The organism is Variovorax sp. dw_308 (assembly GCF_019207085.1).
Classification (GTDB): Bacteria; Pseudomonadota; Gammaproteobacteria; order Burkholderiales; family Burkholderiaceae_C; genus Variovorax.
Map to the genome: position 1 here is coordinate 1 of NZ_JAATOM010000017.1, position 113,779 is coordinate 113,779.

97 protein-coding genes and 3 pseudogenes (1 of these 100 cut by a window edge) are annotated in these 113,779 nt (G+C 65.9%); 62 read left to right on the forward strand and 38 right to left on the reverse strand.

Annotated elements, in window-relative coordinates:
- Both HCU76_RS25780 and HCU76_RS25785 read right to left on the reverse strand, forming a co-directional pair.
- Window positions 1-1,272 (reverse strand): annotated as a pseudogene (locus HCU76_RS25780) (hypothetical protein); the annotation flags it as partial.
- Window positions 1,273-1,483: 211 nt separating this feature from the next.
- Window positions 1,484-2,497, reverse strand: a complete 1,014-nt coding sequence (locus tag HCU76_RS25785) for an alpha/beta hydrolase (RefSeq protein WP_218511015.1) — start codon at window positions 2,495-2,497, stop codon at window positions 1,484-1,486.
- 116 nt (window positions 2,498-2,613) lie between these two features.
- Here HCU76_RS25785 and HCU76_RS25790 point away from each other — a divergent pair, with 116 nt between their 5' ends.
- Entirely contained in the window at window positions 2,614-3,456 is an 843-nt protein-coding gene (locus HCU76_RS25790) for an AraC family transcriptional regulator (RefSeq protein WP_218511016.1), read from the forward strand.
- A gap of 231 nt (window positions 3,457-3,687) precedes the next feature.
- Here the strand turns inward: HCU76_RS25790 and HCU76_RS25795 are convergent, their stop codons facing one another.
- The 3 genes from HCU76_RS25795 to HCU76_RS25805 form a co-directional block, all read right to left on the reverse strand.
- Window positions 3,688-5,073, reverse strand: a complete 1,386-nt coding sequence (locus tag HCU76_RS25795; protein ID WP_218511017.1) for an amidase family protein — start codon at window positions 5,071-5,073, stop codon at window positions 3,688-3,690.
- A 194-nt stretch (window positions 5,074-5,267) separates the two neighbouring features.
- Entirely contained in the window at window positions 5,268-5,663 is a 396-nt protein-coding gene (locus tag HCU76_RS25800) for a DUF1398 family protein (protein WP_213959494.1), read from the reverse strand.
- Window positions 5,664-5,700: 37 nt separating this feature from the next.
- Complete coding sequence (locus HCU76_RS25805; RefSeq protein ID WP_256354445.1) at window positions 5,701-6,243, reverse strand: MarR family winged helix-turn-helix transcriptional regulator; 543 nt, start codon at window positions 6,241-6,243, stop codon at window positions 5,701-5,703.
- Window positions 6,244-6,420: 177 nt separating this feature from the next.
- Between HCU76_RS25805 and epsC the strand changes: the two genes are divergently transcribed.
- The 3 genes from epsC (at window position 6,421) to HCU76_RS25820 (ending at window position 8,577) form a co-directional block, all read left to right on the forward strand.
- The gene (gene epsC, locus HCU76_RS25810; protein WP_218511018.1) at window positions 6,421-7,359 is read left to right on the forward strand and encodes a serine O-acetyltransferase EpsC; all 939 of its coding nucleotides are present in this window, start codon (window positions 6,421-6,423) and stop codon (window positions 7,357-7,359) included.
- 70 nt (window positions 7,360-7,429) lie between these two features.
- Entirely contained in the window at window positions 7,430-7,984 is a 555-nt protein-coding gene (locus HCU76_RS25815) for a thioredoxin domain-containing protein (RefSeq protein WP_213959496.1), read from the forward strand.
- Window positions 7,985-8,016: 32 nt separating this feature from the next.
- Window positions 8,017-8,577, forward strand: a complete 561-nt coding sequence (locus HCU76_RS25820; protein ID WP_218511019.1) for an NADPH-dependent FMN reductase — start codon at window positions 8,017-8,019, stop codon at window positions 8,575-8,577.
- A 52-nt stretch (window positions 8,578-8,629) separates the two neighbouring features.
- Here HCU76_RS25820 and HCU76_RS25825 read toward each other — a convergent pair whose 3' ends face one another.
- A complete protein-coding gene (locus HCU76_RS25825; RefSeq protein WP_213959498.1) occupies window positions 8,630-9,028 on the reverse strand; it encodes an Hsp20/alpha crystallin family protein in 399 nt (132 codons plus the stop codon).
- A gap of 11 nt (window positions 9,029-9,039) precedes the next feature.
- Complete coding sequence (locus HCU76_RS25830) at window positions 9,040-9,477, reverse strand: Hsp20/alpha crystallin family protein (protein WP_213959499.1); 438 nt, start codon at window positions 9,475-9,477, stop codon at window positions 9,040-9,042.
- 265 nt (window positions 9,478-9,742) lie between these two features.
- Here HCU76_RS25830 and HCU76_RS25835 point away from each other — a divergent pair, with 265 nt between their 5' ends.
- Window positions 9,743-10,555, forward strand: a complete 813-nt coding sequence (locus HCU76_RS25835) for a class I SAM-dependent methyltransferase (protein ID WP_218511020.1) — start codon at window positions 9,743-9,745, stop codon at window positions 10,553-10,555.
- A 35-nt stretch (window positions 10,556-10,590) separates the two neighbouring features.
- Here the strand turns inward: HCU76_RS25835 and HCU76_RS25840 are convergent, their stop codons facing one another.
- On the reverse strand, window positions 10,591-11,292 hold the full coding sequence (locus tag HCU76_RS25840) for an SDR family oxidoreductase (protein WP_218511021.1): 702 nt from the start codon (window positions 11,290-11,292) through the stop codon (window positions 10,591-10,593).
- A gap of 26 nt (window positions 11,293-11,318) precedes the next feature.
- On the reverse strand, window positions 11,319-11,690 hold the full coding sequence (locus HCU76_RS25845; RefSeq protein ID WP_218511022.1) for a hypothetical protein: 372 nt from the start codon (window positions 11,688-11,690) through the stop codon (window positions 11,319-11,321).
- 210 nt (window positions 11,691-11,900) lie between these two features.
- Here HCU76_RS25845 and HCU76_RS25850 point away from each other — a divergent pair, with 210 nt between their 5' ends.
- Complete coding sequence (locus tag HCU76_RS25850; RefSeq protein WP_218511023.1) at window positions 11,901-13,934, forward strand: tetratricopeptide repeat-containing protein; 2,034 nt, start codon at window positions 11,901-11,903, stop codon at window positions 13,932-13,934.
- 33 nt (window positions 13,935-13,967) lie between these two features.
- On the opposite strand, the gene HCU76_RS25855 is transcribed toward HCU76_RS25850, so the two are convergent.
- The 6 genes from HCU76_RS25855 to panE all read right to left on the reverse strand — a co-directional run bounded on the left by HCU76_RS25855 (window position 13,968) and on the right by panE (window position 19,490).
- Window positions 13,968-15,419 (reverse strand): NAD(P)/FAD-dependent oxidoreductase, encoded by a 1,452-nt coding sequence (locus HCU76_RS25855; protein ID WP_218511024.1) that lies wholly within the window; start codon window positions 15,417-15,419, stop codon window positions 13,968-13,970.
- A complete protein-coding gene (locus tag HCU76_RS25860) occupies window positions 15,416-15,991 on the reverse strand; it encodes a VOC family protein (RefSeq protein WP_213959505.1) in 576 nt (191 codons plus the stop codon). Before HCU76_RS25860 ends, HCU76_RS25855 begins: the two co-directional genes overlap by 4 nt.
- A 95-nt stretch (window positions 15,992-16,086) precedes the next feature.
- Window positions 16,087-17,418, reverse strand: a complete 1,332-nt coding sequence (locus HCU76_RS25865) for an MFS transporter (RefSeq protein WP_218511025.1) — start codon at window positions 17,416-17,418, stop codon at window positions 16,087-16,089.
- A 41-nt stretch (window positions 17,419-17,459) separates the two neighbouring features.
- On the reverse strand, window positions 17,460-17,789 hold the full coding sequence (locus HCU76_RS25870) for a hypothetical protein (RefSeq protein WP_218511026.1): 330 nt from the start codon (window positions 17,787-17,789) through the stop codon (window positions 17,460-17,462).
- A 38-nt stretch (window positions 17,790-17,827) separates the two neighbouring features.
- Complete coding sequence (locus HCU76_RS25875; RefSeq protein ID WP_218511027.1) at window positions 17,828-18,535, reverse strand: haloacid dehalogenase type II; 708 nt, start codon at window positions 18,533-18,535, stop codon at window positions 17,828-17,830.
- A gap of 13 nt (window positions 18,536-18,548) precedes the next feature.
- Complete coding sequence (gene panE / locus HCU76_RS25880) at window positions 18,549-19,490, reverse strand: 2-dehydropantoate 2-reductase (RefSeq protein WP_218511028.1); 942 nt, start codon at window positions 19,488-19,490, stop codon at window positions 18,549-18,551.
- Window positions 19,491-19,743: 253 nt separating this feature from the next.
- Here panE and vgrG point away from each other — a divergent pair, with 253 nt between their 5' ends.
- From vgrG to HCU76_RS25905, 5 genes are read left to right on the forward strand one after another with little or no spacing between them, the layout of a single operon-like run.
- The gene (gene vgrG, locus HCU76_RS37285) at window positions 19,744-20,445 is read left to right on the forward strand and encodes a type VI secretion system Vgr family protein (RefSeq protein WP_218511029.1); all 702 of its coding nucleotides are present in this window, start codon (window positions 19,744-19,746) and stop codon (window positions 20,443-20,445) included.
- Window positions 20,393-22,216 carry a type VI secretion system Vgr family protein gene (locus tag HCU76_RS37290; protein WP_218511030.1) on the forward strand — a complete coding sequence of 608 codons (1,824 nt, stop codon included), beginning with the start codon at window positions 20,393-20,395 and terminating at the stop codon, window positions 22,214-22,216. The genes vgrG and HCU76_RS37290 overlap by 53 nt, the downstream gene beginning before the upstream one ends.
- Window positions 22,217-22,239: 23 nt before the next feature.
- Complete coding sequence (locus HCU76_RS25895) at window positions 22,240-24,996, forward strand: hypothetical protein (RefSeq protein ID WP_218511031.1); 2,757 nt, start codon at window positions 22,240-22,242, stop codon at window positions 24,994-24,996.
- Window positions 24,997-25,004: 8 nt separating this feature from the next.
- Window positions 25,005-25,538, forward strand: a complete 534-nt coding sequence (locus HCU76_RS25900; protein WP_218511032.1) for a hypothetical protein — start codon at window positions 25,005-25,007, stop codon at window positions 25,536-25,538.
- A 29-nt stretch (window positions 25,539-25,567) separates the two neighbouring features.
- Entirely contained in the window at window positions 25,568-26,062 is a 495-nt protein-coding gene (locus HCU76_RS25905) for a pentapeptide repeat-containing protein (RefSeq protein ID WP_213958631.1), read from the forward strand.
- A gap of 90 nt (window positions 26,063-26,152) precedes the next feature.
- Here HCU76_RS25905 and HCU76_RS25910 read toward each other — a convergent pair whose 3' ends face one another.
- On the reverse strand, window positions 26,153-26,800 hold the full coding sequence (locus tag HCU76_RS25910) for an FMN-dependent NADH-azoreductase (protein WP_218511033.1): 648 nt from the start codon (window positions 26,798-26,800) through the stop codon (window positions 26,153-26,155).
- A 128-nt stretch (window positions 26,801-26,928) separates the two neighbouring features.
- Here HCU76_RS25910 and HCU76_RS25915 point away from each other — a divergent pair, with 128 nt between their 5' ends.
- Window positions 26,929-27,852: a LysR family transcriptional regulator gene (locus HCU76_RS25915; protein WP_218511034.1), complete on the forward strand. Its 924-nt coding sequence runs from the start codon at window positions 26,929-26,931 to the stop codon at window positions 27,850-27,852.
- Between the two features lie 6 nt (window positions 27,853-27,858).
- Here the strand turns inward: HCU76_RS25915 and HCU76_RS25920 are convergent, their stop codons facing one another.
- Complete coding sequence (locus tag HCU76_RS25920) at window positions 27,859-29,175, reverse strand: nitrate/sulfonate/bicarbonate ABC transporter ATP-binding protein (protein ID WP_218511035.1); 1,317 nt, start codon at window positions 29,173-29,175, stop codon at window positions 27,859-27,861.
- Between the two features lie 10 nt (window positions 29,176-29,185).
- Entirely contained in the window at window positions 29,186-30,913 is a 1,728-nt protein-coding gene (locus HCU76_RS25925; protein WP_218511036.1) for an ABC transporter permease subunit, read from the reverse strand.
- Between the two features lie 232 nt (window positions 30,914-31,145).
- Between HCU76_RS25925 and HCU76_RS25930 the strand changes: the two genes are divergently transcribed.
- From HCU76_RS25930 to HCU76_RS25955, 6 genes are read left to right on the forward strand one after another with little or no spacing between them, the layout of a single operon-like run.
- Window positions 31,146-31,721: an alpha/beta hydrolase gene (locus HCU76_RS25930; protein WP_218511037.1), complete on the forward strand. Its 576-nt coding sequence runs from the start codon at window positions 31,146-31,148 to the stop codon at window positions 31,719-31,721.
- Window positions 31,718-32,731 carry a sulfate ABC transporter substrate-binding protein gene (locus HCU76_RS25935; RefSeq protein ID WP_218511038.1) on the forward strand — a complete coding sequence of 338 codons (1,014 nt, stop codon included), beginning with the start codon at window positions 31,718-31,720 and terminating at the stop codon, window positions 32,729-32,731. Before HCU76_RS25930 ends, HCU76_RS25935 begins: the two co-directional genes overlap by 4 nt.
- Before the next feature lie 3 nt (window positions 32,732-32,734).
- On the forward strand, window positions 32,735-33,631 hold the full coding sequence (gene cysT / locus HCU76_RS25940; RefSeq protein WP_213958638.1) for a sulfate ABC transporter permease subunit CysT: 897 nt from the start codon (window positions 32,735-32,737) through the stop codon (window positions 33,629-33,631).
- 58 nt (window positions 33,632-33,689) lie between these two features.
- Window positions 33,690-34,583 carry a sulfate ABC transporter permease subunit CysW gene (gene cysW, locus HCU76_RS25945; RefSeq protein ID WP_213958639.1) on the forward strand — a complete coding sequence of 298 codons (894 nt, stop codon included), beginning with the start codon at window positions 33,690-33,692 and terminating at the stop codon, window positions 34,581-34,583.
- A gap of 59 nt (window positions 34,584-34,642) precedes the next feature.
- Window positions 34,643-35,737 (forward strand): sulfate/molybdate ABC transporter ATP-binding protein, encoded by a 1,095-nt coding sequence (locus tag HCU76_RS25950; protein ID WP_213958640.1) that lies wholly within the window; start codon window positions 34,643-34,645, stop codon window positions 35,735-35,737.
- On the forward strand, window positions 35,734-36,258 hold the full coding sequence (locus HCU76_RS25955; protein WP_213958641.1) for a disulfide bond formation protein B: 525 nt from the start codon (window positions 35,734-35,736) through the stop codon (window positions 36,256-36,258). The genes HCU76_RS25950 and HCU76_RS25955 overlap by 4 nt, the downstream gene beginning before the upstream one ends.
- Window positions 36,259-36,331: 73 nt before the next feature.
- Here the strand turns inward: HCU76_RS25955 and HCU76_RS25960 are convergent, their stop codons facing one another.
- Together HCU76_RS25960 and HCU76_RS25965 are read right to left on the reverse strand one after the other, a co-directional pair.
- Window positions 36,332-37,024 (reverse strand): mobilization protein, encoded by a 693-nt coding sequence (locus HCU76_RS25960; RefSeq protein WP_213958642.1) that lies wholly within the window; start codon window positions 37,022-37,024, stop codon window positions 36,332-36,334.
- A gap of 129 nt (window positions 37,025-37,153) precedes the next feature.
- A complete protein-coding gene (locus tag HCU76_RS25965) occupies window positions 37,154-37,822 on the reverse strand; it encodes a hypothetical protein (RefSeq protein WP_256354447.1) in 669 nt (222 codons plus the stop codon).
- 319 nt (window positions 37,823-38,141) lie between these two features.
- Between HCU76_RS25965 and smc the strand changes: the two genes are divergently transcribed.
- The 5 genes from smc to def all read left to right on the forward strand — a co-directional run bounded on the left by smc (window position 38,142) and on the right by def (window position 46,041).
- On the forward strand, window positions 38,142-41,657 hold the full coding sequence (gene smc, locus HCU76_RS25970) for a chromosome segregation protein SMC (RefSeq protein WP_213958644.1): 3,516 nt from the start codon (window positions 38,142-38,144) through the stop codon (window positions 41,655-41,657).
- A complete protein-coding gene (locus HCU76_RS25975; protein ID WP_213958645.1) occupies window positions 41,654-42,751 on the forward strand; it encodes a cell division protein ZipA C-terminal FtsZ-binding domain-containing protein in 1,098 nt (365 codons plus the stop codon). Before smc ends, HCU76_RS25975 begins: the two co-directional genes overlap by 4 nt.
- A gap of 97 nt (window positions 42,752-42,848) precedes the next feature.
- The gene (ligA, locus tag HCU76_RS25980; RefSeq protein WP_213958646.1) at window positions 42,849-44,933 is read left to right on the forward strand and encodes an NAD-dependent DNA ligase LigA; all 2,085 of its coding nucleotides are present in this window, start codon (window positions 42,849-42,851) and stop codon (window positions 44,931-44,933) included.
- A gap of 90 nt (window positions 44,934-45,023) precedes the next feature.
- Entirely contained in the window at window positions 45,024-45,470 is a 447-nt protein-coding gene (locus tag HCU76_RS25985; RefSeq protein WP_213958647.1) for a hypothetical protein, read from the forward strand.
- A gap of 31 nt (window positions 45,471-45,501) precedes the next feature.
- Window positions 45,502-46,041 carry a peptide deformylase gene (def, locus tag HCU76_RS25990; protein WP_213958648.1) on the forward strand — a complete coding sequence of 180 codons (540 nt, stop codon included), beginning with the start codon at window positions 45,502-45,504 and terminating at the stop codon, window positions 46,039-46,041.
- Window positions 46,042-46,155: 114 nt separating this feature from the next.
- Here def and HCU76_RS25995 read toward each other — a convergent pair whose 3' ends face one another.
- Genes HCU76_RS25995 through HCU76_RS26015 form a run of 5 tightly spaced genes read right to left on the reverse strand, consistent with a single transcriptional unit; the run spans window position 46,156 to window position 51,221 of the window.
- On the reverse strand, window positions 46,156-47,052 hold the full coding sequence (locus HCU76_RS25995) for an HpcH/HpaI aldolase/citrate lyase family protein (RefSeq protein WP_213958649.1): 897 nt from the start codon (window positions 47,050-47,052) through the stop codon (window positions 46,156-46,158).
- Window positions 47,053-47,060: 8 nt separating this feature from the next.
- Window positions 47,061-48,164 (reverse strand): cysteine protease StiP domain-containing protein, encoded by a 1,104-nt coding sequence (locus tag HCU76_RS26000; protein ID WP_213958650.1) that lies wholly within the window; start codon window positions 48,162-48,164, stop codon window positions 47,061-47,063.
- The gene (locus tag HCU76_RS26005) at window positions 48,154-48,936 is read right to left on the reverse strand and encodes a hypothetical protein (protein WP_213958651.1); all 783 of its coding nucleotides are present in this window, start codon (window positions 48,934-48,936) and stop codon (window positions 48,154-48,156) included. The genes HCU76_RS26000 and HCU76_RS26005 overlap by 11 nt, the downstream gene beginning before the upstream one ends.
- A gap of 58 nt (window positions 48,937-48,994) precedes the next feature.
- Window positions 48,995-50,212, reverse strand: coding sequence for a phosphoribosyltransferase domain-containing protein (locus HCU76_RS26010; RefSeq protein WP_213958652.1), 1,218 nt, complete (start codon window positions 50,210-50,212; stop codon window positions 48,995-48,997).
- Complete coding sequence (locus HCU76_RS26015) at window positions 50,202-51,221, reverse strand: ATP-grasp domain-containing protein (RefSeq protein ID WP_218511039.1); 1,020 nt, start codon at window positions 51,219-51,221, stop codon at window positions 50,202-50,204. Before HCU76_RS26015 ends, HCU76_RS26010 begins: the two co-directional genes overlap by 11 nt.
- Before the next feature lie 214 nt (window positions 51,222-51,435).
- Between HCU76_RS26015 and HCU76_RS26020 the strand changes: the two genes are divergently transcribed.
- Window positions 51,436-51,582, forward strand: a complete 147-nt coding sequence (locus HCU76_RS26020; protein WP_213958654.1) for a hypothetical protein — start codon at window positions 51,436-51,438, stop codon at window positions 51,580-51,582.
- A gap of 324 nt (window positions 51,583-51,906) precedes the next feature.
- Here HCU76_RS26020 and HCU76_RS26025 read toward each other — a convergent pair whose 3' ends face one another.
- Window positions 51,907-52,311: a DoxX family protein gene (locus HCU76_RS26025; RefSeq protein WP_213958655.1), complete on the reverse strand. Its 405-nt coding sequence runs from the start codon at window positions 52,309-52,311 to the stop codon at window positions 51,907-51,909.
- A 116-nt stretch (window positions 52,312-52,427) separates the two neighbouring features.
- Between HCU76_RS26025 and HCU76_RS26030 the strand changes: the two genes are divergently transcribed.
- From HCU76_RS26030 to HCU76_RS26040, 3 genes are all read left to right on the forward strand, one after another.
- On the forward strand, window positions 52,428-53,471 hold the full coding sequence (locus HCU76_RS26030; protein ID WP_213958656.1) for an amino acid ABC transporter substrate-binding protein: 1,044 nt from the start codon (window positions 52,428-52,430) through the stop codon (window positions 53,469-53,471).
- Between the two features lie 115 nt (window positions 53,472-53,586).
- Entirely contained in the window at window positions 53,587-54,576 is a 990-nt protein-coding gene (locus tag HCU76_RS26035; protein WP_213958657.1) for an amino acid ABC transporter permease, read from the forward strand.
- A 58-nt stretch (window positions 54,577-54,634) separates the two neighbouring features.
- Window positions 54,635-55,684 carry an amino acid ABC transporter permease gene (locus HCU76_RS26040; protein ID WP_213958658.1) on the forward strand — a complete coding sequence of 350 codons (1,050 nt, stop codon included), beginning with the start codon at window positions 54,635-54,637 and terminating at the stop codon, window positions 55,682-55,684.
- A 2-nt stretch (window positions 55,685-55,686) separates the two neighbouring features.
- Here the strand turns inward: HCU76_RS26040 and HCU76_RS26045 are convergent, their stop codons facing one another.
- The 3 genes from HCU76_RS26045 to map are packed head-to-tail and all read right to left on the reverse strand — an operon-like array spanning window position 55,687 to window position 60,150.
- Entirely contained in the window at window positions 55,687-56,721 is a 1,035-nt protein-coding gene (locus tag HCU76_RS26045; RefSeq protein ID WP_218511040.1) for an MBL fold metallo-hydrolase, read from the reverse strand.
- Window positions 56,722-56,725: 4 nt separating this feature from the next.
- Window positions 56,726-59,299 (reverse strand): [protein-PII] uridylyltransferase, encoded by a 2,574-nt coding sequence (locus HCU76_RS26050; protein WP_371319904.1) that lies wholly within the window; start codon window positions 59,297-59,299, stop codon window positions 56,726-56,728.
- A gap of 26 nt (window positions 59,300-59,325) precedes the next feature.
- Window positions 59,326-60,150: a type I methionyl aminopeptidase gene (gene map, locus HCU76_RS26055; RefSeq protein WP_213958661.1), complete on the reverse strand. Its 825-nt coding sequence runs from the start codon at window positions 60,148-60,150 to the stop codon at window positions 59,326-59,328.
- Between the two features lie 130 nt (window positions 60,151-60,280).
- On the opposite strand from map, the gene purL reads away from it, so the two are divergent.
- On the forward strand, window positions 60,281-64,375 hold the full coding sequence (purL, locus tag HCU76_RS26060) for a phosphoribosylformylglycinamidine synthase (protein ID WP_345944784.1): 4,095 nt from the start codon (window positions 60,281-60,283) through the stop codon (window positions 64,373-64,375).
- A gap of 162 nt (window positions 64,376-64,537) precedes the next feature.
- Window positions 64,538-65,072 (forward strand): annotated as a pseudogene (locus HCU76_RS26065) (dioxygenase).
- A gap of 51 nt (window positions 65,073-65,123) precedes the next feature.
- Here HCU76_RS26065 and HCU76_RS26070 read toward each other — a convergent pair.
- The 5 genes from HCU76_RS26070 to HCU76_RS26090 are packed head-to-tail and all read right to left on the reverse strand — an operon-like array spanning window position 65,124 to window position 68,664.
- Window positions 65,124-65,909 carry a peptidylprolyl isomerase gene (locus tag HCU76_RS26070; protein ID WP_213958663.1) on the reverse strand — a complete coding sequence of 262 codons (786 nt, stop codon included), beginning with the start codon at window positions 65,907-65,909 and terminating at the stop codon, window positions 65,124-65,126.
- A gap of 49 nt (window positions 65,910-65,958) precedes the next feature.
- Entirely contained in the window at window positions 65,959-66,234 is a 276-nt protein-coding gene (locus HCU76_RS26075; protein ID WP_213958664.1) for a BolA family transcriptional regulator, read from the reverse strand.
- Window positions 66,231-66,773, reverse strand: a complete 543-nt coding sequence (locus HCU76_RS26080; RefSeq protein ID WP_213958665.1) for a septation protein A — start codon at window positions 66,771-66,773, stop codon at window positions 66,231-66,233. Before HCU76_RS26080 ends, HCU76_RS26075 begins: the two co-directional genes overlap by 4 nt.
- On the reverse strand, window positions 66,770-67,186 hold the full coding sequence (gene msrB / locus HCU76_RS26085) for a peptide-methionine (R)-S-oxide reductase MsrB (protein ID WP_213958666.1): 417 nt from the start codon (window positions 67,184-67,186) through the stop codon (window positions 66,770-66,772). The genes HCU76_RS26080 and msrB overlap by 4 nt, the downstream gene beginning before the upstream one ends.
- Complete coding sequence (locus tag HCU76_RS26090; protein WP_213958667.1) at window positions 67,183-68,664, reverse strand: YdiU family protein; 1,482 nt, start codon at window positions 68,662-68,664, stop codon at window positions 67,183-67,185. The genes msrB and HCU76_RS26090 overlap by 4 nt, the downstream gene beginning before the upstream one ends.
- A 127-nt stretch (window positions 68,665-68,791) precedes the next feature.
- On the opposite strand from HCU76_RS26090, the gene HCU76_RS26095 reads away from it, so the two are divergent.
- The 22 genes from HCU76_RS26095 to HCU76_RS26200 all read left to right on the forward strand — a co-directional run bounded on the left by HCU76_RS26095 (window position 68,792) and on the right by HCU76_RS26200 (window position 92,703).
- Entirely contained in the window at window positions 68,792-70,435 is a 1,644-nt protein-coding gene (locus HCU76_RS26095) for a 3-(methylthio)propionyl-CoA ligase (protein ID WP_218511041.1), read from the forward strand.
- Window positions 70,436-70,652: 217 nt separating this feature from the next.
- The gene (locus HCU76_RS26100; RefSeq protein WP_213958669.1) at window positions 70,653-71,894 is read left to right on the forward strand and encodes a branched-chain amino acid ABC transporter substrate-binding protein; all 1,242 of its coding nucleotides are present in this window, start codon (window positions 70,653-70,655) and stop codon (window positions 71,892-71,894) included.
- Between the two features lie 93 nt (window positions 71,895-71,987).
- Window positions 71,988-72,935 (forward strand): branched-chain amino acid ABC transporter permease, encoded by a 948-nt coding sequence (locus HCU76_RS26105; RefSeq protein ID WP_213958670.1) that lies wholly within the window; start codon window positions 71,988-71,990, stop codon window positions 72,933-72,935.
- 3 nt (window positions 72,936-72,938) lie between these two features.
- Window positions 72,939-74,234, forward strand: a complete 1,296-nt coding sequence (locus HCU76_RS26110) for a branched-chain amino acid ABC transporter permease (protein ID WP_213958671.1) — start codon at window positions 72,939-72,941, stop codon at window positions 74,232-74,234.
- A gap of 14 nt (window positions 74,235-74,248) precedes the next feature.
- The gene (locus HCU76_RS26115; RefSeq protein ID WP_213958672.1) at window positions 74,249-75,019 is read left to right on the forward strand and encodes an ABC transporter ATP-binding protein; all 771 of its coding nucleotides are present in this window, start codon (window positions 74,249-74,251) and stop codon (window positions 75,017-75,019) included.
- Window positions 75,020-75,021: 2 nt separating this feature from the next.
- Entirely contained in the window at window positions 75,022-75,717 is a 696-nt protein-coding gene (locus HCU76_RS26120) for an ABC transporter ATP-binding protein (RefSeq protein WP_213958673.1), read from the forward strand.
- A gap of 328 nt (window positions 75,718-76,045) precedes the next feature.
- Window positions 76,046-78,151: a 3-hydroxyacyl-CoA dehydrogenase NAD-binding domain-containing protein gene (locus tag HCU76_RS26125; RefSeq protein ID WP_218511042.1), complete on the forward strand. Its 2,106-nt coding sequence runs from the start codon at window positions 76,046-76,048 to the stop codon at window positions 78,149-78,151.
- 21 nt (window positions 78,152-78,172) lie between these two features.
- Window positions 78,173-79,645 (forward strand): M20 family peptidase, encoded by a 1,473-nt coding sequence (locus HCU76_RS26130; protein WP_218511043.1) that lies wholly within the window; start codon window positions 78,173-78,175, stop codon window positions 79,643-79,645.
- A gap of 31 nt (window positions 79,646-79,676) precedes the next feature.
- The gene (locus HCU76_RS26135) at window positions 79,677-80,852 is read left to right on the forward strand and encodes an acetyl-CoA C-acyltransferase (protein WP_213958676.1); all 1,176 of its coding nucleotides are present in this window, start codon (window positions 79,677-79,679) and stop codon (window positions 80,850-80,852) included.
- Between the two features lie 2 nt (window positions 80,853-80,854).
- On the forward strand, window positions 80,855-81,310 hold the full coding sequence (locus tag HCU76_RS26140) for a PaaI family thioesterase (protein WP_218511044.1): 456 nt from the start codon (window positions 80,855-80,857) through the stop codon (window positions 81,308-81,310).
- On the forward strand, window positions 81,307-83,139 hold the full coding sequence (locus tag HCU76_RS26145) for an acyl-CoA dehydrogenase (protein ID WP_218511045.1): 1,833 nt from the start codon (window positions 81,307-81,309) through the stop codon (window positions 83,137-83,139). Before HCU76_RS26140 ends, HCU76_RS26145 begins: the two co-directional genes overlap by 4 nt.
- The gene (locus tag HCU76_RS26150) at window positions 83,139-83,342 is read left to right on the forward strand and encodes a hypothetical protein (RefSeq protein ID WP_213958679.1); all 204 of its coding nucleotides are present in this window, start codon (window positions 83,139-83,141) and stop codon (window positions 83,340-83,342) included. Before HCU76_RS26145 ends, HCU76_RS26150 begins: the two co-directional genes overlap by 1 nt.
- Entirely contained in the window at window positions 83,339-83,620 is a 282-nt protein-coding gene (locus HCU76_RS26155) for a Dabb family protein (RefSeq protein WP_218511046.1), read from the forward strand. Before HCU76_RS26150 ends, HCU76_RS26155 begins: the two co-directional genes overlap by 4 nt.
- 29 nt (window positions 83,621-83,649) lie before the next feature.
- Window positions 83,650-84,447, forward strand: coding sequence for an SDR family oxidoreductase (locus tag HCU76_RS26160; RefSeq protein WP_218511047.1), 798 nt, complete (start codon window positions 83,650-83,652; stop codon window positions 84,445-84,447).
- Between the two features lie 4 nt (window positions 84,448-84,451).
- Entirely contained in the window at window positions 84,452-84,886 is a 435-nt protein-coding gene (locus HCU76_RS26165; protein WP_213958682.1) for a PaaI family thioesterase, read from the forward strand.
- 19 nt (window positions 84,887-84,905) lie between these two features.
- On the forward strand, window positions 84,906-85,922 hold the full coding sequence (locus HCU76_RS26170) for an NADP-dependent oxidoreductase (protein ID WP_218511048.1): 1,017 nt from the start codon (window positions 84,906-84,908) through the stop codon (window positions 85,920-85,922).
- Window positions 85,923-85,949: 27 nt separating this feature from the next.
- Window positions 85,950-86,888, forward strand: coding sequence for a glutathione S-transferase family protein (locus HCU76_RS26175; protein ID WP_218511049.1), 939 nt, complete (start codon window positions 85,950-85,952; stop codon window positions 86,886-86,888).
- 33 nt (window positions 86,889-86,921) lie between these two features.
- Entirely contained in the window at window positions 86,922-88,742 is a 1,821-nt protein-coding gene (locus tag HCU76_RS26180; RefSeq protein ID WP_256354450.1) for an FAD-binding protein, read from the forward strand.
- Window positions 88,743-88,899: 157 nt separating this feature from the next.
- A complete protein-coding gene (locus HCU76_RS26185) occupies window positions 88,900-89,805 on the forward strand; it encodes an SDR family oxidoreductase (RefSeq protein ID WP_218511050.1) in 906 nt (301 codons plus the stop codon).
- A gap of 98 nt (window positions 89,806-89,903) precedes the next feature.
- Window positions 89,904-90,467, forward strand: a complete 564-nt coding sequence (locus tag HCU76_RS26190) for a methylated-DNA--[protein]-cysteine S-methyltransferase (protein WP_213958687.1) — start codon at window positions 89,904-89,906, stop codon at window positions 90,465-90,467.
- Window positions 90,468-90,569: 102 nt separating this feature from the next.
- Window positions 90,570-92,132, forward strand: a complete 1,563-nt coding sequence (locus HCU76_RS26195; RefSeq protein ID WP_213958688.1) for a sulfatase-like hydrolase/transferase — start codon at window positions 90,570-90,572, stop codon at window positions 92,130-92,132.
- A gap of 166 nt (window positions 92,133-92,298) precedes the next feature.
- Window positions 92,299-92,703 (forward strand): hypothetical protein, encoded by a 405-nt coding sequence (locus HCU76_RS26200; protein WP_256354451.1) that lies wholly within the window; start codon window positions 92,299-92,301, stop codon window positions 92,701-92,703.
- A gap of 12 nt (window positions 92,704-92,715) precedes the next feature.
- On the opposite strand, the gene HCU76_RS26205 is transcribed toward HCU76_RS26200, so the two are convergent.
- Complete coding sequence (locus HCU76_RS26205) at window positions 92,716-93,396, reverse strand: transglutaminase family protein (RefSeq protein WP_218511051.1); 681 nt, start codon at window positions 93,394-93,396, stop codon at window positions 92,716-92,718.
- Window positions 93,397-93,532: 136 nt separating this feature from the next.
- On the opposite strand from HCU76_RS26205, the gene HCU76_RS26210 reads away from it, so the two are divergent.
- From HCU76_RS26210 to HCU76_RS26220, 3 genes are all read left to right on the forward strand, one after another.
- Entirely contained in the window at window positions 93,533-94,756 is a 1,224-nt protein-coding gene (locus HCU76_RS26210) for an MFS transporter (protein WP_218511052.1), read from the forward strand.
- A gap of 202 nt (window positions 94,757-94,958) precedes the next feature.
- A complete protein-coding gene (locus HCU76_RS26215; RefSeq protein WP_213958691.1) occupies window positions 94,959-95,324 on the forward strand; it encodes a DUF1428 domain-containing protein in 366 nt (121 codons plus the stop codon).
- A 154-nt stretch (window positions 95,325-95,478) separates the two neighbouring features.
- Window positions 95,479-95,775 carry a hypothetical protein gene (locus HCU76_RS26220; protein WP_256354452.1) on the forward strand — a complete coding sequence of 99 codons (297 nt, stop codon included), beginning with the start codon at window positions 95,479-95,481 and terminating at the stop codon, window positions 95,773-95,775.
- Between the two features lie 24 nt (window positions 95,776-95,799).
- On the opposite strand, the gene HCU76_RS26225 is transcribed toward HCU76_RS26220, so the two are convergent.
- The gene (locus tag HCU76_RS26225) at window positions 95,800-97,512 is read right to left on the reverse strand and encodes a uracil-xanthine permease family protein (RefSeq protein ID WP_218511053.1); all 1,713 of its coding nucleotides are present in this window, start codon (window positions 97,510-97,512) and stop codon (window positions 95,800-95,802) included.
- Between the two features lie 175 nt (window positions 97,513-97,687).
- Here HCU76_RS26225 and HCU76_RS26230 point away from each other — a divergent pair, with 175 nt between their 5' ends.
- Window positions 97,688-99,091, forward strand: coding sequence for an amidase family protein (locus tag HCU76_RS26230; protein WP_218511054.1), 1,404 nt, complete (start codon window positions 97,688-97,690; stop codon window positions 99,089-99,091).
- A gap of 80 nt (window positions 99,092-99,171) precedes the next feature.
- Here the strand turns inward: HCU76_RS26230 and HCU76_RS36805 are convergent, their stop codons facing one another.
- Window positions 99,172-99,297, reverse strand: a complete 126-nt coding sequence (locus tag HCU76_RS36805; protein WP_256354454.1) for a hypothetical protein — start codon at window positions 99,295-99,297, stop codon at window positions 99,172-99,174.
- A 306-nt stretch (window positions 99,298-99,603) separates the two neighbouring features.
- On the opposite strand from HCU76_RS36805, the gene HCU76_RS37100 reads away from it, so the two are divergent.
- Together HCU76_RS37100 and HCU76_RS26240 are read left to right on the forward strand one after the other, a co-directional pair.
- On the forward strand, window positions 99,604-106,347 hold the full coding sequence (locus HCU76_RS37100) for an autotransporter outer membrane beta-barrel domain-containing protein (protein ID WP_218511055.1): 6,744 nt from the start codon (window positions 99,604-99,606) through the stop codon (window positions 106,345-106,347).
- Between the two features lie 97 nt (window positions 106,348-106,444).
- Window positions 106,445-106,891 (forward strand): SRPBCC family protein, encoded by a 447-nt coding sequence (locus HCU76_RS26240; RefSeq protein ID WP_218511056.1) that lies wholly within the window; start codon window positions 106,445-106,447, stop codon window positions 106,889-106,891.
- 104 nt (window positions 106,892-106,995) lie between these two features.
- Here the strand turns inward: HCU76_RS26240 and HCU76_RS26245 are convergent, their stop codons facing one another.
- Window positions 106,996-108,690 (reverse strand): aminotransferase class I/II-fold pyridoxal phosphate-dependent enzyme, encoded by a 1,695-nt coding sequence (locus tag HCU76_RS26245; protein WP_218511057.1) that lies wholly within the window; start codon window positions 108,688-108,690, stop codon window positions 106,996-106,998.
- A gap of 205 nt (window positions 108,691-108,895) precedes the next feature.
- On the opposite strand from HCU76_RS26245, the gene HCU76_RS26250 reads away from it, so the two are divergent.
- The 5 genes and pseudogenes from HCU76_RS26250 to HCU76_RS26270 all read left to right on the forward strand — a co-directional run.
- Window positions 108,896-110,092 carry a pyridoxal phosphate-dependent aminotransferase gene (locus HCU76_RS26250; protein WP_218511058.1) on the forward strand — a complete coding sequence of 399 codons (1,197 nt, stop codon included), beginning with the start codon at window positions 108,896-108,898 and terminating at the stop codon, window positions 110,090-110,092.
- A 70-nt stretch (window positions 110,093-110,162) separates the two neighbouring features.
- Window positions 110,163-110,914, forward strand: a pseudogene (locus HCU76_RS26255) (transporter substrate-binding domain-containing protein).
- An 11-nt stretch (window positions 110,915-110,925) separates the two neighbouring features.
- Window positions 110,926-111,600, forward strand: coding sequence for a PhzF family phenazine biosynthesis protein (locus HCU76_RS26260; RefSeq protein WP_218511059.1), 675 nt, complete (start codon window positions 110,926-110,928; stop codon window positions 111,598-111,600).
- 472 nt (window positions 111,601-112,072) lie between these two features.
- Window positions 112,073-113,047: a sugar-binding protein gene (locus HCU76_RS26265; protein ID WP_218511060.1), complete on the forward strand. Its 975-nt coding sequence runs from the start codon at window positions 112,073-112,075 to the stop codon at window positions 113,045-113,047.
- Window positions 113,048-113,135: 88 nt separating this feature from the next.
- On the forward strand, window positions 113,136-113,779 hold the beginning of the coding sequence (locus tag HCU76_RS26270) for a sugar ABC transporter ATP-binding protein (RefSeq protein WP_218511061.1). Its footprint extends 811 nt past the window's final position; only the first 644 of its 1,455 coding nucleotides appear in the window; it begins with the start codon at window positions 113,136-113,138; its stop codon lies off the right edge, out of view.

Below are 113,779 nucleotides of genomic sequence, written 5' to 3' on the forward strand. Positions count from 1 at the left end.
GCCGCCGTTGGCGTAGACCAGCGCGCCCTCCAGCCCGCCGCTCACCTGCGCATTGCCCTGGATCGTGGCGGTGGCGGTGCCGGCCTGGCCGCCGGTTCCCCCGCCGCCGCCGTTGCCTCCCGAACTCGTGCCGTTGCCGTTGCCGTAACCCCCGGCGGCCCCGTCGCCCCCATTGCTGTTCACCATGACGCCGGCCTCGGCACCGCTGACGCGGGCCCCCGTCACCACCACCGTCGGCGTACCGCCGTTGCCGCCGTTGCCGCCGTTCCCCCCGATGGCTTCCGGGGCGCCCTGTGCATAGCCGCCAGCGCCGCCGCTGCCGCCCGTGGCACCCACGTCCACGCCGTTCTGCCCGCTGCCCGTGGCCGTCACGTTGCCGGTGATCGTCACGTTCACCGTGGACGACCCGCCGCCCTGGCCCCCGTTCCTTCCGTCGGCCTGTGTGCCGCCGTTGTCGTTGGGGCCCTGCCCGCCCTGTCCGCCCTGCGAGCGAACGTACACGCCGGTGGCCGAGGTTGTGATCGCACCGCTCGCGCTCAGCGTGACCGCGCCGCCGCCACCGCCTGCGCCCGCATAGGGCGCGAAGAAGTCCGGCTGGCCATCGGTGCCGCCGGCCCCGTTGCCCCCGACGGAGATCGCCTCGATCCCGCTGGTCGCCACGTCCGTGCTGGAAGCGCTGGCAGCGGTGTTGATCTGCAGCGTGCCGCCCGCACCGCCCGTGCCGCCCGTGCCCGACTGGCCGGTCAGCGTGTCATGGCCCCCGGCGCCGCCGCCCCCGCCGCCCTGGCTCAGGAAACGCTGCAGGCCGCCGTCGTAGGCGCCGGTCGTGCTCACGTTGCTGCCGGTCGTCACCGTGATCGCGCCGCCGGCCCCGCCCGTGCCGCCGTTCTTGCCGTGTCCGTCCAGGCCGGAGGTGGCGGCTCCGCCGGCGCCGCCGATCAGCCGGAAGTCGATGGCCCCGTAGCTGCCGTCGGAGGCGGTGTAGGTCTGCGTGTCGGTGAAATTGCGGTTGATCGAACTCGGCGTCGGATTGCCGCCGCCCTGGCCGCTGTGGTCCTTGTTCTGGCCCCCGGTGGAGCCCGTCGCATTGATCACGCAGTTCTGGCCGTTGGTCGGGCTGCAGGGCGTGCCGTCATCGGCGAGGGCCGGAGCGCTGAACGACAGCATCAGCACCGGGGCAGCCAGCGCCGTCAGCGCGCATTCGAGGGCCAGGGCCAGGCGCGTGCGCCGCGGCTGCAGGGCAGAGGTGTGGGTGCGGGCAAGAGTGTTCATGGCTGTAAGGGAGCTGTGGGTTGAGGGGGGTCTTGGGGTTCGCCGAGGCGCGTCGAGACATGCCGGGGCCCGCGCCAGGAGGCCGTCAGCGATTCGTCAGGGGTGGGGCGCTGCGCCCCACGGGAAGGTCGTGCGCACGGCCTGGACCGGCAGAAGTGGCAGAGCAGGTTCGGCCCTGTCGCCCGCTGCCGCCGGTCCGGCCGACCGGGCGTCAGCGCAAGCGCTGCTTGAGCTCTTCGCTGGCCTGGTGCAACGCCGCCCGGGTGGTCGGCAAGTCGGCCAGCGCATTGAGCAGGCCGAAGTCGTGGATCGTCCCGTTGTAGCGGGTCGCGACCACGGTCACACCCGCCGCGTCCAGCTTGCGCGCATAGGCCTCGCCCTCGTCACGCAGCACGTCCATCTCGGCCGTCTGGATCAGTGTCGGCGGCAGGCCCTTCAACTGCTCGGGCGTGGCCAGCAGCGGCGAGGCGCGGATGTCCTGGCGCTGCTTCGGGTCGACGGTGTAGGCGTCCCAGAACCACTTCATCATGTCCTTGGACAGGAAGTGGCCGTTCGCGAATTCGTCATAGGACGCGTTCTCGAAATTCGCGTTGGTGACCGGCCAGAACAGCACCTCCGCACGCAGCGCGGGCGTGCCTTTGTCCTTGGCCATTTGCGCGACCACCGTGGCCATGTTGCCGCCCACGCTGTTGCCCGCGATGGCCAGTCGCTTGCCGTCCACGTTGAACTGCGCGCCGTTCTCGGCCACCCACTTCGTTGCCGCGTAGATCTCGTTGATGGCGACCGGGTAGCGCGCCTCGGGCGAGGGCGTGTAGTTCACGAAGATCGCCGCCGCTCCGGAGTCGGCCACCAGGTCGCGCACGAAGCGCTCGTGGGTCGGGAAGTCGCCCAGGATCCAGCCGCCGCCGTGGACGAAGATGAAGCCCGGCAGCACGCCCCTGGCACCGGCCGGACGCACAATGTCGAGCACGATCTGCTTGCCGTCGACGTTGATGGTCTTCTGGCTGACATCGGCAGGGGGCAGCTTGGCGCCCTTTTGCGCGCCCACGAGCACCTGGCGCGCATCGGCCGGCGACAGGGTCTCGATGGGTTTGCCGCCGCCCTTGGCCAGCGTGTCGAGGAAGGCCTGGACGTTGCGTTCGACGCCGGGGCTGCCGGCGGCCAGGGACAGGGTCGAGGCCAGGGCCAGGACGGAAGCGGTGAGGAGTCTGCGTGTGAACTTCATGATGTCGATCCTTGGTTGAAGACGTATGAAAGAGCCGCTTGGCAGACTGAACTTTAGGACTGAGGTCAGTACTGAAGGTGACGAATAGTGCTGAAAACTTGATTAGGAGTACTGCATTGGCCGACGCATGCACCGACCGCCTGCAAGCGCTGCTGAACCACTTCCCGGTCCGCGCGCGCATGTTTCATTCGGGCGCCTTGTGCGGCATCACGGATTTCTCCGCGCCGGGCGAGGGCGGCCAGATCCACCTGCTCAGGCGGGGGACGATGGAGGTGATCCATCCGGGGCGCGCCACGCTTCAGGTGAGCGTTCCCAGCCTGCTGCTCTATCCGCGACCCGTGCCCCGCCGTTTTGTCACCGACGCCGAGTCAGGCGCCGACCTGGCCTGTGCGGAGCTTCACTTCGATGGCGGTGCCGCGAACCCGGTCGTAGCGGCGTTGCCGGATGTCATCTGCCTGCCGCTGGAGAGCATCGACGGCGCCGGCCAGGTGCTGACGCTGCTGTTCGACGAAGCCTTCGGCGAGAACTGCGGCCGGCATGCGCTGATCGACCGGCTCTTCGAGGTCGTGCTGATCCAGGTGCTGCGGCACCTGATGGAAACGGGCCAGATCGGCGGCGGCATGCTGGCCGGCCTGTCGCATCCCAGGCTTCGCAAGGCGATGGTCGCGATGCATGAGCAGCCAGGGCGGGAGTGGTCGCTGGAGGCGTTGGCCGACTTCGCGGGAATGTCGCGCAGCGTGCTCGCCGGGACCTTCCGCAACGTTGTCGGTTGCACTCCGGGTACCTACCTGCAGGGGTGGCGCGTCAAGCTGGCGCAGCAGGCACTACGGCAAGGCCGACAGCTGAAGATGATCGCGATCGAGGTCGGCTATGGCAGCGAAGCCGCGCTGTCCCGTGCATTCAAGTCGCACTGCGGCATGACGCCGCGAGAGTGGCGGCAGACGCGCGGAGACGACTGAAGCCGGCCGCTCGGCGGCCAGGCTATCGGGCGGCTCTCAACGAAGCGGCGAAAGCGCAGAAGGTGCGAAGATTTCGTAGCGAGGGCGCCTGCCGGGAGGCCGGTTCGCGGAGCGGAACCGTACTCAAGTACGGTGACAACGAAGTTGCGGCGAGGCTGACAACTGCGCGAAGCGCTTGTCATGCCGGAGCCAACACCGCAGGCGCGAGATCGGTGGCCGCAGTAGAAATATTCACACCTTCGGCCCGATCGGCAGCGGCGCGAAGCCGTGCTCGGCCTCGAAGGCCGCCGCGATCCTGAGCAGCTTCGCCTCCTGCGAGTGCGCGGCGACGAGCTGCACGCCGATCGGCAGCCCGGCGGACGACAGGCCGCAAGGGATCGAGATCGCCGGATGCCGCGAAGCATTGAAGATGGCCGTGAGGAAAGGCTCCGGCGTCTTCGCCTCCACCGGCTCGGGCAGGCTCTGGATCGTCGGGCAGACCAAGGCGTCATAGCCGTCGAGCAGCAGGTTCAGCGCCACGCCGAAACGGCGCCGGTCCTGCTCGGCCTCGCTGTAGGCGACGACGTCGAAATCGTTCTCCCGGCAGCTGGCCAGCAGGTAGGGGTCCATCAACGGCAGGCGCGCCGGCGGCAGCGCGCGCAGCAGCCCCGCCTGCATGACACAGCGCAGCACGAAGTAAGAACGGCTGCCCAACGCGTACAGCGCCGGGTCGATGGCGATCTCGTCAACCTGGGCGCCGAGCGCGCGGAACACCTCGACGGCCTTGTGCGCTGCCATCGCGACTTCCGGATCGACGGCGACGCCGGAGCCCAGGTCCGGCGACCACGCCAGGCGCAGCCCCTTCACGCCGCCCGCGAGCGCATCGAGGTAGTCGCCCTCGTGCGGCGGCAGGCCGTACCAGTCACGCGGATCCGGTCGGGCGATCACGTTCATCATCAGCGCGCAGTCCCGCACCGTCCGCGTGATCGGCCCGATGTTGGAGTTGGTGCCGAAGCGCGAGGGCGGATAGTCCGCCACCCTGCCGTGCGTCGGCTTCAGCCCGACCAGCCCGCAGCGGCTCGCCGGCACGCGGATGGAGCCGCCGCCGTCGCTCGCCAGCGCGAGCACGCCGAGGCCAGCCGCGGTGGCCGCCGCCGCGCCGCCGCTGGAGCCGCCCGGCGTGAAGCCCGGGTTCCACGGATTGCGGGTGATGCCGAACAAGGGGCTGTCGGTCATCACCTTCCAGGCGAACTCCGGCATCGTCGTCTTGCCGATCAGCACGGCGCCGGCCTCGCGCAGCCGCGCGGTGCCGGGCGCGTCCTCCTCCCACGCCTGCTGCGGGTCGACGGTGCGCGAGCCCGACAGGGTGGGCCAGCCCTTCGTGAGGATGTTGTCCTTGACCGTAGCGGGCACGCCGTCGAGGGCGCCGATTGGCGCACCGCGGCTCCAGCGCTCCTGCGAGCGCCGCGCCTGCAGGAGTGCGCCGTCCTCGTCGAGGTGCTGGAACGCGTTCAGCGTCGGGTTGAGCGCCGCGATGGCATCGAAGGTGGCTCGGCAGACCTCGACCGGCGAAAACCGCGCCGTGCGATAGCCTTCGATCAGTTCCGTTGCGGGCAGTCTGAGCAGATCGTTGTTCATGCCGGATTTCCTTGGGGTTGCAATGCGTCGATGATCGGGGCCGCGACCGCCGGCTGCATCGTCATAACTGGCGAACGGCCCGGCAGGCGGTGCCGGTGCGGGACCGCAGCCGCGATCGAATCCTTTGGAGATTCTCTGTGCCGAGGCTCTCGATGGGCAGCCAACCTGCGGAAAAGGTGAGTTGGCTTCGGCGTTCAGTCCGGAAAGCGCTCGACATGCGTCTCGCCCCGGCGGCCGAGATAGGTGACATGGCGTCCTGCGATCCAGACCGTGTACCCGATGCATCCCGCGCGCTGCGAGAGAAGCTTGAATTCGGGGTACATCACCCGACCCTGTTGCGCCCCCAGGATGGCGGCGCGCACCCCGTCACCGTCGAACATATCTCCGATGAGCTGCTGTGGCCGCTCAAAACCAAGATCGAGCGTGGCGCCATCGGGCAGGTAGCAGGTCGTCCGACCGGACCGGTAGTCGACGTGGTACGCCTCGACTTCGACACTCATCAGTCGGCCGATCACTTCGCCGAAGTGGATACGGCCCTCATTTGACGCCTCGAAGGTGGCCTCGATGACGGCGTGGGTGGTTTCGTTCATGGTGTTTCCTGACCCGGAATGAAATGCCTGCGATCAGTCAGGCGGCGGGGATGTTCTTGAGCTGATGGCGTTGCACCAGTGCCTGCATGGCATTCATCAAGGCTTGGCGCTCCTGCGCATCGAGATGGCCGAAGAAGTGGTCATCGTTGGCGTCTGCCAACCCGGCCAGCCGTGGAACCAGCTTCCTGCCTGATGCGGTCAGCACCAGGGATTGATCCCGGGTGCTCTCGCTGGCGTACTGCCGCTGCGCCAAGCCCTTCTCTTCAAGACGAGTGACCACCTTGGAAGCGGCGCCCTTGGTCATGCCCAGGGTCTGGATCAGTTCGGCATGGCTGGCCTCGTCCCTGGCCCACAAGGTGCGCAGCGCCACCCATTCGGTGACGGTCACGCCCTCGGCCTCGAGCAATTGCTGAAAGCGAGTGGAAACATGGTTGGATACGTAGCGCAGCCAGAAGCCCAGATGCGCTTCCAGTGGCGATGGTGAGGGTCTGCTTGTCTTTGTCTTCATATGGTTTCCCTGGAAACTTGTTGGTAGTTTAGTTTCCAAAGAAACCTTCGTCAACACAGTCACCAGGCGCATGCCGGCCCGGTCCAAAGGCTCTTGTAGCGTGCCTTGACGCTCGATCAGACTCCGCCGATAGTGACGCCGCGCGCAGAGCACGGGCCGCCAAACGGTGCGAGGATGCGCAAGAAGCAACCCCGCCCCGGGATGCGCTTGCGGGGCAGGAGACGCTTGGCGTCATGGAGAAATATTGATATGTCAGGTTTCCAGGTCGATGAAGTCGTCGCGGCGCTGCAAGGCGTGCGGCGCGAATGGCGCGAGGGGCAGCAGCGCAACCAGACCGGCGGCGAGCGCGAGCTGCCGTCGCGCGAGGTGGTGGAGCAGGTCGTGGAGGCGCTCACCGGCGTGTTGTTCCCGATGCGGCTCGGCCCGACCGACCTGCGCCAGGAGAGCGAGGATTTCTACGTCGCGCACACGCTCGACAACGCGCTGCACAACCTGCACGTGCAAGCCACGCTGGAGCTGCGCCACGAGCGCCGCCACACGCAAGCCGAACTCGCCGGCCTGAACGCTGATGCGCAGCAACGCGTGCGCGAGTTCGCCGCGGCCTTGCCGGGCATCCGCAAGATGCTCGACACCGACGTGATGGCCGCCTTCCATGGCGACCCGGCCGCGCGCAGCGTCGACGAGGTGCTGCTGTGCTACCCCGGCGTACTGGCGATGATTCATCACCGCCTCGCGCACCAGCTCTACAAGCTCGGCCTGACGCTGCTCGCGCGCATCGTGGCAGAGCGGGCGCATGCGCACACCGGTATCGACATCCATCCCGGCGCGCAGATCGGCGCCGGCTTCTTCATCGACCACGGCACCGGCGTGGTGATCGGCGAGACTGCCGTGCTCGGCGAGCGCGTGCGGCTCTACCAGAACGTGACGCTCGGCGCCAAGCGCTTTCCGACCGACGCCGACGGGCATCTCAAGAAGGGCCTGCCGCGCCATCCGGTGCTGGAGGATGACGTGGTGATCTATGCCGGCGCCACCATCCTCGGCCGCGTCACCATCGGCAAGGGCGCCACCGTGGGCGGCAATGTCTGGGTGACGCAGGACGTGCCGCCGGGCTGCAGCGTCACGCAGGCGCTCGCGCGCGAACTGGCGCGCGATCCAACGGCTGCACCCGGCGTGACCCCACCAAAGTAGCGGCATCTGGCAGATACTGCGGCGCTGATGGCCGCGTGCCACCGATGGCTTTCCTGACCGAAGGAGTCCCATGACCACTGCGTTCAACCCCGCCAGCCTGCTGGCCGTCGACCCGGCCACAGACCATGTGCGCGGTCCCACCTCAGCCCGCGTCACGCTGGTCGAGTACGGCGACTTCGAATGCCCGTCGTGCCGCCAGGCGCACTCGGCGCTGAAGATCGTGCTGGACCATTTCGGCAACGACCTGCGCTTCGTGTTCCGCCACTTTCCGCTGCGCGAGGTGCATCCGCATGCGGAACTCGCCGCCGAGGCCGCCGAGGCCGCAGGGGCACAGCACAAGTTCTGGCAGTTCCACGACCTGCTGTTCGCACACCAGCTCCAACTCGACGACAAGCACGTGCGGCAATACGCGCAGCAGGCCGGGCTCGACATGGCGCGCTTTGCCAACGAGATGAGCGACCACGTCTACCGGCAGCGCGTGCAGGAGCAGATCGAGAGCGGTCGCCGGCTGGGCGTGCGTTCGACGCCGAGCTTCTATGTCAACGGCGCGTTCTGCGACGTGTCCTTCGGGCTCGACCACCTGCACAAGGTGATCGACAAGGCATTGGCCCAGTCGGGGCAGTAGGTTTTTCTTCCACCCGTCCACACGGAGATTCCATGAGCACTTTCAAGATCGGCGTTGTCATCGGCAGCCTGCGCAAGGATTCGTTCAATCGCAAGCTGGCGCTGGCGCTGGCGCTGGCGGCGCTGGCGCCCGACGGATTCGTCTTCGAGCATTTGCAGATCGACGACCTCCCGCTCTACAACCAGGACCAGGACGGCAACCAGGCCGAGTCGGTCAAGCGCTTCAAGACGGAGATCGTGTCCTGCCAGGGCCTGCTGTTCGTCACGCCGGAATACAACCGCTCGATTCCCGGCGTGCTGAAGAACGCCATCGACAACGCCTCGCGGCCCTACGGCCAGAGCGCCTGGGCCGGCAAGCCCGCGGGCGTCGTCGGCATCTCCGTTGGCGCCATCGGCACCGCGATGGCGCAGCAGCACCTGCGCAACGTGCTGGCCTACCTCGACGTGCCCACCATGGGCCAGCCCGAGGCTTTCGTGCAGGCCAAGGAAGGCCTGTTCGACGACAAGGGCCACATCGGCATCGAGAGCACGCAGAAGTTCCTGCAGGGGTGGATGGACAAGTACGTGGCGTGGATCAAGACGCATAACGCGTGACGCTCGCGCCTCCCCGCGCGCTGCTGCCCCGGTGCGCGCGGGAAGGCGGCCTTCACGCTCCGACCGGTATGCGTCGCGGCTTGGCGTGTTCGGCCTTTGGAATCCGCAAGGTCAGGACGCCCTGCGCCAGCTTCGCCGTGACTCGGGCGGCATCCAGTTCCTTGCTCAGCGTGAAGCTGCGGTGGAACCGGCCCAGTGCGACTTCGCTGTGCGTGGATTGCAGGCCCTCGGGCAAGCCGAGGTCGATCTCGCCTTCGATGGTGAGGATGTCGGACTCCGCCTGCAGGTGCAGCCTGTCCTTCGAGACGCCGGGCAGGTCCGCATACAGCGTGATGCCTGTTGCGTCCTCGATCACGTCGACCGGCGGCGTGAGCGTATCGTCGCGATAGGGCGCCTGGGCCTTGCGCATGGCATCGGTAGCGGGATCTTGCGTGGTGAGTTTGTTGTTCATGACTCGTCTCCTTACTGGATGGTGATGCGGCGCGCCACGGTCGATTCACGACGCTGCACGGTCACGTGCAGCACGCCGTCGCGGTATGTCGCGCTCATGGACTCGGGGTCGGCGTCGTCGGGCAGCGTCAGCGCGCGGCGGAAGGCGCCTTCGAATCGTTCGTCGATGTGCGTGGTCGATTTGTCGCTCGCGGAGTCGGGCATTTCGGCAGTGCGTTCGCCGGCGATAGTCAGCAGGCCACGGTCCAGCGTGACTTCGATGGCCGCAGGGTCGAGGCCCGGCGCAAAGGCGTAGATCTCGACGGCGCGTTTCGTGCTTCCCACGTTGAGGGCGGGGAAGCCACGGCCCAATCCGCGGATGGTGGGGGACAGGTCGAACGCCTGCTGCATGTCGCGTTGCAGGCGATCGATCTCGGCGAACATGTCGCGCGGGAAAAAGGATCGATACATGGCGAGAACCTCCAATCAGGATTGAGCGGAGCGCCGGAGACGCCTCCGGCGCTTCCATGGAGCGAGGTAGGAGCGCCAGCGAGCTTTTCAAGATCCCGCGGCGGCATGTCTTTTCCGTCACCGGAGGAGGGTGTCAGACCCTGCCTGGATCGCCGCCGGACGACGTTGACGGGGCCGGCGTGCGGGGCCACCATTGCGCCTTCGTCGCCACTGCGCGACCCGGCGGCCGGCTCTTCGAACCGCGATCAAATCTTAAAGGGGTCACATGGCTGAAAGCGACAAGGTGTTCGCGGGGTCGATCCCGAAGTTCTACGACACGCTGATGGTTCCGCTGATCTTCGCGGCCTATGCGGAGGACATGGCGGCGCGTGTCGCCGCCTTTGCGCCCGGCGCGGTGCTTGAAACGGCAGCCGGCAGCGGCGTGGTCACGCGGGCGCTGGCGTCAAGGCTCGGCGCCGGCGCGCGCTACGTGGTGACCGACCTCAACCAACCCATGCTCGACTACGCGGCCGCCCGGCAGGGGGCCGACAGCCGCATCGAATGGCGGCAGGCGGACGCGCTCCACCTGCCGTTCGACGATGCCGCCTTCGACGTCGTCTGCTGCCAGTTCGGCGCGATGTTCTTTCCGGACCGGGTCGCCGGCTATGCCGAGGCACGCCGCGTGCTGAAGCCGGGCGGGCGCTTTGCCTTCAGTGTCTGGGACCGCATCGAGGAGAACGCCTTTGCCGACGACGTCACGAACGCCGTCGCCACCGTGTTTCCGGACGACCCTCCGCGATTCCTCGCCCGCACGCCGCACGGCAATTACGACATTGCACTGATCCGCGGGGACCTGAGCCGCGCAGGGTTCACCGACATCGGCATCGAGACGCGCGCGGAGGTGAGTCGCGCGCCCTCGGCACGAGACGTCGCCACCGCCTATTGCCAGGGAACGCCGCTGCGCAACGAGATCGAGGCGCGCGACGCCAGCCTGCTCCAGGTCGCCACGGACCGCGCGACGGAGGCCATAGCCAGCCGCCATGGCGAAGGCCCGGTGGCCGGCAAGATCCAGGCGCATGTGATCGTGGCGGCGGGATAGCGAAGCGGGCAGCCCGGCGCAACGGACGAGGAGCCCTACAGCGACCGCATCAACCCGCCGTCGACACGAATGCTCTGTCCCGTGATGTACGCCGCTTCGTCCGAGGCAAGGAACGCGATGGTGGCAGCCACCTCGTCGCTGGTGCCGTAGCGTTGCATCGGCACGTTCTGGCGGCGGTCTTCCTTCTCGGGCAGGCTGTCGATCCAGCCCGGCAGCACATTGTTCATGCGCAATTTGCTGGCCGCGTACTGGTCCGCGAAGAGCTTGGTGAACGCGGCAACCCCTGCCCTGAAGACGGCCGATGTCGGAAACAACGCGCTCGGTTCCAGCACCCACGCCGAGGAGATATTGATGATGGCGCCGCCCTTCTGGCGTTCCATCACGGGCGTGACGAGGCGCGTGGCCCGGATCACGTTGAGCAGGTAGAAGTCCATGCCGGTTTGCCACTGCTCGTCGGTCAACTCCAGCAGTGGTCCCTTCGGCCCGTGGCCCGCGCCGTTCACGAGCACATCGATACGGCCCCAGCGCTCCAGCGTCATGTCGACCAGGCGGCGCAGATCCTCGTTCGATTGGTTCGACCCCGTCACGCCGATGCCACCCAGTTCCTTGCCCAGCGCTTCGCCCTTGCCGGACGAGGACATGACGGCCACTGCGAACCCCTTTTCCGACAGCTTGCGCGCGGCTGCCGCGCCCATGCCGCTTCCGCCTCCGACCACGACAGCAACTTTCTCCGACATCGATTTCTCCTTCAGGAATTCAAAGTTCAGACAACCAGCGCCGGGTCGACCAGGCGCACGCGATGGTCCACGTAGTAGCCGCCGTACTCGGTGTACCGGAGGAACACGCTGCAGCACACGCTGCACAGATATACGTCGCTGCGGTTGGCGGGGAACCATGCGACGGCAATGGGTGCGCGGGCGGAGTCGTACCGCGTCCCATCCGGGTGGAATTCCTCGAAGGTGGGTTCGTCGACACCCGGCGGGCGCAGCGTTCCGACCTGATCAATCCCTGCGGGCCAGCGATCGTCCGTGATGCTTTCCCACGATGGTTGCTGCAAGGCCGTGCAGCGGCAACCGAGGGCCTTGGCCTCCATCCTCTGGGCACTCAGTTCGCGCAATTGCGCGGCGTCGATCATGGTTTGCTGGCTCCATTGGAATTCAACCGAGGGGCGATTGTGACGCGCAAGCGGCACCCAGGTCGTACCCTGGCCTGGCCGATTGCGAGATCGCTACGACGTGCGCAATCGAGTTGCGCGAGCGACTGATCCCCAATGGATGGGAGGCGCCATTCACGGGCTCTCGCTAACCTGCTGGGGGGAGCTACGTTCGACTCAAAGGAATATGCGATGCGCTGTTTCGTGATTCGAGGCTTCGGCAAGAAGAAGGACTCCGAGGGTCAGGTCATCGACTTCGAGCGGGTCCACCGTGAACTGATTGCCGAGGCGATCAAGGAATGCAACCTCAAGGGAGACACCACCGCGGAGGTACTCGACGCGGGCAGCATTCACGAGGACATGTTCCAGCTCATCCTTCAGGCTGACATCGTCATATGCGACATCACCGTGCACAACGCCAACGTGTTCTACGAGCTCGGCGTTCGCCATGCGTTGCGAAAGAAGCACACGGTGCTGATCAAGGGAAACCCATCCGCGGACGTGACGCCATTCGACATCGCGGGTGGGCGGTATATGCCGTACCCGGTGGACAACCCGGGCGCGGCGCTGGGTGATCTCGTAGCCGCCATACGAGCCGGTCTTGCCGGCGCGCGCGAGACTGACAGCCCGATCCTCCTCACGCTGCCCAAGCTGCCCGAAGCCGACGTGAGCAGTGTCGACGTGCTGCACTTGAGTTTCATCGAGGAGGTCCAACTCGCGGCGGCGCGGTCCGACAAGGGCTGGCTGCGTTTGCTGGCCGATGATGTGATGGGCGAGCGCTTCGAACGACAAGGTCTCAAGGCCATCGGCCGGGCTCAGTGGAAAAATGCGAAGGACTACGAGGCGGCGATTGCAACCTGGGAGATCGTGCGCGGGGCCGCTCCATACGATCTTGACGCCAACCTCGCGCTTGCCAACTTGTACGAGCGCCAATTCAAGCAGACAGGCGAGGCGACGCTGCTCGAACGCTCCAACCTGGCGATCGAGCGCGTGCTCGCTCGCAAGCCCCTGCCGCCCACCGATCGTGCGGAGGCACTTGCGCTCAAGGGGCGCAACCTGAAGACGCTCTGGCGCCTGGCGTTCAGCAAACTGGACACGCCGGAGCAACGTCGCGCGAGGGCGATCGACGTGAAGGCCAAGCTGTCCTATGAAGCCTATCGGGACGCCTACAAGACCGATCTCAACAGTTTCTTCCCCGGAATCGCGGCGTTCCAGATGGGGTGCATCCTGCAATCGCTCGCCCAAAGCCCGGGCTTCGCGAACCTGTTCACCCATGACAGGCAGCGTGCCGCCAAGCAATACGTGGGAGTCCTGAAGCGTGATCTGGCCGCGCTGCAGCATGTGGTGCGCGCGTCGATCGAACGGGCATTCACCGATGGCAACGATGATGATCGTGTCTGGGCCGCCATCAGTGCCGCAGACCTGGTGTTCCTGACAGAGCCCTTGAGCGTGCTGCAAGCAGATCCCGCTATTGCAGCGGAAGCCTATCGAAACGCCGTTCCACTCGGGAGCTTCTACTGGGACGCCGCGAAGGGCCAATTGGAACTGTTCGCCCAGCTCGGCATCCGTGCAGACGTGGCGCAAGCCGTGATCACGGCCCTCGACGGTCCTGCGGCGGGCGTGCAATCGGGCAGGCGCCATCTTGTCGTGTTCAGCGGCCATACCGTGGACAAGGCAAATGCACCGCAGCCGCGCTTTCCCTCTGCCGCACAGCAAAGAGCCCGCAGCCTCATCGAAGACGCACTGCGTGGAATGAAGCGCGAAGACGAGCGCATCACCATGCTCGCATCGGCGGCGCCCGGGGCCGACATCCTCGCGCTGGAGAGCTGCAAGCCGCTTGGCATCGAAACCTGGCTGTGCCTGCCGATGTCGCGCAACGCCGTCGCGGACGAGGTGTTCAAGCAGTATGAGGATGACTGGCGCAACCGCTTCTTCGATCTTGTCGATGCGCAGTCGCAAGAGCGCACCTACCTCATGCACAGCGCGGCTGGTCTGCCCCGTTGGCTGAGTGCACGCGGCATGACACCCTGGTCGCGCGGCAATCGATGGATGTTGCGCCAGGCGCAGGCCTGGGGCGCCGACCGGGTCACATTGCTCGCCCTCTGGGATCGGAACGAACTCGATCCGTCCACAGACGGCACGGCGGAAATGGTGCGGCTCGCCCGCAAGGCAGGGATGTTCCTCGAAATCATCGACTGCGGCCAACTTGCTGGACCCGCCGCTTGACTCCTGGCCGGAGAACCCTGTGACTCAGTACGGTCAGCTGAATTTCAGCACCCCGTCCGCGACCTTCCCGAAGCGCATCGCCACCATGTCCGTCAAGTAGTTCTGGTTCAGCTTCCACGGCCTGGTCGTGCCCTGCCTGGGCAACTGGTCCGCGGCACGCTGGAAGTAGCCAGACGAAAAGTCGACCCACGGCTGCAGCGGCGTATCGGGCCCGAGCTCCGGCACGAGGCATTGCCGCGCGCCGGTCTTGCGCATGTGATTCAACAGCCGGCAGACGTATTGCGCGGTCAGGTCCGCCTTCAGCGTCCACGAGGCATTGGTGTAGCCGAAGGTGTTGGCCAGGTTCGGCACGCCGGTGTACATGAGGCCCTTGTAGTTGACCGTGCGCGCCGGCTCGACGCGCTGGCCGTCGACGTACAGCGCGGCATTGCCGAGCATCGCGAGCTTCAGCCCGGTGGCGCTGACGATGATGTCTGCTTCAAGCGCGGCACCCGATTTCAGCTTCAGGCCCGTCGCGGTGAACGACTCGATCTGGTCGGTGACGACCGACGCGCTACCTTTGTTGATCGCCTTGAAGAAGTCGCCGTCCGGCACCAGGCACAGGCGTTGTTCCCACGGGTTGTAGCGCGGCGTGAAATGGGTGGCGATGTCGGCCGTGGGCCCCAGCGCCTGCCGCACGCCACCGAGCAACAGTTGGCGCATGCGCTGCGGACTCTTCCTGCAGAGGCGAAAGACGTACATGCCCATCAGCACGTTCTTCCAGCGGGTCAGCTGGAGCGCCATCTTCAAGGGCAGCCGCTTGCGCAGTTTCGTGTTGATCGGGTCGACCGAGGGGCGCGAGACCATCCACGTCGGTGAGCGCTGCAGCATGGTCACGTGCGCGGCCTTCGCGGCGAGGGCCGGCACCAGCGTCACGGCGGTCGCGCCGCTGCCGATGACGACGACCTTCTTGCCGGCGTAGTCCAGGTCTTCCGGCCACTTCTGCGGATGCACCAACCGGCCGCCAAAGCGGTCCATGCCGGGGAACTCGGGCTGGTAGCCGCCGCCATAGTCGTAATAGCCGCTGCACATGAACAGGAAACCGCAACGCATGCTGACGGTGCTGCCGTCTTTCTCGTGCAGCATCTGTACTGTCCATTGCGCCTCCTGCGAAGACCAGTCGGCGCGCACCACCTTGTGGCCGAAGCGGATCTTGCCGTCGATGTCGTTGTCGCTCGCGGTCTCGCGCAGGTAATTGAGGATGGTCGGTCCTGCGGCGATGGCCTTCGGATCGGTCCAGGGGCGGAATGAATAGCCGAGCGTGTGCATGTCGGAGTCCGAGCGCACGCCGGGATAGCGGAACAGGTCCCAGGTGCCTCCCAGGTCGTTGCGCGCCTCGACGATGGCATAGCTGCGGTCCGGGCAGAGCTTCTGCAGGTGGTAGGCGGCGCCGATGCCAGACAGTCCCGCGCCCACCACCAGCACGTCGACGAACTCATCGGTCATGCGGCGGAACCTCGCACCGGCGACACCGGCATGTGCGCGGTGCGCGGCAGGAATGTGGTCAAGGGCGTTCCCTCGCGTTGGCGGGCCAGCCATTCTTCAGGATCGAATTCGACACCGATCGGATTCGCGGCGAAGTGCGGGCCTTCCATGAAGGCGTTCGCATCCTCGTTGCTCGAATAGCAGTCGACCTGGAACTCCATCTGGTTCCCGTCCGGGTCGCCGTAGTACATCGACACCGTCACGCCGTGGTGGATGCACCAGTAGGGCAGGATGCCTTGCGCCTTGAGTTGAACGTAGTTCTCGAACAGGTCGTCGATGGACTGGTAGGTGTAGGCCACGTGGTCCACGCCGATGATGCCGGCGCGATTGGTCTCCGTGCCTTCGGGTTGCAGCACCGCCAGGTTGATGAAGGCGAAGCGGTGATGCTCGTCGTCGTAGGTCAGGAAGGCGATCGCCGGGTTCTTGTGCTGGACATGGGCATCGAAGACCTTGGCATACCAGTCGAGCATGGCCTCGAACCGGCGCGTGCGATAGACGACGTGAACGAACTTCTGCGGGCGGACGCGCGGCATGCTTTCTCCTGTGACGTGGGACTGTGCAGAAGGCCATCGTTCCACAGGCGCACCCTGAAGGCGAGAGGGAAATCGCGTGGTCTGTCGTGAAGGCGTCAGCCGCCGGCTTTGCTCCCTCGCCCCTCCGGGGAGAGGGCTGGGGTGAGGGGCCGCCCCCGCGCCAGCCGGGCGATCGACCGCTCGGGGTGCGCCCACAGCAGCCCGATCACGCCGCCGGCCGCCAGCAGTGCGCCGCTCAGCGCAAAGCCATGTTCATAACCGGAGGCGATGTCGCCGCTGGTGCTCTGGATCAGGCTGCCGGTGATCACCGGCGACAGCACGCCCGCGATGGACGCGACTGAGTTGAGGATCGCCAGCATCGCGCCGCGCTGTGTGTCGGGCGACACCGAGCCGACCATCGCCGGTGCCAGCGAGAACATCACGCCGGTGATGCCGCCACCGGCCGCGAGCAGGAAGACCTTCGCCAACACAGGCATCGGCAGCAGCACGACCGCCACGATCATCAAGCCGCCCACGATCAGCGCCCCGCTGGCCAGCACTGCGCGGCCCTTGCGCGCCGGCACCCCACGCGCCAGCAGGCGCTGCGACCACCACGACAGGCCCAGGCTGCACACGATGTTGACCAGCGTCAGCATCGCGAACAGCCGCCCGGCCGCGAGGCCGTCGAAACCCAGGCCCTTCTGCAGGTAGGCCGGGAACCAGGTCAGCGTCAACGCGAGACCCCAGTACGCCATGAAGTTCATGACCAGCACGCCGAGCACGGTGGAGTCCGTCAGCAGCACGCGATAGGGAAGGCGCCGTTCGGCCCCGCTTGCCTGCGTGCTGCCGGCTTCATCGGCAACGCGCCCCTCGGCGCCGAACACCAGCCAGACCAGCACCCACACCGCGCCGGCGATTGCCATCACGAGGAAGTTGGCACGCCAACCCCAATGCACCGTGATCAGCGGAATCAGCACGCCCGCCATCAGCACGCCGATGGCCGCTCCCTGGTTGACCACCGAGACCGGCAGCGCCCGCTTGCGGTCCGGGAACCACTTGTAGCAGGCGTGGTAGGCGATCGGCGCGGCCGGCCCCTCGCCGATGCCGAGCAGCACGCGCGACAACACGAACATCGCGATCGACGACGACAGGATGATCGGCAACTGCGCGACGCTCCAGGTCGCGGCCATCACCAGCAGCATCCACTTGGCGCTGACCCGGTTGGCGATGAAGCCACCGACCACGCCGGAGGCCGAGAACAGCCAGAAGAAACTGCCCGCGATCCAGCCGAATTCGGTGGGCGACAACTTCAGCTCCGCCATCATCGGCACCGCGACCAGGCCGATGACGACCTTGTCGATGAAGTTGATCAGCATGAACAGTGCGAGCAGCACCGTGATGAACCAGGCCCGTGCGGGCTGGTAGTTGTCGTTGTGGGTGGCGCGCATCGGCTGGATTGTGGCCGCGCCGGCGACCGTGCGGATGAGGGCTACTTCGGGGGGTCGCCGTTGCCGTCGGTGGGGCCGACGACCCTCGGACTGCTGCTCGACGTGCCTTGCTCCTGGGCCTTGTCCACGTCCTTGGGGGCGTTGTCCGTGGGTGTGGCGGCGGCGGGCGCGACGCTCGATTGCGGGCGCAATTCCGTGGCTGCCGGCGCGCCGGAAGAGGGCGCGCTGGCCGAAGGCGCCATCGCGGCGGACGGTGCAGGCGGCGTGGAGGGCTTGCGATCGCATGCAGCAAGGCCCATCAGCGCCGTCGTGAGAAGCAGCAGCGCAAGAGGTTGGCGCCCGGCGCTCGTGTTCAGGGCTTCGGTGTGCATGGTGATCTCCCGTCTGCGAAGCACACCATTCTTGCCACTCAGGCGCCGCGGTCCTGTAGTCCGGGTACGTCGGTGTGCGACAGCAGGTGCACCAGCTTGTCGAGCCCGCCCAGCACATGGTCGGGCCGTTGGCCCATCTCGTCGAAGGTGCCGCCGCGCCGATCGATCCATGCGGTTTCGAAGCCGAAGCAGCTCGCACCGGTGACGTCCCACGCGTTGGACGACACGAACAGGATGTCGGCGCGCGCCACCCCGAGCTTCCGTTCGGCCAGCGAATAGACCCGCATGTCCGGCTTGAAGACCTGCACCTCGTCCACGCTCAGCAGGTGCGCGAAGGCATCCTGCAGGCCCGCGTTGCGCACGACCGCGTCGATCGAATGGCGCGATCCGTTCGAGAGGATCGCCAGCGGCACCCCGAGCGCGTTCAGCGCCTGCAACGCGACTGGCACCTCGGTGAATGGTTGGAGGCACAGGTACTCGTCGCACAGCATGCGCCGCTGTCCTGCGCCCAGCTGCAGGCCAAGCTGCGCGCATGTGAAGACCAGTGCGTCCTCGGTGCACTTCTCGAAGTCGACGAACTGACCCATCAGGCTGCGCAGCCAGGTGTACTCGAGTTGCTTCTGGCGCCAGAGCATGCTGATCTCGGACCCGCGCCCGGCGTACAACTCCTCGCAGCGGGCCGCGACCGAATGCACGTCGAACAGCGTGCCATACAGGTCGAAGACGATGCCCTCGATGTGCTTCACGGCAGCGGTCTCCTCATGCGGCGCGCGCGGCTTCCTCGCGCGACCGGCGCGCCTCGTAGGTCTTCAGGTGGGCATACGCGATGCGCAGCATCGAGCGATCGGCCTCGGCCTCGGCGCCCCGGCTGAGCAGGTCGCCGAGGATGTGGTCCGCTTCGGTCGGCGCGCCCCGCTCGATGTCCTTGAGCATCGACGCCGTGATCGGCGAGCCTGCCGCGCTGACCATCGCGCGACCGCGTTCCACTGCAGGGGCGCTGGGGGGAAAGCCGTTGTGCGCCGCGATGGCACGGCATTCCTCGAACAATGCCAGCCCCAGGTCCGCCGCGCCCGCGCTCACGATGTCGCCGATGCTGGCGCGCATCAGCGTCGTGATGCCGGCGATGGAGGAAATGAAGACCCACTTCTCCCACAGCGCCTGCATGATGTTGTCGCTCGCGGTGCTGGTGAAGTTGGCCGGCGCGAAGGCCGCCGCGATGGCGTCGACGCGTGCCGAACGTCCGCCACCGAGTTCGCCGAAGGTCAGGGCGTGCATGTCGTTCAGGTGCAGTACGTTGCCGGCTTCATCCAGCGCCGCGGAGATCAGGCAGAGGCCACCCAGCACGCGCTCGCGGCCGAAGCGTTCCGACAGCACGTCCAGGTGCTGCATGCCGTTGAGCAGCGGCAGCACCGCCGTCTCGGGCCCGACAGCCGCGGCGAAGGAATCGATGGTGTGCGCCAGGTCGTAGGCCTTGCAGGCGACGATGACCACGTCGAAGGGCTCGGCGATGTCGTCCGACAGCACGTGCGGTGGAGAGGGGATGTGCGCATTGCCCGCGGGGCTCTTGATGCACAGGCCATTCGCCGCGATCTGCGCCGCGCGCCGTGGCCGCAGCAGGAAGGTCACGTCCTGCCCCGCCTGCAGCAACCGCCCGCCAAAGTACCCGCCGAGCGCGCCGGCGCCCACCACCAGGAATCTCATCTGCTTTGCTCCTCAGGCATTTTTTGCCTGAGGACGGTTTTAGTCGATTGCAAAAAACGGCGTCGCGGAGCCAAGGTCAAAGCCCCTGCGCAGGTGTTCCATGCCTTCGGCTCAGGATCGATGCAGGGAATTTGCGCTACGATCCTCGGCGCTCTTTGGTGCAAGCCAAATGGATGCAAGGGAGGATGGCGATACAAGGACTGCGGAATACCGCGGCAGGCTGTCCTGGATGTATTCGACACATCGGACAGCGATGCCACGCAGATTCTTTTCATTCGGCTTCGATCAGCGCAAGCGCCTGATCAGCTTGGCCTTCCCCCACGACGACGCCCCCAAGGTCACCGACACCCACGGACGACAGGGCGACGTCAATATCGTCATCGACCGCCTCGAGGCCGAAGAGGCGCTGAGCCAGGACTTCCGCTACACGCTGCATCTGCTGGCCGACAACGCCAGGCTCAAGCTGAAGGACATGCTGGGCAAGTTGCTGGTCGTCTCCCTCGTTCGTCCCGACGGCAGCCTGCGCTACTTCACCGGCTACTGCTTCGAGTTCACCCTCGTCAAGGCCGACGACGGCGTGGCCCGCTACTTGGCTGTGCTCCGGCCCTGGCTGCACTACCTCACCCTGCGCAGCAACAACCGGGTCTTCCTCGCACAGACGCTGGAAGACCAGACCGCCACCATCTTCGCGGACTACGGCGCGCTGCCGCAGTGGCAATGGCTCGCCCCGCGCGAAGACCCGCAAGTGACGATGGCCTGCCAGGGCGGCGGGGCCGGCGAGACGGACGCCAACTACCTGCACGCGCGCTGGGAAGCGCTCGGCATGGCCTACCGCTACGAGCACACCCAGGACGGCCATACGCTGGTCCTCACCGGCGACACCACCATCGGCCCGGCCATCGATGGCGACAGCCCCGAGATCCGCTTCCACACCGCCGGCGGGCCCCGCCGATGAAGACGCCATCGAGTCCTGGGCTCCCACGCGCGACAGCATCGCCACCGAATACTCCGCCATCAGCTTCAACTTCAAGAACCCGCGCCCGGTCCTCGCCACCACCATCACCCACAACCAGCCCGGCGACATGCCGCGGCTCGAAGTCCACGAATACGCCGGCGCCTACGGCCTGCGCGCCACCGGAGGCAGCGACTACGTCAACCTGCGGACCGACGAACTCGACGCCGTCGCCAAGTACCACGCGGCCGAGAGCAACAACTACCAGGTGCAACCGGGCCGCTGGTTCCAGTTGATCGAGCACTTCAGCGTCAAGAGCCGCACCGACAACGACAGCAAGTACCTGATCGTCTCGGCCACGCATACCGCCAGCAACAACTATCTGCAGGAAATCGGCAAGCCCGCCGAATACAGCAACAGCTTCATTGCGTCCCGGCGATACGTCTACTGGCGCCCGGGGCGTGGCCACAACAGCACCCGTGTACAGGTGCTGGCCCCACAGACCGCCACCGTGGTCGGTCCGGAGGGGGCAGGCTCGCTGCACGTGGACGAGTACGGGCGAATTCGCATCCAGTACCACTGGGACCGGGAAGGTAGGCACTCGGCCTGGGTGCGTGTGAGCAGCAGTTGGGCTGGTGGAGAGACCGGGATGGTCTCGCACCCCCGTGTCGGCTCCGAGGTCGTCGTGATGCACCTGGATGGCTGCCCAGACCACCCCTTGGTCACAGGTGTGGTCTACAACGCCTGGCGCATGCCGCCCTGGGAACTGCCACAGCAGAAGGCGTTGACGGGCTTGCGCAGCCGCGAACTGGCCGGTCAAGGGGGCAATTCACCAATGGGGCGCAGCAACCACCTGCTCCTGGACGACACCGAAGGAAAGATCCAGGCGCAGATTCGAAGCGATCACGATGCCAGCCAGTTGAGCCTGGGGCACATCACGCGCATCGAGCGCAACGTGGGGCGGCAAGACCCGCGAGGGCAAGGATTTGAATTGCGCACCGATGGGCATGGTGCTGTCAGAGCGGCCGAAGGCATGCTGCTCACGACGGAACCGCGCGCCAACGCGAATGCGCACATCACGGACATGAGCGAGACCGTTGCCCGCCTCACTGCTGGGCGCGACCAGCACGAGAGCCTGAGCGACACTGCGCATCAGGCCAAGGCGCATCAAACCGGCGACCAGGATGAAGTCACCAAGGAACTCAAGGCGCAGAACGATTCGATCAAGGGTTCGCATGGAAACCGCGCGCAAGGCGAATTCCCCGAACTGACCGAGCCACACCTCGTGCTGGCCAGCCCCAGCGGCATCCAGGCGACCACCGCCGGCTCGATCCATCTCGCGAGCAAGGAACATCACGCCATCACCAGCGGCGCGCATACCAGCGTATCGGCGGGCAAGAGCCTCCTCGTCAGCGTCAAGGAAGCGGTGCGCATGTTCGCCTACAAGTCCGGCATGAAGCTGGTGGCTGCCAGTTCGGACATCGACATCACCGCGCTAAAGGACAGCATCAACCTGCTGGCCAAGCTCAACATCACCCACACCGCCAACAAGATCACCATCACTGCGAAGGAGGAGGTGGTGATCAACGGCGGCACCAGCTACACCAAATGGAACGCCTCGGGAATCGAGAGCGGGACCAATGGAATCTGGCGGGAGCATGCGGCGGTGCACAGCTTGGTCGGGCCGGCCAACCTGCCGGTAAAGGAGCCCGAGTTCCCGGACGTAAGCACGACGAGCACCAAGCCGCGTCGCATGGTCGATTTTTCCGGCTGAAGCAGAACAAGAAGTTTCCATCCATGGCAGACGAACAAAGCAAATCCCCGGCGCCCGTGAGCAAATGGGTCTATCCCTTCTCGGGCGTGGACGATCCCAGGGCAGCAACGCCAAAGCCCAAGGAAATAGCCGATCCCAACACCTACTTCTCGGTGCTTTCGATGGCGGAAGACGGCTTCTACCCCGTCGGAGCCAACGGCCTCTGGCATGGGGGCATTCATTTCGACGGCTCCACAGCCGGCGCCCTGATGCAAGGCCAGGGCGTGCGCTGCGTTGCTGACGGCGAAGTGATCGCCTATCGAATCGACAGTGCATATCCCGAGGTCGAGTTCGAGAAGGGCAAGGTGGCCTATTCCCGAGGTTTTGTACTGGTCAAGCACCGTCTGCAACTGCCGCCAGCTCCTCAGAAGCCTGCCCCTTCGGGCGCGACAACGCCAGCACACTCACCGGCACCCGCGCCCACCCCCGCAGCCGCCGCCAAACCGGCGTCCAAGACCTCGCCGTCAAGCGCGCCAGCCCCGGCCCCGCAGGAGCCTTCATTGGTCTTCTTCAGCCTGTACATGCACCTGATCGATTGGGCCGGTTACCGCGCAGATGCCAAACTGGCGCGTCCGGCTTATTGGGGCGATGAGTGCAAGCGTGTCGTTGGCGATAAGGCACCGAGCCTCAGCCCTTATGCGGCGCCGCAGACGGAACACAAGGGCGTCAACGTGCGACAGGCCGGCAAGGGCACTGCGCAGATCGGTTGGCTTCCGCCCGGAACAGCCGTGACGCTGGAACCCGGCAGCGGGCCCTGGCGCAAGATCGCCAGCGTCGATGGGGGCCAGATGGAAGTCGACCCGCTCAATCGGGCAGATACCACGGCGCCGTTCGGCTGGGTATTTCAAAGCGAGTTGACTCCCGCACCCGCTGAGCCCAAGACCAAGGACGCGGTATGCGTGCTCGACAAGCCCATGGCCATCAAGGCTGGCGACCTGATCGGCCACTTGGGCCAGTACCAACGCCACGCTGACGCAGGCAGCATCCTCACTGCGGGCGATCGGCCGCTGGTGCATATCGAGGTCTTTAGTGGCGAAGACGTCAAGGTCTTCATCGAAAAGAGCCGGGCCCGTGCCAAGGAACTGGAGCCCGGCAAGAAGACACTCCTCGTTGTGAGCAAGGGCACGAAGCTCGTAGTGCCAGCAGGGTCAGACCGCGTTTTGGCTGCCGGCAAGGACGTTCAAGTGCGCGGTGGCTCGCCCTCGAGTGGCGAATGGGCGGAGGTCACGGAGCTCACCGTCTCGGCTGCCGAGGCGCCCACGGCCAACAACAAGCACCCGAAGCCGAAGGTCACTCCCACCGGCGATGCATTCTGGGTTGAGCGAGCGCAGTTGGGACCAAATGGCAGGCGCGTTTCAACAAGGTCAGCACTGGACGGTTGGACTGACTTCCCTTTGCAGCAAGCCAACGCTACAGGCGCAAAGGCAAACTATTTGCGAGTCGCTGCAGTCAAGACCTTGAAGCGAAGCGCGACGGACGACAAGGGCGTGCGCTGGTGGTTGATGGATGTCGACGAGGCCGACGGCAAAGGCAACACCACAGGTTGGATTTGCGAGAAAGGGAATCTGCAATCCCCATGGGATTGGCCGGGCTTCGAAATCGTAGAGGAAATTGCAGTCAAGCCTGCGGATCTGCATGGCAAGCAGGTCGTCGACCACAAGCTCGAAGTTCCCGAAGACAAGGATAGTTTCGAAGCCAAGGCCGACCGCGCAAAGGAGGGTGCGCTGTTCCAGAAGCTCTACGACGTGCTCGATACCGACAAGGATGAGAAGTTGAGCACCGCCGAGTTGCGGGCGGCCCTCAAGAAACCCTGGCTGGCGCAGACACTGTCACGCCTGATCGTGCGATACGAAAGTGAATGGGGCGGGGCGATGGGCAAATGGGATGCGCTGGATGCCCACATGGGCGAGTTTGCGGGCGACTGGGCGTGGGAAAAACTGCGGATCTACGAGCTGCAATGGTGGTCCGAGCTGGCTGGTAAGCATGCGTTTCCGAGCAGTCCGGTTGTCTACCATTTTCATCCAGTGGGTTTGGCAGCAAACTTCCCAACATACAGTCGACTTACGCTGGAAATGTTGCAGGTAATATTTCCAAACGGGGATAAGGCCAGACTGCAATCGATCGTTGATGAAATTGGCTCAATGATGGATGAATACAAGCTTGACACCACTTTAAGGCTAACTCACTTCTTTGCTCAAGTTCGCGAAGAAACTGGTCCTCGGTGCAAATTAGTTGAAGACGACTTTACTTACAGTCCTGACGCTCTGAAGGGCTTATTCGGCTACTTCGCCAAGCGTCCTGCTGAAGCCGATCTTTACGGAAAGACCAAAGATCATGGGGCCAATTTCGAGGCTATTGCGAACCGAGCGTATGAGGGCAGTCGACTTGGAAATGGCGACGTCGCCAGTGGAGACGGTTGGAGGTATCGCGGGCGGGGGCTGAAGCAACTCACGGGAAAGGCAAATTATCAAGATTTCATGAATAATTACGGCAAGGTTTGGAGCGATAAAGTTCCGGATGCCGTTAACAACCCGGAAATTCTCGAGGACGCGAAATACGCAGTGCGGTCAGGCGTATTTTTTTGGTTGCACTACAAGTTATATGAAGTTGCAGATTTAGGTCCTCAGGCAGAAACCGTGGATAAAATTACCCGGGTAATTAATCGAAGTACCAAGAGTTACCAGCAACGCCGGGACCACTTTTCGCACGGCTGGGAGAAACAAGCCTTTGATGGCATTTAGGAGGTGTGATGACGAAATGGAAGTGGGCGCGGATTATTGCACTGCTCTATTTGGTGAGTGCTTCTGCATTTGCAAAGGAAGCAAAAATTGACGGATCCTTCAAAATTGACTTTATTAGCAAGAATGCTATTGTGACGTTTTTTGAGCGTGACGAAGAAGGTGGCAGTGTCGTTGATGCTTTCTTGCTGTTACCGAATTTGGATAAAAATTCGTACAGTTCGATAAGATTGGCGACAATTCCACATGAGGGCGCGCCCCCCGTGATTGAGACGGTGTTCGCGGAGGATGTGGATAAAGACGGGAAAAGCGATCTCGTTGTCTTGGTTAAATGGCGAATAAGTCATCCCGGCATCGGAACTGACGGAGACTATTATAAATCCTACGTGTTTTCTGGGAATGCAAGCAGGCTTGCTTTTGAGGTCCCTCGCCTCGTAACGATCGAAGAGAAAATTGGCAGTGGTCTAGATGGAACTAAGGAGGGTGTGCGATCTGTGTTTAAATATAAAGATGCGGGGTCGATAAGAAGATTGCTGCGCGAGTAGTGCCCGCAATTGCCGGGTTTCAATAAAATATGCCCTCCCAAATAATCATCCTCAAACACGACCGATGGCGCAAAGGCATCGGAGGGGCCCCCGCAGGTCTTACCGGCCAGAGCGACAGCAACGCCTACGCCGGTCTCGACCTCAATCTCGCGCAGCTCGCCAGCAGCACTTTCACCGGCAGCAGCTTCACCGCCACCACTTTCAGGCAAGCCGGCTGGACCACCTGCCACTTCACCGGTTGCACTTTCACAGGCTGCGATTTCGAGGGCATAACCGTCTCTGGATGCACGTTCGACAACTGCACCTTCGCCCATTCCCAATTCAAGAACAGTCAGTTCACCGCGAGCAGGTTCAACAACTGCCAGTGGAACGGCTTGAATTTCGACGGTGGCCATTGGTCGCAGGTCGATGTGCTTGGCTGCACCGGCACGACGGTGCAGGCCGACGGCCTTCGCGGCGAACATGTCGACTTCACTGGCAGCTACTTCGAGAACCTCGAGTTCAAGAACGCCAACATCAATTGAGACGAACCGCTCGCCTGCACCAAGCAAGCGTGCGCCAAAAAGCAAAAAGCCCGCACAAGGCGGGCTCGATTCGCAAGCTAGCGAATCAGATCAGGCGGCGATAGCGGCGCGGTCCTGATTGGCCGCAGCACCAACCGCGATCTGGATGTCGCTGCGCGCCGAAGCCAGTGCGGCATTCTTGGCCCCGTCACCCATGCCCAGCCCTTCAGCCCGCACGAAGCGCACGTCGGTGATCCCGAAGAACCCGAAGATCACCTTGAGGTAGCTCTCCTGGTGCTCCATCGCCTGACCGCCTTCGCTGGTCGAGTACATGCCGCCGCGGCTGGACGCCACGATCACGGTCTTGCCGCCGGCCAGGCCGACCGGGCCCTTGTCGGTGTATTTGAAGGTGCGGCCGATCTGCGCGATGCGGTCGATCCAGGCCTTCAGTTGCGTCGGGATGGTGAAGTTGTAGAAGGGCGCGCCGATGACGATCACGTCGGCTGCCAGGAACTGGCTCACCAGGCGCTCGGACACGGCGTTCTCGAAGCGCTGGGCTTCGGTCGGCTCGGCTTGCAGGCCGGTCTTGATGCCGATCGCGTCAGCGGTGAAGTGGTTGGGGGCGTCCACCGCCAGGTCGAGGTAGTCGACAGTGGCTTGCGGGTTCGCCTTGCGCCATTCGGCAACGATCTCGGCCGACAACAGACGGGAAACGGAGTTGGCGCCCAGGACACTGGAATCAACGTGCAGCAGTTTCATGATCTTTCGCTCTCTTTCAGTAAGTGAGCCGGCAAACGCGTCGGCATGGGGAGAAGTCTAAATTCGTGGTGATTGATTGATAAGTACACGAAAATGGCATACATCGTTCCAAAATCAGGACAATCACGATGCAAGACCTCAACGACATGGTGTATTTCGCCGAGGTGGCCGAGCGCGGCGGCTTTGCGGCGGCAGGGCGGGCGCTAGGAATCCCCAAGTCGCGGCTGTCGCGACGCGTGGCAGAACTGGAGACGCAGCTGGGCGCGCAGCTGTTGCAGCGCAGCACCCGAAGCCTCTCCCTCACGCCGGCCGGCGAGCTCTACCTGCGCCATTGCGCCGCGATGCGGGATGCCGCGCAGGCGGCGGGCGAGGCCGTGGCCCAGGTGCAGACCGAGCCGCGCGGGACCATCCGCATCAGCTGTCCGGTGACGCTGGCGCACAGCAGCCTCGGGCCCTTGCTGCCGGTCTTCATGAGCCGCTATCCGGCGGTGCGCGTGGAGATGATGGTGATCAACCGGCCGGTCGATCCGGTCGAGGAGGGCGTCGACATCGCGCTGCGCGTACGGCCGGTGATCGAGAACAGTGCGACCCTGGTGGCGAAGAATTTCGGCGTGAGCCGCGGCTTGCTCGTGGCCAGTGCCGAGCTGGTGCAACGCCAGGGCCCCATCGAGAAGCCCGAAGACCTGTCGCGGCTCGACACCGTGGCGATGTCGGCGAGCGGCGATGGTCGCCAGAGCTGGCACCTCGGAGGGCCGGGCGGGGCAAGCTACGTGCACGTCCATTCGCCGCGCTACATCGCGGACGACCTGGCCACGCTGGTCTTCGCCGTCGTCGGCGGCATTGGTGCGTCGATCCTGCCGGACTACATGTGCACGCCTCACATCCGCAGCGGAAAGCTGGTCGAGCTGCTGCCGGAATGGGGCCCGCCGCCGGGGATCTGCCACGCCATGTTCCCGGCGCGCCGTGCGCTGGTGCCGGCCGTGCGCAAGCTGATCGATTTCCTGGCGGAGAACCTCGACGGCGCCGAGCCGCACGCAATCGTCACCTGCTGAACGCGTTCAGCTTTCGGCCGCAGTCGCCTCTTCGCCGACCGGCAGGTGGATCAGGCCGGTGTGGAAGTTGTATTCGAAGGCCTCGCCATAGCGGCCCCATTCGATCGCGGTGCGCAGCACGCGCTCGGCCACCGGCGCGTCGAGGCTCTCGCGCAGCAAGGCGAGGAACGGCTCTTCCGGTAGTTCGCCGGAAGGTGCCTGTTCCAGGCTGTGCCGGATGTGCGCAGCCAGCGGCACCCGGGCCAGCAGTTGTTGTCCGAACAGTTGCTGCCGCAGCGTGTGCGTGCCCGCGACATAGCTTCTTCCGAGTTCGGTCAGGTGCAGGTCGGCGTCGGCCAGTTGCGCGAAGCCGAGGCACGCCAGCGCCTGCGCGAGCGGCAACAGCTCGTGGTCGGTGAGCTCGGCATCCTCGGCCAAGCGAGGCAGGTCGGCACTGCCGTCGCGGCCGTCGTCGATGAGCATCTCGAGCAGGGCTTCCATGCGCGCAACATCGGCATCGGGCAAGCGGTCGCCGAGGTGCATGGTCACCGGCTCGTCGCGCGTGCGCCCGACCGCCGGAGCGCTTTCGGTCATGAGCGAATAGACCTCGTCGATCAAGGCGCGCACCTCGAGGCTGTCGACGTTGCGGGGCCGCGGCAGGTGGATCGGCAACTCGGCGCGCACGCGGCCGGGGTCGGTCGCGAAGATCAGCACGCGGTCGGCCATGAGCACGGCTTCCTCGATGTTGTGAGACACGATCAGCATCGCCTTGGTCGGCATCGAGCCGCTGCCCCAAAGTTGCAGGATGTCGTCGCGCAGGCGTTCGCCTGTGAGCACGTCGAGGGCGGAGAAGGCCTCGTCCATCAGCAGCACCTCGGGCTCCACGACGAGGGCGCGTGCAATGCCGACGCGCTGGCGCATGCCGCCTGACAGCTCGCGCGGCAGCGCGCCTTCGAAGCCGGCCAGGCCTATGAGTTCGATGGCCGCTTCCGCGCGCCGCGCGCGTTCGGCCGGGGTCACGCCGCGCGCTTCCAGGCCCAGCTCGACGTTCTGCTGCACGGTCAGCCACGGGAACAGCGCGAACGACTGGAACACCATCGCAATGCCGCGCGCCGGCCCGTAGAGTGGTTGCCCGCGATAGCGCACCGTCCCGCCATCCACGCCGATCAGCCCGGCCAGGATGCGCAGCAGCGTCGACTTGCCCGAGCCCGACTGGCCCAGCAACGCCACGATCTCGCCCTCGGCCAGGCGCAGGTCGACGCCCTCGAGCACGGAGCGCGTGGCGCCGTCCGAACCGCGGAAGGACTTGCCCACGCCCTTCAATTCAACAATCGCTTCGGCCATGCATGGCTCCTCAAAAATGCATCCGGTTCTCGGCCAGGTCGTAGAGCCGGCGCCAGACGAAGTGGTTCATGCCCATGACGAACACGCACATCACGCCGATGCCCAGCGCGATGCGCGGGAAGTCGCCGATGGCCGTCATCTCGGCGATATAGCTGCCGAGCCCCGCCGCCTTCAGCGTGGTGTCGCCCCAGGTCACGTACTCGGCCACGATGCTCGCGTTCCACGAGCCGCCGCTGGCCGTGATCGCGCCCGTCACGAAGCTCGGGAACACCGCCGGCAGCAGGTAGCGCCGCCACATCAGCCAGCCCTTGAGGCCGAGGTTCTGCGCCGCATAGCGCAACTCGGTCGGCACGCTCGACGCACCGGCGATCACGTTGAACAGCAGGTACCACTGCGTGCCCAGCACCATCAGCGGCGCCAGCCAGATGTTCGGGTTCAGGTGCCAGCGCACGATGAACAAGACAGCCACGGGAAACATCAGGTTCGCCGGAAACGCGGCCATGAACTGCGCCACGCCCTGCAACCGCCCGGCCCAGCGCGGGTTCATGCCGATCCACACGCCGATCGGCACCCACACCAACGCGGCGAGCGCGATCAGCACCAGCACCCGCAGCATCGTGTAGAGGCCCAGCAGGAAGACGTGCCCTACCTCGCGCCAGCCCACTTCCGTGTGGATGAAGCGCGTGAGCCACAGTACCGCGACCAGCACCGCAGCCGCGACGATGGCATCCCAGATGCGCACGGCGGTGGGGTTGGCAGGCTGGGGCCGGGCCTTGATCGAGGTGCCGTCGTGGTCGCGGCGGAACAACGCGACCGAGCGATCGAGCAGGCCGGTGATGCGATGCACCGCATGCTTGATGCGGTCGGTGCGGCGCAGCCAGGTCAGTAGCCAGGAGTTCGGCGAATCCTCGCTGCTGCCTTCCTCGAACTTGAACTTGTCGGCCCAGGCGATCAGCGGGCGGAAGAACAACTGGTCATACAGCGTGATGCCGATCAGCATGCCGGCGATGGCCCAGCCGATCGCGCCCAGGTCGCGGGCCTCGATCGCCATCGCGATGTAGGAGCCCACGCCCGGCAGCTTGATGTTCTGGTTCGACACCGAGATGGCCTCCGACGCCACCACAAAGAACCAGCCGCCCGACATCGACATCATCATGTTCCAGAGCAGCCCCGGCATCGCAAAGGGCAGTTCCAGCCGCCAGAAGCGCTGCCAGCCGGAGAGCTGGAACACCTGTGCCGCCTCGCGCAGCTCGGCCGGCACCGTGCGCAGCGACTGGTACAGGCTGAACGCCATGTTCCAGGCCTGCGAGGTGAAGATGGCGAAGATGGCTGCGCATTCCACGCCGAGCAGGTTGCCGGGGAAGAGGGCGATGAAGCCCGTCACCGTGATCGACAGGAACCCCAGGATCGGGATCGACTGCAGGATGTCGAGCAGCGGCACCAGCACCTTCTCGGCCGAGCGGTACTTGGTGGCCACCACCGCGAAGAGGCAACTGAACACCAGCGACGCGCCCAGCGCCAGGAACATCCGCAGCGTGGTCCGCAACAGGTAGTACGGCAGCATCCAGGGGTCGAGGCTGATCGGCAGCGTCTCGCCCAGTTCGTAGGGCCGTGCCATCTGCGAGCCGCCCCAGGCCAGCGCGAACAGCAGCGCCAGTACCAGCGGCAGCAGGGCCCAGTCCCAGCGGTTGCCGCCGGATGCGACCACCTGGCGGGGAAAGAATCGTTTGTCGAACATCGGTGCGAATCCGGAGAAAACTGACGGACCCGGTCCGCGAACCGCGCCGATTGTGCCGACGCCTTCCACCGCGAACCTGACTTCTTATGCGCTGGAGGCCATATTCTTACAAGCAGATATTCGTTTGTTATCTGTAGAAGGCCCCGGACAATCGGCGGCTCGCCCTCCAACCACGCCCCATGACCGCCTCATCCACCGGCATTTTCCCTGCCGAATCCCTGCCTGCTGCGCCGTGACGACGAGACTCATCATCGTCCCCGGCTGGCGCGACTCCGGTCCTGGCCACTGGCAGAGCCTGTGGGCCGAGCAATTGCAGGGCGCCGAGCGCGTCAGCCAGGACGACTGGGTCGCCCCGACCCGTGCCGCCTGGGTCGGCAATCTGGAAAAGCTCATCCTCTCGCGGCCCGAGCCCGTCGTGATCGCCGCGCACAGCCTCGGCTGCATCGCCGTGTCTCACCTGGGCCACGAAGCCGCCGAGCGCATCGCAGGCGCCTTGCTGGTGGCGCCCGCGGACCCGGAACGCCGCTCCGTCCTGCACGACTTCGCCCCGGTGCCGTACGCGCTGCTGCCGTATCGCAGCATCGTCGTGGCCAGCAGCAACGACCCCTTCTGCCCGGTACGCCTGGCCGGCGCCTATGCCCGTTCCTGGGGCAGCGAATTCGTCCGCATGCAGAATGCGGGCCACATCAACATCGACTCCGGACATGGCGACTGGCCCCTCGGCCTCGCCTTGCTGCAGTCGCTGACCGACACGCCGGGACAACGTCCGGCGCTGCGGGACTCCATTGCAACCTCGACCTCTCCATGACCTCTCCGATCAAGTCCTCCAAGTTCCTGCTGGCCAGCCTCGCGCTGTTCGCCAGCGTCGCCAGCCATGCACAGAGCAACACGCTGCTCAATGCGTCGTATGACGTGGCCCGCGAGTTCTACAAGGACTACAACACCGCCTTCGTCGCCCACTACAAGAAGACCACCGGCAAGGACGTGAAGATCGACCAGTCGCATGGCGGCTCCAGCGCCCAGGCCCGCGCCGTGGCCGACGGCCTCGATGCCGACGTGGTCACCATGAACACCTCGACCGACGTCGAATTCCTCGCCGAGAAGGGCGTGGTCGCCAAGGACTGGGCCAGGAAGTTCCCCGACAACGCATCACCCACCACCTCGACGATGCTGATGCTCGTGCGCAACGGCAACCCCAAGGGCATCAAGGACTGGGACGATTTGATCAAGCCCGGCGTGCAGGTCGTGATCGTCAACCCCAAGACCGGCGGCAACGGCCGCTACGCCTACCTGGCCGCCTGGGGCTACGTGAAGAAGAAGGGCGGCACCGACGCGCAGGCCGCGGAATTCGTGAGCAAGCTGTTCAAGAACGTGCCGATTCTGGCGCGCGGCGGCCGCGATGCCACCACGGCCTTCCTGCAACGCAACATCGGCGACGCGCTGATCACCTTCGAATCCGAAGTGGTGTCCATCGATCGCGAGTTTGGCGCCGGCAAGGCCGACGCGGTGTACCCGTCGATCAGCATCGTGGCCGAGAACCCGGTCGCCGTCGTCGAGCGCACGACCGCCAAGAAGGGCACCGGCGAACTCGCCAAGGCCTACCTCGACTACCTCTATTCCGATGAAGCGCAGGAGATCGCGGCCAAGCATGCGCTGCGCCCGCGCTCGCAAGCCGTGCTCAAGAAGTACGCTTCGACCTTCAAGCCGGTGCAGTTGTTCACCGTGCAGGAACTCTTCGGCAGCCTGGGTGAAGCGCAGAAGGTGCACTTCAATGACGGCGGTCAGTTCGACAAGCTCTACGTTCCCGGCGCAAAGTAAGACATGAGCGGTGGTGTGTCCACGGCGCTGCCGTCCGCGGTAGCGCCGCTTTCGCTTGCCGGCGCCCCACGGGCGTCGCGCCGCGTCCTGCCTGGCTTCAACCTGACGCTCGGCTACACGATCCTGTACCTCAGCCTGATCGTGCTGCTGCCGCTGTCGGCGCTGGTGTTCAAGACTTTCACCTTGACCTGGGACCAGTTCTGGGCGGCGGTGAGCGCGCCGCGCGTGGTGCATTCGTACAAGCTGACCTTCGGCGCGTCCCTCATCGCGGCGCTGGTCAACCTCGTGTTCGGGCTGCTCGTGGCGTGGGTGTTGGTGCGCTACAAGTTCCCGGGCAAGCGCATCGTCGATGCGCTGGTAGACCTGCCTTTCGCGTTGCCGACTGCGGTGGCCGGCATTTCGCTGACCGCGCTGCTCGCGGGCAATGGCTGGGTGGGCCAGTTCCTGGAGCCGCATGGCATCAAGCTGGCCTTCACGCCGGCAGGCATCGTGATCGCTTTGATCTTCATCGGGCTGCCGTTCGTGGTGCGCACGGTGCAACCGGTGCTGGAAGACACGGAGAAGGAACTCGAGGAGGCCGCGACCTCGCTCGGGGCGACACGCTTCCAGACCTTCACCAGGGTGATCCTGCCATCCATCACCCCGGCGCTGCTGACTGGCTTCGCGATGGCCTTCGCCCGCGCGATCGGTGAATACGGCTCGGTCATCTTCATCGCGGGCAACATGCCGATGGTTTCCGAGATCACGCCGCTGATCATCATCGGCAAGCTGGAGCAATACGACTACGCGGGCGCCACCGCGGTGGCGCTGGTGATGTTGGTGTTCTCCTTTGTGCTGCTGCTCGTGATCAACGGGCTGCAGGCGTGGCAGCGTCGGCGGTCGACTGGGGCGATGGCATGAGCGCCGCACGGCCGCCCGAAGGCACTCGCACCGCAGCGCGCAGCGCGGAGGTTTTCGAATGAGCGCGCCGGCCAAAGTCATTCGCCGGGCCAATGCGGGGACCACCGAATCGGCCTGGGTGCGTTGGACGCTGATCACCATCGCGCTGGCCTTCATGCTGCTGTTCCTCGTGCTGCCGCTGGCGGCCGTGGCGGCGGAAGCACTGCGCAAGGGCCTGGGCGCCTACCTCGAGGCGCTGCAAGAGCCCGATGCCTGGAGTGCCATCGAACTGACGCTGATCACCGCGGCCATCGCCGTGCCGCTGAACCTGGTGTTCGGCGTGGCAGCGGCCTGGGCCATTGCCAAGTACGAGTTCAAGGGCAAGGCCTTCCTGACGACCTTGGTGGACTTGCCTTTTGCCGTCTCGCCGGTCGTCGCGGGCCTGATCTACGTGCTGGTGTTCGGCGCGCAGGGTTGGCTCGGGCCGTGGCTGTCGGACCACAACGTCAAGATCATCTTCGCCGTGCCGGGCATCGTGCTGGCCACCGTGTTCGTGACCTTCCCATTCATCGCGCGGGAGCTGATTCCGCTGATGCAGGCGCAGGGCAGCGACGAGGAGCAGGCCGCGATCGTGCTCGGCGCGACCGGCTGGCAGACCTTCTGGCGCGTGACACTGCCGAACATCAAGTGGGGCCTGCTGTACGGCGTCATCCTCTGCAATGCGCGGGCGATGGGCGAGTTCGGCGCGGTGTCCGTGGTGTCGGGGCATATCCGCGGGCAGACCAACACCATCCCGCTGCATGTCGAGGTGCTCTACAACGAATACCAGTCGGTGGCTGCATTCGCCTGCGCCTCGTTGCTGGCGATCCTGGCGTTGGTGACGCTGGTCATCAAGTCGGTGATCGAGTGGCGGCATGAGCGGGAGATGAAGGCGATCGCGGAGTTGCCGCCAGAGCGGCCTACTGCTGCGTAACAGCCCTCACCCCAACCTTCTCCCCGAGGGGAGAGGGAGGAAGACCAGAGAGAAACATCATGAGCATTGAGATTCGCAACGTCAGCAAGCGGTTTGGCGATTTCCAGGCGCTGAAGGGCGTCAACCTCGACATCGAGTCGGGCGAACTGGTCGCGCTGCTGGGCCCGTCGGGCTGCGGCAAGACGACGTTGCTGCGCATCATCGCGGGGCTGGAGACGGCCGACAACGGCAACATCCTGTTCTCTGGGGAAGACACCACGGACGTGCACGTGCGCGAGCGCAACGTGGGCTTCGTGTTCCAGCATTACGCACTGTTCCGCCACATGACGGTGTTCGAGAACGTGGCTTTCGGCTTGCGCGTGAAGCCACGCAGCCAGCGCCCCGGCGAGGCCGCGATCAAGAAGAAGGTCATGGACCTGCTGAAGCTGGTGCAGCTCGACTGGCTGGCCGATCGCTATCCATCGCAGCTCTCCGGCGGCCAGCGCCAGCGCATCGCACTGGCGCGCGCATTGGCCGTGGAGCCGAAGGTACTGTTGCTCGACGAGCCCTTCGGCGCGCTGGATGCGAAGGTGCGCAAGGAACTGCGCCGCTGGCTGCGCCGCCTGCATGACGAACTACACGTCACCTCGATCTTCGTCACGCACGACCAGGAGGAGGCGCTCGAAGTGGCTGACCGCGTGGTCGTCATCAACAAGGGGCAGATCGAGCAGGTCGGCTCGCCGCAGCAGGTCTGGGACCATCCGGCCAGCCCCTTCGTCTACGGCTTCCTCGGCGACGTGAACCTGTTCCACGGCCGCGCGCACGAGGGCGAGGTGCAGGTCGAAGGCATCCGCCTGCAGGCACCGGAGCACAGCGCCGTGCAGGACAGCAAGGCGCTCGCCTATGTGCGGCCGCACGACCTCGACATCTCGCGCTACACGCCGGGCGCGGGCGGCATCGTGGCCACGCTGACGCGCGCCATCGTGGTCGGCCCGATCGCGCGGCTGGAACTTGAGCCCACCGAATCGAATCCAGATAATCCGGGCACCGGAACCATCATCGAGGCGCAACTCCCTGCGCAACAGTTCCGGGACCTGGGCTTGAAGGAGGGCGACACCGTGGTCGCCCAGCCGCGCAAGGCCAGGGTGTTCGTAGAAGACTGGGTATCTCCTTGATCGATTGGTTTTTTGGCGCACCGCGCCGCGCTTATGCGCTCATCTGCATCGCCTGCATCGGCATGCTGGCCTTCGGCATGTACCTTCAGCACATCGTCGGCCTCGAGCCTTGCCCGATGTGCGTGGTGCAGCGCTACGCTTTGATCGGGGTCGGGGTATTCGCCGCGATCGCGGCGCTGAGCCATCGCAAGGGCCTGCAGTTGCCTTTCGCGCTGCTGGCATTGCTGTCGGCCATCGGTGGGGGCTTCACGGCTGCACGCCAGACCTGGCTGCAATGGCATCCGCCGGAATACGTGAGCTGCGGCCGGGACATCTACGGAATGATCGAGAGCTTCCCGCTGCAACGCGCATTGCCCATGATCTTCAAGGGCAGCGGCGATTGCTCGAAGGTGGACTGGACCTTCCTCGGCCTGTCGATTGCCAACTGGTCCTTCATTTCGTTCGTGGTGTTCGGCTTGCTGCTGATCGTGTTGATTGCGCGCAGCTTTCGCCGCAGCCACTCGGCTTTCGCCACTGCCTGAACTTTTCCAGAGGCACACCAGCGGCGGCACTTCGGCCAGCCGCTGATGTCGCCCCCGGCAGGAGCCCGCGTGCCTACAACGGCAGCGTGTCGAATGCCGCGTAGGCCGTCGCCAGCCAGGTCTTCACGCGCTGGCGTTCGAGCAGGCCCAGCGCGGCCGGGCCCGTCTTGTCGTTCACGGCCTTCCAGAAGCTGGTGTTCTGCGCGTCGATCTTGCGCATGCTGGTCTCGTGCAGGCGAGGCATCGCAATGACCTGCGCGCCGGCGGCGGTCGCCTTGGACAGCGATTGCGAGCCGAGCAGCATGCCGAAGTCGCTGCCGCGGCCGTAGTTCTGCACCACGATGTAGTTCGGCCGCGTGCCGAAGGTGTCGATCAGCGTGCCGAGCAGGTCGGTCGAGTCGCGGCCATCGTCCAGCACATGCCAGAAGTTGACGGCCACGCCGAGTTCCTTGAAGACGTCGAAGAGGTCCGATTCCTTGATCCAGCTCGACAGCGGCGCCAGCGTCTGCGCGGCCAGGTCGACGATCACGCTCTGGTTTGGATTGGCTTCGAAGCCATTCACGATGGTGTCGAGCCCTTCGAAGCTGTCGACCACCACCGGCGAGGCAAAGCCCTCGTAGAAGCGCGTGAAGGAGCCGTGCGAGCGGTCGGTGTCGAAACCCACGAAAGGCCGGCTGCGATCGATGAAGTACTGCGCAAGCACCCGCGCCGTGACCGACTTGCCGACGCCGCCTTTTTCGCCGCCTATGAAATTGATGGAACTCATGTGCTGGTGCCCAGGAAGATTGGTGTTTGTGGAGGGGGAGGAAAGTCGCGGGGCATTCTAGGAGCCGGCCCGCGCACGGCGCTGTAAAAAACCGTGCCGGCATGCATCGATCGTGCCGGGCGGCGTTCCTCAGGGTTTGACCATCGCCAGAAATGGCGTGAGGCTGCCGAGCACGAAGTTCTGCCCGAAATCCAGCGCGGCCCGGCGGTACTTCTCGTCGGCCTGCGCGGCCATGAGGTCGAGCCGCGCCACCACTTTCGACAACTCGCGATCCGGCAGCAGGTTGCGGCCGCGGTCACTGATCTCGGTGGCCAGCAGCAGCGGCTGGCCGTCCGGGCCGGTCTTCGTCGTGATGAGCCACAGGGAGATCTCGACGTTGCGGGCCGCGCGATAGCTGTTCTCCGCATTGACGCCGTCGATCATGGTCTGGTCCCAGGTGTTGCCATTGGCTTCCTTGAGCATGCTGGCCCAGCCGACTGCCAGCGCCGCCACGCGATCGCCCTGGTAGCCCTGCGGGGCGGTCTCGAAGGCCATGCGGATTGCGTCGATGCCCAGCGTGCCACGCAACTCGGGCAGCGGCGTTCCCTTCAGGATGGTGTCCCAGGTGCGCTGGATCGCATCCTCCGGGCTCCTGGCCCACTTGCGCCACTCGCGCGGATTGCGGCGGTAGAGCGACAACTGCACACGGCGGATCGACTGCAGGTTGTCGCGAAATGCAAGGTTGGCGATGCGATTTGCGCCGGACTGGATCAACTCGCTGTTGCCGTACGGTTCGGCCCGTTCGGTGGAATTGATCATGCTGTTGCAGCCGGCCAGGCCGAAGGACGCGGCCGCGAGGCCCCACAGTGCGGCCCGGCGATGGAAAGGGGCTGATCCGACAGGCCGGCAAGGCATATCAGTTCTCATGCTCGCGGTGCGAAGGGCCATACGAGCGGGGTCTGTTCGTGGGCACCCGCGGAGCCGGCTTTGCCGGGCCGCTGGGTGCGCCCCTTCGAGGGCGCGCGCCGCAGGCGCTTGGGGGTGTTATCCATTTCTGCACGTTATCATCGTCGCCTTGCAAGGCAGCCGCTCAAGCTGTGCATTTTTCCTTACAAATCAACGTCTTGGCCGACTCGTCGTGCGCCTCAACTCCATCAAACTCTCCGGCTTCAAGTCGTTTGCCGAACCCACCAACTTCATGCTGCCCGGCCAACTGGTCGGCGTAGTGGGTCCCAATGGCTGCGGCAAGTCGAACATCATGGACGCGGTGCGCTGGGTGCTTGGCGAATCGCGCGCCTCCGAATTGCGCGGCGAATCGATGCAGGACGTGATCTTCAACGGCACGACCACCCGCAAGCAGGCCAGCCGCTCAAGCGTCGAACTGGTGTTCGACAACGCCGACCATCGCGCCGGCGGCCAATGGGCCCAATTCACTGAAATCGCGGTCAAGCGCGTGCTGACGCGCGACGGCACCTCCAGCTACTACATCAACAACCAGCCGGTGCGTCGCCGCGACGTGCAGGACGTGTTCCTCGGCACCGGCCTCGGCCCGCGCGCTTACGCGATCATCGGGCAGGGCACGATCAGCCGGATCATCGAATCGAAGCCAGAGGAACTGCGCCTCTTTCTCGAAGAAGCAGCCGGCGTCTCCAAGTACAAGGAGCGCCGCCGCGAGACCGAGAACCGCCTGGGTGACACGCGCGAGAACCTCACGCGCGTGGAAGACATCCTGCGCGAACTCAACGCCAACCTGGAACGCCTGGAGAAGCAGGCCGAGGTGGCCGCGCGCTACAACACGCTGAACGGCGACGTCACGCGCAAGCAGCACCAGTTGTGGCTGCTCAAGCGGACCGAAAGCGAGGCCGACCAGGCCAAGGTCAAGGCCGAGGCCGAACGGGCGATCAACGACCTCGAAAGCCGCACCGCCGACCTGCGCCATGTCGAGGCGGAACTGGAGACCGTGCGGCAGGCCCACTACGCGGCCGGCGACCACGTCAACCAGGCCCAGGGCAAGCTCTACGAAGCCAGCGCCGAAGTCGGCCGGCTCGAAGGCGAGATCCGCTTCGTCGTCGAGGGCCGTGCCCGCGTCGAGCAGCGCCTGCTGCAGTTGCGCGAGCAGATCGGCCAATGGGGCACGCGCCGTGAAGACGCCGCGGCCGAGATCGAGACCCTGGCCGGCCAGGGCGTCGATGCCGAGGAGCAGGCCATCCTGCTGGCTGCGCAACTCGAGGAACACGATGCGCGCCTGCCCGAACTCGAAGAGGCCCAGCAGCGCGCACAGGACGAGGCCAATGCCCAGCGCGGCAGCGTGGTCCAGGTCCAGCAGCAGATCCAGGTTCTCGCCGCCGACCAGCGCAACATCGACGAACAGACGCGCCAATTGCAGCAACGCAGCGAGCGCCTGCGCAACGACCAACGCTCACTCGACGCGCCCGACGAAGCCAGGCTTGCCGACCTCCAGGAGCAACTGGAAGCAGCCCAGGAGGCGGCGAGCGAAGCCGAGGCCCGGCTGCATGACTTGCAGGAGCAGGTTCCGCAACTCGACGACGACCGCCGCACGCGCCAGCAGGCCGTCAACACCGAGGGCGGCCGGCTCACCGAGTTCTCGGCCCGCCTCGAAGCGCTCAAGGCATTGCAGGAAAAGGTCAAGACCGACGGCAAGCTCGCACCTTGGCTCGCGAAGCATGGCCTCGATGGCCTGCAGGGCCTGTGGAGTCGCATCCACATCGAGCAGGGTTGGGAGAACGCGCTTGAATCGGCGCTGCGCGAACGCATGGGCGCGCTCGAAGTCAGCCGCCTGGACATGGTCCGCGCCTTTGGCAACGATGCGCCTCCGGCCAAGCTGGCCTTCTACAGCCCGCCCAGCGCGGGCGTCGCACCAGACGCATCAGAACTGCCGCGCCTGTCCGACCTGCTGCGCTTGAACGATGCCGGCCTGCAGGCCCTGCTGGTCGACTGGCTGCACGGCTGCTTCACCGCGGGGAACCTCGACGACGCGCTGGCGCAGCGCAATCGCCTCAAGTCCGGCGAAGTGATCTACGTGAAGAGTGGCCATGCGGTGTCCGCGCACGGCGTGAGCTTCTACGCGCAGGATTCGGAGCAGGCCGGCCTGTTGGCGCGCCAGCAGGAAATGGAGAACCTGGAGCGCCAGATCCGCGCGCAGGCCCTGATCAGCGACGAAGCCCGTACCGCCCTGGTGCGCGCCGAGGCCGCTTACGGCGATGCCGCATCGCGCCTGGTCACGGCGCGACGCGAATCCGCCGAAACCCGGTCGCGTGCGCATGAACTGCAGGTCGAGAACTTGCGCCTGACCCAACTGGCGGAACAGGCGCGCGCCCGCAGCCAGCAACTCGCCAGCGACCTCGGCGAAGTCGATGCGCAACTGGAAGAGTTGCAGGAACGCCGCATCGCCGCCGAAGCGCGCTTCGAGGAACTGGACTTGCAACTGGCGGACAGCCAGGAGCGCCACGCGCAACTCGATGAGCGCGTGATCGAAGCCGCGCGCCGGCTTTCCGCGAGCCGCGAGCAGCACCGCAGCCTGGAGCGGCAGGCTCAGGAAGCGACGTTCTCGCAGCGCACGCTGGAAGCGCGTCGCGGCGAGCTGAGCCGCGCGATCGAAACCGCCACTCAGCAATCGGTGGCGCTGGCCGAAGAGCAGGAGCGCGCACAGGGCGAGCTGACCCGGCTGTCCGACGCCGCGGCGCAAGCCGGCCTGCAGGATGCCCTGGCCCTCAAGCTCGAACGCGAAGCCTCGCTGGGCGCCATGCGCAGCCAGTACGACGACCTCACCATCAAGCTGCGCGCCAGCGACGAACGCCGCCTGCGGCTCGAACGCGAGCTGGAGCCCCTGCGCAGCCGCATCACCGAATTCCAGTTGAAGGAACAGGCCGCGCGCCTCGGCTTCGAGCAATACGCGCAGCTGCTGATCGACGCACAGGCCGACATCGAGGCCGTCGCGTTGTCGATCGAGACCGACAAGGTGCGCCTCACCGGGCTGCAAGGTGAAATCGACCGGCTTCATCGCGAAGTGGCGGCGCTCGGCGCGGTGAACCTCGCGGCGCTCGATGAACTTGCCATCGCCAGCGAACGCAAGACCTTCCTCGACGCCCAGTCGGCCGACCTCAACGAAGCCATCGGCACGCTGGAGGACGCCATCCGCAAGATCGACGGCGAGACGCGCGAACTGCTCGGCGGCACCTTCAAGATCGTCAACGAGCACTTCAGCCGCATGTTCCCCGAGCTGTTCGGCGGCGGCACGGCCCGGCTCATGATGACCGGCGATGAGATCCTCGATTCCGGCGTGCAGGTGATGGCCCAGCCGCCCGGCAAGAAGAACCAGACCATCCACCTGCTCTCGGGCGGCGAGAAAGCGCTCACCGCCATCGCGCTGGTGTTCGCCATCTTCCAGCTCAACCCCGCACCTTTCTGCCTGCTCGACGAAGTGGATGCGCCGCTCGACGACGCGAACACCGAGCGCTATGCCAAACTCGTCACTGCCATGAGCCGCGAAACCCAATTCCTCTTCATCAGCCACAACAAGATCGCCATGGAAATGGCCGAACAACTCATCGGCGTCACGATGCAGGAGCAAGGCGTCTCGCGCATCGTCGCCGTCGATATGGAGGCCGCGAAGTCGATGGCTGAAATGGCATGAGCAATTTGACGGTTGCCCTTGCCATCCTGGGCGGCCTCGTGCTCGCCGCGGTGGTTGGCTACAACGCCTGGATGTCGCGCCGCAACGCGCCGAAGCAGCCCGACGCCTCGACGCAGCCAGCGCCATTGGAAGGTGTGCCGGGGTCGAACTTCGGCACCGAGCCGGTGCTGCACCTCGACCCGCACCACGCGCCCGGCGGCGATCGCCATGAGCCCTTGTTCGACCCGGACCTGCCGCCACCGAGCGGCCTGACTGCCTCCACCGCCGACAAGCGCGGCGGCCTCGACCCCCTGATCGACGTGATCGCGCCGGTGTCGCTCGACGGCCTGGCCTCCGGCGATGCGGCCTTGGCCGCCATGCCGGCCACGCGACGCGCCGGCAGCAAGCCGGTGGCCGTCGAAGGACTCAACGAACACACGGCCAACTGGGAGCAGCCTGTTCCTGGCCAGCGCTACGGCGCTTTCCAGGTCGGCGTGCAACTGGCCAACCGCACCGGCGCGCTCAACGAGATCGAATACTCCGAATTCGTCGTCAAGGCGCAAGCCTTCGCCGACATGGTCAGCGGCGCGCCCGAGTTCCCCGAGATGCTCGACGAGGTGGCGCGCGCCCGCGAACTCGACCAGTTCGCCAGCGCGCACGATGCGCAGCTCGGCTTCGTGCTGCGCGCCCTGCATGCCGCGTGGAGCCCGGGCTACGTGCAGCAGAGCGCGGCGCGGCACGGTTTTGTCGCCGGGATGATTCCGGGCCGCATGGTCCTGCCCACCAGCGAACCTGGCTTGCCGCCGATCCTCGGCCTCTCGTTCGACACCCAGGCCGCGCTCGCTGACGATCCGGCGCAGTCCGCCATCCGCGAACTCACCTTGAGCCTCGACGTGCCGCAAGTCGACCGCAGCGAACGGCCTTTCGAGCGCATGCGCGAGGTGGCTGCGGCGCTGGCACGCGAGATGGACGGCGTGGTGACGGACGGCGACGGCCAGTTGCTGCGAGACGAGATCATGGACGTGATCGGCACTGACCTCGAGCAGCTCTACGACACGCTCGATTCGCGCGAGCTTTCCGCCGGTTCGGGCCTGGCGCGGCGGCTGTTCAGCTAGGGCCAGCGCGTACGGGTTGCAGCCGGCTTCGACGTTGTCGTGGCGCTGCACCGCAGCCACGATCTGGATCCCCGACAATCTTGCAGACGATTCCGACATGACCCCACCCAACAAGCAGTCGGCAACCGACGAGGCCGCGAGCCTGCGATCGAAGCTGCGCCACCACGCGCACCTCTACTACGTGCTCGACGCGCCCGAGCTTCCGGACGCGGAGTACGACAAGCTGTTCCAGCGCCTGCAAGCCATCGAGGCCGAGCACCCTGAACTGCGGACGCCCGATTCACCGACCTTGCGCGTCGGCGGCAAGGTGCTCGATGGCTTCATCAAGGTGCGCCACAAGGTGCCGATGCTGTCGATCCGCACGGAGACCGACATCACCGCCGGCGGCGCCAGCGCCTTCGACGCGCGCGTGCGTCGTGAACTGGGGCTCGCGGAGGACGCGCCACCCATCGAATACATCTGCGAGCTCAAGTTCGACGGCCTTGCGATGAACCTGCGCTATGAAGACGGCGTGCTGGTGCAGGCCGCCACGCGTGGCGACGGCGAGGTGGGCGAGGACGTCACGCAGAACATTCGCACCATCCAGCAGATACCGCTGCGCCTGCAGGGCGATGCGCCTCCCGTGGTGGAAGTGCGCGGCGAGGTCTACATGCGCCGCGACCAGTTCGAGGCGCTGAACGAGCGCCAGCGCGAGAAGATCGCTGCCGGGCAGAAGAACGAGAAGGTGTTCGTCAATCCGCGCAATGCAGCGGCCGGCGCCGTGCGTCAGCTCGATCCGGCGATTGCGGCGGCGCGCCCGTTGAGCTTCTTCGCCTATGGGCTCGGCGAAGTCACGCCAGCCGAACAAGGCGGCCCGGATTGCGCGACCCAGTTCGATTGGCTGCAGCAGTTCGCGGCCTGGGGATTCCCGGTCGCGACACAGACGCAACGCGCGCTCGGCGCCGCGGCATTGGTGGCGTTCCACGAGGCAATGGGCCGTGCGCGCGATGGCTTGCCGTATGACATCGACGGCGTGGTCTACAAGGTCGACAGCCTGGCGCTGCAGCGGCAACTCGGCTTCGTCTCTCGCGAGCCGCGCTGGGCGGTGGCCCACAAGTACCCGGCGCAGGAGCAACTCACCGAAGTGCTGGCCATCGACATCCAGGTCGGCCGCACCGGCAAGCTCACGCCGGTGGCCAAGCTGGCGCCGGTGTTCGTCGGCGGCGTGACTGTCACCAATGCCACGCTCCACAATGAGGACGAGGCGCGCCGCAAGGACGTGCGCGTGGGCGACACGGTCATCGTGCGGCGCGCCGGCGACGTGATTCCCGAAGTGGTCGGCGTGGTGGCGGAGAGCATCGCGAAGCCGGGCGACCAGCGCGGCGCCATCTTCACGATGCCGCACAAGTGCCCGGTCTGCGGCTCGGATGCGGTGCGCGAGGAGGGCGAGGCCGACTACCGTTGCACCGGTGGATTGTTCTGCGGCGCCCAGCGCAAGGAGGCGATCCTGCATTTCGCGGCGCGCCGCGCGGTGGAAGTCGAGGGGCTCGGCGACAAGCTGGTCGAACAACTGGTCGACGCCAACCTGATCCGCACCTTGCCGGACCTCTACAAGCTCGGTTTCACCACGCTGGTCGGGCTCGACCGCATGGCCGAGAAGTCGGCGAAGAACATTGTCGAGGCGCTGGAGAAGTCGAAGACGACGACCTTGAACCGCTTCTTGTTCGGCCTCGGCATCCGCCATGTCGGCGAGAGCACGGCCAAGGACCTGGCCAAGCATTTCGGCAAGCTCGACGCGATCATGGACGCGACCGAGGAACAACTGCTCGAGGTCAACGACGTCGGCCCGGTGGTTGCGCAAAGCCTGCGCACCTTTTTCGACCAGGCCCACAACCGCGAAGTGGTCGAACAATTGCGTGCCTGCGGCCTGCAGTGGGAAGAGGGCGAGCCCGCGGCGCGCGCGCCCAAACCGCTCGCGGGCACGACCTTCGTTATCACCGGCACTCTTCCTACGCTCGGCCGTGACGAAGCCAAGGACAAGTTGGAAGCAGCCGGTGCCAAGGTTTCGGGCTCCGTCAGCAAGAAGACGACGTATGTCGTGGCAGGCGCCGAAGCAGGCAGCAAGCTCGACAAGGCGCGTGAACTCGGTGTCGAAGTGATCGACGAAGCACGAATGCTCGAAATGTTGGCAAAGCCGGATTGAGGTTTACCCCGGGTTTACCTCGCGCCACCCTGGTGCGGTCAACAGTGACGGCGCCGGGCCGTTGAACAGGTTGACCAGGAGGCATTTGCCATGAACAGAATTCGATTCCTTGCATTGTTGGCCGCGGTGGGTGCAGCGGCTGCGCTGACCGGGTGCGTGGCGCCGGGCTACTACTACGGCGACCAGGGCTACGGACAGCCTTACTACGGAGAACCCGGCCCGGTGGTCGTCGCGCCGCCGGTGACGGTTGGCGTCGGCGTTGGCGGTTATTGGGGCGGCGGTGGCGGTTACTACGACCGTGGCTATTACGGCCGTCCTGCCTACCGGCCCGGGTACGCGCCGGGCCCTGCGCCACATCCGGGATATGGCCCGGGGAATGCACCGCGTCCCGGCTATGGCCAAGGTTATGCGCGGCAGGGCCCCGGTCCTGCCCAGGGTGGCCCTCGCCAGGCCCCGCCAAGGCAGCCAGGTTGGCAGACTGGCGGGGAGCGGGTGATCCAGGGACCGGTGGGTGCTGAGCATCCCTCGGGTCCGTGATTTGCGGAACGTCCCTCGCGATAATCGACAGATGACTATTCGCGAGATTCTGAAAATGGGCGATCCGCGCCTGCTGCGCATCGCCCAGCCCGTCCCCGCATTCGACACCGACGAACTCCACATGCTGGTGCGCGACATGTTCGAGACCATGCATTCGGTGAACGGCGCCGGCCTGGCAGCACCGCAGATCGGCGTCGACCAGCAACTCGTGATCTTCGGCACCGACGCCGTCAATCCCCGTTATCCGGATGCACCGCTGGTGCCGCGCACGGTGCTGCTCAACCCCGTCATCACGCCGATCGGCGACGAAGAGGAGGAGGGCTGGGAGGGATGCCTTTCAGTGCCGGGCCTGCGCGGTGTGGTGCCGCGATTCGCGAACATCCGCTACACCGGCTTCGATCCGTACGGCGACCCGATCGACCGCACGGTGAGCGGCTTCCATGCGCGCGTGGTGCAACATGAAGTCGATCACTTGCTGGGCAAGCTGTACCCGATGCGCGTGCGCGACTTCTCGCGCTTCGGCTTTACCGAGGTGTTGTTTCCGGGGCTCGACGCCAGCGAGGACGACTGATACGACTTCGGGATCAAGCGCATCACTGCGTTGGATCGACTTGCCGTGCTACCGTACCGTCTTCGGCGCTCCGCCTTGTTCTGCGCTTGATTGCAAGGTCGTACGAGGCACACCCTACAGCGCCAGCATTTCGCGCCTGGCAATGACCTGCCGGGCCCAATCGCGGTGGACCACCGCTTCGTACATGGTGCCGTCGTGCTTGAAGACGGCGGGGCAATCGGGCTCCATCAGGCGGCGCGCCGCAATCAACTCGCTGGCGCTCACGTGAAAGGCCGCCTCGATCGTCGTGATCTGCGCGGGATGGATCGCGGTCTTGCCGCAGAAGCCGAAAGCAGCGTCGCGCCTGGCCTCCTGTGCAAGGACATGTTCGTCTTCGATGAAGTCGAACACGGGCGCGGTCAGGGCGAATCCCAGTGGCTTGAACGTCAACACCAGTTGAGAAAGCAGGCTGCCCAACGGCGTGTCGTACAAGGTGAACCCGCGCGTGCGACGCAGGCCCAGGAGGCGCAGCAAATCGCTGCCGCCCACGCGCAAAGCCAGGATCCTCGACTTCCATTCATCCTGGCAGAGCGCCCGGGACAGTTCGTGCATGGCGTCGGGGTTGAAGACCTCGGGCGTTTCAAGCGTGGGCATGAGCCAGAAATTCCTGCCCTTCAACAGAGCGCGGTATTGCGGCAGCACCGTCATCGTGAACTTCGGCAGGACGAAGCCGTCGAGCTTCTCGACCCCGGGCATCGCCAGTACGCGCGCCATCACGACGGGATTGCGCACACGCACGAAGCGCAGCAGGTCGGGCCGCAGTTCAGACGGATCCAGCGCCCGAAGGACAGCGGCCAGGTTGGCCAAAGCGCCTTCCAGTTCGCCATCGGCAACGGCGTCCTCGGTGCAGGCGATGACGGAGCGCAAGGCCGGTATTTCGCGTCCGGAAAGGACCGCGCCCAACTTCGAACGGGTCGCCGGCACGTAGAGCGAAGCGCCCAGATGCGGCGCGCAGGCAGTGGCGGGTTTCATAGGCGAAATCAGTCCTCTCCAAGTGTCTTGATGACGGCGGCCGCACGCACTTGCAGCGCCGGGTCCAGTTCAATGGGCACGTACGCCCTTTCGGCCAGCCACGCCAGGTGCGCCGTGGCGGGGTCCGTGCGATTTCGCAGCAGGAGCATGTGAGGCATGCGGCGCAACATCACGCGCGTGGACTCGCCAATACCGGGCTTGATGAGGTTGACGTCCTGGATGTCGTAGCGGCGGGCAAGCCCATCAAGAAGTGCTTGCGACTTCGCCCGCAGCCGCACGGCATCGTGCGGGGGCAGGGGCTCCGACAGGTATCGATCACTGTCGTCCTGCAACGCCTGGGCGATGCCTTCGACGAACCACCGGGACCGGTCCTGCGCCTGCCATTCCGGGTAAAGCAGGCAGCCATGGAAATCCTTGGGGCCGATCTGCTCGTTGAGGATGGAACGGCTCACGAGGCCGGACACCGTCGAATTGAGCACGGCCGAAGGGATGAGGTAGTCATCCGACGATCCCGCCGCGAATGCCTGCCCGGCAAGGTCGCACAGCACGAAGAGCTGCGCTGGAATGGTCAAGCGGCGGCTGGCGTTGAATGACGCCAGCGAGCGAACCAGCTCGCGCGCGATGGCGCCCTTGCCGGTCCAGCCATCCACGAAGACCAGCGAGTCCGATGCATGCCTGGACAAGATGAAATCCAGCGCAACGGCGTCGAGCCCGCGATCGCGGACGATGGAGACGCAATAGTGCGGAGCATCGATGTCGAAGTACATCGCCAGCGTGCGGCGCAACAGCACGCCGACGGGCGTGCCGGCACGGGCGAACGACACCAGCGTGATGTCCTTTCCGCGTGCTGCGACGATGTGCCGGGCCAGCCGCATGACGTCACGCGCCATGCATGCCGCGTTGCGTTCCACGGCCTGCTCGAACAGCGAGAAGTACTCCGGCGAAGGCAACTGCTCGCGGCCGATCATTTCGCTGTAGTGGCGCTGCCCTGTCTGGATCAGGCGCTCCTTTTCCGCGGTGTCGGTGATGGGCGCCAGCGTGAGGGGCTTCAGCAGGAAGCGAACGTCTTCGGCCAGGTAGCTGCCATGCAGCGGCGCGCGGTCATCCAGCATGCGTGCGCTCCTTCTGGCCGGCCAGCCGATGACCCAGTTGCGTGCCGCCCGGCGTCATGCCGTAGTCGCACAAGGCCATGAAATCGGCATCGCTGTAGCTGTCCCCGAAGCCGATGCTCACGATCTCGCCATGCACCGAGCGCAAGCGAGACAACAGGAATGCCAGGGCGGCGGACTTGTCCAGCCCCGGCGGGAGCAACGCGAGGTTGTTGGCGTTCTGATGGCTGCGAAACCCGGCATGCGCCGCCAGCCACGGGCCCAGCACCTCATCGCCGAGTTGCCTCAGCGCATCGGCGTCGTGCTCGCGGTGCTTTGCGACCACGTATTGCGCCAGCCCGCCTTCGTGCATCACGCGCGCCCACGCGTTCAATCCGCGGGCATCGATCGCAGCCTGCAGCAGCTGGCAGGTTTCCTCCAGCAAAGGTGCGGCCGGCCCCAGGACCTGCGCCATGTGGGCCGCCCATTCGGCGTCTTCCTGGCCATCCGCGTCCAGCAGCACGCCGCCGAAGCCCACGATGGCAGGGCCGGAGAACGACAGCAGGACACGGCGATAGGCTTCCACGCTGCGTGCTGTCACCGGCACCAGTCGGGCATCTCGCGCCAGCCAGTCCAGAAGGGCGCGCTGCCGACCGTTACTGTACGACACGACGTCGCCATTCCGGAGCAACGCGGCAGGCTGCGCATCCTCGCCTGGGGCACGTTTGCGCGCGCTGGAGAACAGCGTGTTGTCCAGGTCGCTGAACACGAACACGGGCGGCCGGGCGGCGCTCATTGGGTGACCTTCGCGCTGCGCGCTGCGGTGCGAGCGCCTTCGGGCGGCCGGGCGGCGCTCATGCAGCGCTCCCCCCGTTGAAGCCGACGGCGCGGGCTCCCAGCAGCCGCAAGCTGGTGGCGAGGCCGCCGTCGTCGCCATCCCCAGGGGACTCGTGACACAGCAGCACCGCACCGTAGTCCTCGGCCTTGAAGTTGTAGAGCGCGTTCGGAATGCCTTCGCCGTACAGGTCCGGCAGCGCCAGGCGGGACTCGATGCTGGCGCCCACGAGCACGGGAGAGCGCGTGGTGGACTGGATACGGACGTCCAGGCCGGCCTCTTCCAACGCCGTGCCCAGCACGTAGGCGGGATGCATGAACTCGCCGCTGCCCAGCACCAGCACCGGCTTGTGGCGCGGCAGCGTGTCGACCAGTCCGGCAACGAGCGACGCGGGCAATTGCAGGAGGGCGTCGCTTCCCAGGCGTGCACTGGCGCTGCTGTCGTAGGCGCGGCGGCAATCCATGTCCGCCTGTGCTGCCGGCGGAGGAGGCGCCTGGAAATCCGGGTTCGCAGAGAAGGTGAACTGGCCTTCCACCAGGGCGGGAAAGCTCACTTTCCTGGACGGTGCACCGGTCACGTCCAGCAAGGCCAGTTGCTCGTGAAATCGCGCCTGGCCTGCCTCGCCCATGAAATTGCTGAGCGACACGGCGGCGATTTCCTCGAGCGCGGGATTCTGTGCGCTGTAGGCGGCGATCAGGCTGAGGTAGGTGTCGCCGGTGCTCAACTCGTCGTCCACCAGCACCAGCAGCCGCGCGCGCCTGAACATGGCGGCCCAGTCCTCGCGCGCCGGCACATGCAGGCGCAGGTTCTGCGCGTGGCTGTGACGCTCCAGGAAGGGCAGCATTTCCGCGCCCGACAACGGATAGCGGGTGGTTTGAACGTACAGCGCACTGCCGGCGCCGAATCGCGCGAGGTATTGCTCGAACACGCCCTGGCCGAGGCCGGTCGCCGTCTCGGCAAGGCCGATGAACAGTGCGGGCGCATCACCCGGCGGAGCCAACCTGGCTGCCAGCGCGAGATGCGCAGCACGCATCGTGGATGGCTTGCAGGGCCAGTGCTTGCCCAGCACCTTGCTGACAAACAGGAAGCCGCGCCTGGGGTTGTGTCGCGCGGCAAATCCGCAGAGTTCGTGCAAAGGCCAATCCGCTCGGTCCACCGAAACCTTCAGGCAGCCGGTCGGCATTTCTACATGCGCCTGCATCGCTTCCTGCATCACGGCCTCATTGCTATTGCGCATGGCTGGTGGGCAGGCTGATGGCCACGGCCACTTCGGTCACGCGCTGCCGCAGGCGGACCTGGGGAATGACGAGTCCGTCATAGCCGTCGACAAAGCCGCGCAGGGCGAGGTAAGGCAGGTTGATGCCGGACAAGCAACTCATGGCCACGCCGCCGGATGCGCGCGGGTTGATTTCCAGCAGCCTGGGCTTGCCGTGGGCGTCTTCCTTGAACTGCACATTGATCATGCCGTTCAGCCCGAAGCGTTCGACCAGGCATTGCGCATGACCCAGCAGGAGCGGGTCGTCGTCCAGCAGTTGGGTGTCGCTGAGGATGGCTTTCTTCCGCACGACGCCGGTCACCCAACGACCCCGGTCCGCGACGCAATCCACGCTGAACTCGTGGCCTGGCAAGTATTCGAGGACCTGCTGCGCGGCGCAGGTGCCGTCCTCCGCGACCGCCTTCCTCGCCCATTCCGACAGCGTCAAGCCGCGCAAGGGCCTGCGCGTGTCGCGGGGATGCATCAGCCGATAGAAGCCCTTGCCGTAGACCGATACGGTGGGCTTGATGCAGGCGCGATGGCCTTGCGCCCAGATCGTCTTCACTGCCTCGCCCAGCGTGGCGGGGTCACGCAGTTCGACGGAACTCGCCAGGAAATCCTGGTCCGCGAGTTGCCGATAGACCCACGACTTGTCGTGCAGCAGGGGCAGCGTGTCGCCGCTGGCTGGCGCCAATATGCGTATGCCCTGCGCCGCGAACTTCTCGCTGCAACCGACCACGGCGGCCGCTTCGTGGCCGGGGACGATGACGTCGATCTGTTGCCTGACGGCGAAGTCCAGGCACCAGTCGCGATACGCGTCGACATCGAGTCCGACGGGCTCCACCTGCCATTCGTCGGCAGCGGCATAGCCGGTGAACCATGTCTTCTTGTGGGTGCAGATGAGTGTGAAGCGCCGGGCTGTGTCCGCCTCCCTGATCAGGGACAGGACACGGTAGGCGAGGGCAAAAGGGCGGTTGAACCAGACGCGCATGGGATCGATTTGGCAAAGGAAGGATGCGCCTCGTGGCCGTACTCGCTTCGAGAAAGCTGTTCGCCTGCTGCGCGCATCTGCGTCAGGCAAACGCGATGGCGCTCTCGAAGGACCATCGCGGCTGCGACAGTCAGGAAGGTCTAGCGGAGATCGAGGCGAGGGACTCTGGCCGGCGGGCCCAAGAGGTCGTTGAAGGGACTCAGGAATCGATCCCTTGCTCGAAGCAACCGGGCGCTGCCGGGTCGTCGTGCGGGCGCAGTTGACGGTCGGGCGATGGATATCGCTGTTGCGTCAAGCGGCGCATATCTCCATGCCGAATGCGATCATGGCCAATGAAGGCATGCATGATTTGTCTCCCTGATTATTCTGTGCAAGCGCCAAGCGCGCTCGTTCAAAGCTTACTACGCGCGTTGTACTTTGCGCTCGGTAAATCCCCCCAGGAGCCTGCGCCCTTCGGCGTGGATGGGGCTGTTCGCTCCGTCTACCAGCGCGCCCCGAGGCGCGAAGAACGCGTGAAGATTTCGTTGCGAGGGCGCCGAGGTCGGGTCTGCGGCGCGGAACCGCACTCTCGTGCAGTGACAACGAAGTTGCGGCAGAGGCTGACAACTGCGCGAAGCGCTTGTCATGCCGGAGCCAACACCGCAGGCCCGCGTTCGGCGTCCGCAGTAGAAAGATTCACACCTCGTCAGTTGTACTTGCCGCTGGTGCCGCCCACGCTGAATCGTCCGGCGCCAAGGAAGGCCACGGCCAGCGCGGCAAACAGGAACATGCCCTGGAGTTCCAGTGCCCATCCGCCGCTCTTGCCGAGCGAGGAGAGGTCCTTCATGTGCACCAGCGCGATCGCAACCAGCATGTTGATCACGGTGATCCAGGCGGCCGGTCGGGTGTAGATCCCCACGATCAGCAGCACAGGCGCGACGATCTCGCCGACATAGACCAGGTAAGCCAGCGCCGACGGCCAGCCGTGCGAGGCGAGGGCGCTGGCGACGAAGCCGACGCCGGTGCTGAGCTTGGCGACGCCGTGCAGCAGGATCAGCAGGCCCAGGGCCAGGCGAAGAATCAGCTTGCCAGTGTCATCGGAACGGATCATGCAAGTAACCTTTTAACTACGAATGAAGAGGGCGCGATTGTCTGCCAGTCGCATCCCTTTGCAGCCACAAGGGGCATCCCCGTAAACTGCCCGCTGCTGACAATTGAGGAACCTCCATGAACCATCGTTTTCGACCTGCGCTTGCCGTTGTTTCCACGGTAGCGGCCACCCTCGCATTGGCTGCCGCCGCGCCCGCCTTCGCCGGCAAGACGCTCGATGCCGTCAAGCAGCGCGGCACCGTGAAGTGCGGCGTGACCAATGGCGTGGCCGGCTTCTCGGCGCCGGACACGCAGGGCAATTGGTCGGGCCTGGACGTCGACACCTGCCGCGCCATCGCAGCCGCGGTGCTTGGCGACGGAAAGAAGGTCGACTTCGTGCCGCTCAATTCGCAGCAACGCTTTGCCGCGTTGCAAGCCGGCGAGGTCGACATCTTGGCGCGCAACACAACCTGGAACCTCACGCGCGATGCGTCGCTCGGATTCAACTTCACCACGATCAACTACTACGACGGCCAGGGTTTCCTGGTGCCGAAGAAGATCAAGGTGACGAGTGCAAAGCAGCTCAAGGGCGCGACCATCTGCACCCAATCGGGCACCACCAACGAGAAGAACGTGGCCGACTGGTCCAAGGCCAACAACATCCCGGTCAAGACCGTGGTGTTCGAGAGCTTCGAGGCCTCGTTCAAGGCCTTCTTCGCGGGCCGTTGCCAGGCTTTCACCACCGACACGTCGGCGCTGGCGGGCCTGCGCAACAAGGAAGCGACCAACCCCGACGACTACCTCATCCTGCCGGAGCTGATCTCCAAGGAGCCGCTCGCGCCCGCGGTTCGGCGCGGCGACGACGAATGGTTCGCCATCGTCAAGTGGGTCCCCAATGCGCTCATCGAGGCGGAGGAGGCCGGGATCACGCAGGAGAACATCGATGCGCTCAAGGCCACCAGCAAGGACCCCGCGCAACAGCGCCTGGTTGGCAGCGGCGACGACCTCGGCAAGCTGCTGGGGCTGGACAAGGACTGGTCGTACCGCGCCATCAAGGCCGTGGGCAACTACGGTGAGATCTTCGAGCGCAACGTCGGGCCGAAGTCGGTGCTGAAGTTGCCGCGCGGCGCCAACAACCTGTGGAACAAGGGCGGCCTGCTCTACGCGCTGCCGGTGAAATGACGCTCGCACCAGGCTCCGCGGCAGTGCGTGCGGCTGCAACAAGCTTCTGCCGCGCGGCGATATCCGCCGCTGGGCGGATTCGGCTCCGCGGTGTTCCTGGCAAGAGCAGCATTTGATGGACGGGCGGCGAAGTGCCTGGCTCGGCTGGGCGCTCCAGGCGCTGCTGGTGATGGCGGTAGTGGGCGGCGTGTTCTGGCTCGTCCACCACGCGCTCGAAACCCTGCGTGCGCGCGGTGTGCGTTCGGGCTTCGACTTCCTCTGGGATGCGGCGCGCTTCGAAGTGGCCGAGGGTTGGCTGGATTTCGATGGCAGCCAGCCGCTGTGGCGCGCCTTCCTGGCTGGCTTGGTGAATACGGTGCGAGCCTCAGTGCCGGCCGCGGCGATCGCCGTGGTGCTCGGCACGCTGCTGGGCATCGGGCGGCTCGCGCCGCACATGCTGGTGCGCTGGCTGTGCGCGATCTATGTGCAGACCGTGCGCAACGTGCCGTTGCTGCTGCAACTGCTGATGCTGTACTTCGCCATCACGCAACTGTTGCCTGACTCGACGGAGGCCATCGAACTCGCGCCCGGCTTCTGGCTCAGCAAGGGCGGGCTGTCGATGCCATGGCCGGTTGGCGAGCCCGGCAGTTTCTGGCCCAGCCATTTCGATTGGCCCGAGCGCGGCAGCTTCAACGTCACTGGCGGCGCGGCGCTGAGTCCCGAATACCTGGCGGTGGTGCTGGCGCTTGCGCTCTACACAGCCGCCTTCATCGCGGAGATCGTGCGGGCGGGTATCGCCTCCGTGTCGGCGGGGCAGAAGCTCGCGGCGCAGGCGCTTGGGCTGACGCCGGGGCAGCAGCTGCGCATCGTGGTGCTGCCGCAGGCGCTGCGCGTGATCGTGCCTGCGCTGACCAACCAGTTGCTGAGCTTGACGAAGAATTCCTCGCTCGCCGTCGCGGTGGGCTATCCCGAACTGGTGTCCATCGCCAACACCTCGCTCAACTCGACCGGCCGCGCGTTCGAATGCATTGCGGTGATCATGACCATATACCTCGCGCTGTCGTTGCTGACCTCGGCGCTGATGAATCGCTACAACGCGCGCGTGGCGATGCGAGGGTGGCAATGAGCCGCGCCCGGCCGTCGCAAGGCGTTCGCGCCGCGCTGCGCAGCAAGGAGGTGTTCGAATGAACACCGGCGCCGGGCATGGCGTGCGCGCGGAGTTGTTCGGCTCGCCGCTGCGCGCTGCCGCGACCTTGCTGTTGCTGGCGGTGTTCGCATGGGGTGGGGTGCATCTGTTCGACTGGGCGGTGCTGCACGCGGTCTTTCGCCCGGATGCCGATGCATGCCGCGCTGCGCAGGGCGCATGTTGGGGCGTGGTCGCGGAGAAGTGGCGGCCGATGCTGTTCGGGCGCTATCCCTATGCGGACCAATGGCGTCCGGCTGTTGCGGTGATCGTGTTGTCGGCCACGACGCTGCTGAGCGCGTGGCCCCGCTTCTGGCGCTGGTGGCTGCTGCCCCTGTGGGTGTTGGCCCTGGCCTTGTTCCTCATGCTGATGCGCGGCGGTGTGTTCGGGCTGGCGACGGTGCCGACAAGCCAATGGGGCGGCCTGCCACTGACGATCGGGCTGGCCGTGGTGGGGCTGGCCCTGGCTTTTCCGCTGGCCTTGCTGCTTGCGCTGGGGCGTCGCTCCTTGTGGCCGGCCGCACGCACACTGAGCGCGACCTACATTGAGCTGGTGCGAGGCGTGCCGCTGATCTCGGTGCTGTTCATGGCGTCGTTCCTGCTGCCGCTGTTGTGGCCGGCCGGCTGGCAGCCCGACGTGCTGGTGCGCGTGCTGGCCGGGCTCAGCCTCTTCGTCGCGGCCTATCTTGCCGAGATCATCCGCGGCGGCCTGCAGGCGGTGCCGCGCGGGCAGACCGAGGTGGCGATGGCCCTGGGTTTCGGCCGCTGGCCGGTGCAGCGCGACATCATCCTGCCGCAGGCGCTGCGGCTCGTCGTGCCCGCGTTGACCAACAGCGTCGTGGGCACGTTGAAGGACACCTCGCTGGTGACGGTGGTCGGCTTGTTCGAACTGACCGGCGCGCTGGGACTGGCGCTGGGGGGCGACCCGACCTGGCGGCCGTTCTACCTCGAGGGCTACCTGTTCCTGGCGCTGGTTTACTGGGTGATGTGCTTTGGGCTGTCGCGCTACAGCGCCTGGCTGGAGCGCAGGCTGGGCACGCAGGGACGATAGGCCTACGGGCGGGGCGGCAGCCGGCGCGTACCGCCGATCGCCACCGTAAAGAACGCGTCTTCGTCGATTCGCTGCGCTCCGCGCTCCTCGGCGAGCTTCTGCGGTGGCTCGTCCAGCGGCTCGTCGGTCAGCTCGAACGTGCCCCAATGGATGCCGAGCGATCGCTTGGCGCCGATGTCCAGATGGATCTTTACGGCTTCGGCCACGTCGATGTGCTGCGTTGCCATGAACCACCGCGGTGCGTAGGCGCCGATCGGCAGCAGGGCGATGTCGAACCCGCCACCTTGCGCTGCGCCCTGCCGGGCCGCGAGCCGCTGGCGAATGTCCGCGAAGTCACGCGAATAGCCTGTGTCGCCTGCGAAGAACAGGTGGCAATCGGGTGCGAGGACCGCGAAGCCGCCCCACAGCGTCCGCATGCGGTCGCGCACGCCGCGGGCGGACCAGTGCTGCGCGGGCACCAGCATCACGTCGACGTCCGCGCGACCGGGCACCGCCAGGGGATGGCTTTGCCACCAGTCCAGTTCGACGACGTTGTCCAGGCCGAGATCGCGGAACCATGCCGCCAGGCCCAGCGGCACCACGAACAGGGCCGAGCCACCGGGTTGCCTGCCGAGCGCTTCCACGCTCGGGCGGTCCAGGTGGTCATAGTGGTTGTGCGAGACCACCACCAGGTCGATGTGCGGCAGGTCTGCCAGCGCGATGGCCGGCGACTGGTGGCGCTTCGGTCCGGCAAAGCTGAAGGGCGAGCAGCGCTCCGAGAACACCGGGTCCGTCAGGAGTGAGATTCCACCGAACTGCGCGAGCACCGTGGCATGCCCGATCCAGGTGACCGCGGCCTGCTGCCCCGGCCCGCTCGCATTCGCACGCAAGAAGTCCAGCGAAGGCGGCAGCTGGGGGATCGGCGCGGAGGGCGGGCGCGGCAACCCCTCGCGCGCGGCAGCCACGCGCCAGCGCAGGACATCCGCCAGCGACCTGGGTTCGAACTCGATGTAGTTGTTCTGGAAGCCGCGCGCGCGGTGATGGCGTGGCGCGGACATGCGGTCAGGAGGCCAGCGCCTCCAGCAATTCCGTCTCGATCGCCAGTTGCGCACGCTGCCCCTGCAGTTCCGGCCCGCTGATGAGGAAAGTGTCTTCCACCCGTTCGCCGAGCGTCGTGACCTTGGCAAGCTGCAGGTTCAGGTGGTGCCGGGCCAGCACGCGCGCCACCGAATAAAGGAGGCCCGCCCGGTCGCTGGCCGAGATGTTGAGCAGCCAGCGCTGCGCCTTCTCGTCGGGCAGCAGGCTGATGCGCGGCTTTATCGGGAAGCTGCGCACGCGGCGCGACACGCGCCCCTTGCCGGGCGGGGGCAGGGCGCCGGCTTCGTCGAGGGTCTTGCTCAGGCCCGATTCGACCAGGCTGATCAAGTCGCGGTAGTGCTCGGGGATGAAAGTGGCGACCACCTGGAAGGTGTCCAGCGCGTAGCCGTTGGTGGTGGTATGCACCTTGGCATCCAGGATGCTGAAGGAGGCCTGTTCAAAATAGCCGCAGATGCGCGCGAACAGGTCCATCTGGTCGGGCGTGTACACGACCACCTGCAGTCCTTCGCCCACCGGCGAGAGGCGCGCGCGCACCAGCGCCGCCGCATGGGGGTCGATCGGCACGCCTGCCATCGGCACGCGGCGCGACAACTGCTTCGCATGCCATGCGATCTCGCCTGCTTCGTGGCGCATGAAATAGCCGATGTCGAGCGTTTCCCACAGGGCCTTGTGGGCATCGGCCGGTTGCGCATAGAGCGCGAGTTCGACCAGCGCCTCGTGCTTGCGGGCCTCGATCTCGGCGCCCGCGTCGGGCATGTGGCCGCCCAGCGCGCGCAGCGTGGCGCGGTAGAGGTCTTCCAGCAGCTTGCCCTTCCAGGCGTTCCAGACGCGCGGGGAGGTGCCGCGGATGTCGGCGATGGTCAGGAGGTAGAGCGCCGTGAGGTATCGCTCGCTGCCGACCTTCTTTGCAAACGCGCCGATCACCTCCGGATCGCTCAGGTCCTGCTTCTGCGCGATCGTGCTCATGGTGAGGTGTTCGGCCACGAGGAATTCGATGAGCTTGGCGTCCTCGCGGGCGATCTCGTGCTGCGCGCAGAAGCGGCGCACGTCGAGCGAGCCGAGCCGTGAGTGGTCGCCGCCGCGGCCCTTGGCAATGTCGTGGAACAGTGCCGCCACGTAGAGGATCCACGGCTTGTTCCAGCCGGCCGCCAGCTGCGAGCAGAACGGGTATTCGTGGGCATGCTCGGCGATGAAGAAGCGCCGGATATTGCGCAGCACCATGAGGATGTGCTGGTCCACCGTGTACACATGGAACAGGTCGTGCTGCATCTGGCCGACGATGCTGCGGAACACGCGCAGGTAGCGTCCGAGCACCGAGGTCTCGTTCATCAGTCGGAAGGCGTGCGTGATGCCGCGCGGTTCCACCAGCATGCGCATGAAGGTGACGTGGTTCACGCGGTCGTTGCGGAACTTGCTGTCCATCACGTGCCGCGCGTTGTACAGCGCACGCAGGGTACGAGCCGACAGGCCTTTCACCCCGATGGTCTTCTGGTAGAGCAGGAAGGTCTCGAGGATTGCATGCGGGTCGCGCACGTAGAGGTCGTCGCTCGCCACCTCGATCAGTCCCGCCTTCTCGAAAAAGCGGTCGTTGATGCGCACCGGCTCCTCGCCCATCGGCTGCAGCCGCTCGGAGATGTTGAGCAGCAGGATATGGTTGAGCTGCGTCACCGCCTTGGCCGCCCAGTAGTAGCGCCGCATCAGCGCCTCGCTGGCCTTGCGCTGTGACTCGCCCTCGTAGCCGAAGGTGGCGGCCACCGCGGTCTGCATGTCGAACACAAGGCGGTCTTCGCGCCGGTTGGCGATCACGTGCAGGCGCGCGCGGACCAGGCTCAGCAGCGCTTCGTTTCGCTTGATCTGGCGCACCTCGAAGGCGGTGGCCAGGCCGTTCTTGGCGAGGTCGTCCCAGCGCTGCCCGAAGCCGGCCGCCTTGGTCATCCACAGGATGACCTGCAGGTCGCGCAGGCCGCCCGGCGACTCCTTGCAGTTCGGCTCCAGCGCGTAGGGCGTGTTCTCGTATTTCTGGTGGCGATGCCGCATTTCCTGCGACTTGGCGATGAAGAAGGCCTGCGGATCAATGGCCGCCTGGAACCCCTTGCGGAACGTGGCGTAGAGCTTCTTGTCGCCGGTGACCAGGCGCGATTCGAGCAGCGAAGTCTGCACCGTCACGTCCTTCGCGCTTTCCGCGAGGCATTCGCCGAGCGTGCGCACGCTGGAGCCGATCTCCAGGCCCGCGTCCCAGCAGTGGCCGATGAAGGCCTCGAGGCGCTCCGGCGCGACCTCGCCCTCGAAGGGTTCGGGCAGCAACAGGAGCACATCGACGTCGGAGTAGGGGAACAGTTCGCCCCGGCCGAATCCACCGACAGCCACCAGCGACAACTGGTTGCCGAAGTCTGCATCGGCCCAGAGGGCGCGCAGCGTCTCGTCGGCCAGCGCCGACAACTCGCGCAACACGGTATGCACGCTGCGCGTGGGCGCGCGTGCGAACCGCAGGGTGTCGAACAGGGCGCGCTTGTGGGCGCGATAGGCCTCGCGCAGCATGGGCACGTCGACCGCGGCAGGGACTGTCAAGTGGCCGTGGCTTTCACGAACGATGGCAGCGGCGGGCTGCCGGCCGACAAGGTCAGGACCTCGTAGCCCGTCTCGGTGACCAGCACCGAATGTTCCCATTGGGCGGACAGCGAATGGTCGCGCGTGACGATGGTCCAGCCGTCGTACTGGCCGCCCTTGGCGTCTTCCTTGATGTCGCGCTTGCCGGCGTTGATCATCGGCTCGATCGTGAAGATCATGCCCGGCTTGAGTTCTTCCATGGTGCCGGGGCGGCCGTAGTGAAGCACCTGCGGCTCCTCGTGGAAGCGCCGGCCCACGCCGTGGCCGCAGAACTCGCGCACCACCGAATAGCCGTTGCCTTCCGCGAACTTCTGGATCGCATGGCCCACGTCGCCCAGGTGCGCGCCGGGCTTGACCTGCAGGATGCCGTGCCACATCGCCTCGAAGGTGACCGAGCACAGCCGCTTGGCCGCGATCGACGCGTCGCCGACGATGAACATGCGGCTGTTGTCGCCGAACCAGCCGTCCTTGATGACGGTGACGTCGACATTGACGATGTCGCCCTTCTTGAGCGGCTTGTCGTTGGGGATGCCGTGGCACACCACGTGGTTGACCGAGGTGCACAGCGACTTCGGGTAGGGCGTGCTGCTCGCGCCCATGTAGCCGACCGTGGCCGAGGTGGTGCCTTGCTTCACCATGTACTCGGCGGCCCAACGGTCGATGTCGTTCGTCGTGATGCCCGGCTTGATCAGCGGCGTGAGGTGGTCCAGCACCTCGGAGGCAAGGCGGCACGCGACTCGCATGGCTGCGATGCCGGCGGCGTCGTTGTAGGTAATGCTCATAACTGTCAATTATCCCTCCGGTGTTGACTAAAATCTCCGGCTTGCGCGGATGGCCCCAGTCAGCGGCCGCCGCCTTTCAGTCCCCCGCCTGTTCCATCTCAAACGAGGCCTCCAAGGCCTATCCCGACCCGTGACGCAGCCCGTGACCCCGCACCATCCCCTCGTCGTAACGCGTTTCGAAGGCGGCGACGCACTCAGCGATTTCAGGGCGCGCCAGCTGCTGCCGCGCCTGCAGGCCGTGGATGCGCGCATCGACGGCGTCTCGGCGCGATTCGTCCACCTGGTCGCCACCGATACGGCGCCTGACGCGGCGCAGCAGGCGCAATTGCAGGCCCTCCTGACCTACGGCGAACCCTTCGAAGAGCGGGACGCGGGCGCCTCCGTCGTGGTGGCGCCGCGCCTGGGCACCGTATCGCCCTGGGCCTCCAAGGCGACCGACATCGCCCACAACTGCGGCTTCGCGGTGCGGCGCATCGAGCGCGTCACGGAATACCGGCTGTCGCTGAAAAAGCCGCTGCTCGGCAAGGCGCCGGTGCTCGACACGGACGCGCTGGTGGGCGTGTCCGCGCTGCTGCACGACCGCATGACCGAATCGGTGCTGCCGACGCTGGACAGCGCGCATTCGCTGTTCGCCGAACTGCCGGCACAGCCGATGGCGCATGTGGACGTGCTGGCGGGCGGCCGTGCTGCGCTCGAAACTGCGAACACCCAGTTCGGCCTGGCGCTGGCCGAGGACGAGATCGACTACCTGGTCGACGCTTTCACCCGGCTCGGCCGCAACCCGACCGACGTCGAGCTGATGATGTTCGCGCAGGCCAACAGCGAACACTGCCGGCACAAGATATTCAATGCCGACTTCGTCATCGACGGCCAGCCGCAGCCGCACAGCCTGTTCGGCATGATCCGCCACACCGAAAAGCAGAACCCGCAGCACACGGTGGTCGCCTATGCCGATAACGCGTCGATCATGGAAGGCGCGCAGATCGAGCGCTTCGTGGCGCGCGGCGGCGCCTATGCGAAGGAAAGCGCGCTCAGCCATGTGCTGATGAAGGTCGAGACGCACAACCATCCGACCGCGATCTCGCCGTTTCCCGGGGCGTCCACGGGCGCGGGCGGGGAAATCCGCGACGAGGGCGCCACCGGCCGCGGCTCGAAGCCCAAGGCCGGATTGACCGGCTTCACGGTGTCGAAGCTGTGGCCGGAGGATGGCCACTACGGCAAGCCCGAGCACATCGCGAGTCCGTTGCAGATCATGACCGAGGGTCCGCTCGGCGGCGCCGCATTCAACAACGAGTTCGGCCGGCCCAACCTGCTGGGCTACTTCCGCGAATACGAGCAGGCCATCGCGTCCGACGAAGGCACCGTGCGGCGCGGCTATCACAAGCCGATCATGATCGCCGGCGGGCTGGGCAGCATCGACGCGGGCCAGACGAAGAAGATCCAGTTCCCCGCGGGCTCCTTGCTGATCCAGCTGGGCGGGCCGGGCATGCGCATCGGCATGGGTGGCAGCGCCGCCAGTTCGATGGCGACCGGCGCCAACGCGGCCGAACTCGATTTCGACTCGGTGCAGCGCGGCAACCCCGAGATCGAGCGTCGGGCGCAGGAGGTGATCAACCATTGCTGGCAGCAGGGTGAGTCCAACCCGATCCTGGCGATCCATGACGTCGGCGCTGGCGGTTTGAGCAATGCCTTCCCGGAACTGACCAACGACGCCGAGCGAGGGGCGCGCTTCGACCTGGGTGCGGTGCCGCTGGAAGAGTCAGGCATGGCGCCGAAGGAAATCTGGTGCAACGAGAGCCAGGAGCGCTATGTGCTGGCGATTGCGCCGGAATCCTTGGCGCAGTTCACTGGGTTCTGCGAGCGGGAGCGGTGTCCGTTTTCCGTCGTCGGTGTGGCGACTGAGGAGCGGCAGTTGCTTGTTGGGGAGCTGTCCCTCACCCCAGCCCTCTCCCCGGAGGGGGGAGGGGGCCAAGCGGGTTCACTCCCTCTCCCTCCGGGAGAGGGCGGGGGTGAGGGCACGGCCGTCGACATGCCCATGAACGTCCTCCTGGGCAAGCCCCCCAAGATGCTGCGCGACGTCAAGACGATCGCCCGCAACTTCAAGCCGCTCGACCTGACCGGCGTCGACCTGCAGAAGGCCGCCATCGACGTGTTGTCCCACCCGACGGTGGCGTCCAAGCGCTTCCTCGTCACCATCGGCGACCGCACCGTCGGCGGCCTCAGCCATCGCGACCAGATGGTCGGCCCGTGGCAGGTGCCGGTGGCCGATTGCGCCGTCACGCTGGCCGACTACAAGGGCTTTGCCGGCGAGGCGATGAGCATGGGCGAGCGCACGCCGCTGGCCGCGCTGGATGCGCCGGCTTCCGGCCGCATGGCGGTTGCCGAGGCGATCACCAACCTGCTGGCCGCGCCGATCGAGTTGTCACGCGTCAAGTTGTCGGCCAACTGGATGGCCGCCTGCGGCGAGCCCGGCGAAGACGCCGCGCTCTACGAGACCGTCAAGGCCGTCGGCCTGGAGCTGTGCCCGGCGCTGGGCGTGTCGATCCCGGTCGGCAAGGATTCGCTGTCGATGCGCACCCAGTGGTCCGACGGCGACGAGAAGAAGAAGGTCACTTCGCCGGTCAGCCTGATCGTGACGGCCTTCGCCACGCTGGCCGACGTGCGCGGCACGCTGACGCCGCAATTGAACGCAGAGGAGGCCGATACGACGCTGGTCCTCATCGACCTGGGGCGCGGCCAGCACCGCATGGCCGGCAGCATCCTGGCGCAGACGCTGGGCCAGAGCGGCGACACGGTGCCAGACCTCGACGACCCGGCGCAACTGGTGAGCCTGGTGACCGTCGTCAACGCCCTGCGCGCCGACGGCAAGATCCTCGCGATGCACGACCGCAGCGACGGCGGCCTGTTCGCCGCCGCCTGCGAGATGGCCTTTGCGGGCCACGTCGGCGTGGCGCTCAACGTCGACATGCTGGTCACGGAAGGCGATGGCATTTCCGACAGCCGCATGGAAACCGGCGACGCCAAGAACTGGGCGCAGCAGGTCAGCGCCCGCCGCGAGGAACTCACGCTCAAGGCGCTGTTCAACGAAGAACTCGGCATGCTGCTGCAAGTGCGCACCGCCGAGCGCAACGAGGTGATGCAGGTGCTGCGCGCCCACGGCCTGAGCGCCCACAGTCATTTCGTCGGCAAGACACGTCCCGAGTCGTCCCCGATGGAAGCGGGCAAGGGCAAGCTCGAAGTCTGGCGCGATGCCAAGTCGGTCTTCAGCGCCAGCCTGCACGACCTGCACCAGGTCTGGGATTCGGTCAGCTGGAAGATCGCCCGCGAGCGCGACAACCCGGCTTGCGCCGATTCGGAACACTCGACAGCCGGCGACCCCAAGAACCCCGGCATGCACGTCTTCCTCCCTCTCCCGCAAGCGGGAGAGGGCCGGGGCGAGGGCTCTCCGGCAATCCTGACGTCCCGCCCCAAGGTCGCCATCCTCCGCGAACAAGGCGTCAACTCCCACGTCGAGATGGCCTACGCCTTCACCGAGGCCGGCTTCGAAGCCTTCGACGTCCACATGACAGACCTGCAGACTGGCAGGGCCGACCTGGCCAATTTCCAGGGCATGGTCGCCTGCGGCGGCTTCAGCTACGGCGACACCCTCGGCGCCGGCATCGGATGGGCTCGCAGCATCACCTTCAACCCCAAGCTCTCGGCGCAGTTCCAGGCCTTCTTCGCCCGGGGCGACACCTTCGGCCTGGGCGTCTGCAATGGCTGCCAGATGTTCGCCGAGCTTGCGGGCATCATCCCCGGTGCCGAACACTGGCCGCGCTTCACGACCAACCAGAGCGAGCGCTTCGAGGCGCGCCTGTCGATGGTGGAAGTGCTGGATTCGCCCAGCATCTTCTTCGGCGGCATGGCCGGCAGCCGCCTGCCGATCGCGGTGGCGCATGGCGAGGGCTATGCCAACTTCAAGCACCGCGGCAATGCGGCCCAGGCCATCGCCGCCATGCGCTACGTCGACAACCACGGCCAGCCCACCGAGCAGTACCCGTTCAACCCGAACGGCAGCGCTGGCGGCCTGACCTCGGTCACGACGGCGGACGGTCGCTTCACCGCGTTGATGCCGCACCCCGAGCGCGTCTTCCGCAACATCCAGATGAGCTGGACATCGGGCGACAAGAGCGACTTCAGCCCGTGGATTCAGCTCTGGCGCAATGCGCGCAAGTGGGTGGGCTGATGCCGCGATCGGACACCCGGTCGACTGCCATCGCGATGACATGGGTGGGCTGAAATCTTGATGCAGCGCCGCGTCTTCATTGCAAGCGCCTTGGGCGGCGCGCTGCCGCTGGCTGACGTCGCGGCTGCGGAGGCGTTCAGGTCGCTCAGGAAATCGCCGCGCATGCCGGTGCTGTTCGTCGGCCACGGCAGCCCGATGAATGCGATCGGGGACAACGCCTACCGGCGCAGCTGGGAGGCGTTGGGCGCGGAGTTCGGCGCGAAGTATCCGCCACCGCAATTGATCCTCTGCATTTCCGCGCACTGGCTGACACGCGGCGGCTGGTACCTCACCGGCATGGCCAGGCCCAAGACCATCCATGACTTCGGCGGCTTTCCTCAGGAATTGTTCGACCAGCAGTACCCCGCGCCGAGCGCGCCCCAGGCCGCTGCAGACATCGGCCGGGCGCTGCGCCAGCCATTCAGCGGCGCCGCCGTCGCGCTCGACGATTCGGAATGGGGCTTTGACCATGGCACCTGGTCGGTGCTGAAGCCGATGTTTCCGAAGGCCGAAATCCCGGTGCTGCAACTGAGCATGGACTACATACCTGCCGCTTCTCTATGCCGCCGGCGCCGTGGAAGCCGGCGAATCACCGCGCTTCTTCAACACCGATTTCCAGTCCGCCTCGATCTCGATGCGCTCGGTGATCTGGGCATGAAAAAGCGGCCATGAAGGCCGCTGATTCACTTTTTGCCAGGGGGAGCCCGGGTTATTCCACCTTCGCAGCTGCGCGCAGGCTTTCCTGATACTTCTGCAGCTTCTGCTGCGTCAGCTGCTGAACGATCTGCGGCTTGGCTTCCTCGAGCTTGGGCAGTTGGGCCTGGCGAACGTCGTCGAGACGAATGACGTGATAGCCGTATTCCGTCTTGACCGGCGTCTGGGTCATTTCGCCCTTCTTGAGCCCGATCATGGCGGCCGAGAACTCGGGCACCAGGCTGGCGGCGCTGGCCCAGCCGAGGTCGCCGCCTTGCGCGCCCGAGCCCTTGTCCGTGCTCTGCTTCTTGGCGATTTCCTCGAAGTTGCCGCCCTTCTTCAGGTCGGCAATGATCTTCTTGGCTTCGGCTTCGGTCTTCACCAGGATGTGGCGGGCCTTGTATTCCTTGCCGCTGTTGGCGGCGACGGCCTTGTCGTATTCGGCCTGGACCTCGGCGTCGGTGACCGGGTTGGTCTTGCGATAGTTCTCGAACAGGCCGCGGATCATGATGGCTTGGCGGGCCAGTTCCAGCTGGTTCTTGTAGTCGTCGGTCTTCTCGATGCCTTGCTTCTGCGCTTCCTGCATGAACACCTCGCGCAGGACCACTTCCTCGCGCAACTGGGGCTGCATTTCCGGCGTCACCGGGCGGCCGGCCGCGGCGAGTTGCGAGGCGAGCGCATCCATGCGGGCCTTGGGCACGGCCTTGCCATTGACGATGGCTGCGTTCTGCGCGAAGGCGGCCATGGGAACCATGCCGACCAGGAGCGTGGCGGCAACGGCCTGCAAGATTTGTTTTTTCATGAGAGCTTGGAAGTGAAAGCAGGGCGCGTCGGCCCCGGGGGAATGAGGCTCAGGAGGCCTCGATGGCAATGGCGTGAACGCCCTGTGCGATAAAAATGTGCAGCGCATCATACACAAGCCGATGGCGCGCCACTGGGGTCTTGCCCGCGAAGAGCGGACTCGAAATGCGGATGCGGAAATGGGTGCCGTAGCCCTCGGCGCCGGCGCCGGCATGGCCGGCATGCGCGGCGCTTTCGTCGATGACTTCGAGCGCGGTGGGCTGAAGGGCGGCGCGAAGGGTGGCCTCAAGCTCGTGGGGCCGGGGAAGGCTTGCAGACGTGCTCATGCCGCGGGCTCGTCGTCCGACTTGAGGTGCGGCGAGATGTAGAGCCCCTGCGCGATCAGGAAGACGATCGGGAAGGCGTAGCCCCACAGCTTGAAGTCGACCCAGGCCTCCGTGCTGAAGTAGGCCGCGACATAGCCGTTGATCGCGGCCATGAAGAGGCAGTAGCCGATCCATGCGACGTTCAGGTGCGTCCAGATGCGGTGCGGCAGGCGCAGTTGCTTGCCGAGCATCGACTCGAGGAAGTTCTTGCGGAAGCCCCAGAACGCGATCGCGAGTGCGATGGCCATGGCGCTGTACAACACGGTGGGCTTCCACTTGATGAAGCGGTCGTCGTGCAGCGCCAGCGTGAGCGAGCCGAACAGCAGGATCAGCACCAGCGTGGCCTTCTGCATCGGCTCCAGGCGACGGTGCATGAACCAGTGGATGGCCATCTGCACTGCCGTGGCGGCCATCAGCACGCCGGTGGCGACATAGATGTCGTGCAGCTTGAATGCGCCGAAGAACAGCAGGATCGGGAAGAAGTCGAGGAGCAGTTTCATTCAGTGGAAGGCTTGAAATCCAGCGAGGCCGAGTTCATGCAGTAGCGCAGGCCGGTCTCGGTCGGACCGTCGGGGAACACGTGGCCGAGGTGCGCGCCGCAACTGGCGCAGACATTCTCGGTGCGAACCATGCCGTGCGAACTGTCGACGATGTTACGGATCGCGCCTGGCACCGCTTCTTCCGAGAAGCTGGGCCAGCCGCAGCCGGCGTCGAACTTGGTGCCGGACTCGAACAGTTTGGCGCCGCAGCAGATGCAGTGATAGCTGCCGTCAGCCCAGTGCGCCTCGTACTTGCCGGTGAAGGGACGCTCGGTGGCGGCATGGCGGGTGACCTCGAAGGCGCCGCGCTCGGCGCCTTTTTCGGCGAGCAGCGCTTTCCATTCGGCGTCGGTTTTCTGGACGGGAGCGGTCATGATGAACAGCTGATTTCGATGGAGGAGGCCCAGTCGGGCGGGAAGCCGGCGTAGTCGTCGAAGCCGGCGTGGTCGTCAAATGGGGATTCGAGCAGCTTCAGCAAGGTCGCGACGCCGCTGTCGTCCTTGCGTTGCGCAGCTTCGATCGCCTGTTGGCCCAAGTGGTTCCGCAGCACGAATTTTGGATTGGACTTGAGCATCAGCGCCGCAGCCGGCGCTCGGGGAACCGAAGCATGGCGCTCCATGAACGACAGCAGCCAGGCGTCAAAGCCGGCAGCGTCGATGAACAGGTCGCGCACCGGCTGAACGTCTGCACCGGCCATGTGGTGTGAAAGCCGGCGCCAGAAGATGGTCCAGTCGGTCTGCTCCTGACGCAACACCGCGAGGAGGGCTTCCACGAAGGAGAGGTCGCCGTCCTGCGCATCGGGCAGGCCGAGCTTGGCGCGCATGCGGCCCAGGAACTCGCGCGGAAACACCTCCTGGTAGGACGCCAGCGCCGCCAATGCCGTTTCCTTCTCGCCGATCAGCGGCAGCAGCGCCTGGCCCAGGCAATACAGGTTCCAGTAGGCCACGCTGGGCTGCTGGTTGTAGGCATAGCGACCGCCGGTGTCGCTGTGGTTGCAGATGTGGCGCGGGTTGAAGCCGTCGAGGAACTGGAACGGCCCGTAGTCGATGGTGAGCCCCAGGATGCTCATGTTGTCGGTGTTCATCACGCCATGGCAGAAGCCCACCGCCTGCCATTGCGCCATCAGCGCCGCGGTGCGCTCGCTGACGGCTTCCAGGAACGCTGCATAGGCATTCCCGCCAAAGCGCCCGGTGAGCCTGCATTCAGGGTAGAAGCGATCGATCACGAAGTCGGCCAGCGTGCGCAATTCGTCGAGCCGGTCGTTGGCCCAGAAATGCTCGAAGTGACCGAAGCGGATGAAGGTGGGCGCGGTGCGCGTCACGACCGCGGCGGTTTCTATTTCCTCCCGGCGCACGCGTGCATCGGAGCCGGTCACGCAGAGGGCCCGCGTGGTCGGGATGCCGAGCCCATGCATGGCCTCGCTGCAGAGGAATTCGCGAATGCTGGAGCGCAGAACAGCGCGGCCGTCGCCCATGCGCGAATAGGGCGTCAGGCCGGCGCCCTTGAGCTGCACTTCGAAACCGGTCTCGGTCTGGCCGAGCATGATGGCCCGTCCATCGCCCAACTGCCCGGCCCACACGCCGAATTGATGCCCGCTGTAAACGCTGGCCAGCGGGGCCATGCCCGGCAGCAGGGCATTGCCGGTGAACACTTCCAGCGCCTCGGCCGAGGCGAACCAGTCGGGCTGCAGTCCGAGTTGCCGCGCCGCCGCACTGCTGCGTCCAACCCAGTACGGATCGGGCAGGGGCGTGGGTTGGAGGCGGGTGAAGAACTTCGGCGGCAGTGCTGCGAATTCATTGCGCCAACGCAGTCCGGAATCCTCAGCAACCATCGAATCTGAAGGGATATTCATGGGCGCAATTGTCCGTTCTTTCGAGTGGCGGGACGGCGCTACGGGCATTCCCCCAACCGGGCCGATGCCGCACTGCGCAATACTCCGCTGCCAATTTTTGTCGATTCAGGAATCAGGAGACCATCCCATGCTCGGTTTGATGCAAGACCAACCGCTGCTGATCTCGTCGCTGCTCGAGTTCGCAGACCGCCACCATCGCGACGCCGAGATCGTTTCGCGCCGCTTCGAAGGTGACATCCACCGCTACACCTGGGCCGACATGGCGGTGCGCGCCCGCAAGGTCGCCAACGCGCTCGACCAGGAAGGGCTGCTGTTCAGCGACCGCATCGCCACGCTGGCCTGGAACGGCTACCGGCACCTGGAGGCGTACTACGGCGTCAGTGGCTCGGGGCGCGTGTTGCACACCATCAACCCGAGGCTGCACCCGGACCAGATCGCATGGATCGCCAATCATGCCGAAGACCAGGTCCTGATGTTCGACCTGAGCTTCCTGCCGCTGGTGCAGGCGGTGCACGCGCGCTGCCCGACCATCAGGAAATACATCGCGTTGTGCGACGCCGACAAGCTCCCGGCGGACAGCAGCGTTCCCGGCCTGGTCAGCTACGAAGACTGGATCGCGCCGCATTCGAGCGACTACGCCTGGCCGAGCTTCGACGAGAACTCCGCCTCCAGCATGTGCTACACGAGCGGCACCACCGGCAACCCGAAGGCCGCGCTCTACAGCCATCGCTCCTCGGTGCTGCATGCCTACGCCGCGGCGCTGCCCGACGTGATGTGCCTGTCGGCACGTGACTCGGTGCTGCCAGTGGTGCCGATGTTCCACGTCAATGCCTGGGGCATTCCGTATTCGGCTGCGCTCACCGGCTGCAAGCTGGTGTTCCCGGGCGCCTCGCTCGACGGAAAGTCGGTTTTCGAACTCATCGAGAACGAGAAGGTCACCTTCGCGGCCGGGGTGCCGACCGTCTGGCAAATGATGCTCGGCCACATGCAGGCCAACAACCTTCGCTTCTCGACGTTGAAGCGCACGGTGATCGGCGGCTCGGCCTGCCCGCCGGCCATGATCAAGGCGTTCCAGGAGGTCTACGGCGTGGAAGTGCTGCACGCCTGGGGCATGACCGAGATGAGCCCGCTGGGCACGCTCTGCACGCTCAAGAACAAGCACCTGTCCCTGTCGCCCGACGAGCAGACCGCGATCCGCCTGAAGCAGGGCCGGGCGATCTTCGGCGTCGACATGAAGATCGTCGATGCCGACGGCAAGGAACTTCCGTGGGACGGCAAGGCCTACGGCGACCTGCTGGTGAAAGGCCCCTGGATCGTCAAGGAATACTTCAAGGGCGAGGGCGGCGATCCGCTGATCCCCGACGAGAACGGCCGTGGCTGGTTCCCGACCGGCGACGTGGCGACCATCAACGCCGACGGCTTCCTGCAGATCACCGACCGCAGCAAGGACGTGATCAAGTCCGGCGGCGAATGGATCAGCTCCATCGAGATCGAGAACATCGCCGTCGCGCATCCGGCGATCGCCATGGCCGCCTGCGTCGGCGTGTTCCACCCGAAGTGGGACGAGCGCCCGATCGTCACCGTGGTCAAGCGCCCCGGCCAGGAGGTCACGCGCGAGGAACTGCTGAAGTTCTACGAAGGCAAGACAGCCAAGTGGCAGATTCCCGACGACGTGGTGTTCCTGGAATCCATTCCGCTCGGCGCCACCGGCAAGATCCTGAAGACCAAGCTGCGCGAGCAGCTCAAGGGCTACAAGCTGCCGGGAGTCTGAACCCGGGGCGCACCCGGAGGCCCGGCGCAGCCGGTTCCGCGGTTGCCCACGTACAGGCATCCCTGCGCCCCGTGCTACCGCCCGGTAGCAATGCCTGTCGCCTGAGCGATAGAAACGGGCGTTTCGTGGGCGGGCTTACGGGCATTCCCTGTGCTTCGGCCTTGGAAAGCCCCGTACGCTCGCAACGACTTTTTCTGAACCCTTGTGGAGACTTTCGATGAAATTTGCCCTGAAATTCCTGGCCGGCACGGTCATGCTGGCCGCTGCAGCCGGCGCGTTTGCCCAAAAGGGTGAAACCGTCAAGATCGCGATGATCGAGGGCCTGTCGGGCCCGTTCGCCAACGTGGGCCAGAACCAGCTCAAGAGCTGGCAGTTCGTGGCGGAGAACCTGACCGCCGCCGAGAACCCGGCAGGCGTCAAGTTCGAGATCGTCGGCATGGACAGCAAGAGCTCCCCGCAAGAAGCGCTGAACCTGCTCAAGGCCGCCAGCGACCAGGGCTTCCGGTACATCACGCAGGGCAACGGCTCGAACGTCGGCGTGCCGCTGTCGGACGCCGTGGGCAAGGCCAACGACCGCAATCCCGGCAAGGAAGTCATCTACCTCAACTACGCCGCGGTCGATCCGATCCTGACCAACGAGAAGTGCAACTATTGGCACTTCCGCCTGGACGCCGACACGTCGATGAAGATGGAAGCCCTGACCAGCTTCATGAAGGACCAGCCCAACATCAAGAAGGTCTACCTGCTGAACCAGAACTACTCGCATGGCCAGCAGGTCGCGAAGTATTTCAAGGAAGGCCTGGCGCGCAAGCGTCCTGACGCGCAGATCGTCGGCGACGACCTGCACCCGCTGGGCCAGGTCAAGGACTTCGCGCCCTACGTCGCCAAGATCAAGCAGTCGGGCGCCGACACGCTGGTGACCGGCAACTGGGGCCAGGACATGACCCTGCTGATCAAGGCGCTGAACGATGCCGGCCTGAAGATTCCGGTCTACGCGTACTACGCCGGTGTGTCGGGCACGCCCACGGCGCTGGCTTCAGGCGGCGACCTGGACGTCTTCCAGATCGCATACAACCATTCGAACTACACGGGTCGGATGAACCAGCTGATGGTCGATTTCCAGAAGAAGTTCAATGACGACTTCTACACCTTCTCGGTCTACAACGGCCTGGTGGCGCTGAGCAATGCGATGGCCAAGGCCAAGTCGACCGATCCGGTCAAGGTGGCGGCGTCGCTCGAAGGCCTGAAGTTCAACGGCTTCAATGGCGAAAGCGAAATCCGCAAGACCGACCACCAGATGCAGCAAGGCCTCTGGATCTCCAAGTGGCAGAAGGTCGACGCCAAGAACAAGTACAACGTCGAGAAGACCGGCTACACCTTCGTGCCGGTGAAGTACCTGGAACCCTACGTCGCGAGCACCCCGACGTCCTGCCAGATGAAGCGTCCCAGCGCGGGCTGAAGCGCCGTGAACCAGAGCGCCGGCGGGTGATGCAAATCGCTCTCCGGCGTTTTTCATGGCTTCCCAATAACGAATCAGCGAGGGTGGCAGCAAATGGAATTCTTCGTTATCTCGCTCCTGAACGGGCTCAGCTACGGGCTGCTGCTTTTCATGTTGAGCTCCGGACTTACCTTGATCTTCAGCATGATGGGCGTGCTGAACTTCGCGCACACCAGCTTCTACATGCTGGGTGCCTATTTCGCATTCACGATCTCGGGCCTGGTCGGCTTCTGGCCGGCGCTGGTGATCGCGCCGCTGGTGGTGTTTGCGCTCGGCGCGGCGTTCGAGCGGTATTGCCTTCGCCGGGTGCACAAGTTCGGGCACGTGCCTGAATTGCTGGTCACCTTCGGCCTGTCGTACCTGATCCTCGAAGTGGTGCAACTGATCTGGGGTCGCTCGGTGGTGCCGTACGGCTTGCCGCGGCAGCTAGAGGGCCCGCTTTTCACCATCTTCGGCACGCAGTTCCCGAAGTCGAAGTCCTTCATCATGCTGGTCGCGGTGCTGATGCTGGTGTCGGTCTGGCTGCTGCTGACGCGCACGCGCATCGGGCTGGTGATCCAGGCGGCACTCAAGCACCCCGACATGGTCGAGGCGCTGGGCCACAACGTGCCACGCGTCTTCATGCTGGTGTTCGGTGGCGGCGCTGCGCTGGCAGGGCTGGCCGGTGTGATCGGCGGCAACACCTACGTGACCGAGCCGGCGATGGCCGGGGCCGTAGGCTCGATCGTGTTCGTCGTGGTGGTGGTGGGCGGCATGGGGTCGCTGGCGGGGGCGTTCCTGGCGTCGCTGCTCATCGGCGTGCTGCAGACCTTTGCCGTGGCGATGGACCAATCCATAGGCGGCGCGTTCCAGTCGCTGGGCATGGCGGTGACCGACCAGACCTTCGGCCATGAACTCCTGCAACTCAAGATCTCGCAGATCGCGCCGATCCTTCCGTACCTGTTCCTGGTGCTGATCCTGATATTCCGGCCCAAGGGCCTGCTCGGCACGCGGGAGGACTGACACATGGCCAACTCGAATTCCAAACGGGCCAAGCCCATGAACGCCGGCCGCGTCGCCGTCTGGTCGCTGTTCGCGGTCGCGATGATCGTCGCGCCGCTGGTCTTCCGCAGCAGCCTGGCGCTGACGATCCTGTCGCAGATGGGTTATCTCATCATCATCTGCCTCAGCTACAACATGATCTTCGGCCAAGGCGGCATGCTGAGCTTCGGCCATGCCGTGTACACCGGCATGGGCGCGTTCATCGCCATCCACGCAATGAACCTCGCCGCGGAGGGCAGCTTCAAGGTGCCGCTGGTGCTGATTCCGCTGGTGGGCGGCATCGGGGGCATGTTCTTCGCCATCCTGTTCGGCTTCGTGACCACCAAGAAGGCGGGCACGACCTTCGCGATGATCACCCTGGGCATCGGCGAACTCGTGGCCTCGATGGCGCTGATGTTCCCGGGCTTCTTCGGCGGCGAGGGCGGCGTGACGACCAACCGGACGTACGGCACGTTCATGGGCGCGACCTTCGGCCCGCAGATCCAGGTGTACTACCTGATCGCGGTCTACTGCTTCATCTGCACCGCGTTGATGTTCGCCTTCACCGGCACGCCGCTCGGCCGCATCCTGAACGCAGTGCGCGACAACCCGGAGCGGGTCGAATTCATTGGCTACAACACGCAGCGGGTGCGCTACTTCGCCTTCATCATCGCCGGCTTCTTCGCCGGCATCGGCGGGGGCTTGGCAGCCATCAACTTCGAGATCGTGAACGCGAGCGACAGCCTGAGCGGCGTGCGCTCGGGCGGCTACCTGCTGTTCACATTCCTGGGTGGCGCGACCTTCTTCTTCGGGCCGATCATCGGTGCGGTGCTGCTGGTGCTGGCCTCGGTGCTGCTGTCGGAACTCACCAAGGCCTGGCTGCTGTACCTGGGCCTGGTGTTCCTGCTGATGGTGATGTTCGCGCCGGGCGGCGTCGCCAGCCTGATCATGATGAACCTGCGGGTGGCCAAGTTCGGTCGCTTCAAGCCGTTCTGGCCACTGTACGTGGGGCTGATCGTGACGGGCGCTTTGCTGGTCGTCGGGGCCGCGGCGTTGGTGGAAATGGTCTACCACGTCCAGTTGAATGCGGCGCTCGGGCCGGAGGTTCATTTCGCCGGCCTGACGCTGGATACATCGAGCATGGGCAGCTGGCTTGGCGCGGCAGCGGTTGCGCTGGTCGGGCTGGGCCTGATGGAGATCGTCCGGCGCAAGTTCGCGCGCGCCTGGGGCGCCGCGCAGGAATACATCGAAGCAGAAATCAAGCGCATGGAGGCTGCATAAGCAGGGTACGGCACATGACCTACGCACTCGAACTCAAGAACTTGCGCAAGAGCTTTGGCAAGACCGACATCATTCGCGGCATCGACCTTTCGGTGAATGCGGGCGAACGCGTCGCGGTGATCGGTCCCAACGGGGCGGGCAAGTCGACGCTGTTCAACCTCATCAGCGGACGGCTGCATCCCAGTAGCGGCGAGGTGCTGCTGAACGGGCAGCGCATCGACGGCAAGACGCCATTCGAGATCAACCGGCTCGGCCTCTCGCGCAGCTTCCAGATCACCAACATCTTTCCGAAGCTGAGCGTCTTCGAGAACCTGCGCTGCGGCCTGCTGTGGCACACGGGGGCGCGCTACAGCTTCCTGCGCTTCCTGTCGAACCTCGACGACGCCAACGCGCGCACCGAGGAACTGGTGCGCCAGATCGGGCTGGAGCGCAAGCGCGACGTGCAGGCGGTGAACCTCACCTATGCCGAGCAGCGCGCGCTGGAGATCGGCGTGACGATCGCCGGCGGCGCCAACGTGATCCTGCTGGACGAACCGACGGCGGGGATGAGCAAGACCGAGACTTCCCACTTCATCGCGCTGATCAAGCACGTGACGGTCGGGAAGACCTTGCTGACAGTGGAGCACGACATGGGCGTGGTGTTCGGGCTGGCCGACAAGATCGCGGTGGTGGTCTACGGTGAAGTCATTGCCTTCGATACGCCGGCGGCGGTGCGCGCCAGCGCCAAGGTGCAGGAGGCCTATCTCGGCTCCTCGGTCGCGGATGCGCAAGGGGCAGGACACTGATCATGTTGAAACTCAACGACATCCACGCCTACTATGGCAAGAGCCACGTGCTGCACGGCGTTTCATTCGAGGTCGGCAAGGGCGAGATCGTCGCGCTGCTGGGCCGCAACGGCTCCGGCCGCTCGACCACCGCCAAGGCCATCATGGGCCTGGTGCATGCCGAGGGGCAGCTCGAATGGAAAGGCCAGGACATCCTGCGCAAGAAGGCCTACGAGGTGGCGCACCTGGGCCTTGGCTACGTGCCGGAGAACCGCGACATCTTCCCCAAGCTCACCGTCGCACAGAACCTGTTGCTCGGCCAGAAGGGCGCAGGGAAGGGCAGCCGCTGGACCTTCAAGGACATGTACGAGATGTTCCCGCGCCTCAAGGAGCGCGAGCACACCGAGGCCGGCGTGCTCTCCGGCGGCGAGCAGCAGATGCTGACGCTGTGCCGCACGCTCATGGGCGACCCCGACCTGATCATCATCGACGAGCCGACCGAGGGCCTGGCGCCCAAGATTGTCGAGTTGGTGGGGCAGTACTTGCAGACGCTCAAGAGCCGCGGCATCTCGGTGCTGCTGATCGAGCAGAAGCTCACCATCGCGATGCACATCTCGGACCGCGCATTGGTCATGGGACATGGCAGCATCGTGTTCGACGGCACGCCGGACAGCCTGCGCGCCGATGCCACCACCCGAAAAGAATGGCTCGAAGTCTGAAGGCGTGAATATTCCTACTGCGGACGCCGATCTCGGGCCTGCGGTGCTCACCGTACTGATGTACGGTTCCGCGCCGCAGACCCGACCTCGGCGCCCTCGCTACGGAATCTTCACACCTTCAGGGCCGGCGCCGTTTTAAGAGGATCATCCGGCGCTTGTCCCGGTAGCGACTAAGGCGAAATTCACTGGTCACCGGATACGCCTAGAATTTTAGAAAAAGAACACTCGTGCTATTTGGCAGCGGGTGAGTGCGTGGCTCGACAAGCGCGGGCTCGCGCTCCTTGGCCAACTCTTCGTTTTTTTACCTTCCCATTCAAAGGAACGCGCCATGACGGCTGAATACAAGGTGCTCGGCGAAATCGCCGTGATCACCATGACCAATCCCCCGGTCAACGGTCTCGGTTATTCGACCCGCGTCGGCATCACCGACGGCCTGAGCAAGGCCAACGACGATCCGGCCGTCAAGGCGATCATCATCACCGGCGCCGGCAAGGCGTTCTCGGGTGGGGCGGACATCAAGGAATTCGGCACCTCGAAGGCGCTGCAGGAGCCCAACCTGCTGAGCGTGATCCTCGCGCTGGAAGCCTCGCCGAAGCCGATCGTGGCTGCGATCCATTCCGTGGTGATGGGCGGCGGGCTCGAACTGGCCCTCGGCTGCCACTACCGCGTGGTGGCGCCGGGCACCAGCGTTGCGCTGCCGGAAGTCAAGCTGGGCCTGCTGCCTGGCGCCGGTGGCACGCAACGCCTGCCGCGCGTGCTGGGCGTCGAGACCGCCCTCAACATGATCGTCAGCGGCGAGCCGGTGAAGAGCGAACTGCTCGCGTCGGCGCCCGGCCAGAAGCTGTTCGACAAGTTGGCCGCCTCGGCCGAGTCGCTGTTCGACGAAGCCGTCGAATTCGCCAAGTCCGTCGCCGGCAAGCCCGCCGCTGAACTGCCGCTGGTGCGCAACCTGCCGTGCAAGCACCCGCAAGGCGATGCCTACTTCCAGTTCGCCAGGAACATGGTCACCGGCATGTCGAAGAACTACCCGGCGCCGCTCAAGTGCCTGGAGGCCGTGCGTGCCTCCACCACAATGAAGTTCAACGATGGCATGGCCGAGGAACGCCGCCTGTTCACGCAGTTGATGCTGTCGCCCGAATCGTCGGCGCTGCGCCACCTGTTCATGGCCGAGCGCGCAGCGAGCAAGATCCCTGACGTGGCGGACGACACGCCCAAGCGCGACATCAAGACGGTGGGCGTCATTGGCGCCGGCACCATGGGCGGCGGCATCTCGATGAACTTCCTGAACGCGGGCATCCCGGTCAAGATCCTCGAGATGAAGCAGGAAGCACTGGACCGCGGCATCGCGACCATCAAGAAGAACTACGAAGCGCAGGTCAAGAAGGGCAAGCTCAAGCAGGACAAGTACGACCAGCGCATGTCGCTGCTGTCGACCACGCTGAGCTACGACGACCTGAAGGACTGCGACCTGATCATCGAGGCCGTGTTCGAGGAACTCGGCGTCAAGGAAACCGTGTTCAAGAAGCTGGACGAAGTCGCCAAGCCCGGCGCCATCCTGGCCTCCAACACCTCGACGCTGGACGTCGACAAGATCGCCGCCTTCACCAAGCGTCCGCAGGACGTGGTCGGCATGCACTTCTTCAGCCCGGCCAACGTGATGAAGCTGCTGGAAGTGGTGCGCGGCAAGGAAACGGCCAAGGACGTGCTGGCCACCGTCATGGCCATCGCCAAGAAGATCAAGAAGACCGCAGTCGTGTCCGGCGTGTGCGACGGCTTCATCGGCAACCGCATGATCGAGCAGTACTCGCGCCAGGCCGGCTTCCTGCTGGACGAAGGCGCCACGCCGCAGCAAGTCGACAAGGCCATCGAGAAGTTCGGTTTTGCCATGGGTCCGTTCCGTATGGGCGACCTGGCCGGCAACGACATCGGCTGGGCGATCCGCAAGCGCCGCGCCACCGAGCGTGCCGACATGAAGTACAGCCGCACGGCCGACAAGCTCTGCGAACTGGGCCGCTTCGGCCAGAAGACCGGCGCAGGCTGGTACGACTACCAGGCCGGCAAGCGCGACGCGATCCCGAGCCAGGTCGTGCTGGACCTGATCGAGCAGCACCGCAAGGACGAAGGCATCACGCCGCGCAAGATCTCCGACGAGGAGATCGTGCAGCGCCTGGTGTATGCCCTCGTCAACGAAGGCGCCCGCATCCTGGAAGACGGCATCGCGAGCAAGTCCGGCGACATCGACATGGTGTACCTGACCGGCTATGGCTTCCCGATCTTCCGCGGTGGCCCGATGCACTACGCATCGCAGGCCGGCCTCTACAACGTGGCCGAGGCGATGAAGCGCTTTGCGAAGAACCCGCGTGACGACGGCAAGTTCTGGGAGCCGGCGGCGCTGATCCAGAAGCTGGTCGCCGAAGGCAAGAGCTTCAGCTAAACGACGGACGAGACCGCAACTGTGATCAAGAGAATCTTTCAAGTCCTGCTGCTGGCAGTTTTGTTGTTGGCGGCAGCGGTTGCGGTCAAGACGTGGCGCACGCCGTCACGCCAGCTGGCGGTGCGGCCTGTGGCCAAGCTGGACATCGATGCGCAGGCCGCCGCGAAGCGGCTGTCGGGTGCGATCCCGTTTCGTACCGTGTCGAGCCTGGACGACCCCAAGGGGAACAACGCCGAGTTCGACAAACTGCATGCCTATCTGGCCGAGAAGTTTCCCAAGCTTCACGCGAGCCTGAAGAAGGAAGTCATCGGCGACAAGGCCTTGCTCTATACGTGGCAAGGCAGTGACCCGGCCCGCAAGCCGGTCGCACTGATGGCGCACCAGGACATGGTGCCGATCGCGCCTGGCACCGAGAAGGCCTGGTCGGTCGAGCCGTTCAGCGGCGAGATCAAGGACGGCTACATCTGGGGCCGCGGCACGCTCGACAACAAGGGCAACCTGCTGGCGCAGATGGAAGCCATCGAATTGCTGATCGGCAAGGGCTTCAAGCCCAAGCAGACCATCTACCTGATCGCAGGGGATGACGAGGAAGTGACCGGCCTGCGCGGCGCGCTGCCGATTGCCGAGTTGCTGAAGTCGCGCGGGGTGGAACTCGACTGGGTGCTGGACGAGGGTCTTCTCGTGCTCGACGGCGTGCTACCGGGCCTTCGCCAGCCGGCCGCCTTGATCGGCCTGGCCGAGAAGGGCTATGCGACCTTCTTCCTCACGCTCGACACGGCCCCGAGCCATTCCTCGATGCCGGCGCAACACACCGCCATCGGCGGCATGAGCAAGGCGCTGGCCAACCTGGAGGCGCACCAGATGCCCGGCGCCATCAAGGGCGTCGCGGGGGAGATGTTCGGCACGCTGGCGCCCGAGATGAGCGGCGTCAACCGCGTGATGCTGTCGAACCTCTGGCTCACCGCACCGCTGGTGCAGGGCCAGCTGGAAAAGTCGCCCAGCAGCAATGCCATGCTGCGCACGACGACGGCGCTGACCATCGTTCGCGCCGGCAACAAGGACAACGTGCTGCCCGGCCGTGCCGAGGCGGCGGTCAACTTCCGCGTGTTGCCGGGCGATACGCTGGCGAGCGTGGAAGCGCATCTGCGCAAGACGCTCGACAACGACGCGATCCAGATCAAGGCCTACCCGGGCAACTCGGAGCCATCGCCCGTCTCGCCGACCGACAGCACCGGCTATCACACCATCGAACAGACGGTTCGCCAGGCCTTCCCTGACGCAGTGGTCGCGCCCGGCCTGATGACCGCCGCCACCGATTCGCGCCACATGAGCCTGATCAGCAAGTCGGTCTACCGCTTCTCGCCGTTCCGGATGAAGAGCGAGGACCTGGCGCGCTTCCACGGCACCAACGAACGGGTGTCGATCGCCAACTATGCCGAGATGATCGGCTTCTATCACCAGTTGCTGCTCAACACCGAGCAGCCACCCCTGTAATCGTTCCAACCATCGCTCAAAGGACATCGCCATGACCAGCGCCGTTATCGTCTCTACCGCCCGCACACCGCTTGCCAAGAGCTGGAAGGGTGCTTTCAACATGACGCACGGCGCCACGCTCGGCGGCCATGCGGTGCAACACGCCGTGCAGCGCGCCGGCATCGACCCGGCCTCGGTGGACGACGTGATCATGGGTTGCGCCACGCCCGAAGGCGCGACCGGTGGCAACATCGCGCGCCAGATCGCGCTGCGCGCCGGCCTGCCCATCACGACCTCGGGCATGACCATCAACCGCTTCTGCTCGTCGGGCCTGCAGACCATCGCGACCGCTGCGCAACGCATCATCGCGGGTGAAGGCGACGTCTACGTGGCTGGCGGTGTCGAAAGCATCTCCTGCGTGCAGAACGAAGCCAACCGCCACATGGGCACCGATCCGTGGCTGGTGAAGCACAAGCCGGAGATCTACTGGAACATGCTCCAGACCGCCGAGAACGTGGCGAAGCGCTACAACATCGGCCGCGAGGCGATGGACGAGTATGGTGCACGCAGCCAGCAGCGCGCCAGCGCCGCGCTCGAAGCCGGCCTGTTCAAGGCGGAGATCGCCCCGATGACCGTGCTGGCCGGCGTGGCCGATGCCCAATTGGGCCTGCGCACCAAGGAAGTCACCATCGAGAACGACGAAGGCATCCGCGCCGGCACCACCAAGGAGGGCATCAGCGGCATCCGGCCGGCGGTGCCGGGCGGCGTGATCTCGGCCGGCAATGCCAGCCAGTTCTCCGACGGTGGCGGCGCCTGCGTGCTGGTCGATGAGACGTACGCGCAGCAGAAGGGCCTGGCGCCGATCGGCCGCTTCCTCGGTTTCGCCGTGGCAGGTTGCGAACCCGATGAAATGGGCATCGGTCCGGTCTTCGCGATTCCGAAGGTGCTGAAGAAGCTGGGCCTCACGGTCAACGACATCGACCTGTGGGAACTGAACGAAGCATTCGCGGTGCAGGTGATCTACTGCCGTGACAAGCTGGGCATTCCCGATGACCGCCTGAACGTGAACGGCGGCGCGATTGCCGTCGGCCACCCCTACGGCGTGAGCGGCCAGCGCCTGACCGGCCACGCTCTCATCGAAGGCAAGCGCCGCGGCGCGAAGAAGGTCGTGGTCACGATGTGCATCGGCGGCGGCATGGGTGCTGCCGGCGTGTTCGAGGTCCTCTGACCATGGCGGGCGGTGACCATCCAGTCTCGCCCGACGCCTTCCTGGCGATGGGTCGCGAGGTGATCGCCTCGCAGCCCTTCAGCGTGCTGGTCGGCGCCGAGATGCATCAGCTCTCGCGCGGCCATATCGACCTTCAGCTCCCTATCACCGACAAGCTCAAGCAGCAGAACGGATTCGTGCACGGCGGGGTGCTGAGCTACCTTGCCGACAACGCGCTGACGTTTGCCGGCGGGACGGCGATGGCCGTGCCGGTCGTCACTTCCGAGTTCAAGATCAACTATGTGCGGTCGGCCATCGGCGAGCGCCTGATTGCGCGCGCCAGGGCGGTGCATGTGGGCAGCACACAGGCCGTTTGCACCTGCGAAATCTTCGTCGTGCAAGATGGCGAGGAAAAACTTTGCGCGCTGGCGCAAGGCACCATCGCCCGATTGCCCGACCCTTCACAGAAATCGACATGAGCCTCCGTTCCACCCTCGACTTCCTCCTCTACGACTGGCTGCAAGCCGAGTCGCTCAATCAGCGCGAGCGATTTGCCGATCACTCGCGCGAGACCTTCGACGCAGTGCTCGACACCTGCGAACGCATCGCGCGCGAGAAATACGCCCCGCACAACCGCACGGTCGACACGCAGGAGCCGCACTTCGACGGCGAAAAGGTGATCCTGCCGCAGGCCACGCATGACGCGCACAAGGCCTTCGTCGAGTCCGGGATGATGAGCGCCGCGCAGGACTACGAGATCGGCGGCATGCAGTTGCCGTTCACGCTGCAGGCGGCGGCCAACAGTTTCTTCGCGATGGCGTCGGTGAGCATCGGCTCGAACATGCTCACCAGCGGCAATGCCAACCTGCTGATGGTGCATGGCACCGGGATGCAGAAGGAAGTGTTTGCGAAGAACGAGTTCTCGGGGCGCTGGGCCGGGACGATGTGCCTGTCGGAGCCGCAAGCCGGGTCTTCGCTGAGCGACGTAGCGACCCGCGCGGTGCCGGATGGCGCCGACTTTGAAAGCGACCCGCTCGGCCCCCGTTACCGGCTGACGGGCAACAAGATGTGGATCTCCTCGGGCGACCATGAGTTGACCGAGAACATCGTGCACATCGTGCTGGCCAAGATCCCGGACGAGAACGGCAAGCTGGTTCCGGGCACGCGCGGGATCTCGCTGTTCATCGTGCCCAAGCGCATGGTCGACACCGAGGGCAATCTCACTGGCGAGCGCAACGATGTCGCGTTGGCCGGCCTCAATCACAAGCTCGGCTGGCGCGGCACCACCAACACCTTGCTGAACTTCGGCGAGGGCAAGTACCCCGTCGGCGGCAAGGCCGGTGCGGTGGGCTACCTTGTCGGCTCGCCCGGCAAGGGCCTGCACTGCATGTTCCACATGATGAACGAGGCGCGCATCAGCGTCGGCACCGCTGCGGTGATGCTCGGCATGGCTGGTTACTACGCTTCGCTGGAGTATGCGAAGAACCGCCCGCAGGGGCGCCCCGCGGGCCCGGCCGGCAAGGACTCGGCCAAGCCGCAGGTGCGCATCATCGAACACGCCGACGTGCGCCGGATGCTGCTCGCGCAGAAGTCGTACTGCGAAGGTTCGCTGGCCTTGTCCTTGTACTGCGCGCGACTCGTCGACGAGCAGAAGACCGGCGCGGCCGAAGCTGCCGACGACGCGCGGCTCCTGCTCGAGGTGCTCACGCCGATCGCCAAGAGCTGGCCCAGCGAATGGTGCCTCGAAGCCAATTCGCTCGCGATCCAGATCCACGGCGGCTACGGCTACACGCGCGATTTCCCGGTGGAACAGTACTGGCGCGACAACCGTCTCAACATGATCCACGAGGGCACGCACGGCATCCAGGCGGCCGACCTGCTGGGCCGCAAGGTGTTGATGGAGGACGGCCGCGGCATGAAGTTGCTCGCGGCCCGCATGGCCGAGACGATGGGGCGTGCCGCCAAGGTGCCCGAGCTTGCCGCGCATGCAAAGGCGCTCGGCGAGGCCCTGCAGCGCGTCGGCACGGCCACGCAAGCGGCATGGTCGACCGGCGATCCGCGCTCGGCGCTGACCAATGCCGTGCCCTACATGCAGGCTTTCGGGCACACGGTGCTGGCCTGGATCTGGCTCGACGTGGCGGCGCGTGCGCTGGAACTCGATGCTGGCAAGGCATCGGCTGTGACGACCGGCAAGGCCAGCGCCGCGGCCTACTTCTTCAACTACGAGTTGCCAAAGATCGGCGCCTGGCTGAACGTGGTCGAAAGCCGCGATCCGACTTGCACCGACATGCCGGAAGAGGCATTCTGATGGCCGCCAATCCGCATGCCCGCATCGAGAACTGGATCTGGATCCTGATCTATGGCGGGCTGTTCCTGGTGATTCTCGGCATCGCCACCGCCCGCATCGACTCCTTCACCGGCTGGATGCTGGCCGTTCCCGGCGCCGTCGCTGCCGTGGTGGGCGTGGTCCTCATTTATGTTCGTTCCCGACTGAAAGACGACAAGCCATGATCAAGCACATCGTGATGTGGAAACTGCTCGACGCCACGCAGGCCGCGCGCTTCAAGGCCGAACTCGACACCTGCAAGGGGCTGGTGCCCGGCATGCGGGAGTTCGAGGTGGGGACGCGCACCGACGGCCTGGAAGCCAACCAGGACGTGGTGCTGAACTCGAGCTTCGACGACGCGGCGGCGCTGGAGGCCTACGTCGTTCATCCGCACCACAAGAAGGTCTCGGCATTCCTGGGCACCCTGCGTGAATCGCGCGCGGTGCTCGACTACGAGATCTGATCGACCCCAAGACACTGGAGACCCACCACATGACACCTCGCACCGTTCAGAAACTGTTCGACCTCACGGGCAAGACCGCCCTCATCACCGGCGGCTCGCGCGGCCTGGGCTTGCAGATGGCGCATGCGCTCGGTGAAGCCGGCGCGAAGATCATGCTGAGTTCGCGCAAGGCCGAGGACCTGGAACAGGCCGCGGCCGAGCTGCAGGCCGCCGGCATCGACGCACGCTGGATCGCAGCCGATTGTTCGAAGGAAGAAGACACCCGCCGCCTGGCCGACGAGACGCTGGAGCGCATGGGCGCCATCGACATCCTGGTGAACAACGCCGGCGCCAGCTGGGGCGCGCCGGCCGAGGACCATCCGGTGGCGGCATGGGACAAGGTGATGAATCTCAACGTGCGCGGCTACTTCATCCTGGCGCAGCAGGTCGCCAACAAGTACATGATCCCGAAGAAGGCCGGCAAGATCATCAACATTGCGTCGATCGCCGGCCTGAACGGCAATCCGCCCGAGATGCAGACCCTGGCCTACAACACCTCGAAGACCGCGGTGATCGGCTTCACGCACACGCTGGCCGCCGAGTGGGGCAAGTACGGCATCAACGTCAACGCGATTTGCCCGGGCTTCTTCATGACCAAGATGGCGACGGGCCTGATCCAGTCGATCGGCGAGGAAAAGATGGCCAATGCCGCGCCGCTGCGCCGCCTGGGCGACGAGGAAGACCTGAAGGGCCTGACGCTGCTGTACGCGAGCGATGCCGGCAAGCACATCACCGGCCAGTGGATGGCGGTGGATGGCGGCGTGAGCGTGGTTCTCGGGGCAGCCTGACGTCATGTCGATCCCATTCGGCGTCGCGATTCCGTTCGTCGACCTCCTGGGCTTCACGCTCGAGCGTTTCGAGAACGGCGAGTCCGAGATGCACTACACGACGCAACCCGAGCACACCAACAGCTTTGCGGTGGCGCACGGCGGCGTCACCATGACCCTGCTCGACGTGACGATGGCCACCGCGGCGCGCAGCGTGCAGAACGACATGGGCGTGGTCACCATCGAGATGAAGACCACCTTCATGCAGGCGTCGCGCGGGCCCTTGATAGCCAAGGGGCGCCTGATGCATCGCACGGCCACCATGGCCTTCACCGAAGCCACGGTCTATGACGAGAAGGGCCGCGCTTGTTCCCATGCGACGGGCACCTTCAAATACGTGAAACGCCTTCCGGTCAGCGGCAGCGAAGTGCATGCACTGCAGCCGGTTTCAACAGACTAGTTTTTCCAAGAGACACCCCATGCCCATCAACAAGCAGATCCATCTCGACAATCGCCCCGAAGGCGAGGCCACGGCGAGCAACTTCAAGCTCGTGACCACCGAAACGCCGGCGCTGGCCGACAACCAGGTGCTGGTGCGCCACCATTTCATGAGCCTGGACCCCTACATGCGCGGTCGCATGAACGACTCCAAGAGCTACGCCGCCAGCCAACCCGTGGGCCACGTGTTCCAGGGCGGCACCGTGGGCGAGGTGATCGAGAGCAAGCATCCCAAGTACAAGGCGGGCGACAAGGTCGTCGGCTTCGGCGGCTGGCAGGAGTACAGCGTGGTCGATGCCTCGCAGCCCGGCGCGCTGAAGAAGGTCGACACCACGCACGTGCCGCTGTCGCATTACCTCGGGGCGGTCGGCATGCCGGGCGTGACGGCCTGGTACGGCTTGGTGAAGATCATCGCGCCGAAGGAGGGCGACACCGTCGTCATCACCGCCGCCAGTGGCGCGGTCGGCAGCGCCTTCGGTGCGCTGGCCAAGGCGCGCGGCTGCCGCGTGGTCGGCATCGCCGGCGGGCCGGACAAGTGCAAGTACGTGACCGATGAACTCGGCTTCGACGCCTGCATCGACTACCGCCAGCACCCGGACGTCAAGACGATGAGCGCGGCGCTGAAGGAATCCTGCCCCAAGGGCATCGACGGCTACTTCGAGAACGTCGGCGGCTACATCTTCGACGCGGTGCTGCTGCGCTGCAATGCCTTCGCGCGCGTCGCGCTGTGCGGCATGATCGCCGGCTACGATGGCGCGCCGATGCCGCTGGCCAACCCGGCGCTGATCCTCATCAACCGCCTGAAGATCGAAGGCTTCATCGTCAGCGAGCACATGGAAGTGTGGCCGGAGGCGCTCGCGGAACTGGGTGCGCTGGTGGGCTCCGGCAAGCTCAAGCCGCGCGAGTCGGTGGCGCAAGGCATCGAAGCCGCGCCTGAAGCGTTCCTGGGCCTGCTGAAAGGCAAGAACTTCGGCAAGCAACTCGTCAAGCTGATCTGAACAAAATCACCTGAACGAAAGACCACGATGGCCGACCTGATCCTGCACCACTACGCCACCTCGCCGTTCTCGGAGAAGGTGCGGCTCATCCTCGGCGCGAAGAAGCTGCCGTGGAAGTCGGTCTTCATCCCGCCGATCATGCCCAAGCCCGACGTGGAGGTGCTGACCGGCGGCTACCGCAAGACGCCGTTCCTGCAGATCGGCGCCGACATGTACTGCGACACCGCGCTGATCGCCGACGTGCTCGAGCACCTGCAACCCGAGCCGACGCTGTACCCCGAGCCCGAGAAAGGCCTGTCGCGCATCCTCGCGCAGTGGGCCGACAGCACGCTGTTCTGGGCCGCCATGGCCTGGAACCTGCAGCCAAAGGGCGCGGCCGAGGTGTTCTCCAAGGCGCCGCCCGAAGCCGCCAAGGCCTTTGGCGAAGACCGCGGCAAGATGAGCGCCGGCAACATGACGCGCCTGCGCCCGGCCGATGCCACGAGCGCCTACAAGTCGTACCTGCGCCGCCTCTCGGACATGTTCGACGACAAGCCCTTCATGCTGGGCGAGGCGCCGTGCATTGCCGACTTCGCGGCCTACCACCCGCTCTGGTACACGCGCCGCATCGACTCTGTACGCGGCATCCTCGACCTGACGCCGGGCGTGGTCGACTGGATGGAGCGCATGTACGCCATCGGCCACGGCGCGCCGGAGAAGTTCACCGCCGAGGAAGCCATCGCCGTGGCCAAGTCGACGCGGCCGCACACGCTGCTGACCGACAGCACCTTCCAGGACGACCACGGCATTGCGCTGGGCAGCGACGTCACGGTGCGCGCGGAGAGCTTCGGCCTCGAGGAGACAGCCGGCAAGCTGGTCGCGGCCACGCGCACGCACTACACGCTGGAGCGCAGCAACGAGCGTGTGGGCACGGTGCACGTGCACTTCCCGCGCATCGGGTACGTGCTGCGCAAGGCGGAAGGCTGACGCGCAAGGGGGACACCCTCAGAATCAGGCGCCATGAACCCTGGTTCCATTACGAGGCGGCGGGTGCTGCAGGCCATGGCGGGCGGCGTTCTGGTCGCGCCCTTGGGCGTCATTCCGTGGCGCGCCCGGGCCGCTACATCGCCAGGTGCGCGCGTTCGACCCGGTGAACCGGGCTGGCCTTCGGACGAGGCCTGGCAAGGGCTCGGCCAGCAGGTCGAAGGCGCGCTCCTCAAGGTGCAGACGCCGCTGGATGCCTGCGTGGCGACGCCGACCAGCGCGGCTTGCGCGCAGCTTTTCAAGGCCGTCAAGAACCCTTACTTCACCGGCGACGATGTCGCGCTGACGCAGACCCTGGGTTGGGTCGATGCATGGACCTCGAAGCCCAGTGCGTATGCGGTGGCGGCGCGCAGCACCCGGGATGTGGTCGCCGCCGTCGACTTCGCGCGGCAGAACAGGCTGCGGCTGGTGGTGAAGGGCGGCGGCCACAGCTACCAGGGCACCTCGAATTGCGCCGATTCGCTGCTGGTGTGGACGCGCCGAATGAATGGCGTCCAGATGCACGACAGCTTCGTGCCCGCGGGCTGCGATGCCGTGCCGCGGCGCGCAGTGAGCATGGGCGCCGGCGCGGTCTGGGCGCATGCCTATGACGCGGTGACGACGCAGGCTGGCGGCTATGTGCAGGGAGGAGGGTGCACCACCGTCGGCGTGGCGGGGCTGGTGCAGAGCGGCGGCTTCGGCAGCTTCTCGAAGCGGTACGGCACGGCCGCCGGCAGCCTGCTGGAGGCCGAGGTCGTCACTGCCGATGGCGCGGTGCGGATCGCCAACGCCTGCACGAATCCGGAGCTGTTCTGGGGGCTCAAGGGCGGAGGCGGCGGCAGCCTCGGCATCGTGACCCGGGTGAGCTTGCGCGTGCACGAACTGCCCGAGGAATTCGGCGCGGTGAACATGTCGGTCAAGGCGCTGTCGCCGCAGGCGTATCGGCGGCTGATCGGGCTCATGGTCGAACACTACGCGAGGAACCTCATGAACCCGCACTGGGGCGAGCAGATCCGCGTGCGGCCGGACAACGTCCTGCGCGTGTCGATGGTGTTCCAGGGCCTGAACCGCGGGCAGGCGCAGATGGCATGGCAGCCCTTCATCGACGCGGTGGCGAGTGCACCGGGGGACTTCTGGTTCGAGTCGGCGCCCTTCATCGCGTCGCTGTCGGCGCGCGAGTTCTGGTCGGCGACGACGTTCAAGAAGCTGGCGGGCGTGCTCGCGACAGACGACCGGCCCGGCGCGCCGAAGTCCAACGTTTTCTGGCCCGGCGACCAGGGGCAGGCCGGCCAGTTCCTGCATGGCTACGACTCCGCCTGGCTGCCTGCATCGCTGCTGCGCGATGACCGGCGCGACGCCTTGTGCGATGCGCTGTTCGCGGCATCGCGGCACACGGGCATCGGGCTGCACACGAACAAGGGATTGGCCGGCGCGTCGGCCGAGGCGATCGCGGCGGCCAGGGACACGGCCACGAATCCGCTGATGCTCGACGCCTTTGCGCTGGCCATCATGGGCGCGGAAGAGCAGCCGGCCTATCCTGGCGTCGCGGGCCATGAGCCTGATGTCGCGCGAGGCCGCCTGCGGGCGCAAGCCATCGCACGCGCCGTCGCCGAGCTGCGCAGGGTCGCGCCCAATGGCGGCGCCTATGTCTCGGAGAGCAACTACTTCGAGCCGGACTTCCAGCGCCAGTACTGGGGCACGAACTACCCGCGCCTGCAGGCAGTGAAGGCCCGCTACGACCCCGATGGCCTGTTCTTCGTCCACAACGGCGTGGGCAGCGAAGGCTGGAGCACCGACGGCTTCAACCGCACGGCTTGAGCGGGAGCGCCCGCACAAGCCACGGCGCATCTGGCGACTTGTCCGGAGCCTCCCAGGCCATCTCGTCGCCTGAACGACAGCCCGGACGCGCGCAACGGGGTCCAATAGCCGACGGACTTCATTCCTCAGTTTTCAGAGACATCACAGGACGGCATCCATGATTCAGGACTTCAAGGGCAAGACGGCAGTACTCACCGGCGCGGGCTCGGGCTTCGGGCTCGAATGCGCGCGCATCGGCGCGGCGCGGGGCATGAACCTCGTTCTCGTCGACGTGCAGCAGGACGCGCTCGATGCGGCGCAAGCAGAGATGGAAGCCGCCGGCGCGCAGGTGCTGGCACGCAAGGTCGACGTTTCGAACACCGCGCAGATGGAACAACTGGCCGCGGATGTGAAGGCACGTTTCGGCGCGCCGCATTTCGTCTTCAACAATGCCGGCGTAGGCGCCGGTGGCCTGGTGTGGGAGAACACCGTGGCCGACTGGGAATGGGTGCTCGGCGTCGACCTCTGGGGCGTGGTGCACGGCGTGCGCCTGTTCGTGCCGATGATGCTCGAGGCGGCGGCCAAGGATCCGGATTACCGCGGCCACATCACCAACACCGCCAGCATGGCCGGCCTGTTGACGCCGCCGAACATGGGCATCTACAACGCGGCCAAGGCGGCCGTCGTGAGCCTGACCGAGACGATGTACCAGGACCTGACGCTGGTCACCGACCAGATCGGCGCCAGCCTGCTGTGCCCTTACTTCGTGCCCACCGGCATCACCAGGAGCGAGCGCAACCGTCCCGATGCGCCGACACAGGCCCAGCTCACCAAGAGCCAGCTCATCGGCCAGGCCATGAGCGACAAGGCGGTGAGCAGCGGCAAGGTGACGGCAGCAGAGGTCGCGAACAAGGTGTTCGACGCCATCAGCGCAAACCAGTTCTATGTGTTCAGCCACCCGAAGGCGCTCGGCAACGTCAAGAGTCGCATGGAGAACATCGTGTCGATCACCAACCCGGCCGACCCGTTCCTCGAGCGGCCCGAGATCGGCATTGCGTTGCGCGCGCAGCTCCGCACGCCCTGACACCGCGACGGGTGTTGTTGCAGGGCGGTTCCGCGGATTGGTGACAATCGAGCTTTACCCAGCGATCCGGCCCGGATCGACAGGAGCTGACTCATGGGATGCCCTTGGAAGCGCTGAAGACCCAGTGCCGCGGCTGCGCGCTGTTCGACACCGCCATCGGACCGTGCTGCATCGCGTGGAACGCGCAAGCGATCGTGGCGGTGCAACTGCCGGAAGCCAATCCTGCCTGCACCCGGGCGCGGCTGTTGCAGGGCACCGGCGCTCTGGAGGATGGCGAGCCGCCGCCGTTCGCGCAGGCAGCGATCGAGGGCGTGCAGGCCCTGATGCAGGGTAGCTCACGCGACTTGCGCGAAGTACCGCTCGACATGTCGGGCGTACCCGAGTTTCATCAGCGCGTGTACGCCATCGCCCGCCGTATCGGCCCTGGTCACACGCGCACCTATGGCGAGGTGGCGCAGGAACTGGGCGACAAGGGCCTGGCGCGGGCTGTCGGCCAGGCGCTGGGGCGCAATCCGTTCGCGCCCATCGTGCCGTGCCACCGCGTGCTCGCGGCCAATGGCAAGCCGGGCGGATTTTCCGGCGGCAGCGGCGTGCCGACCAAGCTGCGCATGCTGGCCATTGAGGGCACTTCGCCGAGCGGGTCGCTGGCGCTGTTCGACTAGCGTGCTGTGCCAGCTTGACGTTCGTGCGTCATGGAGCACCACAGCGATCCGGAGAAGGCGAGTGTGGCATCCGCGCCGATAGCAAACAGACGGCACCGCGTCGTGAGACTGATCGACTGTGTCTGGAACGCCATCCTGCTGATACCAGCCCTGTGGATCTTTGGGTCCACGCACCTTCGAGATCCCGGGGCTGCTTACCTCGTTATCGCAAGCGCGGCGTTCTTTGGCTTGCTTCGGGCGATCCTGGGGCTTCGAGTGTTCCTGGTGCTGACCTATGTACCGGCGCTGTTCGGTGTTCTGGCCGTGGGAGCCGATTGGCTACGCGATGTCAACCTTCTCGAGGCGGCCCTGATCCGGCCGGATCCACGCGAAGCATGGCCGGTCATCCAGCCTTATGTCGTGTGGATAGCCCTGGCCGCGCTCCTGTTCGCCACGCCGATCTGGGTGTTGTTCCGCACGCCATCCACCCGGACGGCGCGCCGGAAGCGGTCTTCGGCAACTCTCGCGGCCATCACCGTCGCCTTGGTCATGGTCGGCGCGGTCTTTCATCGCACTGTGCTGAGGGCGTGGCCGCTGAATGTCATTTCCGTGGCCGCCGCTTCTGCGATCGGCCGCGACGACTTCATCCCGACGGCATCGGCTTATGCGGCCACCAATCCGCGCTCGGCAACCGCGAACTGGGGCGCCTCGCGGTTGCCGGGCCTTCATCCGCAGAACGAGATATACATCCTCATCATCGGGGAATCGGTGCGTGCCGATCGGCTCGGCGCATGCGGCGGGCAAAAGCAGGTCGGCATCCAGCACGACGCGATCATCTATTGCGACGTGACGTCCGGCTCCAGCAGTACGCACACGTCGGTCCCTCTGCTCGTCTCGCGCGAAATGCCTGGCGGTGCATATCGGGTCAGCAAGGACGCAACCTTCATGAAGGCCTTCGAGGAGGCGGGGTTTCACACCTATTGGCTCGCTCTCCAGGAAAGAGGCATTGCCTGGCCTGACGCCGAAATCGACATGTTCCTGACAGCGAAGAGAACCGATCGGGAAAGCCTTCTGCCATCGCTCAGATCGGTGCTCGCGCAGAACGCGCCCAGGAAACTGATCGTGCTGCATGCCTACGGCGCACACTTTTCGTACTGTGATCGCTATGACCCGGCAACGGCTGCTTTCCAGGCAGATTGCTCGAAGCTTTCTGAATTCCCGGATGAATCCACGCTTCCGGATTTCCTGCGTGCCTATGACAACGCCGTCAATGAATCCCTCCGGTTCGTCGATGCCGTGATCTCGGAGGTGGCGCAGGCGGGCGGCTCTTCCTTCGTGATGTTCACGCCTGACCATGGCGAGAACCTGCTCGACGACGAGCGAAAGCTCTTTCAGCACGCGCTGAAAGATCCAACGCATTGGGACACGAGAGTCCCGGTCGTCATGTGGGCGAGCGACGAATGGCGCGCCGCCAACGCCGCGCGATGGGAACGGCTCCGCGCCAACCAAGGAGCGAAGGCGATGCATGCCGACCTGGTGCCCACGCTGCTCAACGCTGCGGCCATCAGGTATGTCGACGAGCGGCAGGTGGCTGTCGATCTCGGAGCGATGTCACCGGCTGCTGACAGAACCCGGTGGGTCATGCGACGCCTCGGTGAAAAGGTGGATGGCGATCGACTGCGCTGAGAACGGGCCGGCAAGCAGGACACGCAGCTGCGCGACTACTTCTCACAGTGATGGCCCATCGGGTTGGCGCGCGTCATGCGTTGACGCGCGAACTGTTCCTTTTCCTACCTGTCGCTGCCGCACGGCTGCACATGCTTTGCGCCTCTTTCTTTTTTGGGAGACGCCCATGTTGCAACCCTTCAGTCTGGACCCGAGCATGGTGTCCTTGATTGGCAAGACCTTCTATCCGACCGGCTATTCACTGGTGATGTTTCCCGATGGAGCCGATGCCAACGCGACCGGGGATCGCCTTTCCGCCGAGATGCCGGAGAGCAATGTATTCCTGCTCGAACCGGCCACGATCCTGCGGCAGATCACGCCGACCGTGGATGACGCTGACAATCCGCTGCCTTCCGCCGGTACGGAAGGCGCCACCGTGCGGGCCTACACGAAGCTGGCGCTCGAAGGCCACCACGGGCTGCTGGTCGAGACGCCGGATGCAGAGTCGGCGGAACGCATGATGCAGGTGGTCCGGCAGGTTCCGTATGCGATGGCTCAGCGCTACCGCGCGCTGGTCATCGAGGATCTCTAGAGTGAGGCTGGCTTAACGCGCTTCCCGCTGCACATCGGCGTCGAAACTCACGCCGGCCTGCGTGAGCCCTTGCCACGCCGGGTAGGTGGTCGCGAAGTCGCTCACGATGCGCTCGAGCGGCATGTCGTCGTATGCGCCGCGTTCTCCGACGTACTCCATGTGCTGCCGCCCTTCGCCGTCGAAAGGGTGGTAGAGCGAATCGGCACGCCCATCCCATTCAAGCGGCAACAGGCCAAAGCGCTGGCACAACTCGACGTTGAACGCGGGTGTGGACTTGATCCAGGCACCCTGCAGCCACAGTTCGGCGTAGCCGTGCCAGATGAAGACGTCCGTCTGCATGGTCTCGCGCATGCGCTGCGTCGACAGGTGATTGCGTACGTCAGCGTAGCCGACCCGCGCGGGAATTCCGGCGGCCCGCGCAGCCGCCGCGAGGAGGGCGGCCTTGGGCACGCACCAGCCATACCCCTGTTCGATCACCTGGCTCGCCCGCATGCCTTGCAGGGACAAGTCGATGCGGTACGGGTCGTAGCGGAAGCGATCGCGCACCGCGTAGTAAAGAGACACGGCGCGCTCGCGATCGTCGGCGCCCTGCGCGTGCGTGGCCGCGAAGTCGACGACGCTGGGGTGGTCACTGTCGATCAGCGCGGTCGCTGCGAGGGTCGCCCTGGTCGGGCCTGGAGTCGTGATTTGCATTCCCGATATTTACCAGAAGCCCGATCCATCGGTTCGACAGGCATCTGCATCCCCTGATTCGAGGGCGGGCAGACGCCACGACGTGAAGCGCATCCGGATAGGGCAATATCGAAGAGTGCCTATTCCAACTCGCCCCATGCCGTTGCCCGCGTCGCTGCAAGTCGCCTTGCCCCTGGTCATCCTCGCGTTCGGCCACACGCTTTCAAACCTCATTCGCACCTTGCCCGCCATCGCCACCGATGTCATGTCCGCCGACATCGGCACGACGACCGGCTACCTCGGTGTGCTCACCGGCGCCTACCATCTTTTCTTTGCGCTCGGGCAGATTCCGGCGGGCGTGATGCTGGACAGGCTGGGGGTCAGGACGGTGTCCCTGTCACTGTTCGCGATCACGGCGCTCGGCGCGATCGCCGGGGCGCTCGCGCAAGACGCCTTCGGTTTTTTCGCGGCCCAGGCTCTGTTGGGCATCGGCTGCTGCGGCATGCTGCTGTGCCCCTTCACCTTGGCCGCCAAGACCTTGCCGCCGGCACGCTTCGCGATGTGGTCGGGATTGATCCTGAGCATCGGCAACAGCGGCATGTTGTTGTCCGCCACGCCCATGGCATGGCTCATCGAGCATCACGGCTGGCGCGCCAGCTTCTGGGTTTCGGCTGCGATGGCGGTCGGCATCGGTGCGCTGGTTGCCCTGGTCGTGCCGGCCATGACAAAGCCAACGGCGACAGCGCCTTCGCTCGAGCTGAAGACGGAGTTCCAGGAGGTGCTGCGGATGACCGCTTCGCTTCCCATGCGCGGGCCGGTGCTGCTGGCCTTCACCTCACTGGCCGCCGCGCTCGCGGTGCGCGGCGTGTGGGGCGGCCCGTGGTTCATGGAGGTCCAGGGACTGACGCGGATCGAGGCCGGCAACGCCCTCATCCCGCTGACGCTCGCGTTGGCGATCGGGCCGCTGGTTGCAGGCGCCATCGACAGGGTGACCGGAGCCCGGCGTGTCTTGCTCGCGGGCAGCCACCTCGTGGCAGGCCTGCTGTTGCTCATCGTCGTTGCTGCAGCGCCGGGAGGCTGGCTGCAAGGCGGCTACGTGGGCTCGCCGTCATTCGATGCGTGGATCTTCTTTGCCTTCGGCTGCTGCATTTCGACGCAACCCCTGCTCTTCGCGATGGGTCAATCGTCGACGCCGAAGGAGAAGTCCGGCAAGGCTCTCGCGGCGCTGAACCTGATGTTCTTCTGCGGCACCGCCTTTCACCAACTCATGAGCGGATGGATTGCGTCGACGCTCGGGCTGGTCACGGTGTTCTTCTATTTCGCCATGGCCCTGGCCGGGTCAACCTTGCTCTTTCTCCACTACACGCGCCGCCGGGCCTGAAGCACTGCTGTAGTCGGCCAATTTGTCAGCTGAGTCGCGCGGGACGCGCGCTTTGCGCCCATGTCCGGCCTGTTGCCAACTCGCTGGCAGCTGCATCTTCGTCGCTCGTGTGAGCAAGTTCCTACGAGGCGCCATGCGCGCGACTGACAGAGTGCGACGGGGGAGGGGAGAAAGCTTGAGGCTTGTTTTAGGAGCTGATCGAATGGCTTACATAGACGGGTTCGTCATCGCCGTCCCCACGGCCAACAAGGCCAGGTTCATCGAGCACGCGAACAAGGGTGACTCCGTCTTCCTGGAGCATGGTGCGACTCGCGTTCTCGAGTGTTGGGGGGATGACGTCAAGGCGGGCAAGCAAACCGATTTTCGGCGTGCAGTCCAGGCGAAGGACGATGAAACGGTCGTCTTCTCCTGGATCGAGTGGCCGGACAAGGCGACGCGCGACGCCGCGATGGACAAGGTCATGAAGGACCCGCGCCTCGATCCCAAGACCAACCCGATGCCCTTCGACGGCATGCGAATGATCTTCGGCGGGTTCACGCCCGTGGTGGACCTTGGCAACCCGCGCTGAGACACCGCCTCGTCAGGGACTTCGATGCGGCAAGTGCGCCCGTCAAGGCGATCGACGCAAGAACCTCTGGTGATCGCGTCGCGACAGAGGCCAGCGCAAGCCGATTGGAGGCGCCTTTGAACAAGGAATTGAAGCAATGGAACCGATGCAGCCCATGAAACCCATGAAACCGATGGAGGCCATGAAGCCGATGGCCCCGCCGGACAGCAGCTGGTGGCCGAAAGGGCTCAGCGACCCGTCGAGTAGCGGCCAGCAGGACGGCATGCGCTATGCATTCTTCCCGGCGCAAAGACGCCTGGCTGTGGAGCGCGATGGCCGCCTGGCGCAATACGAAACCGGCGACCATCGCATCACGGGCGTGTCGCAGACCGGCGGATCCGCCCCCGGCGGTGCCACGTTCACGAGCCAGAACGGGGAGGTCGACTTGTCGACGCTCAAGCGTGCAGATTGAAGTTCCAGCCGGGCACGCTGTTCGTCAGTGATCGAAATGAAAGGCCACCGTCGCCCGCGGTCCGACTCGCCGTGACGACACGCGATCGGCAAACTGCCGCAGCAGGAACCCGGCCAGCCTGCGCTCGCCGTCGCCCGAGTCGATGATTTCCTCGATCGTCGGGCGCACCTGCGGCAACTCCAGTGCATCGCCGTCATAGGACACACGCAGGTCGAGGTTGAACTCGTCGAACGAGGCTTCGATGACCAGCGGTCCGTTGGCGACACCGCTCGACGCCAGCGTCTCGATGGACTGGACCAGGTTGAACTTGGCACGCACGATCACGTCGCGGCGCGCGCCCCACACGCCGCCCTGCATCTCAAGGAAATCCTCCAGCGCCTCCGGATCAAGCCCTCCGGGTTGCACCGTCATCGACACCGTCTTGCGCAGCCCGATGCGAAACAGCAGGTTGAGCCCGAGCCCCACCAGCGTGCCGAACACCATCGCGTTGCCGAGCGAGGCGCGCAGCCCCGGTGGCAGCACCACCAGGAAGCCCGGGTAGATCTCCACCGCCAGTCCCATCACGATCGACAGCCCGATCACCAGCGTCTTGCGCGCATCGAGCAGGCGCGAGGTCATGATGACCAGCCCGTTCAGCACGATGAAGGTCGACGAGAACACCAGCGCCGCGCCCAGCACGGCGCGCGGCATCAGGTTGACCAGCAAGCCCAGCTTGGGCACAAAGGCCGCGACCAGCAGGATCGCCGCGATCGAGTAGCCCACGCGCCAGCTCGTCACGCCCGTGGCCGAGGCCAGACCCACCGCGCCGGTCGACGAGTTCATGCCATGTGCACCGAGCGCACCCGCGACGACGTTCCCGAGTCCGTCGGCCATCACGCCGCCGCCGACCGTGCGCATGTCGGCCCGCACCCAGTTGGCCTGGTTGGCCTTCTGCGAAGTGGTCACGTTGCCGATGGTCTTCAGCACCGCGGCGACGGCGCCGACCACGAAGGCCAGCAACAGGCTCGAGTGGAACGACCAGCCCGGATGCGACAGCCCCGGCAACGCCAGCAGCGGCGCGGCCGACACATGCGCCACCTCCACGCTGTCGAATCGCCCCAGCGCCCATGCAGCGAGGCAACCGGCCGTCAGCCCGATCAGCACGCAGTAAAGACGCAGCACGCCGCGCCCCCAGACGTTCAGCGCCACCATCAATCCCAGCGTCGCCAGCCCGAGCGTCATGTCGATGCCCGCGGGCACGCCGCCGGCATCGACGGTGGTACCGACCGCCGTGCGAAGGCCGACCACGCCCACGGAGATCCCCGACAGCAGCACCACCAGCCCCGTGATCTCGGGCGTGAACAGCTTGCGCAGGTGTGGCAGACCGCGCGCCAGGATCATCTCGACCAGCCCGGCCACGATCGTCATGCCGAACACTGCGGACAGCCCGCCATGCTGCGCGGCGAGCATCGAGGGCACTACGTACACCACGCTCGGCGCAGGCTGGCACAGGAAGCCGGAGCCGATCCGCCGGAAGCGCATCACCTGCAGCACGGTGCCCACGGCCATCGCAAGCAACGTGAAGCTGACCATCGACGAAGCCACCTCGGGCGTCGCACCCGCGGCATGCGCCACCAGCACCGGATACACGAGATAGATGAACATCAGGCCGACATGCTGAAGGCCGCTGAGAACATTCACGCCGAGGGGCGGCTTGTCGTCGACCCCGTAGAGGAGGCCAGCAGGCTTGTGCGACATGCGGGTAGGTCCAGGAGTCGGCGGTGGCGTGCATTCTGTCTGGATCGGCGAGATCGTGCAGACAGGGCACTGGCAGGCTGTTGAAATACGATCCCGCAAAGCCCCGCCGCGGCCCCGACTCGTCTATCAACAGCCGGTTGGAACGTCTTCACACCACCCAAGGAGTTTCGAACCGATGACCGACATCTGGCACTTGCCCGCTTCACGCGTAGCCGACCTGATCCGCCAGCGCAAGCTGTCGGCCATCGAGGCGGCGCAGGCTGCATTGGCGAGGCTCGATGCCGTCAACCCGAGGCTCAACGCGGTCGTCGATTGCCGGCCGGACGATGTGCTGCGGCGCGCCGGCGCGATCGATGCGGCGCTCGCGCGGGGCGATGATCCCGGCGCATTGGCCGGCGTGCCGGTCACGGTCAAGGTCAACATCGACCAAGCCGGCTTTGCGACCACCAACGGTGTCACGCTACAGAAGGACCTGGTCGCCTCGACGAACAGCCCGGTGGTCGACAGCCTGTTGAAGGCCGGCGCGGTCATCGTCGGGCGAACCAATACGCCGGCATTCAGCTACCGCTGGTTCACCGGCAACATGCTGCATGGCGCCACGCTCAACCCGCGCGATGCGGCGCTGACGCCGGGCGGCTCGTCGGGCGGCGCGGCATCGGCGGTGGCGGCGGGGATCGGCCACATCGCGCATGGCACGGACATCGCGGGGTCGATCCGTTACCCGGCGTATGCCTGCGGCGTCCATGGACTGCGGCCGACGCTGGGCCGCGTCGCAGTGTTCAACGCGGCCTTGCCGGAGCGCAGCATCGGCGGCCAGATCACTGCCGTGTCCGGGCCGATCGCGCGCACGGTGCACGACCTGCGGCTGGGCCTGGCCGCCATGGCGGCGCCGGACGCGCGCGATCCGTGGTGGTGTCCCGCGCCCCTGGTCGGCCCGGCCGCGCCGCGCATCGTCGCGATGTGCCTGCGGCCGGATGGACTGGACACGCAACCCGAGGTGTTGAGGGCCCTGCTCGATGCAGCTGATCGACTGCGTGACGCGGGCTGGACGGTGGACGAGGTCGATGCGCTGCCGCCGCTGCGTGATGCCGTCGAGAGCCAGGTCACGCTTTGGATGGGCGATGGCTACGAGGCCATGGTCAAGGCGGCGGAGCGCGAAGGGGACGCGGGCGCCATCACGGCGCTGGCTGGCCAGGCGCACATCGCGCGGGACATCACTGCCGCGCAGCTTTCCGCTGCCCTGGTCAATCGCGCGACGATCACGCGGCAATGGCAGGTGTTCCTGGCGCGCTATCCGGTAGTGCTGCTGCCGGTGTGCGCCGAATTGCCATTCACGGCTGACCTCGACATGCAAGGCGGCGAGGCTTACGCGCGCGTGTGGCAGTCGCAGCTGACGATGATCGGACTGCCGCTCACAGGCTTGCCCGCGCTGACCGTGTCGACCGGCATGGTCGGCAACTGCCCGGTCGGCGTACAGCTTGTCGCGGGGCGTTTCCGTGAAGACCGCTGCCTGGCCGCGGGCGAGGCGATCGAGGCGCGCGGGGCGCCGCCGATGCCCGTGGTCGATCTGGTCGGCTGAAAGCGCCCGAGCTTAGGCACGTGGCATTCCGGTCATCGCCGTCGCCGGATCGTTGAGGGCGGCATCCTCGCCAAACGCGTTCAGCGAGCGGCGGCGCCCTGCTGCTGGGCGCCTTGATGCGGAGCGCGCGACTGCGTGGAACTGGCAAGCAGCCATGCAACTGCAGTCGTGGTGAGGATCTTCGTGATGGGAGAGAGGTTGTTCATTTCTTCTGGGTAGCGCGGATAACGGGTGTCCGGATGAGACAGCGCGAAGCTTAGTGGCGGCGCGTGTCGATGCCGTGACAGAAAAAGCCCCGTGGGACTGCAGGCTTGAGTCACAGGGGCAAGAAGCGGGACGCCGGGACAACACGCGCAGAGGTCCGAAAAATACGATTTGTGCAGCTTCGATCAACCGTTCAACCGCTGCACACCATGCCCAAACCAATGACTCCCGTGGGTCGCGTCGCGACCTTGCCATCCCCTGGGTTCACAACCTCTTGCGCCACGACCACCGCGAGCAAACGCTTCGGCATGCGCAAGCTTGTCGCCGCGCTCGCTCAGTCCGCCGTGCTGCTGCCGGCGGGCGGCGCGGCTGTCTACCTGAGCTCTACTGCGGCGCTCGCCGACAGCGGCCCCGCCTGCCAGAAGGGCAGCCCGACCGCCTGCCAGATCGTCTACACCGAAGCGGCGGCGGGCCACGGCGACACCGGAAGCTCCACGCCGACGATCATCAGCACCTTCACCAATTCGCAGACGCTCACGGCTGTTCCTGGCCCCACCGGCTGGGGCGCGGTCCAGTTCGAAAGCCATGCCGGAAATGGTGGCGACGCGAACAGCGACGGGCAGGACGGCGGCGCCGGCGGCATGGGCAACACCGTCTCCGCCGTCACCGGCGCCGGCGTGACGGCCACTGGCACGAACACTGGCGGCATACTTCGCTTCACGGCCCAGGGCGGCGATGGCGGCGGAGGCCAGGGGGACCACGTCGGCAGCCCGGGCAGGAGCGGTGTCGGCGGCGGCGGCGGCGAGGTGGACGTGACGATGAACGGCACCGTCACATCGACCGATCCCGGCTCGCCGGGCCTGTACGCGCTCTCGCAAGGCGGTTCGTCGCAACAGGGTGACTCGGGCTCCACGGGCTTCTTCGGCGCGAAGTCGGGCAATGGCGGCGGCAGCAATGCGATGACCGTGTCGATCGGCGGCACCATCACGACGGCCGGCACCGGCGCATCGATCAACGCAGTCGGCGGCAACGGTGGCACGGGCGTCGAGGACTCCAGCGGTGCTTCGGAAACCGAGGGGCGCGATGGCGGCGCCGGAGGCCCCTCGGTGCTGCCGATCCAGGTGACGGTGACGGGACGCGTCCAGTCCTCGGCCGCGGACGGTGTCGACGTGCTGGTGCAGGGCGGCAACGGCGGCGATGGCGGCAAAGGCGGCGAAGCGCCCTCGTCGTCAACCGGCGGCAACGGCGGCGACGGCGGATTCACGCCGGCCGCGACGCTGACGGTGTCGGGCAGAGTGGGCGGCGGCGTGATCGGCGCGCTGGTGCAGAACCGCGGCGGCTCGGGCGGCAACGGCGGCGCGTCGTCCAACAGCGGCACCTCGTCGGGCGGCGTCGGCGGCAACGGTGCCACCGCGGACACGTCGACGCTGATCTTGCAGTCGGGCGGCAGCATTGCCGGTGGGACGACCGGCGCATCGGCCGCATCGGGCGGCGGAGACGGTGGCACGGGTGGCGTCGGCGGCTTCACAAACGACACGAGCATGAGCGGCAATGGCGGCGCCGGTGGCGCGGGTGGCGCGGTGGTCGTCGACATCGGCCAGACACCGCAGAACCAGACGCCCGTGAAAACCACGGTGAGCACGGCGCCGGGCGTGGCGGCCATCGGGGTCTCGGCGATCAGCTACGGCGGTGCCGGCGGCGCCGCTGCGGTCGACGCCGCGCAGAACTATGCGCATGGCGGCATGGGCGGCGCTGGCGGATTGGCGGGCATCGCGAGCGTGACGATCGAGGGCAACGGCTTGGTGACGACCCTGGGCCACGACACGCCGACGACCTCGACGACCGTGTTGCCCGGCGTGCTCGTGCGCTCGAACGGCGGTGTTGGGGGCGCTGGCGGCAACACCGGGGCCGGCATGGGCAGCGCGGCCGGCGACGCGGGCATGGGCGGCGCCGGCAACACGGCCACGGCCATCATCAACGGCAGCGTGAGCACCAGCGGCAGTTATGCCTATGGTGTGCTCGCACAGAGCATCGGCGGTGCTGGCAATGCCGGCGGTGACGCGGACAGCGTGTTCGGCGCATACGGCGGCGCGTCGAAGAACGGTGGTGCGGGCGGCAACGTCTACATGTCGGGGCAGGGCGGCAGCGTGACGACGAGCGGCACCGGCGCGGCCGGCATGGTGGCGCAGAGCGTCGGCGGTGGTGGCGGCGCGGGCGGCAATGCGCTCACGCTGGGAGGCGGCGGGGCGATCGGCGGCAATGGCGGCGCGGGTGGTAACGGCTTGAACGTGACGGCCGGGCTGCTGGCCACGGACGGCAACTCGGCGGCCCTCAACAACACCATCGTCACGCACGGAGACTCGTCGACCGCGCTGATCGCGCAGAGCATCGGCGGGGCCGGCGGCAATGGCGGCAACTCGCTGGTCGTGGGCACGGTGCTGCCCTCGATCTCGATCGGCGGCGACGGCAAGAGCGGCGGCATCGGCGGCACGGTCAACGTGCAGAACGACGGCCTCATCACCACCAGCGGACAGCAGTCCGGCGGCATCGCGGCGCAGAGCGTGGGCGGCGGCGGCGGCAACGGTGGTGCCAGCGTGGCGATCAACGCCGGCGTGCAGGTGTCGACCTCGTTCGCGCTTGGCGGCGCGGGCGCGACGGGCGGCACCGGCGGCGTCGTGAATCTCACCAGCAACAACCAGGTGTCGACCTACGGCGCGGACGCGTTCGGCCTCAAGGCGCAAAGCATCAGCGGCGGCGGCGGGCAGGGCGGCACGGCATTGGCGACGGCGATTGCGCTCGGCGGCGATCCGGAGTTTCCGACCACGTCGGTGAGCATCGGTATCGGCGGCAGCGGAGGCGCGGGCGGCGACCAGAGCAAGAGTCCTGTCACGGTCACCAACAACGGCCTGATCACGACGGCGGGCGATGGCGCCATCGGCATCCTTGCGCAGAACGTCGCGGGCGGCGGCGGCAACGGCGGGGATTCGACTGCATCCTCGTATGCCAACGGCGGCGACAAGGAGAGCACCAACGTCAGCGTGAGTTCGAGCGTCGGCGGCAAGGGCAAGGGCGGCGGCACCGGCGGCGCGGTCAGGGTGAACAACAACGCGCTGGTCGTGACGATGGGCGCCGATGCGTACGGCGTGTTCGCGCAGAGCACGGGCGGTGGGGGCGGCGTCGGCGGCACCGGCGATTCGTCGGCGTCTGCCGGTTCGGGCAGCAACAGCTTTGGCGGCACGGTCACGGTGGGTGGCCAGGGCGGCGAGGGCGGCACGGGCGGGACGGTCACGGTCAATACGAATTCGCTCGGCAATGTGGCGACCTCGGGCGATGGCGCGAACGCAATCCTTGCGCAAAGCATCGGCGGCGGCGGTGGCGCATCGGGCGGCGGCACGGCGAAGGCCAACGGCGGCAACCTGTCGGTGGCCGTCACGGTCGGCGGCAATGCGGGCAGCGGCGGCGGGGGCGGCCAGGTCAACGTGACGAACCAGGCCAACCTGCTGACGCAGGGTGCGGAAGCCGACGCGATCTTCGCGCAGAGCGTCGGCGGTGGCGGCGGCAAGGCGGGCAAGGGTGCATCGACGGCCGGCGGGGCGCAGAAGGCGCAGGACGTGGTCAACCAGATGGGCAACACGATCGCCACGGGCCTCGGGCTCAACCCTTCCGACGTGACGAAGATCGCCGATGGCGTCTACAAGGTCGGGGACGATGTGTGGAAGGGCATCGACAAGCTGTCGGACCTGCAGACGGTCCTCAACGGCGGCGGCGCGTCTGCCGCGCTGCGCGACGATGACAGCGGGGATGGCACGTCGAGCAACCTCAAGCTGCACGCCACCATCGGCGGGCAGGGCGGCATCGGCGGCGATGGCAACCAGGTCACGGTCAACAACTCCGGGTCGATCCAGACCAACGGCACCAAGTCCGACGGCATCTTTGCGCAGAGCATCGGCGGCGGCGGCGGGGTGGGCGGCGCGAGCAGCTTCTCCGGCAGCGAGACCTCGGGCGGCGATGACAAGGACAGCACCAGCGGCACGCTCACCGTGGGCGGCAGCGGCGCGGGGGCAGGCGGCGGCAGCACGGTGCAGGTCACCAACACCGGCTTGATCACGACCAACGGGGTCACGGCCTATGGCATCAATGCGCAGAGCGTGGGCGGTGGCGGCGGCAAGGGCGGCGCGACCGCCAAGTCGGACGGCGCGCTGAAGGACTTCAAGGTGACGATCGGCGGCTCGGGTGGCGCAGGCGGTGCGGGTGGCGACGTGACGGTGACGAACGACGGCGCGGTCACGACCAACGAACGACAGTCGCCCGCCATCCTCGCGCAGAGCACGGGTGGTGGCGGCGGAACGGCGCACCTGCTGTCCAGCGACATCGCCGCGACCACGTCCGGCAACAACATGCAGATCAGCGCGACGCTCGGCGGCAGCGGCGGCGCCGGCGGTGCGGGCGGCAATGTCACGGTCGACATCGGACAGAACGCGACCGGCACGGTGCGCGGCTACGGGGTGGGCAGCATCGGCGTGATCGCGCAGAGCATCGGCGGCGGCGGGGGCGTTCTGACGACCACGAGCACGGTGACCGACGCGCAGGGCGGCGGCAATGGCGGCGGCATCCAGGACACGACGACCATCCCCATCACCATTGGCGGCACAGGCGGTGCGAGCGGCAATGGCAGCACGGTCAACGTGACGCTGGGTGCGGGCAGCACGAGTCCGACCTCGTCGATCCTGACGACCCAGGCCGGCGCCTACGGCATCCTCGCGCAGAGCATCGGCGGCGGTGGCGGCCTGTTCGCGGGCGCCACACCGAGCCAGGAACTGGACAAGCTCTATGGCAGCACCAACCAGACCGGCAATGGCGGCAGCGTCAACGTCAAGCTCGACCACAGCGGCTGGATCTACACCAGCGGCGACGGCGCGGTCGGTGTGATCGCGCAGAGCGTGGGCGGTGGCGGCGGCGTCATCGGGGGCATGCAGAACGTCAACCTGGCGAGCGGACTGCAAACCAATCCGACGGCGGAAAGCGGGCAGGGCGGCAACGTCTCGGTGGACCTGGAGAGCGGCGGCAACATCGTGACGCAAGGCAAGGGCGCGCATGGCATCTTCGCGCAGGCGGTCGGTGGCGGCGGCGGCGTGGTGGCGGGCGCGAACAACACCGGCTATGCGTACGCGGGCGCGACGCCGTACGCCAATTGCAGCGGCACGGGTTGCACCGGCGACGTCAGCATCACGATGGGCTACAACACTGTCGTGCAGACGCACGGCGAAGGCTCGTATGGCATCTACGCCCAGAGCAGTGGCAACGGCACCAACAACACGACCATCACGCTGAACCCGGATTCGTGGGTGGAAAGCCGCGACAAGTCGGCGGGCGGCATCTTCATCGAGTCGGCGGGATCCAACACCGTGAGCAATCAAGGCAATATCGCGGCCACTGCGAGCGGCACGGCCATCTCGGGCGCCATCGGCAGCACGCTGGTGCACAACCAGTCAGGCGGCACGATCATCGGCAGCATCAACCTCGGGATCAACGGCGGCACGGGCAGCGTGATCAACGATGCGGGCGGCATCATGAACCTCGGCACGACGACGACCGCAGGCAGTTTCACCAACAGCGGCACGGTCAATCTCGGCGCGGCCGGCACTGCGATGGCGGCCAGCACGGTCAACGGCAACTTCACGAGCACCGGCACCATCTCGACGCCGGTCGACTTCACCAAGGGCACCGCCGCGCAACTCAACGTGCAGGGCAACGCGACGCTGTCGGGCGTGTACCAGCTTGCGCCGACCTTGCTGGCGAACAATGCGGTCACGCTGGTCACGTCGAGCAATCCACTGTCGATCGGGAATCTGTCGGTGCATGACAGCGGCAACATGCTCTTCACCTACAAGCAGCAGGCCACGAGCGCGAACGAGTACGCGGTGGCGCCGGTGTCGCAACTGGCCACGGTCGCGGCGGCCAACAACTTCAGCGCGGCGCAACAGTCATTGGCGGCGAAGCTGAACGCGGGCTTCACGTCCAGCGTGAGCAACGCGCAGGCCAGCACCTATGCGTCGCTGTCACAACTGGCCACGCCGGCCGCCTATGCCACTGCGCTCAACGGCCTGAGCGGCGAGGCGATGCAGGCGGTGGGCACGGCGCGGCTGGCGGCGAGTCATTCCTTCGTCGAGCGGCTCAACAGCTGCCCGGGCTCGGAGCATCTGGGCGAGTTGCTGCAGGAGAGGGACTGCGTCTGGGCCCGCGTGATCGACAACCAGACCGACCGCAAGACCAACAGCGACAGCCTCGGCTACAACGCCAGCGCCGCCGGCGCGCAAGTCGGTGCGCAGAAGCGCATCGGCGACGGCTGGATCGCGGGCGGCTCGGTGTCGTATGACCACAGCTCGCTCAATGCGGACGGCTCCGGCGGCAGCGTCAGCGGCGACAACGTGGCCATCGGCGCGATCGTGAAGAAGGAGATCGGCAACTGGACCATCTCCGGCGCGGCCGACCTGGGACGCGGCAGCTACGACAGCTCGCGCCTGGCGATGATCGGCGCCGTCGGCGGCGTGGCCACGGGCTCCTTCGATGCATGGCACGCGGGCCTGCATTCGCGCATCGCCTACCAGATGCCCTACGAGGGCTGGTACCTGAAGCCCTACGTCGACCTGCATGCCGTGCGCATCACCACCGGCGCCTACACCGAGACCGGCGCCGGCCCGCTCGCATTGCAGGTGCAGAAGCAGAGCGACACCATGTTCGCCGCCTCGCCCATGCTGGAAGTCGGCGGCCGCATGCGGCTCGACAACCAGATGGAGCTGCGCGCCTTCGCCGGCATCGGCGCCGTGGTGCAGAACAAGTCCGAATGGGGCGCGCAGGCGAACCTCGCGGGCTGGGCCGACGGCAGCACCTTCCGGGCCGTGTCGTCCATCCCGGACCAGCGCATGAAGGTCAACCTGGGGGCCAACCTGTCGCTCACCAAGTCGACGGAACTGCGGCTGGAGTACACGGGGGAGTTCGCGCATGACTACAAGTCCAACACGGGGTCGGTGAAGTTCAACTACTTTTTCTGAGGGGGACGCGGTCGCAGATGACGCATGTCGATTTTGTGTAGGCTCGTTCGTCGTTTGAATTGAGGGTCGTCCTCTGCACTTTCTGGAGAAACAAGCCATGGCTACCAACACCGTCCGCCATCACCGCGTGCTGCGCACCACGCCGGACAAGATCTACCGCGCCTTCACCGAGCGCAGCGCCTTCGAGCGCTGGCTGCCGCCGTTCGGCTTCACCGGGCAAGTCCATGCCATGGACCCCGTGGTCGGCGGCGCTTGGCGCATGTCGTTCACGAACTTCGGCACCGGGCACATCCACTCGTTCGGCGGCAAGTACCTGGAGCTTGTGCCGGGAGAGCGCATTGCCTACGACGCAACTTTCGACGAACCGAACCTCCCTGGGACCATGAAGACAACGGTGACGCTGGCTGCCGTGTCCTGCGGCACGGATGTCTCGATCGTGCAGGAAGGCATCCCCGAGATGATTCCCGTGGAGATGTGCTACCTGGGGTGGCAGGAGTCGCTGATTACGCTGGCGCAGTTGGTGGAGCCGAATATTCCGGGGTGAGGGGCTGGATTGGCTGGCCAGTCGTCGGGGCCTCTCGCGAGCATTTGATTCCACGAGGTGACGGGCTCCCGTTTGCGCACATGGGTGCAAGCCGAGCCGCGCGTCTAGCGCGAGAGCTGAGTGCGCGCGAGCGCGCCAAGTCGCCGAACTCCCTTGTCGATTCGCTCGCTCCAGGTGCTGCCAGCGCTCAGGCGCAGGCAGTTTCGAAATCGACGGCTTGCGGAGAAGACATCCCCTGGCGCAAAGCAGATGCCATGTTCCAGCGCTTCGTCAAACAGGGCGCGGGAGTCGAACCTGCTTGGCAGTTCGACCCACAGCGCAAATCCGCCAGCGGGCCGGCTGACGCGCGTCTCGGGCGGGAAGCTCGCCTCGATGGCGCGGGCCAGGCGCAGCAGGTTCTCTTCCAGCAGGCGGCGCAGCCTGCGCATGTGTGCGTCGTAGGCGCCACTGGCCAGGAAGTCCGCGAGCGCGACCTGCGGAAGAACGGGGCTGCACAGGCTGAACGCCAGCTTGCGGTCCACGACGCGTTGCGCAAGGGACCCCGGCGCGATCCAGCCGATGCGGTATCCGGGTGCCAGGCTTTTCGAGAACGAGCTGCAGTAGATCGTGCTGGCGCCGCCGTCGAGCGCAATGAACGGCCTGGGCCGCTCGCGGGTGAAATGAATCTCGCCGTACACGTCGTCTTCGATCAGGGGGATGGCATGCCGCGCGAGCAGGGCCAGCAGCTCGCGCTTCTGTGCTTCGGGCATCAACGCGCCCAGCGGGTTGCTGAAGCTCGACGACAGCATGCAGGCCGCCACGGGTTCCGTGTCGAGCAGCCGTGCGAGCGCGGCCACGTTGACGCCGCGGGTCGGATCGGTGGGGAGCTCCAGCGCCTTCATCCCGAGCACCTCCAGCGTATGGAGAAGCCCGAAGTAGGTGGGCGATTCGACCGCGATGGTGTCGCCCGGCTTGGCGACGGCGCTCAGCGCGAGCATCACGGCTTCGGTGCAGCCGTTCGTGATGATCACGTCGTCGGGTGACAGCGCATGCCCGATGCGCATCGCCCGCCTGGAGATTTCGCGGCGCAGGCCCAGGTCGCCGCGCGGCGAGCCGTAGACGTTGTGGCGCGCGCCGTGCTGGCGTGCGGCACGCGCCAGCGCCAGGTCGAGTCGTTTGGACTGCAGCAAGGCCGCGTCCGGCACGGCGCAGCCGAGCGGCACGAGCGCTGAATTGGACGCGTGCTCCAGTAGGGCTGCGACTGCGCCGCTGATGGACACGGTCGACGCCCTGGAACGCAGGCGCGACGGCGACGGCCGCGCGAGCGTGCCACCTTGCGTGGCAGCGACGTAGAAGCCCGACTGTGGCCGCGCGGCCAGTACGCCGCGGTCCTCCAGCAGCCGGTAGGCCTGCAGGACCGTGGAGATGCTGATGCCGTGCTGCTCACTGAGGGCTCGCACGGACGGCACGCGCTCGCCGGGCGCGAGCGTGCCGTTGTCGATCATGCTGACGATGAGTTCGGCGAGTTGCTCGTAGCGATGGGAGGCGGAAGACTCTGCGGCGTTGTCGGTGGGCCGGGTGCCAGACGCACTCGCACGCGAGGCAGCGACATAGAAGCCGGCCTGGGGCCGTGCGACGAGGATGCCGCGATCCTGCAGCAGGCGATAGGCCTGCAATGCCGTAGACGTGCTGATGCCATGCTGCTCGCCGACAGCGCGCACGGACGGCATGCGCGCACCCGGCGCGAGCACGCCCTTGTCGATCTTCCTGATGAAAATTTGGGCCAACTGTTCGTAGCGATACGTAGCGTTTGTGTCCATTGCGTGCTCGCGGTGGGACTGCGCCGGATTGTCGGCGAAGCGCCTTTGCATGACATGCAAATTGTGCTGGTCCAATCAGACAGAAATTGTGGCTGTTGTGATTGTTTGGCGATCATTAGGATGCGTTCATTCGCTGCTACCCGACGCGCCCCGGGGCAGGCGATTGACGACATCGGGCGACTCACGCAACTGCAAGGCGGGACGAATGACAGTGCTCGAAGAGCAGGTGGATGCAGCGGAGTCCGGCCCCGCCGGGCCGACTTACCCGGCGTGGCGAGGCAGGTTTCCTTACAACGAGATCATTTCCCTGCTCGACGTGAATCGGCCGTTCAACCTGGCGGAGAGCACATCGCAGGACCTGACAGTCGGGGATGTGCTGGACCTGGCTGGGCTCGAGACCCTGCGCGGACTGAAGCTGGGCTACGGCCGGTCTGCGGGAGCGGTCGAGCTTCGCGAGGAGATCGCCAAGGCCTGCAAGGTGCCTGCCGATCAGGTCATCACGACCCAGGGGACGGCCCTGGGACTCTTCCTGCTGGCCTTCGAGGTCTGCCGTCCAGGCGACGAGGCGGTCCTCGTGACACCGTGCTTTCCGCCGAGCCGCGACTGCCTTCTTGGCGCAGGTGTCGCCGTCCGTGAGGTCCGGCTGAGCTTTGAGAACGGCTACCAGCTGGATCCGGACGAACTCACGGCAAGTCTTTCGCCGAAGACCAGGCTGGTCAGTCTCGCTTCGCCGCAGAACCCGAGCGGGGTCCGCATGTCTCGCGGCATTGTCGACAAGCTGCTCGCGTTGCTGGAGAGCCGGGCGCCGCAGGCCATCCTCTTCATCGACGAGACCTATCGCGAGGCCACGTACGGCAACGACGCAGTCCCCGACAGCTTTGCCGGGCTGCACCCGCGCATCGTCACGGGCGCCTCGGTGTCGAAGGCGCTGGGTGCGCCGGGCTTGCGCACCGGCTGGCTCACCGTCGCGGATGCGGATCTCCGGGCGCGCCTGGTCGTCGCCAAGATGAACACAGTGATCTGCGGCTCGGTGCTGGACGAGGCACTGGCCACTGCACTGCTGCGCCATCGCGACAGCGTGCTGGCGCCGCGCCGCCGGCTGCTCGCCGAAGCGCTTGCAAAACTGGCGGCCTGGTGCGAGGCAGAGCGCGAACGCGTCGAATGGATTCGACCGGACGGTGGTGCGCTGTGCTGCCTGCGCCTTCGCGCGGACAAGCTCGGCAGCGCCAGCGTCTCGCGGTTCTGGGACTTGCTGCCCGGGCACGAACTTCAACTGGCGTCCGGCGCATGGTTCGGCGAGAGCGACCGCGTCTTCCGACTGGGCTTCGGCTACCTGCCGTCTCGACGCTTGGGTCCCGCCCTGGCCGCCCTGTCGACGGTGCTGGACGCTGCTGCGGCATGAAGGCCAGCCGACGCCCGGCCACGCGCATGATGGTCCCATCCCTCCACCCTGATGCCCATCGAGTGCACCCATGAAGGTACGCATTGCCTATATCGAAGAACCGCCCTACTACTGGACCGCCGAAGACGGGTCCGTCGTGGGCGCCGACATCGAGCTTGCCGACGCCGTGCTTCGCGCCGCCGGCGTCACCTCGATCCAGCACTTGCCAGTGTCGTTCGACGAGCTCCTGCCCGGCGTGCAGCGGGGACGCTGGGACATGAACGTCCCGATTTTCGTGACCGCGGAGCGCGCGCAGCACGTCGCGTTCAGCCTCCCGGTGTGGGCGCTCGGTGACGGATTCCTGGTGCAACCCGGCAATCCGAAGGCGCTCACGAGCTACAAGGCATTGGCGGCGCATGACGATGCGCGCCTGGGGATCATTGCAGGGCAGGTGCAGTTCGATTCGGCCAGGTCGGCCGGCGTGGGCGACGGCCAGATCGTGATGTTCAGGGACCAGCCGAAGCCGTCGCCGCGCTGGTCGCCGGAAAGATAGATGCCTTCGCGGGAACGGCCGTTGGGAACCGGGCCGAGGCCCACGGCAACCCGGCGCTGGAGGCGGTTGCGCACGAGGTCGGCAAGGACGCAAGGCTTCCTGTCGGCGCCTTCTCGTTCGACAAGCGCAACCACGGCCTCCTGCAGGCCGTGAACGAACAGCTGCGCAGGTATCTCGGTTCGGCGGAACATCGCGCCCGCATGGCGAAGTACGGCATCACGCAGACTGAAATCGACGGCGTGCTTCCCGCAGGTCGCGCCATGAATGCGACGAATGACGGGCGTGTTTGATGGAGGTCAATATGAAGCGCGCCCATGACTACAAGGTGGTGGACGTTTTCACGAGCCGGCCGCTGGCAGGCAATCCGGTAGCTGTCGTGTTCGACGCCGACGGCCTGGACTCCGACACCATGCAGGCCGTCGCAAGGTGGACCAACCTTTCCGAGACAACCTTCGTCCTGGCGCCGACGACGCCCGCGGCGGACTATCGCCTGCGCATCTTCACGCCGCGCAGCGAGTTGCCCTTCGCCGGTCATCCGACGCTGGGCAGTGCGCATGCCATCCTGGAAGCGGGGCGGGCCGTGCCGCGTGAAGGGGGTCGATTGGTCCAGCAGTGCGGCATCGGGCTCGTCGACGTGACGATCGAGGATGGAGCCGACGGCCGCCAGCTCATGTTTGAGCTGCCCTCCGCGCGCATCCAGCCACTGCCTGCCGCCGAGGTCGCGGAGCTGGAAGTCATGCTTGGATGCAAGCTGAACCACGAGCCGGCGCCGGCCATCGTGAACGTGGGGCCCATCTGGGTTGTCCTGCCGATGAAGGACGCAACCGCCGTGCTCGACCTGCGGCCCGACTTCGCCAGGCTGGCGGCATTCGAGCGCCGCCTGGGCGTCACGGGCCTTACCGTGTTTGGCCGCTACCCGCAGGGAGACTTGGCCATGGAAGTGCGCGCCTTCGCGCCGTCGTGCGGGGTCGAGTAAGACCCCGTCTGCGGCAGCGGCAACGCCAGCGTGGCGGCCTTCCAGTGGGAGTGCGGCCTGCTGCCGGCGGGCGGCGCGGCGTACGTGGCTGCGCAGGGACGCTGTGTCGGGCGGGATGGGCGAGTGAACGTGCGAGTCGGTACGGAAGGCCAGGTTCGCGTAGGCGGTTCGTGCATCACCTGCGTGAACGGCCGGCTTGCGCTGTAGTCCTTTCAAGATGAACCCGATGCTCAGCTCCTGAGCCAATTCGAGCTTGTCGCGGCCGAGGCGGGGAGGGCGGTGACCGCACCCGAGTGCCGTAGACGGCCTCTGCCCCACGCCCCCTCCGGCATGAAGGAAAGCCCCAATAGAACGCATCTTGCAGTTTTTGACGTTCTAGGCATAGCATGCCCGGCGGACGAAACGCGCCCCGACGCGGTCCGCTGGAGATCGGATGTCGAACTCCAGGATGCAACTTCACTTGGAGACATACATGCTCAAGGCTGGTCGTCGTTCCGCTCTCTGTTCCGCACTGACTCTGGCATTTGCCACCACGCTCGCGCTGACCGCGACGCCGGCCTCCGCGCAGGAAAAGAAGAAGCTGGCTTTCATCGTCAACGCGTCTTCCGACTTCTGGAAGCTGGCCGAAGCCGGCGTCAAGAAGGCGCAGGCGGAGTTGCCCAAGTACGAGCTGCAATTCAGGTATCCGGCGCAAGGCACCGCCGCGCTGCAGAACGCGTTGATGGATGACCTGGTCGCCGCCGGCACCAGCGCGATCATGATTTCCTCGGTCGATCCGAAGACATCGGTCGATGCCTTCAACCGCATCGCCAAGCAGGTCCCGCTCTTCACCACCGACAGCGACGCGCCGAACAGCAATCGCATCGCCTATCTCGGTTCATCCAACACCCTCGCTGGTGTGCAGGCCGGCGAGATCGCCGTGAAGGCCTTGCCCAAGGGCGCCAAGTGCATGGGCTTCGTCGGCTTCCTCGGTGCGGACAACGCCAAGGAACGTATTGCCGGCTTCAAGAAGGCCGTCGCAGGCAAGGGCATCGAACTGGTCGACGTGCGCGGTGACGACGTCGACTTCGCCAAGGCGCGCAGCAATGTCGACGACGTGCTGGCGGCCAAGCCGGACATCAATTGCATGGTCGGCTTCTACTCCTACAACCCGCCGAAGATCTACGAGGCGCTGAAGGCCGCGAACAAGCTCGGCAAGATCACGGTGATCGCGTTCGACGAAGACCCGATCACGCTGGGCGCCGTCAAGGACGGCAGCTTTGCCGGCACGGTCGTGCAGCAGCCTTATGAATGGGGCTACCAGGGCATGAAGCTGATGGCCGCCTACCTGGAAGGCGACAAGTCGAAGATCCCGGCGGACAAGCTCATCATCGTGCCGACCAAGGTCATCGACAAGGCCAACGTCGACGCCTTCTCGGCCAACCTCAAGGCGACCCTGGGCAAGTAGCCAGCGTGTGCGGCAAGCCGGTGCGGGGAGGCACACACTGACCGAACCGTTTCTTCGACTGGCCGGAATCACCAAGTCCTATCCCGGCGTGACGGCGCTCGACCGCGTCTCGCTGGAGGTCTCCCGCGGCGAGGTCATCGGCCTGGTCGGTGAAAACGGCGCCGGCAAGTCGACGCTGATGAAGATCCTCGGCGGCGTAGTCGCGCCGTCGTCCGGCGACATCCATGTCGATGCAGACAGGTTCGATGCCTTGTCGGTCGCCCACGCAATCGACGCCGGCATTGCCTTCGTGCATCAGGAACTGAACCTCTTCGAGAACCTCGATGCGGCGGCCAACGTGTTCATCGGGCGCGAGCCGTTGTACGGCGGCATTCTCAAGCTGGTCGACCGCAGGAAGCTGCATGACCAGACCCGTCCGTTCCTCGATGCGCTGGGCGTGGACTTCGCGCCGGACTCGCCGGTCGCGGAGCTGTCGATCGCGCAACGCCAACTGCTGGAGATCGCCAAGGCCCTGTCGTTGAACTCGCGCCTGGTGATCATGGACGAGCCGACTTCCAGCCTGACGCTGTCCGAGACCGACCGGTTGATGCGGGTCATCGCCGACTTGAAGGCCAACGGTGTCAGCGTCATCTTCATCTCGCATCGCTTGAACGAACTCTGCGAATGCGCGGACCGCGTCGTGGTGCTGCGCGACGGCAAGAACGTCGGCGAACTGGCGCGCGAGCAGATCTC

What these genes read in the sequence shown, in the direction of transcription:
- HCU76_RS25845 (WP_218511022.1), bottom strand. Translation starts at nt 11,690, where the DNA reads ATGATCGACGCCGCGCAATTGCGCGAACTGAGTGCCCAGAGGATGGAG.
- HCU76_RS26030 (WP_213958656.1), top strand. Translation starts at nt 52,428, where the DNA reads ATGAACCATCGTTTTCGACCTGCGCTTGCCGTTGTTTCCACGGTAGCG.
- HCU76_RS26090 (WP_213958667.1), bottom strand. Translation starts at nt 68,664, where the DNA reads ATGAATATCCCTTCAGATTCGATGGTTGCTGAGGATTCCGGACTGCGT.
- HCU76_RS25995 (WP_213958649.1), bottom strand. Translation starts at nt 47,052, where the DNA reads ATGAAACCCGCCACTGCCTGCGCGCCGCATCTGGGCGCTTCGCTCTAC.
- HCU76_RS25915 (WP_218511034.1), top strand. Translation starts at nt 26,929, where the DNA reads ATGCAAGACCTCAACGACATGGTGTATTTCGCCGAGGTGGCCGAGCGC.
- HCU76_RS26170 (WP_218511048.1), top strand. Translation starts at nt 84,906, where the DNA reads ATGCCCATCAACAAGCAGATCCATCTCGACAATCGCCCCGAAGGCGAG.
- HCU76_RS26040 (WP_213958658.1), top strand. Translation starts at nt 54,635, where the DNA reads ATGAACACCGGCGCCGGGCATGGCGTGCGCGCGGAGTTGTTCGGCTCG.
- HCU76_RS26215 (WP_213958691.1), top strand. Translation starts at nt 94,959, where the DNA reads ATGGCTTACATAGACGGGTTCGTCATCGCCGTCCCCACGGCCAACAAG.
- HCU76_RS26075 (WP_213958664.1), bottom strand. Translation starts at nt 66,234, where the DNA reads ATGAGCACGTCTGCAAGCCTTCCCCGGCCCCACGAGCTTGAGGCCACC.
- HCU76_RS26240 (WP_218511056.1), top strand. Translation starts at nt 106,445, where the DNA reads ATGGCTACCAACACCGTCCGCCATCACCGCGTGCTGCGCACCACGCCG.
- HCU76_RS26140 (WP_218511044.1), top strand. Translation starts at nt 80,855, where the DNA reads ATGGCGGGCGGTGACCATCCAGTCTCGCCCGACGCCTTCCTGGCGATG.
- vgrG (WP_218511029.1), top strand. Translation starts at nt 19,744, where the DNA reads ATGCCACGCAGATTCTTTTCATTCGGCTTCGATCAGCGCAAGCGCCTG.
- map (WP_213958661.1), bottom strand. Translation starts at nt 60,150, where the DNA reads ATGAGCATTACCTACAACGACGCCGCCGGCATCGCAGCCATGCGAGTC.
- HCU76_RS26115 (WP_213958672.1), top strand. Translation starts at nt 74,249, where the DNA reads ATGACCTACGCACTCGAACTCAAGAACTTGCGCAAGAGCTTTGGCAAG.
- HCU76_RS25895 (WP_218511031.1), top strand. Translation starts at nt 22,240, where the DNA reads ATGGCAGACGAACAAAGCAAATCCCCGGCGCCCGTGAGCAAATGGGTC.
- HCU76_RS25795 (WP_218511017.1), bottom strand. Translation starts at nt 5,073, where the DNA reads ATGAACAACGATCTGCTCAGACTGCCCGCAACGGAACTGATCGAAGGC.
- HCU76_RS26000 (WP_213958650.1), bottom strand. Translation starts at nt 48,164, where the DNA reads ATGCTGGATGACCGCGCGCCGCTGCATGGCAGCTACCTGGCCGAAGAC.
- HCU76_RS26205 (WP_218511051.1), bottom strand. Translation starts at nt 93,396, where the DNA reads ATGCAAATCACGACTCCAGGCCCGACCAGGGCGACCCTCGCAGCGACC.
- HCU76_RS25820 (WP_218511019.1), top strand. Translation starts at nt 8,017, where the DNA reads ATGAGCACTTTCAAGATCGGCGTTGTCATCGGCAGCCTGCGCAAGGAT.
- msrB (WP_213958666.1), bottom strand. Translation starts at nt 67,186, where the DNA reads ATGACCGCTCCCGTCCAGAAAACCGACGCCGAATGGAAAGCGCTGCTC.
- HCU76_RS26105 (WP_213958670.1), top strand. Translation starts at nt 71,988, where the DNA reads ATGGAATTCTTCGTTATCTCGCTCCTGAACGGGCTCAGCTACGGGCTG.
- HCU76_RS26015 (WP_218511039.1), bottom strand. Translation starts at nt 51,221, where the DNA reads ATGCGCGTCTGGTTCAACCGCCCTTTTGCCCTCGCCTACCGTGTCCTG.
- HCU76_RS25835 (WP_218511020.1), top strand. Translation starts at nt 9,743, where the DNA reads ATGGCTGAAAGCGACAAGGTGTTCGCGGGGTCGATCCCGAAGTTCTAC.
- HCU76_RS26135 (WP_213958676.1), top strand. Translation starts at nt 79,677, where the DNA reads ATGACCAGCGCCGTTATCGTCTCTACCGCCCGCACACCGCTTGCCAAG.
- panE (WP_218511028.1), bottom strand. Translation starts at nt 19,490, where the DNA reads ATGAGATTCCTGGTGGTGGGCGCCGGCGCGCTCGGCGGGTACTTTGGC.
- HCU76_RS36805 (WP_256354454.1), bottom strand. Translation starts at nt 99,297, where the DNA reads ATGAACAACCTCTCTCCCATCACGAAGATCCTCACCACGACTGCAGTT.
- HCU76_RS26210 (WP_218511052.1), top strand. Translation starts at nt 93,533, where the DNA reads ATGCCGTTGCCCGCGTCGCTGCAAGTCGCCTTGCCCCTGGTCATCCTC.
- HCU76_RS25815 (WP_213959496.1), top strand. Translation starts at nt 7,430, where the DNA reads ATGACCACTGCGTTCAACCCCGCCAGCCTGCTGGCCGTCGACCCGGCC.
- HCU76_RS26190 (WP_213958687.1), top strand. Translation starts at nt 89,904, where the DNA reads ATGCCCTTGGAAGCGCTGAAGACCCAGTGCCGCGGCTGCGCGCTGTTC.
- HCU76_RS25910 (WP_218511033.1), bottom strand. Translation starts at nt 26,800, where the DNA reads ATGAAACTGCTGCACGTTGATTCCAGTGTCCTGGGCGCCAACTCCGTT.
- HCU76_RS26245 (WP_218511057.1), bottom strand. Translation starts at nt 108,690, where the DNA reads ATGGACACAAACGCTACGTATCGCTACGAACAGTTGGCCCAAATTTTC.
- HCU76_RS26080 (WP_213958665.1), bottom strand. Translation starts at nt 66,773, where the DNA reads ATGAAACTGCTCCTCGACTTCTTCCCGATCCTGCTGTTCTTCGGCGCA.
- HCU76_RS26100 (WP_213958669.1), top strand. Translation starts at nt 70,653, where the DNA reads ATGAAATTTGCCCTGAAATTCCTGGCCGGCACGGTCATGCTGGCCGCT.
- HCU76_RS25785 (WP_218511015.1), bottom strand. Translation starts at nt 2,497, where the DNA reads ATGAAGTTCACACGCAGACTCCTCACCGCTTCCGTCCTGGCCCTGGCC.
- HCU76_RS26260 (WP_218511059.1), top strand. Translation starts at nt 110,926, where the DNA reads ATGAAGCGCGCCCATGACTACAAGGTGGTGGACGTTTTCACGAGCCGG.
- HCU76_RS25900 (WP_218511032.1), top strand. Translation starts at nt 25,005, where the DNA reads ATGACGAAATGGAAGTGGGCGCGGATTATTGCACTGCTCTATTTGGTG.
- HCU76_RS25935 (WP_218511038.1), top strand. Translation starts at nt 31,718, where the DNA reads ATGACCTCTCCGATCAAGTCCTCCAAGTTCCTGCTGGCCAGCCTCGCG.
- HCU76_RS26250 (WP_218511058.1), top strand. Translation starts at nt 108,896, where the DNA reads ATGACAGTGCTCGAAGAGCAGGTGGATGCAGCGGAGTCCGGCCCCGCC.
- HCU76_RS25805 (WP_256354445.1), bottom strand. Translation starts at nt 6,243, where the DNA reads ATGCGCCTGGTGACTGTGTTGACGAAGGTTTCTTTGGAAACTAAACTA.
- HCU76_RS25870 (WP_218511026.1), bottom strand. Translation starts at nt 17,789, where the DNA reads ATGCACACCGAAGCCCTGAACACGAGCGCCGGGCGCCAACCTCTTGCG.
- def (WP_213958648.1), top strand. Translation starts at nt 45,502, where the DNA reads ATGACTATTCGCGAGATTCTGAAAATGGGCGATCCGCGCCTGCTGCGC.
- HCU76_RS25975 (WP_213958645.1), top strand. Translation starts at nt 41,654, where the DNA reads ATGAGCAATTTGACGGTTGCCCTTGCCATCCTGGGCGGCCTCGTGCTC.
- HCU76_RS25920 (WP_218511035.1), bottom strand. Translation starts at nt 29,175, where the DNA reads ATGGCCGAAGCGATTGTTGAATTGAAGGGCGTGGGCAAGTCCTTCCGC.
- HCU76_RS25850 (WP_218511023.1), top strand. Translation starts at nt 11,901, where the DNA reads ATGCGCTGTTTCGTGATTCGAGGCTTCGGCAAGAAGAAGGACTCCGAG.
- HCU76_RS25905 (WP_213958631.1), top strand. Translation starts at nt 25,568, where the DNA reads ATGCCCTCCCAAATAATCATCCTCAAACACGACCGATGGCGCAAAGGC.
- HCU76_RS25960 (WP_213958642.1), bottom strand. Translation starts at nt 37,024, where the DNA reads ATGAGTTCCATCAATTTCATAGGCGGCGAAAAAGGCGGCGTCGGCAAG.
- HCU76_RS37290 (WP_218511030.1), top strand. Translation starts at nt 20,393, where the DNA reads ATGGCGACAGCCCCGAGATCCGCTTCCACACCGCCGGCGGGCCCCGCC.
- HCU76_RS26200 (WP_256354451.1), top strand. Translation starts at nt 92,299, where the DNA reads ATGTTGCAACCCTTCAGTCTGGACCCGAGCATGGTGTCCTTGATTGGC.
- HCU76_RS26095 (WP_218511041.1), top strand. Translation starts at nt 68,792, where the DNA reads ATGCTCGGTTTGATGCAAGACCAACCGCTGCTGATCTCGTCGCTGCTC.
- HCU76_RS26165 (WP_213958682.1), top strand. Translation starts at nt 84,452, where the DNA reads ATGTCGATCCCATTCGGCGTCGCGATTCCGTTCGTCGACCTCCTGGGC.
- HCU76_RS26265 (WP_218511060.1), top strand. Translation starts at nt 112,073, where the DNA reads ATGCTCAAGGCTGGTCGTCGTTCCGCTCTCTGTTCCGCACTGACTCTG.
- HCU76_RS26125 (WP_218511042.1), top strand. Translation starts at nt 76,046, where the DNA reads ATGACGGCTGAATACAAGGTGCTCGGCGAAATCGCCGTGATCACCATG.
- HCU76_RS26150 (WP_213958679.1), top strand. Translation starts at nt 83,139, where the DNA reads ATGGCCGCCAATCCGCATGCCCGCATCGAGAACTGGATCTGGATCCTG.
- HCU76_RS26120 (WP_213958673.1), top strand. Translation starts at nt 75,022, where the DNA reads ATGTTGAAACTCAACGACATCCACGCCTACTATGGCAAGAGCCACGTG.
- cysT (WP_213958638.1), top strand. Translation starts at nt 32,735, where the DNA reads ATGAGCGGTGGTGTGTCCACGGCGCTGCCGTCCGCGGTAGCGCCGCTT.
- HCU76_RS26025 (WP_213958655.1), bottom strand. Translation starts at nt 52,311, where the DNA reads ATGATCCGTTCCGATGACACTGGCAAGCTGATTCTTCGCCTGGCCCTG.
- HCU76_RS26045 (WP_218511040.1), bottom strand. Translation starts at nt 56,721, where the DNA reads ATGTCCGCGCCACGCCATCACCGCGCGCGCGGCTTCCAGAACAACTAC.
- HCU76_RS26185 (WP_218511050.1), top strand. Translation starts at nt 88,900, where the DNA reads ATGATTCAGGACTTCAAGGGCAAGACGGCAGTACTCACCGGCGCGGGC.
- HCU76_RS26070 (WP_213958663.1), bottom strand. Translation starts at nt 65,909, where the DNA reads ATGAAAAAACAAATCTTGCAGGCCGTTGCCGCCACGCTCCTGGTCGGC.
- HCU76_RS26220 (WP_256354452.1), top strand. Translation starts at nt 95,479, where the DNA reads ATGAAACCCATGAAACCGATGGAGGCCATGAAGCCGATGGCCCCGCCG.
- cysW (WP_213958639.1), top strand. Translation starts at nt 33,690, where the DNA reads ATGAGCGCGCCGGCCAAAGTCATTCGCCGGGCCAATGCGGGGACCACC.
- HCU76_RS26005 (WP_213958651.1), bottom strand. Translation starts at nt 48,936, where the DNA reads ATGAGCGCCGCCCGGCCGCCCGTGTTCGTGTTCAGCGACCTGGACAAC.
- HCU76_RS25840 (WP_218511021.1), bottom strand. Translation starts at nt 11,292, where the DNA reads ATGTCGGAGAAAGTTGCTGTCGTGGTCGGAGGCGGAAGCGGCATGGGC.
- HCU76_RS25855 (WP_218511024.1), bottom strand. Translation starts at nt 15,419, where the DNA reads ATGACCGATGAGTTCGTCGACGTGCTGGTGGTGGGCGCGGGACTGTCT.
- epsC (WP_218511018.1), top strand. Translation starts at nt 6,421, where the DNA reads ATGTCAGGTTTCCAGGTCGATGAAGTCGTCGCGGCGCTGCAAGGCGTG.
- HCU76_RS25950 (WP_213958640.1), top strand. Translation starts at nt 34,643, where the DNA reads ATGAGCATTGAGATTCGCAACGTCAGCAAGCGGTTTGGCGATTTCCAG.
- HCU76_RS25825 (WP_213959498.1), bottom strand. Translation starts at nt 9,028, where the DNA reads ATGAACAACAAACTCACCACGCAAGATCCCGCTACCGATGCCATGCGC.
- HCU76_RS25985 (WP_213958647.1), top strand. Translation starts at nt 45,024, where the DNA reads ATGAACAGAATTCGATTCCTTGCATTGTTGGCCGCGGTGGGTGCAGCG.
- ligA (WP_213958646.1), top strand. Translation starts at nt 42,849, where the DNA reads ATGACCCCACCCAACAAGCAGTCGGCAACCGACGAGGCCGCGAGCCTG.
- HCU76_RS37100 (WP_218511055.1), top strand. Translation starts at nt 99,604, where the DNA reads ATGCGCAAGCTTGTCGCCGCGCTCGCTCAGTCCGCCGTGCTGCTGCCG.
- HCU76_RS25925 (WP_218511036.1), bottom strand. Translation starts at nt 30,913, where the DNA reads ATGTTCGACAAACGATTCTTTCCCCGCCAGGTGGTCGCATCCGGCGGC.
- HCU76_RS26155 (WP_218511046.1), top strand. Translation starts at nt 83,339, where the DNA reads ATGATCAAGCACATCGTGATGTGGAAACTGCTCGACGCCACGCAGGCC.
- HCU76_RS25860 (WP_213959505.1), bottom strand. Translation starts at nt 15,991, where the DNA reads ATGCCGCGCGTCCGCCCGCAGAAGTTCGTTCACGTCGTCTATCGCACG.
- HCU76_RS26180 (WP_256354450.1), top strand. Translation starts at nt 86,922, where the DNA reads ATGAACCCTGGTTCCATTACGAGGCGGCGGGTGCTGCAGGCCATGGCG.
- HCU76_RS26160 (WP_218511047.1), top strand. Translation starts at nt 83,650, where the DNA reads ATGACACCTCGCACCGTTCAGAAACTGTTCGACCTCACGGGCAAGACC.
- HCU76_RS25865 (WP_218511025.1), bottom strand. Translation starts at nt 17,418, where the DNA reads ATGCGCGCCACCCACAACGACAACTACCAGCCCGCACGGGCCTGGTTC.
- HCU76_RS26050 (WP_371319904.1), bottom strand. Translation starts at nt 59,299, where the DNA reads ATGCTGCGCGAGGCCTATCGCGCCCACAAGCGCGCCCTGTTCGACACC.
- HCU76_RS26225 (WP_218511053.1), bottom strand. Translation starts at nt 97,512, where the DNA reads ATGTCGCACAAGCCTGCTGGCCTCCTCTACGGGGTCGACGACAAGCCG.
- HCU76_RS25830 (WP_213959499.1), bottom strand. Translation starts at nt 9,477, where the DNA reads ATGTATCGATCCTTTTTCCCGCGCGACATGTTCGCCGAGATCGATCGC.
- HCU76_RS26110 (WP_213958671.1), top strand. Translation starts at nt 72,939, where the DNA reads ATGGCCAACTCGAATTCCAAACGGGCCAAGCCCATGAACGCCGGCCGC.
- HCU76_RS25800 (WP_213959494.1), bottom strand. Translation starts at nt 5,663, where the DNA reads ATGAACGAAACCACCCACGCCGTCATCGAGGCCACCTTCGAGGCGTCA.
- HCU76_RS26035 (WP_213958657.1), top strand. Translation starts at nt 53,587, where the DNA reads ATGGACGGGCGGCGAAGTGCCTGGCTCGGCTGGGCGCTCCAGGCGCTG.
- HCU76_RS26145 (WP_218511045.1), top strand. Translation starts at nt 81,307, where the DNA reads ATGAGCCTCCGTTCCACCCTCGACTTCCTCCTCTACGACTGGCTGCAA.
- HCU76_RS25965 (WP_256354447.1), bottom strand. Translation starts at nt 37,822, where the DNA reads ATGATCAATTCCACCGAACGGGCCGAACCGTACGGCAACAGCGAGTTG.
- HCU76_RS26175 (WP_218511049.1), top strand. Translation starts at nt 85,950, where the DNA reads ATGGCCGACCTGATCCTGCACCACTACGCCACCTCGCCGTTCTCGGAG.
- HCU76_RS26010 (WP_213958652.1), bottom strand. Translation starts at nt 50,212, where the DNA reads ATGCGCAATAGCAATGAGGCCGTGATGCAGGAAGCGATGCAGGCGCAT.
- HCU76_RS26230 (WP_218511054.1), top strand. Translation starts at nt 97,688, where the DNA reads ATGACCGACATCTGGCACTTGCCCGCTTCACGCGTAGCCGACCTGATC.